Genomic DNA, 113,541 nt, shown 5'->3' with positions numbered 1-113,541 from the left:
GCGCCTCTAAGGTTTGCGTCGAGCAGGTTTGCGCCGAACAGGTTTGCGCGAGTGAGATCGGCGTGCCGAAGGTCCGCCCCGGACAAGTCGGCATCGAGCGCGAGTGTGTCGGACAGATCCGCTGTCATCAGTTTTGCACGAGAGAGATCGGCGTCGACAAGCTCCGACCTGCACAAGTTGGTGCTGCGAAGTCGCGTGTCGGAGAGAGTGGCGCCGAAGAGGTTTGCGTCGGACAGATTGGCGTCGACAAGGTCCGCCTTGGACAGGTTCGCGCGGGCGAGGGTCGCGCTGGACAAATTGGTGCCGAGAAGGTTCGCGTCGGACAGATCGGCTCCAGCGAAGTTTGCGCCGGACAAATTGGTGTTTGCGAAGTTGAGGCGCCACTGAGCCGCTTTCTCAAAGCGGCGCACGTCCGGGATTGCCTTCCGCAGGGCTGTTGCGGCGTCCAAGGCCTCTTCGACATCCGGGGGTAGGTCCTCGTATGTCGCGCGCTTTTTGGCGACGCTTGCAGTTTCGTTGTCGGTTTCAGCGGCCTTCGGTGCGCGGGTCTTGGAGTGCTCTCGGATGAAGGCGACGAGAAGCGATTGGACGATGATAAAGCTTTCGCTTGGGTCACTGGCTGCCAGATCGCGCAAGCCATTGATGCCGGCAACGCGGATGTAGGTTTTTTCGCTCTCCAACATCTGAGCGCCCTTCTGGTAACGATCCACGTTCATGCCCCGCTCGGCGACGCGTTGCTGTCGGCTTGCAGTGTTCGTTCTTCGCCAGGCAAGCCAAATAGCAAACATCGCGAGCGCGAATGTTGCCAGCTTACTAGCGATCTCAGACCGATCACCTCCCCAATAGTCGCGCGTCCAGATCTCCGCGCCGGAGGCGGCGAGCGTCACCAGCCCGACAGCGGCTATGCCCAGAAAGGCCCCCCAGACCATCGCCTCGGGAGTTTTCAGCGAGGCGTCGCGCACAGGCGGATCAGGGGTGTGCGGGGGAGGGGTGTCTTCGGCCATGAAGCGCTGTTCCAAAACGGTTTAATCAACGCCGACATCCGACCAGAGATTGCGTCCATGCGCAACGGGATGGCCGCGTGATGGGGGCGATCCTGGACCAGGTGCAGCTTGGCGCGGCAACGCTCTATCTGGGCGATGCGCGGCGCGTGGTGCCCAAGCTGCCGAAGGCGGCGCTGGTGGTCAGCGATCCGCCCTACCGGCTGACCAGCGGCGGGGCGGCACGGCCCTCCGCCGGCAGCAAGGCCATGACGGGCGGCTGGATGGCCGGCTACGACAATCGCGGTGCGGTGGTTGCCTGCGACATCGGCTGGCAGGAGATCGCGGCGGTTTGCCGGGACGGTCTTGCCGCCGCCGGCGACTGCTATCTGATGGCCAACGACAAGAACCTGTTCGAGGCCCATCGGGCCGCGCTCGCGTCCGGCTTCCGCTTCCACAACCTGCTCGTCTGGCACAAGGTCTGCGCCACCGCGAACCGCTGGTTCATGAAGGACTGCGAGTTCACGCTCTACCTCTATCGCGGACCGGCGCGCACCATCCTGACGCCGGGGGCGAAGCAGATGTCGCGCGTGCCCCAGCACGACGAGACCAGCCACCCGACGGAAAAACCCGTGCTCGAGATGGAGCGCAACATCTGCGCCTCCGCGAAGCCGGGGGAGCTGGTGCTCGACCCGTTCATGGGCTCCGGCACCACCGGTGTGGCCGCGGTGCGCGCCGGACGCCGGTTCATCGGCGTCGAGATCGACCGGCGGTGGTTCGACATCGCCTGCGCGCGCCTCGAGCGCGCCCTCACGACCCCACGCACGCGCAAGCTCTTCGACGATCCCTACACGGCACAGGGCGACCTGCTGCCGGCCGATGGCTGAGGCACAGGAAGGCACAGGAGGATTTTACATGCATATCGAGACGACGGCGGGCCAGCTGCGCAAGGCGCTGAAGACGGTGAAGCCCGTGGTGACGGGATGGCGGCGGGTGCCCGTGCTCTCCTGTGTGCGGATCAGCGCCTGCGAGGTGGGGGCGGCGCTCGACGCGACCAACCTCGATAGTCACTACAGGCTGCACTTTGCCGCCTCGTCCTTGGGCGATGCGGTGTTCGTGCTCGATCACGCGGTGTTGTCGCGGCTGGTGTGCAATCTGCTCGGCTCCGAGGCGGTGCGGCTGGAGCGTGGTGCCGACGGCAATGTGGTGATGGTCTTCCGCAGCTCCCGCTACCGGCTGGCTGCCATGCTGGCGACGGAGTGGCCCGAACCGGGGGAGATCACCTTCGACGGTTGGTCCGGCTCTGCTGGGGCGCCGTTCGTAGAAGGCCTGCGCTTCTGCGCGCCCTGCATCTCGAGGGAAGAGACGCGCTATTACCTCAACGGGGTCTGCCTGGACGGCCGGGAGATGGCGGCAACCGACGGTCACCGGCTGGCAAGCTGTGCCAGCGGGCTGAGCCTGCCATCGCAGCTTATGCCGATCGTGCCGCATGAGGTGGTCAAGCTGATGATCGCGGCGCGGGAGGTGACGACACTCCAGATCGGCGCGTGCTGGCTGCGGGCGGATGTGCCCGGCGGTCATATCACGGCGCGGCTGATCGACGGCAGGTTCCCCGACTGGCGGCGGGTGGTGCCCGGGGCTGTGGCGGTCAAGCAGCTTGACGCGCTGATGCGGGTGGATCTCGACCGGGCGGAGGCCATGGAGGCGGTGACCCGGCTGCGGGCGCTCGATGGTCCTGGCATGCCTTCGCTCGGAATGGTGCTGGCAGAGGGCCGGGTGGCACTCACCAGCCTCAGCCGGGACATCGGCACGGGTGAGGAGTATCTGCGCAAGAGCTCGTGGTGCTGGGTGTCCTCGCCATGGCAGGTGTCGGCCCGGCCGCTCGTGGCCGCCGTTGCGCCGCAGTACCTGTTGCAGATGCTGGGCACGCTGCGGGGCGAACAGCGGGTGTCGCTGTGGCTGCGCCATATCGAAGACGCGGAGCAGATGGCCGCACCACTGACCATGACGGCCTTTGGCGAGGAGGAACCGCCGGTCACGCCGGCCGAGGGCGAGGCGCCCGGGCGGCGGCTGGTGCTGATGCCCCAGCGCTCCTTCAAGCATGACGACGGCCTGGTGGCCGAGGTTGCCGCGCGGCTGGTCGGCAGCGGGGCGGTGCGGGAGGCGGCGGAGTGAGCGGGCTCGATCTCACCACCGAGATCCGTGTCGGACACCTGTGCTGTGGGTCCGGGTTCGGGGCGCGCGGGTTCCGCAAGGCGAATGCGCGGGTGGGGAACCTGAAGGCCAACTTCCGGAACATCGGCGGGATCGATGTGGACCCGGCCGGGATCGCCGACTTCGAGCGGTTTGCCGGATGCCGGGGCACTGTCCTCGACCTGATGGACTGTGACCAGTACCGGGCCTTCCACGGTGCCGAGCCGCCAGAGGACTGGCACGAAGCGATGCCGGCGGACATCCACCGCGCCATGGGAGGGGAGCGGCCGCATATCTGGTTCGTCTCGGCGCCCTGCAAGGGGTTCTCGGGACTGCTCTCCGAAAAGGCCAGTCAGGCGCTCCGGTATCAGGCGCTCAACCGGCTCACGCTGCGGGCGGTCTGGTTGGCGCTGGAGGCGTACAAGGACGATCCGGTTGAGTTCATCCTGTTTGAGAACGTGCCTCGCATCGCGAACCGGGGGCGGCCGCTGCTGGACAAGATCCAGGCGCTGCTCGAGGCCTATGGCTATGCCCATGCAGAGACGACGCATGATTGCGGCGAGCTGGGTGGGCTGGCGCAAAGCCGCAAGCGGTTCCTCCTGGTCGCCCGGCATCGCGAGAAGGTTCCGCCGTTCCTCTATGAGCCGCCCAAGCGCCGCCTTCGCGGTGTTGGCGAGGTGCTGGAGCGGTTGCCCGTGCCGGGCGGCAATCCGATGCACCCCATGCACCGGCTGCCACGGCTGCAGTGGCGGACGTGGGTGCGGCTGGCGTTTGTCGAGGCCGGGTCGGACTGGCGCTCGCTCAACAGGCTGACGGTCGGGAACGGACATCTGGCCGACTATCTGATCGTGCCGGAGATGCGGGGCGGTGTCCTCGGCGTGAACCGATGGGACGAGACGGCCGGCACGGTGGCTGGACGCTCATCACCGACGAACGGGGCCTATTCGGTTGCCGACCCGCGCGCGCCGGCCGGGGCTGGTGAATATGGGCAATATGGCGTGCGGCCGTGGGGGGAGAGCTCCGGCGCGGTGATCAACGTCAAGTCGCCGGGGCAGGGGGCGTTCTCTGTCGCTGATCCGCGCCACCACGGAACGCCGAAGCACAACACCGAATACCGGATTGTGCCCTGGGATGGTGTCGGACGCGCCGTCACCGGCGCGCATGGCAAGGGCCAGTGCGTCGCCGATCCTCGCGCCTGCGGCACCTTCGAAGGGGCGGGCAAGTATCGCGTGACGGCATTCGATGAATCGGCCGGCACGGTGATCGCCGGCAGCACGACCGGGCAGGGCGCTTTTGCCGTGGCGGATCCGCGTCCGCGTGCTTTTGCAGCGGGGCGCGGCAGCTACCAGACACAGGGTCACTACGGCGTGACGATGTGGGACGAGCCGAGCGGTGCGGTGCCGGGCTTTGCCAAGCACGACCGGGGACGCTGGTCGGTGGCCGATCCGCGGCCGGGTCCGCTCGAGGGGGATGCGGTCACCTGTCTGCCTGCAGCCGACGAGCGGCTGACCTGCCGCATCGAGGCGCTGGACGGGACATGGCATCGACCGTTCACGACGCTGGAGCTGGCAGCGCTGCAGTCGCTGTTCGATCCGGAGGAGTGGTCCGAGTTCGCGATGGATGGCGTCAGTGACAGTGCGTGGCGCGAGAGGATCGGCAATGCGGTGCCCTCCGATGCCGCACAGGCGATTGCCGGGGTGATGGGGCGCACGCTGCTGCTCGCCTGGTCCGGCGAGACGTTCCTCCTCTGCAATGATCCGATCTGGGTGCAGCCGCTCACCGTGGCGCTGTCCGTCGAGACGCCGGTGGGGGAGGCGGCCGGATGAGCGCGCATGACCATCCTGCGTCGAGTGACGTTGATGCGGACGCCTGCCGCGCCGCTGCGCGCCGGTTTCGCCTGAGTGCGGCCATGGTGACCGATCCGGAGCAGCGTGTGGTTGTTCGCCTGACCGCTCAAGAGGCGGAGGCGGTCGCTCGCGTGATGGACACCCACAGCTCGGCGATCCGGGTCAGGGCGCGCTACGAGCGCCGGCTCGCCGGTCTGCGCGCAACACGGCCCTATCGTCGGGCCTGTGAGCGCGAGCGTGGCAACCGGGACATGGCGTGGCTGGTGGCCGGTGTTTTCGCCGTGGAGTTCAACGAGTGGGTGATGCCGCTCATTCATGCGGTGCTGTCATGAGCGCGTTCGCCCTTGGCGGGCTGGCGGACACCATCGTGGCGTGGGCGGGGGCCGCGCGGAGCTGGCCGGGCATGTGCGCGGCGGCGGCAGACCAATGGGGCGATGCCGCGCTCATGGCGGTGGCAGCATGAGCCACGAGGCGACGACCTGGGCGATCCGCCAACGGGGGCTGCCGCCGGCTGCCAAGCTGGTGCTGTGGCACCTGTGCGACCGGTATCACCCGGACCATGGCTGCTTTCCGTCCCAGGGCACGCTTGCCGACGATTGCGAGCTGTCGCGCTCGACGCTCAACACCCATCTGGCGCTTCTGGAAGGGCGCGGGCTGATCCACCGTGAGGCGCGGCTTGACCCGCGCACGAAGCGTCAGGCCTCGACGCGCTATCGTTTCCCCTTCGAGGAGGATTTTCCGGCTGCTGCCGAGGCTGAAAAGCCGTGTCCGAAATCCGGACACGGGTCCGACGAGGCGCCGCAAAGCCGTGTCCGGAATTCGGGCCGAGCCGTGTCCGGCTGGTCGGACACAGAACCAGTAATAATAACCCGTAATAAATCCCCCCTAAAGCCCCCCCTTGCCGGGCCGGACAGCGAGCGGCCAGTCGCCGACAGCGCCTCGACGGCGAGCGGAGCGGAGGTTGGCGGGAGCCGGGAGCAGGGCGACGCGGTCTCCCCGCCTGTTGCGGCGGCTGACGACATTCGCCGGGAGGGGGAGCGTGGGGCGGTCGAGGCGGCGCAAGCCCCCGGCACGGCGGATGCCGCTGCCCGCAGCGTTGCGGCCCGCAAGGCTCACGAAACCAAGCTTCTCAACGAACTTGTGCGGCAATGGCCCTCCGGGCTGACCGAACGGCGCAAGCGCATCGATGCGGCGTGGGAGGGGCTTTCCGCCCAGGAAAAGCGGGATGCGGCGCGGCGGGGACCGGTCTACCTGCGCCGGGTCGCCCAGGCGGGGCGGAAGCCGGGCACTCTGGCACGCTATCTGGCCGATGCGCCGTGGCGGGTGTTGCCGGATCCGACCGAGCAGCCGGCGCGGATGGCGGGGCGGACCGATCGGCAGAACCTGCGAGAGGATGTGGCCTGGAAGTTCCTCGAGCATGCCGATGCGCGCGACCTGCTGGCGGAGGCGGTCGCGGATGAGCTCGTTCCGTATCTGGTCGATGAGGTGCGCAAGCGGCACGAGCTGCTGACGCTCGACGACTATTCGCAGATGCGCGGCGTGTGGGTGGAAACCCGGGCGGCATTCCAGCGCAGTGTCGACACCTCGGGCCAGACCGCCATGGCTCCGGCCCTGCGGCGGGTGGAGGAAAAGCGGGCGGTCCGGCACGAGGCGGCGGCGATGCGGGCGCGGGCCATCCTGGGGCTTGCCCGTGAGGGCCCGCCCGCCCGGGAGGTTCGGAATCAGGCGGGCGGACAGAGGGCCTTGCGCGGGGCGTAGGGCGGCGAGCGATCCCAACAGGGACCCAAGCTACAACAGGGATCAGGGAGGAGGAGATGGGGAGACCGGCCGGCTGGAGGGGCAAACATTCGGTCCGGTCTCCCCGAACTGGAAACCGCGCCCAAGAGGCTAGCCCCAAGAGGCGGTGTGAGGTGATGGCAATGGCGGCAGAACGGAAGATGGCGGCACACGAGGCCGAAAGGAGAGCGAAGCTTGACCGGGTGCGGGAGGCACGGGAACGTGCGGAGGCGCTGGGGGATCCGCTCGGCATCCGGCGCCGGCCCGGCGTTCGGGAAACCCGCAAGGCAACCGGTCAGGCGGCGGCGGCGGTGCGCAAGGCGCGTGATCCCCTCCTGAAATCGAACGCGACGATCCAGCGGCTGTACACGCAAGGGGCGCTCGGCAAGGCGGAGGTGGCGGCCGCGCTGCGGCTGGGCGACCTCTGGATGAAGGTGCAGGGCGGCGCGCATGTGCGCTCACTGGACTGGACGGTGGAGCGGGTCGACGGCGGGCGAGGGGCGATCGAGCCTGACCTCCTGGTCGGCGCGCTGGAGGCGGAGCGCAAGCTGCGGGAGGTGCGTGTTGAGATCGGCAGCCGGGCCTTTGCGGCGCTTCGGCGGATCATCATCGAGGGCGACAGTCTGGCGACGATCGCCTGTGACCTGGAGGAGGAGGCAAGCGCGCTCAGCAATGGCGCCTGCAGCCGCAAGACGCGGGACTTCGTGTCCCGCCAGGTGCGGCAGGCGCTCGGCGATGCCGCCGTCGTGCTGAAGGTGTGAGCCAGCTCCCCCGGCCGAGCGGAGGGGCCGGGGGGCAGGGGGGAACAATCCCAAGTGGAGGAAATGACCCGCGGCAGGTCACCATGCCCGAACGCATTTGTGACAAGTGTGCCAGGGATCTGGAGCGCAGCGGGCGGTTGCGAGTTACCTCGGCTTGTCCTCGGCGCGCAGGATAGAGACCGGCGAGTTCAGCCACCGCCCCTCAAGTGCGTTCCAAAGGCTCCGGACTATCGCCGACCATTCCGCCACTACGTACTCAGCAAAGGCATCGCTTCCACTGACCTCGATATTTCCCGGTCGGCGATAGTAGGCGCCCGTCACATCCGGAAGGGAGAGATTGCCGCACGGTCCAGTCAGCGTGAGGTTCGAAGGGTCGCCATCGACCATCGCGATTTCGTGCTGCGGTAGGTCCTCGGTATTCAGGCGAATGAAGCGCAGGCCTCGTCGACGTATCTCCATGACAACGTAGTCGGTCGTCACGTCGCGTTTATTCGTTACGAGGAGGATCTGCCCGGAACGCGCGTTCACCAATATGGCACCACTTCTTCATCGTCCCGCTCCTGTGAGACCTTGGTCTTCGTCTGCAATTCGGGCAGGCACAGGGACGCGTCCTCGTCGTTCGCCTACTGTCGGACCCGTGTCCCAGTACTTGTCTCTAGCGCCCCGAAGCGCGATTCATCGTCGCCGGCCACTTCAACCTACGTCATGTTCTTGGCTCTCACGGCACGGGAGATGGCAAATTGGTTGGCTCCTATTTTGATAGGATATGTAAGAAAGCTTTCTATTCAAGGAATTGCCTCCAGAGTAACTACCTTAAATATTTTAAAGAGAGCGAATTTTAACCGAATGTTAAGGGATCCCCTCAAACTCTCGGAATTATCTGCAAGGGGCGGGTAGCGGGTGCAGGGGGCTGCTCTCATATCATGTCATGGGCCAGAGTGCTCGTGATCTGGCCGGAAGATTGCATCGTTCAGGAGGGGAGCGCCCGGGTCGGTGATTTCGCAAGTCCCATTCCACCTTCTACCTTCCTCCTTCTTGCACCTTTCTTTCTTAGGGCCGTGTGCCCGCATCGCAGGACTCCGGCCCATGACTCGCGCCTCTTCCATCTCGCTCGTGTCCCCTTCGCGTCTCGCATCGCGCGTTGCCGTTTCGCTTGCGGCGGTTCTCCTGTCGGGAACGGCGATCGTTCCCGCGGCGGCGGGTGACACCGTCGACGTGTCGCGGACGTATGACTTGTCGGATGGGAAAGGCTTCTATGGCCAACCCGGATGGCCTGTCATCTTTGAAAAATACCACACGGACAATGGCGCGGACGCTGGCGGAAGCGGACAGGCCTGCCGGCATTTCCCCAAGCCCTGGCCCAGTGGAGCTTCGAAGCACTCGACATGCGGTTACGAGGGTCACGCGGCCGATCGTCCGGAATCGGTCGCCTTCGAGTTCCTCGCGCTGAAAACCGCCAGAACTGTGGTGAAGGGAAGTGGCGATGCCAGCCACCCCCAGCGGGATCCTCTGGTTGCTTTCAGGAGCCGCGGCGGCAACGGTGGTCAGGGCAGTGTCGGCAACGATCCCGATTTTTATGACGGCTATGGTGGAAACGGGGGCGCCGGTGCGAGGGGCGGAAAAATCTCGTTCTACATGCGGGAAAACAACAACGTCGATCTGTCGAGCTACGGACAGTCCGCCATGTCGTTCCTGTCTATCAGCGGTGATGGCGGTGATGGCGGTGAAGGAAAGTCGCTGAATGCAGGCGGGCATGGCGGCAACGGCGCCAACGGAGCGGATGGAGGCACCGTGTTCGTTGTTCTTCATGATGGCAAGGTCCACACGACCGGGACGGGCGCGAAGGTGGCCGCCATTCGCCTGGGCAGCAAGGCCGGCGATGGCGGCGACGGCGGTTTTGGGTTGGCTAAAGTCTTTGCGGGAGCGTCAGGCGGCAACGGCGGTGCAGGTGGCGTCGGCGGAAGGGTCGATTTCTCGATCCTGAAGACGAACGGGCGCTCTTCGCTTTTCGACATTTCCACCACGGGAGACCAGGCGTCGGGCGTGGTGCTCCAGTCCCACGGTGGCATTGGTGGAAGTGGCGGTGATGCCTGGGGGGGGCAGGGGGAAGCACGCACGGCCAAGACGGCATTGGTGGTGGCCATGGCGGAGAGGTCTACGCAACGATCTATGGCGCCAGTGTCACCACAAACGGAAATGATTCTGATGGCATCCTCGCGCAGAGCGTTGGCGGGTTCGGCGGTGCCGGCGGCGAGGACGACAGCATTTTTGTCGCCCATGGCGGCAAGGGCGGCAAGGGCGGCAACGGCGGCGGCGTTTTCAGCGATTTGCGGTTCGGAACCACGGTTACCACCCATGGCGACCATTCCATCGGGTTCCTCGCCCAGTCGATCGGCGGTGCGGGGGGGCGCGCGGCCTCGGGCGACGCCATCGTCGGCCTCGGCGGTTCCGGTGGTCAGGCCGGTACCGGCGGCAAGGTCTTCCTGCGAGCGGGTGACCTGACCGTCAAGACCAGCGGCGCGCATTCCGATGCGGTGTCGCTGCAGTCCGTCGGCGGTGGTGGCGGCACTGGCGGCTCTTCAACGTCCATCGCGGCGGAGTTCGTTCATGTCGTCGGCGGCAATGGTGGCGACGGCGGCAGCGGCGGACAAATCGATCTCAAGAGCGAGAACCTGTCGATTGCGACTGAGGGGTTCCTGTCGCGCGGTCTTCTGCTGCAGTCGGTCGGCGGCGGTGGTGGCTCGAGCGGCAACACGGTGAACGTGGCCATCGGCGTCGACTTCAATTCCTCGCTCGGCAGCGTATCGGGTTCTGGTGGTGGAGACGGCGGCATGGTCGGTGCCACCATCGGCGGCCATATCGTGACGAAAGGCGATTCCGCGACAGGCGTCCTGGCCCAGTCGGTGGGTGGCGGCGGTGGCTCCGCGGGCAATACGGTCGAGGCCTCCGTCGGGTTCAATTTCAACCACAACATGGGCTCCAATGGCGGCAACGGAGGATACGGCGGACAGGTCACGGTCGACAGTACCGCCGACATTCAGACCGGCGGCAATGACGCCGATGGTATCCTGGCCCAGTCATTGGCCGGCGGCGGCGGCCAATCGAGCAATGTCGTCAACGCCAGCGTCGGCATCGACGTGGGACAGTATGTCTCGACCCAGGGTGCCCAAGGCGGTTACGGCTATGCGGGTCGGACGGTGAATGTCACCTCGCACGGCAAGATCATTACGGCGGGTGACAACTCGCTCGGCATCCTTGCTCAGTCGATCGGCGGCGGCGGCGGCAAGTCCGGCTACACGGTCGACGGCGGTATCAGCCTCAACATAGCCTCGACGCTTGGCCAGACGGGCGGCTATGGCGGCGAGGGTGGAGAGGTCAACGTCTATAACTATGGCAAGATCGTAACGATGGGCGATTTGGCCTCGGCCATCGTCGCCCAGTCGATCGGCGGCGGCGGTGGCCATGGCGGCACGACCGTCAATGGCAATATTGGCCTTGAGCTCAATTACACGCATGGATCGGACGGGGGCGTCGCGGGGAGGGGCGGTGACGTCCTGGTCGAGAACAGCGGCTACCTCGCGACGCTTGGTGACGGTGCCATCGGTATTCTTGCGCAGTCGCTCGGCGGTGGCGGTGGCAGCGGCGGCGTGACCGCCAATGGCGCCCTCAGCATCGTGAACGCGGCGATCGGCGTCGGCGGCAACGGGGGCGGCGGCGGCTCGTCAGGTAGGGTGCGCGTTTACAACTCTGGCGAGATCAAAACAGAGGGCAATTATGCTGTCGGCATTTCCGTAAACTCGGCCGGAGGTTCGGGTGGCAATGCCGGGCTCCTGGCCCAGGGGACAGGCTCGGGCGGACCGATTGCCGGCAGTATTTCCGTTGCGGTCGGCGGCGATGGCGGTGCCGGAGGTACCGGCGGCTCTGCCACCGCCGCGAACAGCGGCTTCATTACCACCTCAGGCTTTTACGCAACGGGCATTTCTGCGCAGTCGGTGGGCGGCAATGGCGGCAGCGGTGGCGCGGTCTTTGCGGGCACCATTGATGTGTCTACGGAAGGGGCGGGCAATGCCAACGTAACCGTTGGCGGTGCCGGCGGCGACGGCGGAAAAGGTGGCCTCGTCACTGTCAACAACAACGACCGGGCCAGGATCACCACATCCGGTCACTACGCGGATGCGATCTTCGCGCAGTCGGTGGGCGGCAACGGCGGATCCGGCGGCCTGAGCTATGGCGGAACGCTGTCGGTTGGCACCGGCGCCAGCATCAGTTCCAATGTCGAGGTTGGCGGCAAGGGCGGCGGCGGATCCGTCGGCGGCGATGTCTCGGTCGCAAATACTGGCAACCTGGCGACGTCGGGCGGCAACGCCCACGGCATCTTCGCCCAGTCGATCGGCGGCAATGGCGGCGACGGCGGTGCGGGCTACGCGTTCCTTGGCGATTTTGCTCGCGAGAAGGAAAGCTACCTCAAGATCACGGGCAACTCCCAGGTCGGCGGTTATGGTGGGTCTGGCCAGCATGCCGGCAAGGTGTCCGTCACGAATTCCGGCCAGATCACGACCGTTGAGGACACCTCCTACGGCATTTATGCGCAGTCGGTTGGCGGCGGCGGCGGTGACGGCGGCAACGCGGGTGCCTATTCCATTGGCTACACGCTGGCGCCCGCGAACGCGGAAGGCGAGGCGGCGGAATCCAAGGGCGTCAGCCTGTCCTACACCATGGGCGGCTTTGGCGAGGGCGGTGGCAATGGCAACGACGTCACGGTGAACAACGGCCCGGACGGCTACATTACAACCAACGGCGTTGCCTCCTACGGCATCTTCGCCCAGTCGGTGGGCGGAGGCGGCGGAACCGGCGGCAATGGTTCGCCGGGCCTCAAGGGATGGGTCGCCACGACCTACGACGTTTACGAGCACCTCAACTCCGCGCGAGAGGTCTACAACCAGATCAAGGGGTTTCCCAAGAGCCTGCTTGAAGGTTTCTCCGTCAATGTCGGCGGGAGCGGCGGTGACGGCGGACATGGCGGCACTGTCTGGGTGACCAATGAGTCAGGCATCGAGACCCAGGGAGACTCCGCGACCGCGATCTTTGCTCAGTCCGTGGGCGGCGGCGGCGGGTCCGGAGGCGATGGCAGCGGTGGTCTGCTCACCTCCGTGACGGTGATGGGCAATCCCAAGGGCGGCGGTCATGGCGGCACCGTCAACGTCTCGAACTCAGGCTATGTTCTGACACAAGGTGACGGTGCATTCGGCATCTTCGCCCAGTCCGTTGGCGGCGGCGGCGGCGCGGCGGGCGATTTCGAAACCACGATCATCGGCGAACTCGACGATGCGTGGGAAACGTTGGGGGCACTCATTGTCCCGATCGACGATGGCGCCGAAGGCGGCAATGGTGGGGACGTGAACATTTCGGCAGACGGAACTGTTGTCACCACGGGCAAGGCGTCCCATGGCATCTTCGCCCAGTCGGTGGGCGGTGGCGGTGGCGCCAAGGGGTCTCTCGTTGTCGACGAACTCGACGACAACTCAGGTTCCATCGGCAGCACGGGCCGCAAGGGCAATGCTGGAAGCATCAATGTAACTGTCAACTCGGGAGTGCACGTGCACGGCGACGGCGCGATCGGCATCTTCGCCCAGAGTGCGGCCGGCAGCGGCGACAGCTACTCGAAGGGGATCGCGATTTCGCTTTCGGGCGGCAGCTCGGTGCGGGCCATGGGCACAGGCGGCCGCGCGATCATGGCCCAGGCCTCCAGCTACAGCAAGGATCACGACACGGAGGGGCAGAACAAGTCTGAGGGCGTTTCCGTGATCCATATCAAAAAAGGTGCGCTTGTCGAGACAACGAGCGTCGACGCGCACGAGACCATCTCCATCCTGGGTGGCCGCACCGTCATGGTCTCCAGCGGGACAGATATCCTCGTCTCCAACCGGATCGACAACCAGGGCACGTTGAGGAGCGCCTCGCCGGACGCGGTCACCGTTCGCAACGATGACAAGGCGTCGCTGGTGATCAGCACCTGGGGCGGCGGCACGTTCTCCGGTTCCGTCGACCTCTCCGACAGCCACGCCCAGATGTTTTGGGTCGGCGAGGGCGGCACGGCCCTGCTGGGCACGCAGATGAACCTTGGCACCCATTCGCACACCAGGTTCGAGAACTCCGGCACGGTGAACCCGGGAGCCAGACACAAGGCATACATCTCGACGCTTACGACGCCCTACGCCTCCTTCGGCGCGGGGTCCGTCTACGAGGTCGATGCCTTCAAGAACGACAGCGGTGTCGTCTATTCCGACAGCATCCACCTCAAGTCCAAGTCCGGCTCTTCGGGCAGCTACAGCCTGGGCGGCACGGTCAACGTCAACTGGTACGGCAAGAATGATCTCGTCAGCGGCGACAGTGGGTCACTGCTGGTGATGAAGACGGTGAACGGTGAGAACATTGCCAACACCGCGAAGATGGCCGACAACGGGCTGATCAGCTACACGTTGCGCGGCGGCACCGGCTCGGCCACGAACAACGAAATTCATGTCGACTACGATGTGGACTATTCGGGCGCGAAGGGCTCGCTCGGACGCAACGAGGCGAATTTTCTGAACTTCTTCGATGCCGCGATGACGCGGATCAGGGAGGACAATCTCACCGGGGCAAGCGCCGGGACCATGCAGGAGCTCGCCTCGCACCTGCTCAACTCAGGGTCGACCGGAGATCTCGAGAAGCGTGTCCGCTCTGTCACCAGCGAGGAAAGCCTTGCCGCGGCCAGCGCCGCCGTGAATGCCTCGCAGGCGCTGCACCGGCTGCTGCAGAGCTGTCCGACGCTCGACCCGGAGACGGGCAGGGAGTTCTTCCGCCAGCGCGATTGCGTCTGGATGCAGGCCATCGGCAACCGGCACCATCAGAGCGCAACGGGATCGACCAATGCGTTCCGCGAGGTGACGACCGGTGTCGCCGGCGCCATCCAGAAGGAAGTGTTCGACGACACCTTCATCGAGGTGGGTGGCCAGGTCGAGTTCCTCGACGTGACCTCGGCGGGCTTCGGCCAGTCGGGCACGCGGATTTCCGGCGGTGTTGCGCTCAAGCACGAGATCGGTCCCTTCACGCTCTCCACCACGCTCGGCGGCGGCACCTACGACCTCGACCAGACGCGTCGGTATGTGGTGGGGGCGACCGGTCATGCGGCGAGTGCAGATGTGAAGGGTCGTTACCTCACGGCTGAAGCGCGCGTCTCGGCTGTGTTCGAGCGGCAGGGCTTCTACGCCAAGCCCTCGGTCGCGCTGTCGCTCACCCAGCTCTGGCAGGATGCCTTCCGCGAGAGCGGCACCGGTCCGATCAACTGGAATGTCGGCAGCCTGTCGAAGACCTCGGTCATCGTCACGCCCGGTCTTGAGGTCGGTCATGCCTTCGACCTTGCGGAGCGGCCGACGGTTGCCTTCCTGCGCGCAGCCCTTGCAACGGAGCTGACCGATCCGAGCGTCACGATGACACAGGCACTTGCCGGGTCGAGCGCGGCGTTCGGCGGTCTGACCAGCACGTCCAGTTCCGATCGCATGCAGGCGACCTTCTCCGCTGGCTTCGACATGGATGTGAGCGAGCGCTTCTCTGTCTCGCTACTCGGCCAGGCCGGCATCAGCGAGAACACCACCGACATCGGCGGCTATGCCCGGGCCAAGCTGCGCTTCTGAGGGCGCAACACGAAAGGATTTGGGGAAGGACGTCACAACAGGAGCATCCAGGAGGGGGCGGCGAAGCTGCCGTCGCCCCGGACTGCACGGTGAGCGATATCGCAGCGTTGGAAAGCGTGTTCGCGGCAAATGCTCTGACGACCGCCATTCCTTCAGGTCGCGAGCCTCACGGCGCAAATCCTTGATCTAGTCGGTGGTCGCAGCACGGACGGTGTCGCCAGCTAGGCGACGCTTGTCGGCTTCCATAAAGTCTTTGGACCAGGTGCAGTACAGGCTCTGCGCAATGCCTTCCCCTCGGCTCAGATCGGCAATACTGTCATCACCGCGCAGGCCGTCGAGCACGATGCGGATTTTGTCTTCGGCGGAAAAATGCCGTTGGGTCTTGCGGCGAATGTCCATCCCCCCTACTCGACGGGCGATTTTGTATTGGGGGATTTGGGCTTCATCTTCGTTCCTTCGTCGCTACGACGAAGCCCAAGTCCTCCTTAAATCACAACCTCAAATCTGTGCCATGAGCGCTGACGGGGAACAGTCAAACACCGGAGACCATTCGGCCTTGCTGCCTGCCTCTGCTATTTGAGGTCCCGATGCGGAAATAAGAAATATGAATAACTTCAGAATCTTACTTCGCATTCTTTGAACTCTGATCCGAAGTTGCAGGAAGCCGACAATGTCCACCATTTGCAAATCTAGCCAAAAAGAGCGGGATGCAAAGCCGAAGGTAGCTATGCGTATTCTTGCACGCTCTGACTGCAAGTCGGCGAGCGTGGTGGGCAGGAGAAGGGGCTACGCCCGGCACGCGGCATGCCGATGAAACGGTGGGGCCTTACAGCTTAGGCGGCGTTCGACGGGGCGTGCATCCGCGTTGGAGTTGACACCTGGTACAGGTTGCCCGCAATAGTTTGACAGTCTCGAGATTTGCGCCCGGCGGGGGAAACCCCGGCCGGGCTTTTTCGTGACCGGCGGCCTGTGACTGGTGACCGGTCGGCAGGCGCGTTTAGGGACCGTACCAGGGCCAAACACAATACGGGCGGACTTAGTGTTTGGGTTCGCCAGTCTGACGGCAAAAACAAAGCCGCAACAAACGCAACAATGAGGGCGCAACACCAGGCGTTGCTCTCAACATCACCGCAACATCGCAGATCCCGTGTGAGGGCAACGGCCATCCAGCCGGCAGCCTGCAACCGGATTTTGTCAAAGCCGCCCGGTGATCCGAGGCGGCTTTTTCGTGGGAAAAAGGAACTGATGACATGTCGAGCGAACGCGAAATCCTGATCAAACTGAATGACATCCTCTCGCAAAATTGCGAGCACGCTGTATGCGGTCGGGGCCTCGAAAATGCTGACGCTCGATCGCGCGACGCTGGCGGATGCAGCGCAGGTGTATTTCCGCGAGAACGGCGAGGAGCGGTTCCGCGTGGGAATGTCCTGTGGGGAAAATGACTTCTCGATCCAGTACAGCCCGGACGGCACGCCGTTCTCCTATGATGACCGGCTGCGCATCGACAGCGAGACGGGGGAGGTGACGGTCAAGGGGCTCAACCTTGACGGGGCCAGATTCGCCAACCCCCGCCTGACCGGCCAGGCACGCTTTGCCGACGGCAGCGCCTCCGCGCCGGCAATCGCCCGGGAGGGAGACACCAACACGGGCTTCTTCTTCCCCGGCGGGGATGTCGTGGCCGGCGGGGCCGGGGGCGAGGAAGTGTTCCGGTTCAGTCCGCTGGGGTTTGCCATCGGAGGCAATGTCTCAAGTGCCTACAAGCTGGTCGTTGGTGGGCATGTTCTTGCCGGCGACGGTGAGGATCATACGCCCGATGGCTCGTGGACCGGTCAGGTCACCATCAACGGCAACGGGTTCAAGGCGGGCCTTGCTGCGGATGGGGCCGGACTGTGGGTTGGAACGAACAGTGCCTCGCGCGATGTGATCATGGCCGTGAATGAGACGGAGGTGGCCCGGTTCACGCCGACCGGTCTGGCGGTTGGCGGCTCATCCGCGAACTATCCGGTTGATGTCCACGGGGACATCCGTGCGCGTGAGGCGTTCAAGGTGGGCACCGGCGCAGGGACGGCCTACGGCAATGACAATCTGATCCGGCCTGCTTCGCCGTCTGCGTTCCTCAATATCAAGGGCGGCGCGGGGCGCGCGAAGGTTCTTCTGGGAAATGACGACGTCAATATCTCGGGTGGCACGGGATCTGTTGTCTTTCGGTATGGTGCCGGGGCCAGCGATGGTGGTGTCGAGGCTATGCGTGTCGATAGTTCCGGGCGGGTTGGGATCGGAACCTCATCCCCAGACCACGACTTCGACGTGAAGGGTACGTTCGGTGTTTCCGGCGCTGCGACCCTGAGCGGGAACATCGCATTCCTGTCTGATGATGCCCGGCTTTATCCGACCAGTTCGGATGGGACAGACAGTGCGCGTGTGGCGCTGCTGGGGGGGGCGGCGGGTTCACCTCGTCGCGCGGTGCCTACATGTATGTCTGCGGCAATGAGCACGCCTCGACGCCGGGACGCGCTGTCGTGGTCGCGGGTGAGGGGGCGGGTGCAGACGTCAGCGGGACGCGGATCTCGCTGATCGCGAGCGACAACACGGTGTTTTACAACGGCGGTACGGAGGCTGCCCGGATCGCCTCCGGTGGTCAGTTCCTCATTGGTGCCACCTCCGGCGCCTCGAAGCTGGTCGTCAACGACGACAGTGTGCAGGTGACCAGCCCGAAAACCCCGGCAAGTGCCACCGACACAGGCGAGACCGGCCAGATCGCCTGGGATGACGAGCACATCTATGTCTGCACCGCGCCCGACACCTGGAAGCGCTCCACGCTTACGACCTGGTGAGGAGGACGCGCCGGCCATCATCAAAAGACGTGAAAGGATCAAGCGGAAGACACTCGAATATCGGCGCCTGCAACACCGTGAAGTCGCCGCCTAAACATCAGCCCCCGACGAGACCCACGCTCCGCTGATTCACACCACTAGGTGTGTCAAATGTTCTGATGACGGACACCGGGGACACGAGACACGCTGAGCAGACACCGGATGTGACAAGCCTCGAGGTGAAGACGCTGGAGGTGAGACGAAGACGCAGAGCTCCAGCCACGGCGCCGCAGGCGGCGGGCCGGAGTGACGGTAGCATTGCACCCATCTCGATTGCGCAGACAGAGGTAGTCATTGCCCAAAAGCGGGCACTGGATGAAGAGCAGATCAGGTTGAATAGACCGTTCTATCGGGCTTGATGAGGCCGTAAACCGTCGAATGCGATATTAATCAGCGTCGCCATGGCTGCTATCGCCAGGCCCGGCCAGATCATCAGCATCGGATCATCGAAAATGAACATGCGATACTCGAACAGCATGGAACCCCAATCGGGCTTGGAGGGGTCGGCTCCCAGTCCGATGAAGGCGAGCGAAGCGTAGTTGACAACTGATTGGCCCGCATTGCTGCCAATGTGAGTGAACATGATCGGCAAGGTGTTGGGCAGAATGTGTTTCGCCATCAGACGTGGGGTGCCAGCACCGAGCGCACGCGCCGCGTGCACATAGGGCAGGCCCAGAGTTCGGCGTGTCAGGGAATTGGCGAGCAGGGCGTAAGGTCCGATCCCTGCGAGACCGAGCGCCAACCCCGCGGTCAGCGGCGACAGTCCGAAGATCGCGGCAGCCGTGAGCGCCCAGATCAAAGTCGGCACCACAATGAACAACTCGCAGAAGCGCAAAAGCGCCTGTTCGGTTTTGCCCCCGAGGATGGCGGCCATTGTGCCGAGGATCGAGCCGCCGAGAAAACCAACTGTGCCAACGGCGAGCACGACGAGCGCCGTGCGCCAGCCGGCGACCAGCATACGTGCAGCAACATCACGGCCAAGGTTGTCGGTGCCGAGCAGGTGTTCGGCCGATGGGCTTTGGTGACGAGACAGGATGTTGACCGCATCGGGGTCCTGCGGCTGCCAGACCCCTCCCGCCAGCAACAGGAGGGTGAGCACGAAAAGGAGCGTGAGAACGATGGTGCGTCTCATGCCGAACGCGAGTCCAGTCGCCGCATGGCCAGTTCCACCGCAGCGTTCATGGCCAACATCCAGACGGCGACGGTCATGATGTAGGCAAGCAGCACTGAATAATCGCGTGCGCCGATGGACTGTACAAGAAACTGGCTGATACCCGGCAACCCGAACAGCACTTCCAGCGTTGCCGCTGTGCCAATCGCCCAGCCTGCCTCGGAGCGAACCGCCGATAGCATTGCATAGAGCGCACTGCGATGGCAGTGATGCCACAATGCCTGCCGATGAGTCAGTCCCTTGGCGAGTGCGGTGCGGAAGTAGGGCTGCCCGGTCTGTTCAAGCATGTCGCGCCGGTAGATGCGCGCGAACAGGCCGATCGAATGCATCGCGATGAGGACGATGGCAAGCGCATAGATCGATGGTCCGCCAGAGAACGGTCGTATGAGCTGAAGCTTGACGCCGAGCACCCAGATCAGGAGCAGTCCGAGCCAGAAGGCCGGCACCGCCTGCACACCGATCGCGAGGCCACGGCTGAAACGGTCAGCGATGCCCCGTGGCCGCATCGCTGCGGCGAGGCCCAGCGGCACCGCAAGCACGCTCGCGAGCGCAAGGCCGGAAATGCCGAGTGTGAGCGACAGGGGTAGGCGTTGCATGAACTCGCCAAAGATGGCCTCCCCCGTGCGGAACGAGCGTCCCCAGTCGCCGGCGACGAATCCCGACAACCAGCTGAAATAGCGCTGCGCCAGCGGCTGATCGAGACCCCATTCGGCACGCATCGCTGCGACCGTCGCAGGATCGGCGGGCAGGTTCCACGCACGGATGGCGATCTCGACAGGGTCGGCCGGCATCAGCGCGACAACGAGGAAGGCCAGCGCGGAGACCGCCAGCAAGCTGGCGGCCGCACGCAGGCCCAATCTCAGCGTATGCTCCAACACGCTAGTTCTTTCAGCGCACCTCGCCCATCTTCGGTCGGATCACGTGATAGTCTGAACCCCACGGCTCGTAATTCGCGAGGCGTTGCGAGAGGCCGACATGCCAGCTCGGCGACACGAGGAATGTTACCGGAGCATCCTTGAAGAGCTGCTCCTGCGCCTCCAGGGCAATCTCCATGCGCTCTTCCGACGTTCCGACCTTGGAAAATTTGGCAATGATCGCGTCGAACGCGTCGCTCTTGTAGCGCGCATGATTGAGCGGGCCATCGCTCTTCAGCATGGAGTTAAAGAAATAGGCAGGGTCCCCGGCGGGCGCAGTATGCTGTGCCCAGAGCGCAATGTCGAAAGCGCCGTCGGCAGCATATTCGCCGATATTCTCAACCACCCTGGTGTCGGAAGCAATGCCGACGCGGGCGAGGGCCGCCTTCACCACCGGCATCATGGTGACCAGGTCTGGCCGCTGCGGATAGGTGACGATCAGTATGGAGAGTTTCTGGCCATCCTTTTCGCGGACGCCGTCACTACCGGGCTCCCAACCGGCTTCGTCCAAAAGCGCCTTCGCCTTGTCGAGGTCCGTGTTGCGGGGCTCCTTCGCTGCAAAAGGGAAATATGGTGCAAAAGCGCCTGTGGCTGGAGTGCCGGCGTTGATCGCCGCGACGAGTTCCTGGCGGTCGATGGCGAGATCGATCGCCTGCCTGACTTTCACGTCCGATACGGCTGGTCGCTCATTGTTGATGAAGCCGAAATACTGGTAGCCCACCGGGAAGGATTTGATTGCGACACCCGGATTGGCTTTCAACCGTGAGAGGCCTTCAGCCGGCAAGCCAAAGGCAATATCGAGTTCGCCAGCCTCGAAGGCCAGTGCCATCGTCTGCGCATCGCCAAACCGGCGCAGATTGATCGGCGAACGGTCTTCCGCGCCGGGGAAACTGGTATTGGGCTTCAGTGCCAGGTTTTGGTCGACGTTGAACTCCTCGACCGCATAGGGGCCGGTGAACAGGAACGAGCCGTCCTCCTTTGTGGTGTAGGCCATAAGCGGCCATTCGGCGAAGAGTGCTGCAATCAACGGCACCGGCCTCTCCGTGGTCAGCGCAAGCGTGAGATCGTCCTGCGCCTCGAAACTGATCATGCCACCGGTGGATTTGGCCGCCGGCAGTTTTGAGAAGGTGTGATCGAACCCCTTTTTCAGGGCGGCCGCCGTGACAGGTGAGCCATCGGAGAAGAAGCGGCCGGGCGCAAGGCTAACGGTCCAGGTCAAGTCTCCGGTCCGCTCTGCCGTTGCAGCCAGTTCAGGCACCAGATTGCCGTCCTTGTCGACCATAAACAGCTTTTCGCCAATACCGTGGCTGACCAGCGCCCAGCTTGATGACCCTTTGGTCGGATCAAGAGCAGCTGTGATGAACGTTGCGCCGGCCTGGATTGCTTCTTGTGCTATTGCCGGCACAGTGAAAACGCACGTGGAAACGGCCAACGCGGCAAGCGTGGCTCGGGTGATGTGTCTCATGTCAGTCCTCTGTTGAATCTGGCTGAATCTTGCTGCGCAGGCGCTGCTTGCGTCCGGTCGGTTGATAGGCGAAGTCGTCGACGATGCGTCCTCCGAGCAGATGTTCCTCGACGATACGGTCGATCGCAGTCTCGGTAACACCGCCGTAATAGGTACACTCGGGAAACACTTGGACCACTGGTGCAAGTGCGCAGGGGCCCAAGCACGTCGATTTTGCGGTCATCGTGCCGCAGCCGGTCACACGCAGTTTGCGGCGCTGTTGCACGTTGCGCAGATGTGCCCAGATTGCATCCGCGCCGGCGGCGTTGCAGGCTCCGCCCTCGCAGACGAGGACGCGGTGCTTCTGCGCTGGCACCAACGATGCCTCAGGCTTTGCGCCGTCGGGAACAATGACGGGGGCGATTGCAGCATCTGCGATCATGGCGGAAAGCAACGCTTCGAAGTGCATACTCTGGGCGATATCGCGGGTGACCCGTATCGGTGGCCAGCCGTCAGGAGTTTCTGCCTGCCAACGCTTCAGCGAGCGTGTCATCCAGTTCATGAAGCTCGGTTCCATCGGAAGCACCAGCGGAACGACCAGAATGGACGCAAATCCGCGCCCGCGCAGGTTCAGAAGCGCATCGCGCAGCGATGGTTGTCCTTGCTCGGAAAAACATGAGATGGCCTGTGCCACATTGGGAAGACGTGCGGCTATGGACGCAAGTCGCTGCATCTCGGCATGAGGCGCGGCAGCGAATGCAGACTTTGCGACCAGCAGGACAGCCTCGCCGAGAACGGCAGGCCCGTTTCCTTCGTTGTGCCGGTTTGCATCCGTTGACGTTGAAGTCTGCTCCAATCAAAAATCCCCGCTGCCATGCAGACGGGGACCTGGAGACGTGGCGCGAGTTCAGTTCATGCAGACCGAACACAGCGTACGCGCTCCCATGGCAATCCCCGACCACGGAACTCTATGTTGTCAGGCAGGTCTCCTGGCTCGCGGGTCGTTGCTGCTTTGCGTGTCTTCCCGGCTCAAATGCCAGTGACATTGACGGCAAAGCGGCTCGCCGCTCACAGTTGCGGGTCAGCTCCGGCATTCCTCGAAAGGTCACCGGATTCCCTCTTAGCTCCCTGTCGGAAATTCCGACAGGGAGAACCTTGACGGCGCGACAGTCTCGAATTGTGTTTCACTTGTCAATCTCGCTTGAAATGTTCTTTCGGATCGGCTTAGGAAGCAACGGCATTGCGTTCCCAAGCCGGGAGCGGATCGGCTAGATCACGCCTGCGGCCGGGCATGAAGTCTGTTTCCGGAACGAGGCCAGCGTCCAGCTCGGCGCGGACTTTCCGCTCATCCATCGGATCACAACCGATGAAGACGATCTCCTGGCGCCGATCGCCCCACACGGGATCGAGATAGGGCCTCATGGCTGCCTTCCATTCCGGATAATCCGGCCATTGATGCTTGCGGACAGATGCCCACCACAGGCCATGCTTTTCTGTGCGGATGAGCGCTCCGGTCTGACTGATTTCACCGACATAATCCGGGCGGGTCGCCAGCCAGAAGAACCTCTTGGCGCGCCCGGCTGGAAGCCGGGCGCGAGGTTGTTGGAAGAAGCGTCCCCAATCAGTGCGCGATCATCTCGTGAACGATCTCGTCGGCCTTGAGCGAGGACGGATAGTAGGTCGGCCAGTTTGTCAGCTCCTCCAGCAGGGCCGCACGGTCGTCGCCCCAGTAGAGGTGATAGTGGTCGGTGACCTCGGGCGCGATCCTGTGATCGCTGAACTGGATGAACGCAGGTGCGGCCTCGTCGCCTTTCGTCTTCTTGAAGATGAAGCGGACGCCGCGGTTGCCCTTCTTGTAGGTGAGGATCTCGTAGCCGTCATAGGCGTAGTGGCCCTCGACCGGCTGGCCGTCACGATAGAAGGTGACGATGTCGCCCTTGATCGTGATCCGCTCGACGTCGGTCTTGTAACCGACATCGTAATAGGCCTTCCATTCGTCGGCGGTCTTGTCTCCGCTTTCGGCCTTGTGCGTCCAGACAGGATCGAGCGTCCCGTCCTTCAGGTGCGGATAGACCGACTGCCAATCGCCCGCGTAGTCCGAGAGGGGGCGATCCTTGATCTGGCTGTCCTCGAAATAGCCTTTGTAGACCTTCTCGTCACCGTGATCGTGTGCGTGCTCCTTGCCATGATTGTGTCCGTCACCATGACTGTGGTCGTGGCTTTTCTCGCCCTCATGGTTCTTGCCGCTCCCGCCTGCAACAGTGATGTTGTATGGCATGCCCTCGACCTCGATGGTTCCGGATTCCTGCAGGGTGTCCTTCGCAATCCGTCGAACCAGTCCGGCCTTCGGATCGCTCATGACGATCTCGTCGCCAGCCATGGCCAGCCGCGGGCGCGGGTCGTTCCAGTGGCCGTCCATCGAGTAGGACTCGGTCACCTTTTCGCTCTTGGCCACCGCGCCGTCGAGGATGTCCAGTTGATGCAGCGTGCCGTCTTCGGTGAGCACATAGCCAAAGCGGGCATTGGCCGGATCGAGCGCGAAGTCGATACGTCGGAACGGAAGCTTTATGTAGCGGAAGTGTGGTTCGTCGGCGGGGTCAACCACCACAAGGCCATTGGCACCGTAGTTCCCTAGGAAGACCTGCATGCTCTTGGCACCGAGCAGTGTTCCGGTCTTCTGGCCGGCCGGCAGGTCGTTTGAATATTTCAGCATCTTGAAGGTCGGTGCATCGCTTCCGGCAGTGACCGTCAGCACGCCTTCATCACATCCAGCCGCGAGGAAGGCACCGGAAAACGCCTCGCCATGAATTCCGGAGCAGGTGGCAACCTCGCCGACCGGCGTTCCGTCTTCCTTGACCGTCTGCATGCCAACCCGCTTAGGCAAGGCGTCGCCTTCAACCGGCACGTCGGAAGCGACCGTCGTGACCCAGTGCTTGCCGATCGGTGCAGCAAAGCCGTGATGTGCACGGGCTTGCGGCAAGCGAGTGGACTCGACCTCGCCGTGCGAGAGTTCGTGAGCGTCGACAATCTCGTTGTACCCGCCGCGGTCGAAATTGATCACCACCTTGCCGTCGTGGTCGATGATGTGGAACGGGCGCGGACCTGTCAGGGTTGCTTCGGCCGCCTTGGGGTCCTCAATGTCGATGTCTGAATGATCGCCGTGCGCGTGCAGCGAGATGCCGCTGTCGATGAAGTTCACGACGTCGTGGTCGGACTGGACCGCTACAATGGCTGCGCCTTCGTCAACGCTGTAGAGCTTGACCTGGCCGGTGGTCTCGAACGACCAGCGCTTGTCTGGTTCGCCGAGATCGAATGCCGTAATCTTGCCCTCGACATGGTCGCCGACGAAAACACGGTAGAGCGTGATGTCTTCATCCGCCAAAGCTACGGGACCGGCGAGGCCCACGGAAAGGGCAAGGGCAGATGCCCCCAGGATAAACCGTCTCATTCATCTCTCCTTTTGTATGATATGATATTACATTACATGAGAGGGCGGATTTGACCCCACCTCATGGAAGTTCAGCCGCCCTTGATGGCGGTGGCGAGTGTCCGAACGTTGTGACGCATCATGTCAAGATAACTGGCTGCCGGGCCATCCGGCGGCGACAGCGCGTCGGAATAGAGCGTTCCTCCGAGCGTCAGTCCGGCTTCGGACGCGATCTGCTCCACCAGTCGCGCATCGGCGATGTTCTCGGCAAAGACGGCAGACGCGCGCTTCTCCCTGATCTCGCGGATGAGCGAGGCAACATCCGCGGCCGATGCCTCTGACTCGGTCGAGACACCTTGCGGAGCGAGGAAGAGAACATCGTAGTCGCGCTCGAAGTAGCGGAAGGCATTGTGCGCGACCACCGCGACGCGGCGGTCCTCCGGAATGTCCGCGATCGTCTTCCGGATGTCCCGGTCAAGGTCGGCCAGCTGCGCCTCGTAGGACCGGGCGTTCGCACGATAGGTGTCGCAGCCTTCCGCATCCGCCTTGCAGAATTCGGCCACGATGTTGCGCACATACATCCGGGCGTTGGCCACGGACTGCCATGCGTGCGGGTCGTTCGGGGTGGCATGGAACACGGCCTCACCGTTGATATAGTGATAGTGTCCCCCGTTCGGGTCGTTCAGGATGTCGGCTCCGTCGGTCAGAACCGCCACCGTGGCGGTCGTGCCGCTCGCTTCGACCAACCTCTCCATGAAGCCCTCGAGAAGAAGTCCGTTGGTCAGGATCACGTCGGCGCGCGCCAGCGCCATCGCGTCGGCGGGCTTGGGTGCGTAGACGTGGGCATCGCTGTTCGCGCCGACCAGCGTCCGCAATTCGATCCTGTCGCCGCCGACGGTCCTGGCGAAGTCTCCGATGATCGAAAAGGTGGCGACGACGCCAAGTTTCCCGTCTTCGGCTGAGGCCGATGGCGCGAGTGAAACCGAGGCGAGGCCAATTGCCCAGATGAGGGTTTTGAAACAGTTCAAATGAAGGCTCCCGGTTGTCAGGCGGTTCGATGGGCGGTGCGGGGAAGGCGCGACAGCAGCACGCCGCGTGGGGCCAGCAGCACCGACGCGAAATAGACGGCTCCGGCGGACAGGATGATCGCGGGCCCCGAGGGCAAGGAGGCGTGATAGGACAGCAGGAGGCCGGATGCGGAGGCCAGAAGTCCGATGCCGATCGCCACCAGACACATCGCCGCGACACGGTTGACCCAGAACCGCGCGGCCGCGGCTGGCAGGATCATGAGGCCAACCGAGAGCAGCGTGCCCAGGGCCTGGAACCCGGCCACGAGGTTCACAACGACCAGTCCGAGAAACACGAAATGCACCGGGGGCCCGAGCTTCGAGACAGACCGCAGGAACATCGGATCGAGGCATTCCGCGACCAGGGCGCGCCAGAACACCAACAGCGCGACCAGTGTCAGGCTCGAAGACAGCGCGATCAGAAGCAGCGCGTCATTGTTCAGGGCAAGCACCGTGCCGAACAGCACATGCATGAGATCGACGCTCGAGCCGCGCAGTGAAACCATCAGGACACCGAACGACAGGGAAATCAGGTAGAAGGCTGCCATCGACGCATCCTCCTTCTGGATCGTCAGTCGCGCGACCGCGCCGGCCGACAGAGCCACGACCATGCCTGCGATCAGTCCGCCGACTGTCATCGGCACGATCTGCAGGCCGTAGAGGAGGAAACCGGCTGCCGCGCCAGGCAGGATGGCGTGCGCCATCGCATCGCCCGTCAGGCTCATGCGCCTCAGCATCAGGAACACACCCACCGGGCATGCGCTGAGCGAAAGCATGACAGCGCCAAGCAGCGCGCGTCGCATGAACACGAACTCGGTGAAAGGGGCGAAGAGCCAGTCGACAGGCATGGCGCTCATGCCGCACCCCGCCGCCCGTCACGGAGATCGTGGTTGCGGCCCGGTGCACACCACGGCGCATCCTCGTCCCAAGCTTCATGGAACTGGCGAGCGCGAAGAAGGTTTTCGGTGGACAGGGCGTCGCACGCGCCTCCCCAGGCCACGGGGCGGCGGGCGAGCAGAATGGCCTCGGGAAAGTGCTGCCTCACAAGGTCAAGGTCGTGGACAACGACCATCACGGTGCGTTTCTCACCGTGCCAGCGCTTGATGAGTTTGATCAGGTCGGTGACCGTCCTGGCATCAATGGCGTTGAACGGCTCGTCGAGCAGGATGAGGTTCGCATCCTGCACCAGGACCCGTGCGAACAACGCGCGCTGCAATTGCCCGCCGGACAGGGTGTCGATCGGCCGATTGCCAAAACCTCCCAGTCCCACGGCGGAGAGCGCCTCAATCAGGCTTTTGCGATCCTCGGCACGATGCCGGGCGAACATGCCGCGCCGTGGCCACAGACCGAGCGAGACAAGATCGATCACGCGTGCGGGGAAGGACCGGTCCAATTCCGACTGTTGCGGCAGGTAGGCGATGCTGACCCCGGATGCGAGGGAGCAGGATCCCGCCATCGGCTGGAGGACGCCGGCGATACCCTTCATGAGGGTCGACTTGCCAGACCCGTTGGCCCCTACGACGGCCGTCAGCGAGCCCTTTCGCACCGATCCGTCGAGATGGTGGATGGCCGGGTGGCTGTTGTAGCCGAGCGTCAGATCGCGGAATGTCAGGCATGTTTCCGGCATGGCTTAAGCGTGATTCCACCGTCGAATGACACACATACTTGAGTGTTTGGTTATGTAATGTTATCACGTTTAGCATCCACTCACCCGCGAGGCAACGGCCCTTGGAGAATGCTCCGATGGTTCAGATCTACGACCTCACGGAAAACCAGGCGCTGGCCCTCAATGCCCTGACGAGTGCAGATGGACCGGCAAGCGCCTATTCGCTTCTGGACAGGTTGCGCGAACACGGGATTATCGCCTTCGCCATTTGCGACTGTTGCGGTCAAGTGGATGAGTTCTCGGACATGGTGATCGCAAAGCGCCTGACGGGCTGGGCGCGCGAGCATTCCTTCAAGCTCGCGAACACCACGATCGAACTCCGCGGCACATGCGCGAACTGCATGCCGTAACAGTGGCGATCATCGACAAGTCGAGCATAGCCGATCAACTCTGAGTATTTGCTGGACGCCACGGTCCACGATGTGGCCAAAGGGGCGGCTTTCGAAGGCCGCACCCTCAACACACAGAGCGCAATCCGTGGGGGAATGCCCCTGCGCCTGCGCTCCAGAAAAGCCCATCAACTGTTGATCATCTCAAACGCGGCTGCATGGCGACCTTCGGCCTCGGCCTTTCGCTGGAACGCGACGCGGCTCACGAGGATCTCGTCCGGAATATCTTCAAGGGACAAGATATCCATGACTTCGGCCGTGAAGTCTTCCAAGGGCATGGCCGCGGCCTGTTGCGACTGGTCCGGAGTCAGATCGGTTGCGACAAGCGGCGGGGCGATCTCATGCACCGTCACGGAGGTGTCGCGCAGCTGATGCCTGAGCGACTGGGTCCAGGAATGGATGGCGGCTTTCGTGGCAGAGTAGACCGGGTTGGCCGCCTTGGGCACGAAGGCCAGTCCCGACGATACCGTGACCAGCGCCGCTGTGGGTCGGGTCTGCATGTGAGGCAGAAAGGCCGCGGCTAGGTGGAGCGGCGCCGTCAGGTTGGTGGCGATCGTACGCTCGGCCACGTCAAGATCGACGGGATCGACCGTGTAGTCCTCGCTCTCCATGATACCGGCGTTGAGAATGAGCGTGTCGAGCTCGGGATGGTCGGCCATGACCGTTGACGGGAAGGCGGCGAGCGCGTCGCGATCCATCACGTCCAGGACATAGCCGGCCATGCCTGGGTTCTCGTCCAGCGTGGCCTGCAGGCTGCCATGTTTGCGGCCAGTGATGATGATGCGATTGCCCTTGGCCTGAAGGTTCCGTGCAAGGGCCCGACCAATACCGGAATTGCCACCGGCGATCAGGATCGTGCGATTTGTCAGAGCCACTTATTCTTGCCCTTCTGAAAGCAACTGGCCCTTACATGTCTGTCGCGCTACAAAGTGGAAAGTAGGCACCCAAAAGATTTATACTTACAAAAAAGAGAGTATGAGGTCGATGATAGACCATTCTCTGCGCAAAGAACTTCAGGATATTGGCCCGGCCGACCCCACCATGGATCGTCTTGTCGAAGAGGTCATCGGCAGGGTCGCCGACAAATGGACGATGCTGTTGATTGAAATCCTCACGGAGCGGGAGTGCTGCCGTTTCGGAGAGCTTTCACGAGCCTGCACGGGGACCAGCCAGAAGATGCTGACGCAGACGCTGCGCGCAATGGAGCGCGACGGCTTCGTGACCCGAACAGTCTATCCGGTCGTGCCCCGAAGGTAGAATATCGGCTGACAGACCTGGGCATTGGTCTGAGCAAGGCATTCTGCGGCGTCTGGCTTTGGGCAGAAGCGAACTTTGATAAAGTCGAATGCGCGCGGCGTGACTACGCGGCGAGGAACGCTGACGACGGGTGACCCAATTGGGGCTCGAACCAGGCGCGCGGCAATGCAGTGACCAGCCACCACGCCAAGCAACCTTGACCCTTTCGGCCCAAAGCTGCCGTCAGGCGATTCCTGGATGAATGGCCGCTATGCGCTTCCATTTCGGTCGTTTACCCTCTCTTGATCTTATCCTGAAAGCAGCCGTTCGTTGTACCGCGAGCAAACGCCCATATCCCGTTGAGCCCCTAAAGTTGTCGCGATGCGCCACCGGAAGCAATCACATACTGCCACGGCTTCATCAGTCCAGCTCGGCCTATATCGAGCCGGCAGTCGCCAAAGTCATAGGTCGCTATATTCAGGAGTGCTTGCAAGAATAGATCAAAAAACGCAATGTTGACCTTATTCCGAGCAATGCTTTGAAAGTGGACTTGCAATGAGTGAGGCGGGGTCGAGATTCTTGAAGTGTCTGGCCGTTTTGTTCGCTGGCGCGGTGATCTTTTTTACGCCGATAGCTAACGCAGAAGAACTTTCCACTCGGGAACTTCAGAGTTTCCTGGCCGAAAATGGGTACAGGCCGGGGACACTGGACGGGATCGACGGTCCTATGACACGCGCGGCATTGAAAGCGTTCCAGGCAGATCACGGTCTGACAGAGACCGGCATGCAAGATTCGGCCACACAGGTGGCGATCGGGAAAGAGGCCGAGCCAGATCCGTCCGCAATAGCGACGGCCCCGGCTGTCAGCGAGGAGCCGGCCCCCTTGAACCAAGAAGAGACGGCGCCGATCTATACCCTTGGAAGCTCCCAGCTTGAAAGCAAAGAGGCATTCTCTGCCGAGGACACAAGCGCTATGTCGCCTCCCCTTGAGACCTCGGCTCCTTCATCTGCCTCGCAGGTTGCGGGGGAAGGGCGGAAGGGTGATAGCGCCGATACGCCTCCGCCGTCAGCCGCGACGGAGGCTGCTGGAGAGAGTGGTACGTCTTCGTCAGATGACCCGCTTGAGACCGCTACTGTAATCGCAATTCCCGCTTTGTTGATTTTCCTCTGGTTCCGGCGCAGACGTATCAAGAGAAAGATCGCGCAAGCTGATGCGAAAAACTACGCCGTCGAGGGCAATTTTGTGTCCGCAAATCGTTCGGCGTCCGCGTATTCGGCTGCGCCGCTCGGAAAACAGACAGTGTCGCCGCCGAGCGAAGTAGTCCCCGCCGGAATAAACTGTGTCGGTGGCGTAGCCACATCGGGATCAAGCTCTGCGAAGCGCAAAGCGGATGACAGCCATTTCAGACTGGCGAATGCCAATCCTGCAGCAGGTCTCTTTGCTTCAAAAAGCAGTCCTGTTTCGGCCTCTTTTACGGTCTCTGACCGGCGAAGCGCTGGTGGGCTGCATGTCGAAACCGGCTCCAATCGCCTCACCAGCAAGCGCGAGACCTATGATCGTGGGTGGTTCGCAAAGCAAGGCGCCTGGCTTCCGCCCGGAGAGACCGTCAAGATAGCCGGCCGCACGATCGCGGGGATGGTCTATGTCGGCACTCCACCACGGGCCGGTCGCTATCAGGAGAAATGCCGGGCGTATATCGATCCCGGTTTGAAAGCTTCACCGGGCAGCGGCGACATCGCTGGGACGAGCATGCCGTATTGGCCGAGTTATTCGGAGATGTCGCCGATCGCCCGCGGGACATATCTCGACTGGCTCGCGTCGGGCCGCAACGATGCCCGATATGACGCCGGTTACCTGTTTCTCTATTTTTACGGCCTCGAACGCCGGTTCTTCGCCGACAAGCCCGGTATGCCTGAAAAGCTGGAGATAGTGCGCGAGGTCGAACGTCTTCAGGCGCTCTATTACGAGAATCATTCGGCGCGGCGCTATCTTGGCCTTTTTCTGGAAGCCGCAGCTCTATTTGTGGAGGACGCGCGCCCGCTTGAGCTGCCATTCGGGTCGGAAAGCGGCGAGCTGCCGCTTCCGGTCAAAATCCTGCTGGGCACGACAATCGCTGAAGAAGGGCGACTATCGTCCGAACAGCTGCTGAGCTTCTGGTATTGCCATCCGGAATGTTACGGACGTACCCCGGCACAGCGTTGTGCGGAGGAATTCCGTGCACTGTTCGGCCTGAAATTCAACGAGAAACATCCGGACGGGCTTAAGCTCCGAAAGCCCAAACGCGATCTCAAGGTTACCTACCGGGCAGCGTCTTCGGAGTTTGAGGTTGAGCTCCTTCCGAAAGCAAACGGTCAGCCGATCCCTGATATATCCAGCCTTGGAACGCCTGTTACCGCAGCAAAGTCAATCGCGGACGAGGCCATCGACGAACTCGACAAGCTGAGCCGCTATCTCGGTCGAAATCCTGAAGGGCGCGGGAGCGTCGAAGCGCATGCCTTGCTTCCGCCAGCCCTCTGGCCGCTGTTCCCCTCTGCCGATCTCGAGGAGATCAGGCGTTGGGCACACGGTATCATCGGCGGTAGCGGGCTGGTACCACTGGTCGATCTCATCGCCAAACTGGAAGGCTCGGTTCCTGACAAGATCGGAAAGAAACAGCTTGTGAGCGCGGCCGATGCCCTTGCTCGGCTCGGCATCGGCTTTTCTCCCGATCCGCGCTTTGCCCTGCGCGGTCCGAAGATCGGCGATCCGGTCATGCTTTTTGAGCAAGCTGATGGCGATCTTGAGAGTGTCAGCGACGGATATAAACAAGCGCTAACCGAACTGACGGTCGGCGCTTTCATCGCGCATGCCGACAACGAGATTGCGCCAGCCGAACGCATGGCGCTGCAGCGCCTGATCGACGACAAACCATTGAACGAGGCGGAGCGAAATCGCCTGACAGCCAATCTTGCCTGGCAGCTTTCCGTGCCGCCTGACGCAAGAGGGCTACGCAAAAGTCTGCAGAACGTCTCTCCGGCCGAGAGCGGCGCGATCAGAAGGGCCATTGTGGCAATGGTTCACGCCGACAATGTGGTGGCAGCCGATGAGGTCTCCGCGATCGAGAAGATCTACAAGTTTCTCGGCATTTCCGAAGCGGAGGTCTACTCCGACATTCACGCGCTTTCAGCCTCAGATGAACCGGTCACGCTGTTGCGCGCGCAGCCGGCGGAGCCGGGCGAAGTGATTCCTGCCGAAGCCCGCCCCAATTTTCTCGACAGCGGCAGAATTGCATCGATCCGCCAGGATACAGAACGCGTCTCCTCTGTTCTGGGCGCCATCTTCGCTTCCGATATCGACGATGATCTCGATGATCTCGATGATGAGCTACATGATGACGTGCAGCAGCACGTTCTGCCTGGCCTAGATCCGGTCCACGCGGGTTTCGTGATTGAGCTTGTCACCCGCGATCAGTGGTCGGAGGTGGAATTCAACACGCTGGCCAGTCAGCATGGCCTGATGGTGGCCGGTGGACTGGAAACGATCAATGAATGGTCATTCTCGCGCTACGACGATGCGCTTATTGAGGAATATGAAGGTTTCGAGTTGAACACCGAAATCGTCCGGCAATTGCAGTTGCCGGCTTAAGGGGGAACAGATGGCTGCCATAAAGCGACGGGAACGCGACACGATCATCCAGGCATTGCGGGCGGGCGTTGTCCCGCGACTGGGGCTGCAACACATTCAGGTCGGTCGCGCCCGCGAAATCGAGGAACTTGTAAGGGATATGGAGCGGATCGCGGAAGGCGGTTCGGGGATCCGATTTGTGATCGGCGAATACGGCTCCGGCAAGACCTTCTTTCTGAACCTCATCCGCCTCGTTGCCCTTGAAAAGGGGCTGATAGTCATGTCAGCCGATCTTGCGCCTGATCGGCGGCTGCACGCGACCGGTGGTCAGGCACGCAGCCTTTACAGCGAGATGGCGCGGAACCTATCCTCGCGCACCAAGCCGGATGGTGGTGCGATGGCAAGCGTCGTCGAGCGCTTCGTCAGCCAGTTGCAGCGGGATGCGGAAAAGCAGGACAAGGCGACGGGCGAACTGATCCGGGAGCGGCTGACGCATTTTGAGGAAATGACCAACGGCTTCGAATTCGCCGAAGTGATCCGCAAATACTGGGAGGGACACGAGACCGGTGACGAGGAACTCAAGTCGGCAGCGCTTCGCTGGCTGCGTGGCGAGTTTGCGACACGAACAGACGCCCGAAATGCGCTTGGCGTGCGCACCATAGTCGATGATGCCAATGTCTATGATCACCTGAAGCTGATGTCCGCATTCGTCTGCGAGGCGGGGTATAGCGGCCTGCTGGTTTCTCTCGACGAAATGGTGAACCTGTTCAAGCTGACATCCTCTCAGGCGCGCAATGCCAACTACGAGCAGATTCTGCGGATATTGAATGATGTTCTGCAGGGCAGTGCCAGCCATCTCGGCTTCATCATGGGCGGCACGCCGGAATTCTTGATGAACTCACGGCGCGGGCTTTACAGTTACGAGGCGCTGCAATCCCGGCTCGCCGAAAACAGCTTTGCCCGCGATGGCCTGGTCGATCTCTCCGGGCCTGTGGTCCGGCTTTCCAGCCTGACCCCCGAAGATCTGTTCGTGTTGCTGAGCAAGGTCAACCTGATTGCCCATGACGAGGGGCAGCAGTTGCCGGATGCCGCGCTCGAAGCCTTCATGCGCCATTGCTCCGAAAGGATCGGCGAGGCCTATTTCCGGACACCGCGCAACACGGTGACGGCCTTCGTCAATCTTGTCGCAGTGCTGCAGCAGAATCCGGGCACGGAGTGGAGCGACCTGATCGAGGAGATCGAGATCGCCAATGACACCGGCGATGACATGAGCGACATTGAAGATGGTGCAGGGGTGGCGCCCCAATCGGATGACGAACTGAGCAGCTTCAAACTCGGATGAACGCTTTCGACCGGCTTGCACCCCCGCTTCAGAAATGGATACGGCAGCAGGGTTGGCCTTCGCTGCGACCGGTTCAGACGGCAGGCATTGATGCCATCATCGGCACGAATAATGACGTCATCATCACCGCGGCAACGGCCGGCGGAAAGACTGAGGCCGCTTTTCTGCCGTTGATTTCAGATGTCTTGCTTGAAGAACCGGCTCAGGACCATGGCTTCGACCTGGTCTATATCGGCCCGCTGAAAGCCCTGATCAACGACCAAACCCGACGCCTTGAGGATATGTGCAGGGAGGCCGAGCTTGCGGTTGTTCCCTGGCATGGCGATATCGGCTCCGGTGTAAAATCGCGCGCGCTTAAAACACCCCGTGGGGTTCTGCTGATCACACCGGAATCACTTGAAGCGCTGTTCGTTCGCCGCGGTAGCTCGATCGCGACCTTGTTTGGCGCAACGCGGGCAATCGTGCTTGACGAACTGCATACGCTCCTCGATTCGGAACGCGGCATTCAACTCCGGTCTCTGATGACCCGTATGGAAATCGCCACGGGGCGGACGATCCGACGGGTCGGCCTCTCTGCCACGCTCGGCGACACCGGTCTTGCTCGTCACTTTCTGCGAAGAGAAGCCCCTGATGATGTGGTTCTGTGTGAGGCAGCTGGCGGCGGCGCGGAATTTCAGGTGCAGCTGAGAGGCTACCTCACGGGTGGAAAAGTGCCTGAAGATGAAGTTGCGGCGAAAGATGATCGTTCCGCCGAAGCGGCGATCGCCATGCATCTGTTCGAGAAGTTGCGCGGCTCTAACAATCTGGTGTTCGCGGGTTCCAGAGGAAAAGTGGAACTCTATTCTGACCGGTTGCGCCTGCTCGGCGAGGCTCAAGGGCCTAAGCAGGAATTTTATGCCCATCATGCAAGTCTTTCCAAGGACCACCGTGAATTCGTCGAACAGCGCTTGAAGGATGCCAACCTGCCGACGACGGCGGTTTGCACATCCACGCTCGAACTCGGAATCGATATCGGTTCGGTGACTTGCGTCGCGCAGATCGGCGCCCCGTTCACGGTTGCATCGCTGGCGCAGCGGTTGGGGCGGTCCGGCCGTCGTGCCGGCCAGCCCTCGATCCTGCGCCAGTATCAGATTGAGGCGCGACTTGAAAAGAGCAGTCACCTTGCGGACCGGTTTCGGCTCGGTCTGGTGCGGGCCATCGCCATGATCGAGCTCTATCTTCAGAAATGGTATGAGCCGCCGCGCTCGTCAGCGCTTCATCTTTCGACATTGGTTCATCAAATCCTTGCGGTGATCGCCGAACGCGGTGGCGCGAGCGCGGAACGTCTTTACGCCACGCTATGCCGCAAGGGGCCGTTTCATGCAGTCGACACCACCCTGTTCCTCGCCGTGTTGCGACAGATCGGAAGTCCCGATATTGCGCTGATCGAGCAGTCCGACAACGGCCTGCTTCTCCTTGGCCGACAGGGCGAGAAACTGGTTGAGCATTACAGCTTTTACGCCGTGTTCAAGACGCCTGAGGAGTTTCGCCTTGTCGAACAAGGCAAGGATCTTGGCACCTTGCCTGTCGACAACATCCTGGCGCCTGGCATGACCATCATCTTTTCGGGACGGCGATGGGAAATTGTCGAGATCCACGAGAGGGAAAAGGTCATCCTTGTAACAAGATCGAAGGCAGGTGCGCCGCCATTGTTCGGAGGCGATCCCGGAGACATCCATAATCAGGTGGTGGCGAAGATGTTCGAGGTTCTGGAAGGCCAAGCCGTGCCGATCTATCTCGACAAGCAGGCGGCGACACTTCTTGCCGAAGCGCGGGGAAATTTCGCGCTGGTAGAAGCAGGTTCTCACCGCATTATTGCCACGGCGGAGGATAGCCATCTGATTGCGACCCGCAAGGGCAGCGTCGTAACCAACACGCTGGCGCTCGCGCTGGGAGGCTTCGGCTTTGAAACATCGATCTATGACGGGTTTATAGAGGTTCGCAAGAAAGAGGCTAAACTCGGGCTTGAGGACGCGCTTGCGTTGATTGCAGAAAGCGAGAGGCTTTCCTTGTTCTACCGGCAGGCAGAACCCCAGTCTGAAAAATTTCATCCGTTTCTGAGCGCAGACCTTTTGCAACAGGACGCGCTTTCCTGCCGGCTGGATGAGACTGGCGCGATCCGCCTTGCATCTGAAATTCTGGCGTCGACGCACCCGCAGCGTTGAACGTGGACGCGATCTGACTGAACCGTGAATGCTTCATTTCGTCTGTGTGACGGGCTCTACCATAATGTGGAAGAAGTTCAGGGGACCAGGTCAAACGTCAGCTTAACTCATCTCGTTCCGAGAACCCGCCAGTCTCCTTCCGGCCTCTGTCCGGTCATTCGTTCCGACCGCAACGAACGTCCGCTTCCCGCCCATCCGTCCTTGGTGCAGGCGCTTGGCGTGATGCTGCGGCGAGCACGGAGGGTAACTCTGGCCTACCTGCGGACATGTGTCACGTTACCAAGACGGATCGTTGGACGTCGGCTTGTACGTGGGTCAGAGATGTTTGGCATTTGGGTCGGGAATGCTTGGCAGAGCATGGGTCGGCGACCAAGATTTTAAGGCTATCCCCGTCGCCGAGTGTCGCTTTAGCAAGACATTCGACAACTGACTTGTCATCCGATTTTCTCCGCGCGGTATTCCTCAAGCCGTGCACCAAAGTCGCGCATGGCAGCGGGTGTGAGTTCTTCCCCGCGTCGTTCCGAGGGAATGTCGAGTACAAGGTGGAAATAATGGGCACCGCGTGCATTGGCCGCCGCGATGAGCTGGACCGGCAAGGTGCCAAGCACCCGGTCGCCGGGTGCAAGGTGCTCGGGATCAAGGTGAGAGACCAATACCACGTCGCCCAGGCCTTGCTGCTCGGCTCAGATCCTGGCGCCAGGGTGGCGGGAGACGAAATAGGTTGTCATGAACGACCCTTGGCAATGCCAGGCTGTAGAAACATCACATCATTGCACAGGGACCGGGTTTGCCTGCAACCGGTATGTCACGGCGGCAGGCAAACGCCCGGCCTCGTCGCAGCCCTCTGCAGCTTGCCCTGACTGCCGGGCTGGTCTGCTTTCGATATCGATCCGTGCACGGATGCTGCTCGTCATGACCCGCGGTGGGAACCATCCGAGCGCACAAAGGCGTGGATGGTAAGGAGCAAAACGAGATTTCTCCGACCCGAATTCGGGGACTATTCCGGGGCTCCATTGCCCTGGCATGCCGAATTGGCCCCCAAATTCCCTGTTCGTTCCTACTTGGCTGACGTGGCCGATGCCGGATAAACCGCAGAAATCCAGCCGTCGGGGTATAGCGCAGCCTGGTGGCGCATCTGCTTTGGGGGCCCCGAATCTACCTTTTCCTAGTCATTTATTACTGCGCGGACTTTGTCTTTCGCCCGCCCGCCGATGCCTACTTCGGCGGTCCCCGCCATCATCAACGGACGTGAAAGGATCAAGTAAAAGATACTCGAATATCGCCGCTTGCAACACCGCAGGATCGCCGCCTAAAAATCAACCTCCGATGAGTTCCACACTCCGCTTACCTACGCCGCGAGTTGTGTCAAATGTTCTGATGAAGGACAGCGGCTGACGTGATGGCCACTGTCACAATCTGGTATGAAAGCGGGTCGTCCTTCGAGCTTTCGCGGCGCGATGCCGAAGTTGAGCTCAGCCAAGCTGAAGCGGCGTTTAGCATTGGCTTCAAAAAAAGACCGCAAGATGTTTCTGCGTTTGAGGGCGCTTTGAAATTGCATCGTCCCAGTTCAAGCCAGCCACGGGCGGAGTAAACGGCCGATCTATTTGTACGTTCTTCGTGGCAAGGCGATGATCTCTGCCAACGGTCGCTGCCCCTCCAGAATCAGCTGCGCCCATTCAAGGGCCATCTCGCGTCGACGGTCGAGATAGCGGGCCCTGTTGTAAGCCGCCTCGACCCTGTCCTTCGGGACATGTCCGAGCGCGAAGTCAATGATGTGCCGCTCTGTCGGATGCCGTTCATTCATCACGGTCGAAAAGGCCGCTCGCCATCCATGAGGCACATGTCGGTGGTGATAGCCGGCTCGGTTGAGCAGGTAGCTGATCGCATTTTCCGACATTGTACGATGGGCGAAGCGTGAATTTGGAAATACAACAGGGCTGCGGCCGGAGAACATCCGCACAGCCTCAATGACCTCGATCGACTGCGGGGCGAGCAGCACGAAGTGGTCGCGTCGCTCATCACCCTTGAATTGTTGCCGCAGCTTCATCCGACTGGAGGGAACAACCCATACAGGTGCTTCCGGATCCAGGTCGGCAAACTCCTCCCAGGGGGTTTCAATAACGACTCCGGGACGAAGTGCGGTCAGAGCGAGTAGACGGTGTGCGAGTTTGGTTACCGGGTGGGCAGGTGTGGTCTCGACTGCCTTTAACACCTCGCGCAGGTCATCGAGCAACGTGAGCGCTGGTTGCTGGCGGCGCTTTATCGGAGAGAGTAAACGCCGGATCTGATCTGCCGGATCATTTTCGCAAATACCGAGCGCGATGGCGTAGCCGAAAACGGCCGATATCCGTTGCCGCGTTCGATGCGCCGTCTCGACAGCGCCGCGGGTTTCAATGTTTCGCACAACTTCCAGGATTCGGCGCGCATTGAGGTCTGCGATCGGAGCCCGGCCGATTTCAGGAAAGACGTCACGCTCCAGGTTGCGCAAAACATCTGAAGTGTGTGTTGCGGTCCATGTCGGAGCCTGAAGCCGATGCCATTCGCGCGCGACGCACTCAAAGGTATTCGCTCTGGCTTCGAGACCCGCAGCCTGCACCTGGCGCTTGTCAACGATCGGATCCCGCCCGCTCTTTAGGATAGCCTTTGCCTCATCCCTTGCCAGGCGCGCTTTTGCAAGGGGCATGTCCGGGTAGTGGCCCAAAACGATCTGTTTCTCGACTCCGCCAAAGCGGTAGCGGTAGCGCCAAATGCGACTTCCGGAGGGTGTCACGAAGAGAAAAAGTCCGCCGCTGTCGGCAAGCTTTTGGGGCTTTTCGCCGCTCCTGATGCGCCGGACCTTTGCATCGGTCAACATTCACGTGCCCCTCGTGCCCGCATTTCCCGGATTAGGTGCCCGCACCTGTGCCCGCTTTGGGCAAGGAATGCGCGAGAATAGCCGGGAAAGGTCGGGAGCCAAGGTCACCCAATATTGAAGCAAAATCAACAGATTTGGGATGCTTCAGGCGCGCGCGAAAAGGGCCGCTGGCGGGCCGAAGCCGATGAAACGGAGAACTACACCTACGCTATAGCCCTCCAAAATTGAGGTTCAAGCGAGGGTTGGCAACGTCGAGCGCACAAGCGGCGTGCGTTGCGGCCATCAAACTTCAATCTGCCGCACGGATACAGCTTCGGCGTTCCAACTAAGGGATTCCCTTCGGCACCAATGTGGTGCATGGTGGTGCATCATGGGGAATCTGCGGTATGTCGTCAAAAGTGAGATTTTCGGTCAGCTTGGATTCAAAGACCAACAGGGCCATTGAGGAATTGGCCCAACGGCACAAGCCGGAGCTATCGAAAAGCTATATCGTCGAATACGCTTTGCTTCGCCTTCTGAAGGCAATGGATGCAAAGCAGCTCTTGCTCCCGCTTGAGCTTGAGGGCGGCCATGACGCGGAACGCTGAGCACCCCGCGCACCTTGATAAATGGTGTTCCATTTAATGAAGCGGCCAACCTCATATATCTTGATCGGGTTGTGCCGTGGATAGCCAAGGCCGCGAGCTTCTAGATCAACTATATAGTGCGTTCTCCGAGAGGTCGAATGATCTGCTTGATGCTGTCGCGCAGCCCGGTGCGCTCAGTGAGAAGGATAGCTTTGCTTCCCGCTGGACCGATCTGGGGGATTGGCTGAGTCTCGCGAAGCGGCTCGGAGCGGAAAAAGTGCTCTTCGTCCGTGGCGGTCCCGTCGCGGTGTTCAGCGACGCTCAAGGCGCATCTGATGAGGTGGCGCTCGGAGAACTCTATCGTCGTGCTTGGTGCATGACGGAGCCTCGTTGTCTTTTCGTTGCGCTCCCGCAGGAACTCCGAATTTACGATCTCAATACTCCGCCCAAACGAGGAGGACCGCCAAGTGATCCTTGGCGGGTGCTTTCTTCTGCCGCCGATGTGCTCCAATTGACGCAAGAGATCGATGAATATGGCCCCGATTTGCAGGGGCTAATGGAAGTGGGCAATTCTGCACCCGCTCGTGCTGACCGTCGCCTCATTGATGATCTACGGCATGTCCGTTCGCAGCTTGAGGCAACGGGCCTCTCAATGGCCGAAGCGCATGCTCTCATCGGCCGTTCGATCCTCGTGAGATATCTGGAAGATCGTGGCGTACTGACGCAAGCCTATTTTGATGAAGTGGCCGGCAACAATCGGACTTGGCAGACAGCGCTATATAGCGAGGGAGCTATTCCCGTACTTGGACCGCCGGGAAAGCAGCGCCTCTACGACAGGGTGCTTTGCGACGCTGACTTTACCCACGCGTTATTCAAAAAGCTGTCCACAGACTTTAATGGCGATCTGTTCGCACTCGGAGAAGCGCGGGAGAAGCGGTTCGACGAGGTGGCACTGAAGCTCCTGCGTGCATTCCTGCTTGGAGAGATTCAGGCTGGTCAAGAGCCTCTGTTTTTCTGGGCATACGATTTTGAGGTAGTCCCTCTCGCCCTGATCAGCAGCATTTACGAGCAATTCTATCATGACGCTCTTAATAAGGAGGCTTCCAGCAAAACAAAGAAAAATTCCTCCGCTCCCTTGCGCCAAGCAGACAACGCATTCGCGCCTACCCTCGTCATTGACGAGGGTTCCGAAGACAATGCTTTCGAGGAAGGTGAACTCAAACACGGCGCGGGTACGCATTATACGCCAGCTAATCTTGTTCACGATGCACTTCGAAGGACGTTGACCCCAACCTGCTTAGCACGCCATCCAAAGATACTTGATCCTGCTTGTGGGTCAGGAATCTTCCTCGTGGAAGCGTTTCGCAGGATCGTCCGCTACGAAGCCCAAGGCCGGAAACGTAAGCTATCGCCAGATGAGTTGCGAGACATTCTCCAACATCGCATTTTCGGCATTGAGATCAACGCGGAAGCCGCCCGCGTTGCAGCGTTCAGCCTTTACCTAGCGCTTCTTGATCAACAGGAGCCACCTGATATCGCCTCGGGAGGGCCACTGCCTTATCTGCTGCATAGTTGCCCGCGCGACGAGAAACACTTTGGGATACTTATTGTATCGGACGCTTTTGCGCTGACCAACGATGAACGTGAGTTGCTGTCGAAGCGCGTAGCCGCCAAGAAAGCCTATAAAGGTCGTGCGGGCGACGTCAGACTGCTGGCTAATACCGGAGTTCTGGACCTGCCGCTCGGCGGCTTCGATGTCGTGATCGGCAATCCCCCTTGGCAGGAAGCACCGCCCCTCCCTCGTAGCTGGGCGGCCGCGTTCAAACTTCCCGAGGGCGAAGGAGCCTACTCCCAGCTTTTCATTCATCGTGCTCTGACGTTACTTCGAGAAGGCGGGAGGCTGGGGCTTCTCGTCGGCATGAAGGTATTCTGGAACGACCGCGATACGAGTAGAGCATTTCGCGGCTACTTCTTGGCACATGCGGCACTCATGCAAGTCGTGAACATGGCGCATGTGCGTCGTGTGTTCTTTGCAAAAGCCGTTGCGCCGTTTGCGTTCCTGCTCGCTGAAAAGCGCCAGCCAATGCCCAACGAGCGGGTTGTAATCTGGAATGCAAGGCGGATTCGAGCTGTCGATCGATTGCGGTCCATGGCCGCCGTCCCGCTTGATCGACGCGTTGTGACTCAAGGCGATCTGGCCGATGCCGACTATCTTTGGAAAGCCTATTGGTGGGGTGGACATCATGACGCCGCGCTGCTGTCCAGACTTGCATTGGAGCGGACGCTGGGTGAAACGGTCGCGAATGCCGACCCACAACCACGTTACGGTTGGCAACGCGGTAGCGCCGTCCCGTCCGGGAAGCTGGCGACCCTGCCGGAACTCAGCAATCGAAAGGTGCAGCCATTTGGACGATTGCAAGAGGGCTGGCTTGTACCACCGCCGACCGGGATCAAACGAGATCCCGATCAACGGATTTATAGCGGACGGCGCTTGGTAATCACGCACGGCGTGAGGGAACCCATCGGACCTATCGCTCGACTCGAGACTCGGGAGTTCTCGTTCCGGCATAGCTTTTACTGCATTCCGTTGCCGCATCTCACTGAGAACGAAGCTCAGTTGGTGCTCGGAGTGATGTGGTCTTCGCTCGGCCGCTACCTGCTGTTTATGACCGCAGGCAGTTGGGGTGGGTGGCATGACAAAGTCACTGCCCGCGACTTGCTCCGCATGCCGGTACGTCTTAAGCCTTCATGGGGCATGCCGAAGGCGAAGCATGACGAAGCCGCAATGCGCGTTGTGCAAGCCGTGACCCAGTTGCGCGATCTCCCATCCAACACTTCCCCGGCGCTGGAGCTTTTCCATACTTCTTCCTATGAAAAGCCCGAAGAAAATTGGTTGCGGGTACTCGATGAAGCCATTTTCGATTTGTTTGAGCTTGCCAAGGCTGAGCGTGATTTAATTGGAGATTTCTGGGCTGAGAACCACGAACTCTACTGGAAAGGAGCGGAGGCGGAGTCGACCAAACGCTTGACGTTAGCCGGAGTTTTGAATGGTACACGAGCAGACCTTCCGGAAACTCCGGATCGTGCTGGATTGCAGCCTTACCTGCGGGCCTTTCTGGAGGCTTGGAACGCGCAGTTGCCTGAAGGTTCAGAATTCCACTGGCAGGTAGTTATTTCGCCGGCTCGCGATGCCGTCGCTGTGGTTTTCGCTTTGGGTGGCGAAGAGATATCGGCACAGCAAGGCTCTGACGGGAAGTGGGAATCGATTGTCGCGCGGTGCGCTGACGCACTCGATCAACCGATTTCACCTGCGTTTTATGCCAAGCGTGTTGTCAGGGCAGCGACAGCCGACAACTTCATTATTCTGCGAGAGAATACACGCCGGCTTTGGACGGCCAGCACCGCTAGAGAAGACGCCGAAGCCTTGTTCTTACAACTTGCTGTGCGTGGCGAGGGTTGACCGGGATGGCTGGGCTGAACGAGGTTTCGATCAATCTATGGCCGTCATTTGTTGAAAAAGTCCAAGATATTGTGAAGGCTGGGCTCCAGCGTCTCGCTGAGGATGCCGAGGAAAATGGGTTTGTCGCGTCGTGCGAAAATGATCTCAACCGAGAATTGTTCTTTCGGATGAGGCGGATTGCCGCCGACCGCCACAGAACTCTTCTCTCGTTATCTCCAAGCCCTGCTTTGAGCCGAGAGCACACTTGGAACCTAGTAGCTGCTTACGAAGCAAATAATCAACCTAGCCCAGACGATCCAGAGAGGACGCCACGCGAAAATAAGCGCCCTGACTTTCAGTGGAGTTTCTTAGACGATCAGGCAACAGATATTGACCGTTCTACAAGAACCTATGTCGTCGAGTGCAAGCGTTTAGGTCAACCAATCGGTGCGTGGATTTTCAACACAAACTATGTGGCGCAAGGCGTAGGTCGATACATTGCTAAGTCGCACCTCTATGGCAAGGACGACGCCGGCGGCGGCATGATCGGCTATATTCAATCGATGGACATAGATACGATCTGGTCCGACATCGATCATAATCTCGGTAGTGCGGGAATTTCATCACTTCCCAAGCTATCGCCCATTTCAGGATCACCTGCAGTACACGTCGCATCTCATGAGCTAATTCGTTCGGATGCGTCTTCTCCATTTCATCTACACCATACCTGGGTCGATCTTCGTGCATCAGGCACGCCACCGGCCCCTGATCCAGGTGGTGCAGAGAGCACGGAATAGCGACGCATGGCGGAAACTTTCAACTACATCTCTTTTGGAAACTGGGAGTACATCGAGGGCAACGTCGATGACATCAGCATGGGTCGGGGACGTATGTTCGAGTATACGCCGCCGGACACCGAAAAGCGGCTTGAAAGCCTCGATGGTACAGCACTCGCCTTTTTAGAGAAGCTCCCGACCTTCTTATGTAGTGAGATCAAGTCGGACGCAGACGCCGTCTCCATGCTGATCAAATATGGTCGGGTTTCCAACATCAATCTCGGACGTAAGGAGGTCTCCGCTGCCTTCGAGACCTTGATCGACTTCGGCGAAGTGGAATTCGAGAGTATTGAGGCGGCTCGCACGGTGTTTGGCGCGGATAGGTTTCAACTCTATCGAACCCATTGGGCGGTCCGTGAAGGTGATGCTAGTGAAATTCTAAAGCGGCTGGCTGAAGTAAAGCCTGATCTCGTCCAAGTTATCGCGGCCGTGCGTGGACCTGCCGATGACGGTGTGGATGTCCAACCACCGCCACGGGACAAAAAGATTCTTGGCGACGCCGACAGCGTGGAGCGGTTTCTTGAGCTGCTCTACAGTTCGCCGGCGAAGTTGGGCACTGAAACATTCTTTAGGGGACATAGCGACGCGCGCTATGAGTTGACCCCGTCTCTGCTGCGCAAATGGGACAATGGTGATTGGCAGTTCATGCCCAGCGAAGACCGTCTCTGCAAAGAGTTGCTGATCGCCCATCACGACGAGTTTCACGGCGATGACTATTGCTTCGACCGTCTCGTCCGCATGCAACATTACGGCCTGCCTACGCGGCTGCTCGATGTTTCCGGTAATCCGCTGGTAGCACTATTCTTTGCCTGCTCGTGCAAGCCAGATCAACTCGGCATCGACGGCGAGGTCATCGTCTTCCAAGTCGCGTCGAACGGCGTGAAATATTATGATTCCGACACCGTCAGTTGCCTGTCCAACCTATCAAATCTGACCTATGCGCAGAAGAACGACATAGACCTCAGCCTCGACCAAGACGCTTTCAACGCAACGGATGTCGCCGGCAAGCTGCTCCACCACATCAAGTCCGAGAAGGGTTTTTTCGAGGGACGGATCGTTCCCGACGATTTGGGCTCTATCATCTGCGTAAAGGCGAAGCGCACTAATACCCGGATCAAATCGCAGTCCGGAGCCTTCCTGCTGTTCGGCCACGAAGCCGCGTTGCCCGATGCAGGACAGGACGGCATCGAGATCAGCCGGGTGACGATCAAGAATAAGGCGCACATTCTCAACCAGCTCGACCGCATCAACATCAACGCCACGACCGTCTATCCAAGCATTGATCAGACCTCAGTTCATTTGCGAGATCTGCACCAGTCACCAGAGCCGGTCAGAATGGCTACCAGCACTACGTCCGACGATCATCCAGAAGTTTGACGGAGCGGCTTCGCCCTTAAAACCAGATCCAAAAATTATTGAGCAATACTAGTATGTTATGATTTACGCCGTCCTTGCGAGAGATGGAGTGATCAATGGCATGGACTGGCATTGCTCGAGAGGAGCATAGCCGCAAAGGGCTGCGGTATCCAAGCGACATGACGGACAGGGAGTGGGCGCTGGTGGCGCCGTTCATTCCTCCGGCAAAGCACGGCGGTCGGCGTCGCAGCACGAATATGCGCGAAGTGGCCAACGCGTTGCTCTACCTGGCCTCGGCCAGATGTGCCTGGCGCCTGCTGCCCAAGTGCTTTCCACCGGTCTCGACGGTTCGGCGCTATTTTTATGCCTAGCGCAACGCGGGATTGTTCGAGGTGATGAACACGCTGCTGGTCATGAACCTGCGAGAGATCGAGGGGCGCGAAGCCTCTCCAAGTGCGGGCATCATCGATAGCCAGAGCATGAAAACGACCGAGAGCGGCGGTCCGAGTGGATATGACGCGGGCAAGAAGGTCAAAGGCCGCAAGCGTCATATCCTGACCGACACCTCCGGCTTTCTGATCTCCATCCTCGTGCACACTGCCGATATTCAGGACCGGGATGGCGCCGTCGACGTGCTCAAAAGGATTTGCCGGCGCTTCCTCTGGCTGCGCCATATCTTCGCCGATGGTGGCTACGCCGGTGACAAGCTCAGAACGGCACTCGCCAAAGCCGGGAACTGGGTAATCGAGATCATCAAGCGTTCCGACAAGGCCAAGGGCTTCGAAGTCCTCCCGCGGCGCTGGGTCGTCGAGCGCACCTTCGCCTGGCTGGGACGGTGCCGCCGCCTTGCAAAGGACTGGGAAGCGACCATCGCCTCTTCAACCGCCTGGGCTATGATTGCTTCTATCCGCATGCTCATCCGCAGAACTGCAAGGTATTGCTACGCCTGAGGAACTTTTGAATCGGGCTCTTAATCCGATATGATGTGGCCCCGAATTATCGGGCGGCAGCTAGAATCGGCAGCTTGCTATCTCACCCGGTGAAGTGCGGTAATTGGCGGCAATATCGCGCCATAGAGACCAATCGGCGGTTCTGGCGGGTCGAAGCCGAAGAAACAGACAACTACACCTACGCTATACCCCTCTAAGATCACATCTCGTCGGACTCGGTTTTAGATTCACGTCAACATATGATCGAGGTTCAACGAGGGACAGCGACAGCCCAAAGGCGCCCCAGTAGCCTAAAGCAATTTATCTTGCCTATCCTCAGGCGCCGGAGACCTACGATTGGCGGTAACCGTTTCTATTGGCTGACCGAGCAGCAAGAAGTCTGGGATAGTCAATGGGAGCACGGTCTTAAGTGCCCCATCTGCATCATTTTTGAGTAATTCTCGTAGCTCCATCAGCAAGCGGCCTAAAATATTCTGACCAACCAGCATTCCCTCATCAAACTCAACCGCTTTTGCTCCCCAATAATCGTCCTTGCGTGACTGCTCAACTATCGGACGATCCTTCGTAGCCAAAAGCAGACGACCAAACTCCAAATAATTTTGCGCCAGTTTTACACGAAGACACCACCGCATAATTCTCGTTCGAACATGATCCCAATCTTGACGAGAATCCTTCCGGTATGGTTTGCTTTTCATCTTTGCTGTCATCGGACTGTGCTGGTCCATGATTATGCGTTGAACCTCGGGAAGGTGCGGAAAGCGGCATGCCTGATAGAGCGCCTCTGATGTCAGTATTCGCACACCATTTACTCGTAGCGGGAAACCAGAGGCCATGTTCGACAGGCCACCGAAGCTTTCTTTTGTTTTGTAGACGACGACAACCTCCTCCCGTTGATACGTGCGGAGGTCGCGTGTCTGTTCAGAGCGTGAGGTCATCGAAGTCATTAAATATTCTCTGGAGATGCGTAAGTTTTGCGCGCCAATAAGGGATACCAATGAAGCGCTCCACAGGTCGCCTCCGGATCACCCCACCAGAGGGCTAACGGACAGTTATTTGGACAGTTCCTATATGTTGCAATCATCGAACCAAAACCTATGCCAAACGGGCTAAAACCGAGTGGCCGCATAGATGATTTAGGACTTTCGCTCAGTGCTCTAATCTTTGCGCCTGCAATCAGGAACTCACTTTCCAGTATTTGGCGCCCTTGCTCCGAAGAGAATGGCGCTACTACAGCCCCGCCAGCATTGCGCGGCTCAAAGGGAAATTTCGACGGCAGCGCCATATAGGCTTGCACTTCGGCTGCGTCAGGAATTGCGGTCGGCCAAAGAACACCAGAGCTATTTTTATACCACTTACGATTTTCGACCTCTAGCGCGCGCCAGTATTTTATATCAATATTCTTTCCGGAATTCTTTATTACTTCTTTTAACTTTCGCCCCGCAAGATATGAACCTCCTGAGTGAAGAGCCGCAACAATCACATGCACTTTGGCATTTTGTGGCGCCTCGTTGTTGATCCACTCTTCGAGGTCGTTTCCGACTCGATTGCCGCTGAACATCACGTCATCAAGATAGATGTAGTCGCCGTCCGGATCTCCACATTCATCAGTATCAAGCCCGTATTCATCATCCAAACACTTGGAAAAAAGCTTGAGCATTTCCTTCTGGCTTTGCCCATTCTGCTGGATTTTCAGGAAATGCGCTGATCCCCAGTAGGATTCTGGATCATCCCCAACAAGCTTTTCGTTGCTGACTAGATTTCGCAAAAAATCCTTTACATTTTTCTTGGTGATGAAGCTTTGCTTCGCCACATGGTCGAACTCTCGAAGGAACGCGAGCTGATTGGCGGGGGTGAACTGACTTGCCCAACGGTCAACATGTGCGGGGGTGGGTTCGGCAAGCTCACCCCGTCTGTAGGTCTTGATCTCGTTAGCGATGGACTCCAGCAAATCGTCTCTTTCGCTCATGAACTCCCCCCTGAGTCAGTTGTTTGGCCCGCATAACCATTCTAGGGAAGAAGGAGATGAGGGACTAGCTGGAAATGCTGCTCCAAGATGGCATCGCTCGCATCTGAGATGGCTATCCTATCACTCTCGGGACATGCGGTCCTGCCGATAGCGGCTGCGGCCGCGTCCTACTCTATAGGTTTGCTAGGGGCGTTGCCCCCGCGCCAGCAAGGTAAGTGAAACCGTCCGGGGCGGTATCCCCAGCCTTCCGCGCCCAAAGGGCTTGTGCAGGCCGGGTGATCCCCCTCCACCCCGGCCGCCCTTGCTCGTTGCTACCCCAGTCTCGGCGACGGCCAGAAGGTCAGGCGCGGCGTTCCGCTTCGCTGACCTTCAGACCCGAGGACCAGAGACATGACCAAAGCATCCGACAGCAAGCCCCGCATCTATGTCGCCTGCCTTGCGGCCTACAATAACGGTTATCTGCATGGGGCTTGGATCAACGCGGATCAGGAAGCGGGCAAACTCTGGGACGAGATTGCCGCGATACTTGCCCGTTCCCCTGTAGCGGGCGCGGAGGAATACGCCATTCACGACTATGAGGGCTTCGAAGGCGTCAGCATCTCCGAATATGCCGGCATCGACAGCGTGGCGCGGATGGCCGCCTTCATCGCAGAACACGGCGCACTTGGCGCGGGCCTGCTGGAGCAGTTCAGCGGCGACATGGACCAAGCCGAAACCGCTTTGGAGGACTGCTATCTTGGTCAATTCGCCAGCCTCGCCGACTACATGGAGGAATTGACGACCGAGAGCGTCACGATCCCCGAGGCGCTACGCTACTATGTGGATTGGGGCGCGATGGCGCGAGACGCCGAGATCGGCGGCGACCTATTCACCATCGAGACGGCGCAGGGCGAGGTGCATGTGTTTTCAAGCAGATGAGATCATGCCTGCCTGTGCTCATACAGGCAGGCATCTCTAAATCTCCGGTTGTCGCCAAGCTAAAAACACCAAAGAATGATCGGGTTAGCCGCTCAAGGTATCTGCTTTGAACGGGTTTTTTATTTCCAGTGATCCTTGAACCTCTTTTTGCCGGGCGCTGCCCAGCATCCCGGCTTGGGGAGGTGACGCCATGCTCAGCATCGATTGGCGATCTCCGGCGGAATACGGGCACACAAAGCACATCCCTGCCGCTGGTTTCGCTTGGGAATATTTGCGCCGCAACGACGAATATCGTCGGGACTGCCAGACCATCGCATCGACCGGAGGGGTGGCTGCGCGCGACCTTGAAGCGTTCGCGCATCGCTGGGGGTTGCGATTTCCCGTGCGATCCCGACGCGCCGCATGACCGACCGCCACCATTCTGGAGTCCGAGCCTTCAACCGCAAGCGGTGATGCTGTCGCCCGTCGAGCACATGGACTGCGACACCGAACCTATATTGACGCTGGCGCATCTGGACGGCCTCGACCTGCGCCGCGCCGCCGATGGTTGGCACGGCATCTGGCAGGTGGATGGCGTCGCGCATCAATTCTGGCTGCCCGATGCCGTGCCCGATGCCGCCGCATTCTACGCCGTCACGTTGCCGATGGATTCGTTTCTGGAACTGCGTGCTCACGCGGCCCGCCGATTTTGGCGGTCCCTCAACGGTCGCGCGCCCGGTCCTGATTTCCGAGCCGTGCCTGCCCAACTACGGCAATGGCATATCTTGACCCTGCGCGCGCTTGACGCGCGGTTGCGCGGCGAAAGCTATCGCACCATCGCTGAAGTCCTGCTCGGCTTTCGCGGCACGAAGGAGGATTTCGAGAGCGATCCGCGCAAGAACAAAGCCCGCCGCCTGGTCGCGCACGGCATCAAGATGATACGCGGGGGCTATCGCCTTCTGCTCCACTATCCGATCAAGCCCGACAAGCGTTGATGGGCACGGCCATCGACCTCACGCCCTATTGGTTGCCGCCTGCTCCAGAATCTTTCGATAGCCTTCACGCGATAGCCATTGCGCGCGTTCGAGATGGCTTTGCCAGCAACGGCGGGTCAGCAGTTCCTCAGCGGCCGGATCACGGTGCAGCACGATCCGCGCGACTTCCTTCCAGTCCGCGCCCTCGGCCTTCGCATCCAGCAAACGCAGATAGGTGACGTAATGCCGTTCGTCATAGACGGTTATGGTGTCGCCGGTCGGCGCTTCATCGTCCACATCTGGATCGAGTTCGACGGGAACCCGCATAGTCACTCCCCGTATCCGAGAGAGCTTTGTCTGCGGTGCGCCCCCGCAAACGATTCTCTCTGACTCTTGGTGATCGGGGAGTTAGTAACCGTCACGAAACGGCCCCATGGCCTTTAGCTCGGAAAGCCTGTTGTATACGCCACAGGCTCCCCGACCATAGGTCAAGGAGTTGGTGCCGTTCTGGCTGGCACCGGCCATTCGTGAGGGGTTACTACGCCCCAAAGCAGCGCGTCTGCTCCGCAGCGATTCTTAACCGAACCGCGTGGGAATGTCTCTGGCTTTTCGGCGCAACAGGCAGTGAGCCGCTGAAATCCCTCATCATTGGCCGCGCACCGCCCCGAAGGGGGTGCCGCCAGCGTATAGGCGCAAATGCGGCACGCTACGCGCCGCCGATCCCTCGCCATGGTTCGCCACAGTCCGCTGCCGCCCCCGGCAGCCCAATCCCGACTGGAGGTGATCCATGCCCAACCCACTTGCGGGCCTGCCGCCGCGCCTGTTGCGCACCAAGGAAGCCGCGCGCTTCCTCGGCATATCCATCCGCACCCTTGAGAAGCATCGCACCTATGGCACCGGGCCGACCTATCGCAAAGTCGGCGGTCGCGTCCTCTACACCGTCCGCGATCTGGAGGACTGGAGCGCGGCGGGCGAGCGCAGATCCACCCGCGACAAGACCGCCGGCACCGTCTTTCCCGCGCGTCCGCTTACGCCCGAAGAACGGGGCGACTGCTAGATGCTGCGCGAGGACGACCACGACCACGCACAGCCGACCGAGGACAGCGAGCGCAGCCGCCTAGACCCCTTCGTGGTCGCAACCGGCGACGCGCCGCCGCGCGACCAGCGCGACTTGATGGAACGGCCGTTTTTCTCGTTGGCGAAGACCCCGCGCACCAAGCCGATTCTTTACAAGGCCGCCGACATAGAGGTGCAGGTGTTCGGTATGCCCGAGCACGGCATGGCGACCATATGGGACGCCGATGTGCTGATATGGGCGGCCTCGCAGATCGTGGCGGCCGAGAATGACGGCCTCACCACTTCGCGCTTTGTCCGGTTTACGCCTTACCATCTGTTGCGCGCCATCGGGCGACCGACCGGCAATCATCAATACCGGCTTCTGAAAGCCGCGCTGGCGCGGCTGCAATCGACCGTCATCGCCACCACCATCCGCAACGGCCCGCATTGGCGTCGCCGGCAATTCTCATGGATCAACGAGTGGGAGGAAATGACGACGCGCGCCGGCCGCGTCGAGGGCATGGAGTTCGTCCTGCCCGAATGGTTCTACAACAGCGTCATCGACCGTTCGCTGGTCCTGACCATCGACCCGGCCTATTTCCGCCTGACTGGCGGCATCGAGCGATGGCTTTACCGCGTCGCCCGAAAGCACGCCGGGCACCAGCGCCACGGCTGGGTTTTCGAGGTCGCGCACCTCCACCAGAAATCCGGCAGCCTCGCCCGGCCGTCCGATTTCGCGCTCGACCTGCGCCGGATCGCGGCCCGCCAGCAACTTCCCGGCTACCTGCTCCAGATCGAGCGGGAAGACGGCCGCGAACTGCTGCGCATCCGCCCAGAAAGCTCATCAACAGGCACTGTTGATAAACCTGTTAATGCCATCGGCAGATCAGGCGCACGGGGTATCGGCAGATCAGGCGCAGCACTATCGGCAGATCAGGCGCACGAACCGCAGCTAACGCTTTGGCCTGAAACGCGGAATCCGACCGCTAACTTATCTAACAGAGAATCTAACTCTTTTTCTTTGACGCGCGCGCACGCGAAGCGTGGTGCCGGTTCTGCCGGAAGGGGCGAGCCATGACGGCCGCACCCGACGCGCTGCTCCCGCGCAGCCCCCAGCATATCACCGGAGACGAACAATGACCCGTCGCGCCCACCGCAGCGCGCACGGCCGTCCGCTGCCGGACGGGCCTGCGCCCTTCACCACATTGGTCGAGCTGATCTTCGAGAAACGCAAGGTCGAGCACTGGATACGCTTCGGCCGCAAGAGCTACGAGCAGATCATCGACCGCAGCCGCAGCGTCGTCGGCTTCGCGCCGGGCAGCGTCTTTGCCTTCGTGCGATGGGCGTGCGGCGAGCACGGCACTGTCGTTTCGCGCATCGACATTGTGCGCGCCATCGGCCGGGGCGAGCCGTTCCAGACATTGCCCTTCGTGCGCCCCGGCGGCGAAATGCTGTTGCGCCTCGATAGCTGGCCCAAGGTGCAGCGCGCACTTGCCGCTATCGACGCCGTGGATGCGCTCGGCCTCGATCCGGCCGACGCCTCGCCGGAGCATTGGCGGCACGTCCATAACCGTTTGACCGCCAATCTGGAGCCACACGCCTACACCCCCGAGCGGCATGCCGCTTGGCTTCATCGCCGAAGGATCGATCCATGATGCGCCGCCGCACCCTCACGGTGACGGCGCTCGCCGTCCTCGGCATCGCTGCCGCAAGCGCGGTCGAAACGCCGACGAAACTCATCTGGAACGCCACGGCCAGCGCGCCGGTCGGGTTCTACACCGTCGAGCCGACCGACCGGATCGGCGTGCCCGAGCTGGTCGCCATCATGCCGCCCGAACCGCTCGCCGCCTTCATGGTCGAGCGCGGCTATATCGCGCGCGGCGTGCCGCTTTTGAAGCGCGTGCTCGGCCTGCCGGGGCAACAGGTTTGCCGCACCGGCCGCACGATCACGGTGAACGGGATCGAGATGGGCGAGGCGCTGGAGCGCGATAGCCTCGGCCGCGATCTGCCCGTCTGGCAGGGCTGCCGCGTCATCGGCGACGGCCAGCTTTTCCTCATGAATTGGGAAGTCCGCGACAGCCTCGACGGCCGCTATTTCGGACCCATCCCCGCAGCTTCCGTCATCGGCCGAGCGGTCCCGCTCTGGACCGATGAGGAAGGTGTCGGTCGCTACGAGTGGCGCGCGCCGACGCACTGAAACCACCCCCCGAGAACCAACCGCAGGAGATTTCCCATGGCAGAGATAGGCACCTTCACCCGCACCGAAACCGGCTATGCGGGAGAGCTTCATTCGTTCGGCCTCCACGAAAAGCTGTTCATCGTCCCGGCCAAGCCGAGCGACGTGAAGAACGCGCCCGACTATCGCGTGCGCCTCGATAGCGAGAACGGCCCGGACGCCGGCCCGGCATGGAAGGACGCCAGCGAAAATGCTGGCGACTTCGTGTCGATGCGGCTGGAGGGACCGATCTTCCCGTTCCCGATCCGCGCCAAGCTGTTCCAGTCCAACGACGATCCATCGGTCTGGACCCTGCGTTGGAAACACGCTCGGAAAGTCGAGGACGAGGAATGACGGCCGCGCGCGTCCGGCCCGCCATCCGGTCCAAGATCGTCATCCCTTTGTTCGCGGAAAAGCCGTCTCATCCCTCCGTCCCGCTCGGCGACCGGACGGCCGGCGCGCGCAGCGAAGGTCAGGGGCGGCCATCGCCATCGGCCGGCGCTTGCGCCTTGCCCTTGACCGCAGCGAGCACGCTGGCAGGCTGGCGGCGAAGCGGAGACAGGTCGGGATGGCATTGCGCCGTCCTGCTGCTGGCGGGGGCGCTTTCCGTCTGCAACGGATCGGGCGTCGCTGTTGCGCAATCCGTGCCGGTCGAGCGCCCGGCCGCCGCCCATCCCTATGCAGTGCACATCGCCGAGGCGTCGCAGCGTTTCGGGATCCCCGAGCACTGGATTCGCGCCGTGCTGCGCGCCGAAAGCGCGGGCGATGTGCGCGCGGTTTCGTCGGCCGGCGCGATGGGATTGATGCAGGTGATGCCCGACACATGGGCGGGCCTGCGCGTCCGCCATGGCCTCGGCCGCGATCCCTACGACCCGCGCGACAACATCCTCGCAGGCACGGCCTATCTGCGCGAGATGTTCGACCGCTACGGCAATGTCGGCGCGATGCTTGCGGCCTATAACGCCGGCCCCGGCCGCTACGATGAGCACCGTGCGACGGGCCACCCGCTTCCCGCCGAAACACGAGCCTATGTCGCCGCACTCGCCCCGATCCTTGGCGGCTCGGCTCCATCGGATGCGCCGTCGCAACCACCGGCACCGCCGCCCGATTGGCGTGAGGCACCACTATTCGTCATGCGCCCGGACGACACGCGAGCTGCCGCCGCGCCGCCGTCCGAGGTGCAAACAGGCGACGGCCGCGCTGCCGTTCCGGCGCGCGACCCCGCCCGTGCGGAGCCGCAGGACGGCGGCATTTTCGTGGCGAGCGCCAGCGACGGGGGAGCGCCATGAGGGCGGCGTTCCCGCGCTCGGCGACGCTGGTTTCGGCATCCGGTCGGGCAGGTTTGCGCCCGGCAGGATTCCCGGCAGGAGGGGCAGAAAGGACAGAAAGGGCGGAGGGCAAGATTAAAGAAGACGGCACCATATGGGGCCGCTTCTGGAAATTGTTGTTGCCTGCACACTGCTTAGGTGGCCGGTTCCGGCACCATGGTTTTGAGGGGCCGCGTGCCGCGATTTCGCGCAAAGCCTTGGCTTTGCAGGGTTTCGAGCGGCACCATAGGCGCAGATCGGCCGTTTTCCGGGGGTTTTGGCTGGAGTCGCGTCCTTGAGCGCCGACGACGAAAACCGCTTCCGACCGAACCCCGGCCGCATCCGATCCGACACGCCGAAGGCCGGCAAGACCAAGAGCTTTTTCACGCAGGTCAAGAAGATCACCCGGCAGCATCAGGCGGCAGCCTCCCGCGACCCTTCCATGCCGTCATCCGCCCGCCCGTCATCGCCGGGCCGTTCCCGTGCCGTGGTCGCCAGCGGCAAGGGCGTGAAGCGCGGCCGGGGCGCGAGCTTCGTGCGCGCCCGCAATATCTCCGGCCATTGGCATCATCGCCAGCCGGGCAGCCGCCGCGTCATCGTCAAGCAGCGCAGCGTCAGGGCCGCATGGAAGGGCGGCCGTGCCCGCGCGCATCTGCGCTATGTCCAGCGTGACGGAACCTCACGCGACGGCGAGCGGGGCCGGCTCTTTTCGGCGACCAAGGACCGCGCCGATGGCGACGCCTTCCTTGATCGCGGCAAGGACGACCGCCACCAATTCAGATTCATCGTCTCGCCCGAGGATGGCGCGGAGCTGTCGGACCTCACGGCCTACACCCGTGATTTCATGAAGCAGGTGGAGGCCGACCTCGGCACCAAACTCGATTGGGTTGCCGTCAATCACTACAACACCGGCCATCCCCATGTGCATATCATCGTCAACGGCCGCGACGATACCGGCGGGGATCTAGTCATCAACGGCGACTATCTTTCCGCCGGCCTGCGTGAGCGGGCGAGCGAGCTTGCCAGTCTTGAACTCGGCCCCGTCACCGAGATCGAGCAGACCCGCAAGCTGTCGGCCGAAATCGACCAAGACCGTTTTACCCGGATCGACGGGGCGATGGCCAAGGAAGCCGATGCCCGTTTCCTCGACCTGCGCCATGAGCCGGCCGCGCCGCGCCGCCAGTTCGAGCGAACGCTGCGCCTGCGCAGGCTCGGCAAGCTGGAGAAGATGGGGCTGGCGGCCGAGCACGCGCCCGGCGTTTGGGAGTTGAGCAAGGACATGGAACCGGCCCTGCGCGAGCTAGGCGACCGTGGCGACATTATCCGCAGCATGCAGAAGGCGCTCGGCCCGCAGGGAGGCGAACGCGATCCCATGAGCTTCCAAATCCATGACGGAGCGCCCGAGACGCCTATCGTCGGTCGCGTCGTGGACAAGCACCTGTCCGACGAACTGGGGGAGAACCTGACCGTTGTGGTGGACGGGATCGACGGCCGCACGCACCACATCGCCGGCATCGCGCCCGAGCGGCTGGAGGATGCCCGCATCGGCAGCGTCGTCCAGCTCGGCCCGGCAGAGGTGACGGCCCGGCCGTCCGACCGCAGCATCACCACCATTGCCGAGGACGGCATCTATCGGCCGAGCCGTCATCTGGAGCAGGCCAAGTTCGAGGGCCGCGTTCCCGCCGGCGACTATGAGAGCTATGTCGATGCCCATGTCCGCCGACTGGAGGCGCTGCGCCGGGCCGGGATCGTCGAGCGCATCAACGCCGATCAATGGCGCACCCCCGACGATCTGGTCAGCCGCGCCGCCGCCTATGACGCAGGCCGCGACCGGCAGGCCAGCGTTCGCGTCCTTTCCCCGGTCGATCTAGGCAAGCAGGTCGGATCGGATGGCGCGACCTGGCTGGACCGACGATTGATCCATGGCGAGACGGCCGACCTTGCGCCGACCGGCTTCGGCCAGCAGGTGCGCGAGGCCATGGACCAGCGGCGCGAGCATCATATCGAACAGGGCGACGCCACCCGAGCGGGGAATGGCCGCATCTTCTACCGGCGCAGCCTTCTCGCCACCTTGCACGAGCGCGAGGTTGCCCGCGTCTGCACAGAGATGGCCGAGAGCAAGGGGCTGCCGTTCCGCGCCGCCACGGAGGGCGAGAACGTCAGCGGCAAGTTCACCGGCACCGTGCAGCTATCGAGCGGCAAGTTCGCGGTGGTCGAAAAGAGTCACGAGTTCACACTTGTCCCGTGGCGGCCGGTCATCGACCGTCAGCTCGGCCGGGAGGTCATGGGGATCGTGCAAGGCGGATCGATATCGTGGCAGTTGAGAAGGCAGAGGGGAATAAGTCTCTAACCGTATGCCACCCAGGTGTAGGGCTCTGTTTTCTAAACTTTTGGACTCCTCAGCCGGTCAAGGTGAAGGATCAGAAGTTTCAGAGCGGTCTCTCCACTTTGCAGCCCGATCATAACAGCAGTGCTAAGGCCGTGGACCAACCCTAACAGAATGGCGGCCTCACTATCGGCATTAAGTTCGGCGTCGAACTCTCCAGCTACCTGCCCTTGCTTCAAAAGCGAGATAATGCGCAGCAACAGTCCGTTCGGGCCTTCAACGAACACGCGGTTGGGAATTTCGGTGTCGGTCATCCCGAGCACCGCGTAGGACATCCAAAGCAGATGAAAATCACGCTGCCGCGAGTCGGTCGGCAGAGCTTCTTCAAAGAGGGCTTTTAGGGTTTCTGTAGCGGTCGATGGCTCCGGGAAATTGACGGCACGATTTGCCCATCGTTCGTTGCTCATTCTGTCCAGCATCGTGAGACCGGCCTGCATCAGGCCGCTCTTAGTCTTGAAATAATACTGTACAAGACGAAGCGATATCCCGGCCTCGGACGCCACAGAGCGCATGGAAACTGCGTGCAAGCCCTCTCGCACGGCCAGCGTGACAAACGCTTCTAAAATCATTGATCGGCGTTCGTCGTGGTCAACCGTTCTTGGCATGAAGGGTCCCTTGGTTCCGCAGAGTTTTCATGATACAACTGTATCATGAAAATCCAACTGAGTCTTCTGGTGTCGTAACTCCATGTTGTCAGCCCCGCCCAGCATCTCGCTTCGTCTTTGGATGGTTGCCGCAGTCACAGGGTCCGGCGCGTTCATGGCCATGCTAGATTCCACTGTCGCCAATCTCGCCATCGACACGATCGCTCGAGATTTCGACGCGCCGTTGGCAGACGTCCAATGGATCGCCACGAGTTATCTAATCGCTCTCGCACTCTCACTCCCGTTGACCGCGTGGCTAGCACGACGTTTCGGCTCAGGCCGTGTCTGGGCGGCCGCCATTCTTGTGTTCGTCGCTTCGTCTGTATTGTGCGGAATATCGCGAGACCTGACGACATTGATCGTCGCTCGATGTTTGCAAGGGCTAGCCGCCGGTTTGATGGTGCCGGTGGGACAAACGGTGCTCAGCGTAGCGGCTGATCGCCAACAACTCGGCCGATTGATGGGAACGGTAGGATTTGCAGTCGCACTTGGCCCCGCATTGGGGCCGGGATTAGGCGGTGTGCTGATTGATAACCTGTCTTGGCGCTGGTTGTTCTGGATTAACGTACCGGTGGGAATCGCCGCAGTGGCCGCAGCCAAATATGTTCTGCCACCGGACGAAGTGTCCCGTACAGATCGGCTCGACACCCCCGGGCTACTACTAATCGGCCTGGGCCTTCCGCTCCTGTTGTATGGTAGCGCTGGGATCGGAGCGATGGGCATTACCCCGTCATCAATCCTTCCACTTACATTTGGAATAGCTCTTACTATCGCCTTCATCATACATGCTCGCCGTGCAATATCACCGCTGATAGACATTCGACTATTCCGCCGGGCGGGCTTTGCGGCTGCCGTAGTCACCGCCAGCCTTACGGGGGCTGCCATGTATGGCGGATTGCTCCTTATACCGCTATTTTTGCAAGACAGTTTGCATCAGTCTCCGACTGATGCTGGTTTGATGTTGTTCCTGATGGGCTTGGGTTCGGCAATCGTCTTGCCAATCGCGGGCAACCTGACTGACCGCTACGGCGCTCTCATGGTCTGTTTATTCGGAAGCATAATACTACTGCTAAGCACAGCAGCCTTTCTTTGGTCCTCGATTCTGCCGCTCGCCTTAATTTCCATATTATTTGTCCGTGGAGGTGGGTTGGCATTGGCACAAATGCCAGCCATGACCGCCGCCTATGCTGCTGTTTTAAAGAATGAGACGAGCGACGCGGCGACAATTATCAACATAGCCCAGCGTCTTGGAGGCGCGCTGGGCGCGATCACCACTGTTATTGTGCTAGAGCAAGCCGCCGCGACTGACAACCAGCACGCATACAGATGGGGGTTTGCTCTCTTAGTCGCCTTCGCTGTCGCATCAATGGTCACATCGACGCTGTTGAAACGACCATTGATACAATCCGATTAGTGATGAGCGATGCGCCGTCGTTCGCCACATACGATTGATCGCCAATGGGGGGGGGCGACCGCACTCGGCTCGCGCATCCCCTTGGCGTCCCTGATCCAGACGCTCGCCGTCGCCGAATATCTCAACTTCCGGCACGCCGCCAACGCGCTCGGCGTAGCGCAATCCAGCGTCAGCGCTCGGGTGAAGGCGCTGGAGGAAGACCTTGGCATCCTCCTTTTCGAGCGCCATGCTCGGGGCGTCCGGTTGACTGAGGCCGGACGCCATTTCGTCGAACGGATAGCGGTGGGCGTCGATCAGCTTGACCACGCGGTAAAAACCGCCGGCATGGCGGCAGTGGGAGAAACCGGTCGGCTTCGTATCGGAATCCATGCGCTGATCCCTCGCAGCTTCCTAGCAAAGCTGATCGGACAATATCGCGAAGACCACCCCGGCGTCGAAGTCGTGATGACCGAAGGCACGGCCCGCGATACGGTAACGCAACTTCGCGCTGATCGGCTGGACGTGGCGTTCGTCGCCGGGAAGCCCGAACTGCCCGACTGCCACACCCACTTGATCTGGACCGAACCGCTGGTGGCGGTGCTGCCCGATGGGCATTGCCTCGCCGGGCAGTCGGCTATCACTTGGGCCGATCTGACTGGCGAGACTTTCCTTGTTCGCCATGGCGGCACCGGCCCACAAGTCCACGATCATATCGTGCTGCGCCATGCCGGCCGCTGGCCCGCACCGTCGATCCTACGTTTCGATGTGGAGCGTAGCACGCTGCTGTCTATGGTCGGACAGGGCTTCGGCATTACCATAGTCGGGGCCGCCACGGCGCTGTTGCCGACAACCGGCATTATCTTCCTGCCCTTCGCCGATGAGCCGGAGCCGGTCGCCTTCTCGGCAGTCTGGTCGCCGTCCAACCGCAGCGCCGCGCTTCGCAATCTGCTTATCCTCGCCCGCGACATGGGCCGGGTGGTCCGCACTGACTGACTTCCATCCGCGATTCGATTCCGCCAGCCGGCATAGGCATCAGCATCTGCGACGGTCCCGAGGCCACCCGTCCTATTTGCCGCCGATAGTATCCGGCAGCCCTCCGGCATCCTCTTTCCTGTTGCCCATCCCGATTTTGACTACTCTCTGATCGGCTCCGTCTCTTTTGCCGACTGGAGCCTGCATTGCGCGGAGGACGAATCCTTTGGGGTCAAATCGCTGTCGTCTTCACCATCGTTCTGGTGATGGTGTGGGCAGCGACGCAATGGACGGCCTTTCGCCTCGGCTTCCAGCCGCAGCTTGGAGCGCCATGGTTCGAGCTGGCGGGCCTGCCGGTCTATTACCCGCCCGCCTTCTTCTGGTGGTGGTTTTCGTTCGACGCCTATGCGCCCGCGATCTTCGTCGAGGGCGGCATCATCGCGGTATCGGGCGGCTTCCTCGCTGTCGCTGCCGCCATCCTCATGTCGATCATCCGGGCGCGGGAGGCGCGCAACGTCGCCACATATGGATCGGCGCGATGGGCCGAGGACCGGGAAATCCACAGCGCCGGCTTGCTCGGCCCCGATGGCGTCCTGCTCGGCCGATACGACAGGGACTATCTGCGCCATGACGGGCCGGAGCATGTCTTGTGCTTCGCCCCGACCCGGAGCGGTAAGGGCGTCGGGCTAGTGGTACCGACGCTGCTGACATGGCCGGCATCCGCCATTGTCCACGACATAAAAGGGGAAAACTGGACGCTGACAGCGGGCTTTCGCGCGAAATATGGCCGCGTGCTCCTGTTTGATCCGACCAATGCCGGATCGTCCGCCTACAACCCTCTGCTGGAGGTGCGGCAGGGCGAATGGGAAGTCCGCGACGTGCAGAATATCGCGGATATTCTGGTCGATCCCGAAGGTAGCCTCGACAAGCGCAACCATTGGGAAAAGACCAGCCATAGCCTGCTGGTCGGCGCGATCCTGCATGTTCTCTATGCGGAGAAGGACAAGACCTTGGCGGGCGTCGCCAATTTCCTGTCCGATCCGCGCCGCCCGGTCGAGGCGACCTTGCGCGCCATGATGGACACGCCGCATCTCGGCGAGGCTGGCGTTCATCCCGTTATCGCGTCGTCGGCCCGCGAGCTGCTGAACAAGAGCGAGAACGAACGCAGCGGCGTGCTGTCCACCGCCATGTCGTTTTTGGGATTGTATCGTGATCCCGTGGTAGCGCGCGTCACGGCACGATGCGACTGGCGCATTGCCGATCTTGTCGGCAGCCGCCAGCCCGTCACGCTCTATCTGGTCGTGCCGCCGTCCGACATAAACCGCACCAAGCCTCTTATTCGGCTGATCCTCAACCAGATCGGCAGACGGTTGACCGAGGAATTGACCACCTCCGGCAAGCGCCATCGCCTGCTGTTGATGCTGGACGAGTTTCCTGCGCTCGGCCGGCTCGACTTCTTTGAATCGGCGCTCGCCTTCATGGCGGGCTACGGCATCAAAGGCTTTCTGATCGCGCAGAGCCTCAACCAGATCGAGCGCGCCTATGGGCCGAACAACGCGATCCTCGACAACTGCCATGTCCGCGTCAGCTTTGCCACGAACGACGAACGCACCGCCAAGCGGGTGAGCGACGCGCTCGGCACCGCGACTGAGTTGCGCGATTCCACCAACTATGCCGGGCACAGGTTGGCCCCGTGGCTCGGGCATCTCATGGTGTCGCGGCAGGAGACGGCCCGGCCGCTGCTCACGCCGGGCGAGATCATGCAGCTACCGCCAACGGACGAAATCGTGATGGTCGCGGGCACGCCGCCGATCCGCGCGACCAAGGCACGCTATTTCGAGGATGCGCGGTTTCAGGAACGCATTCTGACCCCGCCCGATCTGGTCGCCGCTCCGCTGGCGCCCAGCCCATCCGCCGATGATTGGTCCGGCCGCATGGTCGCGGCGGAAAGCCGTTCCGCGACGATCGCCGCAGACGGGACCGAGGGCGATCCGGCCAATGCCGGCATCCGCCGCGAGCCGGAATTGCCCGAGCATGAGGAAATCGTCGCCCCGCCTCCATCGCCCGAACAGGAGTTCGAGTTTCTGGACGACGAGCCGGACGTTGACGCGGCCAAGGCCCGCGCCATGCGCCAGCGCATGAGGACGGTCGCGCGGCAGGTGGCGATGAACCCCGATGATGGAATCGAGCTTTGAGGACACGCCCATGACCACACGCACCCGCCTGAATATCTATTTCGACCCCACGCTCATCCCGCAGATCGAGGCGATGGCGCTGCGCCGCTCGGTGGCGCTCCGCCGCAATGTCTCAAAATCCGCCATCGTGGAGGCGGCGGTCATGTCCTACCTGTCCGGCGATTCCGCCGACCAGCTTGAAGCCGCTATGTCGCGCCGTCTGGACAAGCTCGGCCGCCAGATCGACACGCTCGACCTGGATCTCGCCGTCCTCGGCGAGACGGTCGCGCAGTTCATCCATTTCTGGATGACCATCACGCCGCCGCTTACGGGAGCCGCACAATCCGCTGCCCGCGCCAAAGGCGCGGAGCGGTTTGAGGGCTTCATGCAGAATCTCGGCCGGCGTCTGGCGACCGGCGACAGGTTCCTCAAAGAGCTGTCGCGCGACCTCGACTCACTTCCCGACGATCCGTTGCCGGACGAGTCCGAGAGCAGCGGCGATCAAGAGTAAGTATTCGGACCCATCCTATTTACCGCCGTTCGCCGCCGATCACCGCACGCAGCTAGATACTTGTTGAACCGGCCCAATTCCGGGCTTTCTTAATCGACCCCGTCCGGGGACCGCCTGTTGCACCCCGCCAGAAGCCGGGGCCGACATGACGACCAACCACCACAGACAGGAAGCGATCCAGCGCGGCGCGCGCATGTTGCGCACCGCGCTCGGCCCCGCCATTGCTCGGCTGCTCGAAGACCCGGCCGTGGTCGAGGTGATGCTGAACCCGGACGGGCGGTTGTGGATCGACCGCCTGTCCGAAGGGCTGTCCGATACGGGCGAAACTATTTCGCCTGCCGATGGCGAACGCATCGTGCGGCTGGTCGCGCATCATGTCGGCGCGGAGGTTCATGCCCGCAGTCCCCGCGTCTCGGCCGAGCTGCCCGAGAGCGGCGAGAGGTTCGAGGGCCTTTTGCCGCCCGTGGTCGCTGCCCCCACCTTTGCCATCCGCAAGCCCGCCGTCGCGGTGTTCACGCTCGACGACTATGTGGCCGCCGGCATCATGTCCGCCGAGCAGGCGGAAACGCTGCGCGAAGCCGTCGCAGCCCGCGCCAATATCTTGGTGGCAGGCGGCACCAGCACCGGCAAGACCACGCTGACCAACGCGCTGCTCGCCGAGGTGGCGAAGACGCAGGATCGCGTCGTCATCATCGAGGACACGCGCGAGCTGCAATGCGCCGCGCCGAACCTTGTCGCCATGCGGACGAAAGACGGCGTGGCGACGCTTTCCGATCTGGTCCGTTCCTCGCTGCGCCTGCGCCCCGACCGTATTCCCATTGGCGAGGTGCGCGGTGCCGAAGCGCTCGACCTTCTGAAAGCGTGGGGCACCGGCCATCCGGGCGGGATCGGCACCATTCACGCCGGCACCGGCATCGGCGCGCTTCGTCGCCTTGAACAGCTCATCCAAGAGGCTGTCGTCACGGTCCCGCGCGCCCTGATCGCCGAGACTATCGACCTTGTTGCCGTCCTTTCCGGGCGCGGTTCCGCGCGCCGGCTGGCCGAGCTTGCCCACGTCGAAGGGCTGGGGCCGGACGGCGACTACTGCATCACCCCCGCAATCCCCACCAGCACAGGAGAATCTTCATGATCCGCACGCTCACGCGCGGCTATCGCTTCGCCGCGACAGCCGCATCCACCCTTGTCATCAGCCTCATACTCGCCCCGGCCGCCCATGCGTCCGGTTCGTCGATGCCGTGGGAAGCCCCGCTCCAGAGCATCCTTCAGTCCATCGAGGGGCCGGTCGCCAAGATCATCGCCGTCATCATCATCATCGTGACCGGCCTGACCCTCGCGTTCGGCGATACGGGCGGCGGCTTTCGCAAGCTGATCCAGATCGTATTCGGCCTGTCCATCGCCTTCGCGGCGTCGAGTTTCTTCCTGTCGTTCTTTTCGTTCGGCGGCGGGGCGCTCATCTGATGGCGGGCGGCCTTGAACAACTCGACACGGTGCCGGGATTTTCAATCCCGGTTCACCGGGCGCTGACCGAGCATATCCTGCTCGGCGGCGCACCGCGCGCCATCGCCATTATGAACGGAACGCTGGCCGGAGCTGTGGGCCTCGGCCTGCGCCTCTGGCTGGTCGGCATCGCCATATGGGTCATCGGACATTTCGCAGCCGTATGGGCGGCAAAACGCGATCCCCTCTTTGTCGAGGTCGGTCGGCGGCATCTCCGCATCCCGGCTTTTCTGTCGGTGTGAGGGCGCGGCCATGATGAACCTTACCGAATATCGCAGCACCGCGACCCGGCTCGCGGATTTCCTGCCATGGGCCGCATTGGTCGGCTCCGGCGTCGTCTTGAACAAGGATGGCAGTTTCCAGAGAACCGCGAAGTTTCGCGGTCCCGATCTGGACAGCGCCGTGGCGGCCGAGCTGGTCGCCGTCGCCGGTCGCATCAACAATGCCGTCCGCCGTCTAGGATCGGGCTGGAGCTTTTTCGTCGAGGCGCAGCGTAGCGAAGCCGCGACCTATCCCGACAGCACCTTTCCCGATGCCGCATCGGCGCTGGTCGATGCCGAGCGCAAGGCCGGTTTCGAGGAAGCGGACGCGCATTTCGTGTCCGGCTACTTCCTGACTTTCCTCTGGCTGCCGCCGGCCGAGGAAGCCGCTCGTGCGGAAACATGGCTCTACGAGGGCCGCGAGAAAACCGACGTGGACCCGTGGGAGCTACTGCGCGGCTTCATCGACCGCACCGACCGCGTGCTGGCCTTGCTTGACGGCTTCATGCCCGAGTGCCGTTGGATGGATGACGGTGCGACGCTGACCTACCTGCATTCCACCATCTCGACCAACCGGCATCGCGTGCGCGTTCCCGAGGTGCCGATGCACCTCGACGCGCTGCTCGCCGACCAGCCGTTGACCGGCGGGCTGGAGCCGCGCCTTGGCGGCGCGCATCTGCGCGTGCTGACCATCGTAGGCTTCCCGACAGCGACGACGCCGGGCCTGCTCGACGAGATGAACCGCCTGCCGTTCCCCTACAGGTGGAGCACACGCGCGATCCTGCTCGACAAGACCGATGCGACCCGGCTTCTAACCCGCATCCGCCGCCAATGGTTCGCCAAGCGCAAGTCCATCGCCGCAATTCTGAAAGAGATAATGACCAACGAAGCGTCCGCGCTGGTGGACACCGACGCGGCGAACAAGGCGCTCGACGCCGACATGGCCTTGCAGGAACTTGGGGCAGACGTGGCGGGCATGGCCTATGTCACCGCTACCGTCACCGTTTGGGATGCCGACCCGCGCATAGCCGACGAGAAGCTACGCCTGGTCGAGAAAATCGTTCAGGGGCGCGACTTCACCGCCATGCCCGAGAGCGTCAACGCTGTTGACGCATGGCTCGGCAGCCTACCCGGACACGCCTACGCGAATGTTCGCCAGCCGCCCATCAGCACTTTGAATCTCGCCCACATGATCCCGCTTTCGGCGGTGTGGGCGGGGCCGGAACGGGATGAGCATTTCGGTGCGCCCCCTTTGCTCTTTGGAAAGACCGAAGGCTCAACCCCGTTCCGGTTGTCTTTGCATGTCGGCGACGTAGGGCACACCATTGTCGTTGGCCCCACGGGCGCGGGCAAGAGCGTGCTGCTCGCCCTCATTGCGCTCCAGTTCCGCCGCTACGAGGCCAGCCAAGTCTTTGCCTTCGACTTCGGCGGTTCGATCCGCGCCGTGTCGCTCGCCATGGGCGGCGACTGGCACGACCTTGGCGGCGGGCTGACGGAAGGGGCCGAGGCGTCCGTCTCGCTCCAGCCGCTCGCCCGCATCCACGACACCTATGAACGCGCATGGGCGGCGGACTGGATTGCCGCCATCCTCATGCGTGAAGGCATCGCCATCACGCCCGAGGTCAAGGAATATCTTTGGACGGCGCTGACCTCGCTCGCCTCCGCGCCGGTCGAGGAACGTACCATCACCGGCCTTGCGGTGCTGCTGCAATCCAACGATCTGAAACAGGCGCTCCGACCGTTCTGCGTCGGCGGAGCCTATGGCCGGCTGCTCGACGCCGAAGCCGAACATCTCGGCTCGGCCGATGTGCAGGCGTTCGAGATCGAGGGCCTTGTCGGGACCGGCGCGGCTCCGGCCGTGCTCGCCTACCTGTTCCATCGTATCGGCGACCGGCTCGACGGGCGGCCGACGCTGCTCATCATAGATGAAGGCTGGCTTGCGCTGGACGACGAGGGTTTCGCCGGCCAGCTCCGCGAATGGCTGAAAACGCTGCGCAAGAAAAACGCCAGCGTCATCTTCGCCACGCAAAGCCTGTCCGACATCGACGGCAGCACCATCGCGCCCGCGATCATCGAGAGCTGCCCGACGCGGCTCCTGCTGCCGAACGAGCGCGCCATCGAGCCGCAGATCACCGAGATATACCGGCGATTCGGCCTGAATGACCGCCAGATCGAAATCCTCGCAAGGGCCATACCCAAGCGGGATTACTACTGCCAGTCGCGGCGCGGCAATCGCCTGTTCGAGTTGGGCCTGTCTGAAATCGGCCTCGCGCTCTGCGCTGCATCCGCCAAATCCGACCAGACTCTCATTGCGCAGATCGTCGCCGAACACGGCCGCGACGGTTTCCTCGCCGCATGGCTACGCGCGCGCGGCGTCGAGTGGGCGGCCGACCTGATCCCGAACCTCACCAATCTTGCCGACCGGCCGGAATCCGCCGCGCCGGCTCGGCTCGATACCCACCCCACACAGGAGATTCTTCCATGACCTATTCCAAGATCGTCGGGGCCTCGGCCCTCGCATTGGCGCTTGCCGTGCCCGTCGCACTTTCGCCCATGCTGGCAAGCCCGGCCCATGCCCAGCTCTTTGGCTTCGGCCGCATCGTCTATGACCCATCCAACTATGCGCAGAACGTGCTCACGGCCGCGCGCACGCTGGAGCAGATCAACAACCAGATTCAAAGCCTCCAGAACGAGGCGCAGATGCTCATCAATCAGGCCCGGAATCTGGCGAGCCTGCCGCATTCCTCACTCCAGCAACTCCAGCAGAACGTCCAGCGCACGCAGCAGCTTTTAGGCCAAGCGCAGAATATCGCGTTCGAGGTCGGGCAGATCGACCAAGCGTTCCAGCAGCAATACGGCAATGTCTCGCTTTCGGCGACCGACGCCCAACTGGTCGCCGATGCGCGCAGCCGATGGGAGAACACGGTTGGCGGTTTGCAGGACGCCATGCGCGTGCAGGCGGGCGTCATCGGCAACATCGACAGCAACCGCGCCGAGATGGCCGCGCTTGTCGGCCAAAGCCAAGGCGCGACCGGCGCGCTGCAAGCCACTCAGGCCGGCAACCAGCTCCTTGGGCTTCTGTCGCAACAGCTCTCGGACCTGATTGCAGTCAACTCCGCTAATGGCCGCGCTGACGCGCTGACCGAGGCCGAGCGCGCGACCGCCGCCGAACAGGGCCGCATCCAGCGTGAGCGGTTCCTGACGCCCGGCACCGGCTACCAGCCGGGCAATGCGCAGATGTTCAACAACGGCAACAACTGACGGGAGGTGCCGCCATGGACGGCAAGATGCTGGCCCGCCTCGGGGCCGTGGTGTTCGTTGCGATTGCCTTGACAGTGACCGCAATCGACATGGCGCGGAAGGACGAGCCTTCCGCGCCACGGCCCGCATCGGCCCTCCAGCCGCCGCCTGATCCCCTGCGCGAAACCTTGCGCCGTTGCCAGCAACTCGGCGAGGCGGCGGCAAGCGACGCCGATTGCCTCGCCGCTTGGGCTGAATCCCGCGACCGCTTCCTCGGCCGCACGCCAGCGCCCACCGCGCCGCAAGCCAGCGAAGGGCGCTGACCATGGGCAACACGGGCGTCATCGACAATTTCCTCGGCGTATTCACGTCCTACATCGACAGCGGTTTCGGTCTGCTCGGCGGCGAGGTCGCCTTCATCGCCACGACGCTGATCGTCATTGACGTGACGCTCGCCGCGCTCTTTTGGGCATGGGGCGCGGATGACGACATTATCGCGCGGCTGGTGAAGAAGACGCTGTTCGTCGGCGTCTTCGCCTACATCATCGGCAATTGGAACAACCTCGCCCGCATCGTCTTTGAGAGCTTCGCCGGCCTCGGCCTCATGGCGTCGGGCACCGGCTTTTCCGTCACCGATCTGATGCGTCCGGGCCGCGTCGCGCAGACCGGCCTAGACGCCGGCCGCCCGCTGCTCGACTCCATTTCCGACCTGATGGGCTGGATCGCCTTCTTCGAGAACTTCATCCAGATCGCTTGCCTGCTGTTCGCATGGGCGCTGGTGGTGCTGGCCTTCTTCATCCTCGCCATCCAGCTATTCGTCACCCTGATCGAGTTCAAATTGGTGACGCTCGCCGGCTTCGTGCTGATTCCCTTCGGCTTGTTCGGCAAGACCGCGTTCATGGCCGAAAAGGTTCTCGGCAACGTGGTGTCGTCCGGCATCAAAGTGTTGGTTCTGGCCGTCATCATCGGCATCGGCAGCACCTTGTTTTCGCAATTCAGGGCCGGCTTCGGCGGGGCAACCCCGACCATCGACGACGCTATGGCGATTGTGCTCGCCGCGCTGTCGCTGCTCGGCCTCGGCATCTTCGGCCCCGGCATCGCCAACGGCATCGTCTCGGGCGGCCCGCAGCTTGGCGCGGGCGCAGCCGTGGGCACCGGCCTCGCTGCCGGCGGCATGGTGCTTGCGGGCGGTGCGGCGGCTGGCGGTGGGGCCATGCTTGCCGCGAAGGGCGGCGCTGCTGCCCTGTCCGGTGGAGCCGCGGCCGTTCGGGGAGGCGCGACCGCCGCGGGCGCGGCGACCGCTGCCTATAGCGTCGGCTCGCTCGGCCAGTCTGGGGCAGCAGGCGTTGCCTCTGGCCTCGGCGGTGTCGCCCGAGCGGCAGGTTCGGCCGCCATCTCGCCGCTCAAACGCGCAGCTTCCAGCGCAACATCCCGAGCAACCGAAAGCGTCAAATCCAGCTTCTCCGCTGGCGCTAAGGCAGGGTTCGGCGCGTCGGGGGGCAGTTCCACCATGGGCACGGTCGGCGGCGCGAGCGCCGATCCCGCCGCCGCGCCATCCAGCCCGGCCGGCAGCCCGCCCGCATGGGCGCAGCAGATGCGGCGTTCGCAGGCCATGAACCACGGCACCACCATGACCGCCCATGCCGTCCGCTCCGGCGACAGCCACGGCTCCGGTTCCTCCGTCAACCTTTCCGAAAGTGACCGCTCATGAGCATCTTCAAACGACCAACAACCCACTACGGCAAATCGCCGGAACCCGAGACGCCCTATCAAAAGGCCGCGCAGGCTTGGGACGAGCGCATCGGCTCGGCCCGCGTTCAGGCGAAGAACTGGCGCATCATGGCGTTCGGCTCGCTGATCCTTTCGGCCGGCTGCGCCTCGGCGCTGGTCTGGCAGTCCGCACGCGGGACCGTGGTGCCTTGGGTGGTGCAAGTGGACAATCTCGGTCAGGCGCAGACCGTCGCGCCTGCCAACGCCGACTATCGGCCGACCGATCCGCAGATTGCTTTCCATCTCGGCCGGTTCATCGAGCAAGTGCGCGCGATCCCGGCCGACGCGATCATTGTCCGTCAGAACTGGCTTCGCGCCTATGAGTGGACCACAGATCGCGGCGCGGCGGCGCTCAACGACTACGCCCGCGCCAATGATCCTTTTGCCAAGGTCGGCCGCCAGCAAGTCGCCGTCGAGGTGTCGAGCGTCATCCGGGCGTCCCCCAACAGCTTCCGCGTCGCGTGGACCGAACGCCATTTCGAGAACGGCCAGCTTTCCAGCACGGAACGATGGACGGCCATCCTCACCATCGTCATCCAGCCGCCGCGCGACGCCGAGCGCCTGCGCGCCAACCCGTTGGGAATCTACGTCAATGCGATTTCATGGTCGCGGGAGATGAGCCAATGAGGACGATCCCCCGCACCCCGACAATTGCGGCCGTGCTGCTTTCGGCGACCATGCTCGCAAGCTGCGCCACCAACCGGACGCCGCAATTCAGCTACGATGCCAGCGTGCCGCCGCTGCCTACCGTGCAGGCGGCGGCAACCGACAACACGCCCCGGCCGTTGCATGTGCCCCCGGCATGGACCGTGGCGCGGGGCGGCACGGCTGCCGGCACGCCGACCGGCCGCGTCGAGAACGCCAACGCAGCCGCTCGCGTCGAGCCGCGCCGGGAAGGCTACTACAACGCCATCCAGATTTATCCGTGGTCGGAAGGCGCGCTCTATCAGGTCTATGCCGCAGTCGGGCAGATCACGACGATCGCGCTGGAGCCGGGCGAGAGCCTGACAGGCGCGGGGCCGATTGCGGCGGGCGACACCGCCCGCTGGATCATCGGCGACACAGAGAGCGGCAGCGGTGCAAATCGCCGTGTCCATATCCTTGTGAAGCCGACGCGGCCGGACATGTCCACCAACCTTGTCGTCACCACCGACCGGCGCACCTACATGATCGAGCTGCGCGCGCGGGAATCGCTCTACATGCCGGCCGTAGCATGGGCCTATCCGGCGCAACCGGCGGGCCAGCGCCAGACCGTCCCGACTGCGCCGATTATCCCGGCCGAGGCCGCGCGGAACTACCGCTACGGCCTGACAGGCGATAGCCCGCCGTGGCGGCCAGCTTCCGTCTTCGATGATGGACGCCGCGTCTATGTCGTCTTCCCGGCCGGGATCGTGCAGGGCGAGATGCCGCCGATTTTCGTGCTCGGCACGAACGGTGAACCGCAGATCGTCAACAGCCGAGTCCACCAGAACGTCTTGATCGTGGACCGCCTGTTCGGCGCGGCCGAGCTGCGCCTTGGCAGCGGCAATCGCCAGCAGGTCGTCAGGATCGTCCGCACCAACCCCACGCAGGCCGCAGCAGAACCAGCCAGCACGACCACGGGAGGATTGTCCTCATGAGCGATACCGATACCGCAGCCCCCATGCGCTTGCGCGCCGAAACGCCCAGCGTCACCCGTCTTTCCCGCAGGATGCTGGCTGGCGTCGGCGCGGTTGCGCTTCTCGGCATCGGCGGCGCGCTGATCTATGCGCTCCAGACCCGCGACGGGGGACCGGGAGGCGACGAACTCTATTCGACCGAGAACCGGCCCACGGCGGACGGCTTGTCCGGCCTGCCGCGCGACTATACCGGCCCTGTCTTGGGGCCGGCGCTGCCGGGCGACCTCGGCCGTCCGATCCTCGACGCGCAGAACAGGGGACAGCCGGTCGCGCCGCCCGTCATGACGACGCCCGCCGTCGATCCCGAAGAAGAACGCCGCCGCGCCGAGGAAGAAGCCGCACGCTTGAGCAACGTGTTTTTCCAGTCCGGCCCACGCACGGGAGCGCCGGCAGGAACGTCCATGCCCGGCCTTGCAGGACTCGGCCTCGGTGGACAGCCCGCGACGCAGGATCGGCACACGGCTTTCCTCAATGGACCCGTGGACCGGCAGACGGTTTCGACGAATCGCGTCACACCGCCGGCATCACCCTACATCCTTCAGGCCGGGGCCGTGATCCCGGCCGCGCTCATCACCGGCATCCGCTCGGACCTACCGGGCCAGATCACGGCGCAAGTGACTGAGAACGTCTATGACAGCCCAACCGGCAGCCTGCTCCTGATCCCGCAGGGCACGCGCATCATCGGCCAATACGATGACGGCGTGACCTTCGGCCAGCGCCGCGTCCTGCTTGTCTGGAATCGCCTGATCCTGCCGGGCGGCCGTTCCATCGTCCTTGAGCGCCTGCCGGGCGCGGACGCCAGCGGTTACGCCGGCCTTGAGGATGGCGTCGATTATCATTGGTGGGATCTGATGAAGGCGGCCGGATTGTCCACGCTGCTCGCGGTCGGGACGGAGCTGGCGACCAGCGACGAGGACCGGCTTATCCGGGCCATCCGCGACGGTGCGCAGGATACCGTCAATCAGGCGGGCCAGCAGATCGTGCAGCGCCAGTTGCAGGTCGCGCCGACGCTCACCATTCGGCCCGGCTTCCCGGTCAGGATCATCGTCACCCGCGACCTTGTATTCGAGCCGGCAAGAGGTTGACCATGACCAAGCTGAAACTCGGCCCGCTGCCCGACGACAAGCCGGTAAAAGTGACGGTGGAGCTGCCCGCGCCGCTTCACCGCGATCTGGTCGCCTATGCCGAGGTGCTGGCCCGCGAGAGCGGCCAGCCCGTCGCCGATCCCGTCAGGCTGATCGTGCCGATGCTGGAGCGGTTCATCGCCACGGATCGCGGTTTCGCCAAGGCACGGCGTCAGACAAACTTAAAACCTGTTTAAGACGAGCGCTTATCAGTTCCACCGAATGTAATCGGCTGACAGTCGCTTGAAATCCGTGCTGGTCGCGCAGGTAGGATTCGTCTCAATATTATCGACGAGATAGGTCATGCACTCCATCAGCCGTTGGTTTATTACATTGGCGCGAGCAGCTTCCAGGGCTTGCTTGGCTTGCGTGCGGCATATCGAGCGACCCAACTGCCCGGAAACCTCGTAGTGCGTGAACGCAGCCATAACATGCGGTGCGAACTTGTCACCGACGAGGTTTAGGATGGCATCATAGTAACGCTTTCCACCCGGTGAAACGCCATTGTTGTAAGACACACCCCTGCCGATCCGGCAAAGTAGCACCGTCTTGAAAAGGCGTTCGGCAAGATTGTCGAATATCGAGTTTTGATCCGGGACGTAGGACCAAAGGTTGGCGGCAACCGGAGCCTCATGATGAAAATTATCCCAACCGTTATGCTTATCCAGTAGCTCCGTAATCAGCGTATCGACTATAACGAGGCGTTCAGACGGGGAGCGATATGCATTTCCAGAAACTAGAGCAAAGAATTGCTCCCCGAGCGAATATTTATCCTTGTAAAGATTGGTATTGTATCCTTCCAGCACGATCCCAAGCCGGTAGCGTGGTTCATCCGCACAGGTATTCCATAGCGCAGGCGCAAGGACCGCGATATTTTTTCGCACTCCCGGGTCAGTATCCGGGGCGACGTAGATTCCGAAAACAGTCCTCAGCAGACTTCCGCATAGGTGGCTTGGCAGTTCTGTGAAGCGGCGTTCAATGGTCTGTTTCGTCGCTGGGTCGAGCGGAGCAGTATGGCCTTTGAGGTTTGCAATAAATGCCTGAACTTGAAGCGCCGCTTCGGTTGGCCGGTCGTTTAGAACGTCCTGCACACAGGTCTGTAACCAACCTAGTAGCTCGAAGGCGTTGATATTGTAGTTGGTTGGATGGGATATTCCGATATCGTTCCGCATATCTAGGATATGCTTGAGTTTCTTGTATGTTGTGTCGGATATAAGCTCAAGTTTTCGGCATGTATCAAGTAGAATGGCATCCTTGAGGGCCGGAAGATCATCTTCAGTCTTGTAGAATTCGCGCGTTTTATTTCCACCAACAGCGGCATCGAAGAAAATATCGAGTCCATAAAGGGACGCCTTCTTCCGAAGATCGATCACAACCTCGTTCCAGATCGCATTGAGGGCATAGTCGAACAGGCCAGAACCAGCCCCGATCACAAACTTTGATAGATATCGCGCGTCGCGCTTGACCTCCGCCGGTAACGACTGAAGGTATCCGGGAAGGTTGCTTGCGATGATCGAGCGCTCGGCCGGGTCCGCCATGATGTTCTCATGGGGAAGCCCCACATCGCGCAGGAAGTCCACTAGACGCTGGGCCTGTGGATCGACAAGGCTATTTGCAGTGGTGGTCGTAATGTTGCTATTCATTAACAGGGCCTAAATCACATGACTGCGTTGCTATGAATCGCTGCCACAATATCCGCTAGAACAACACAAGGCGAGACACCAATCGTCAGGGGTGCCGCCAGCGCATAGGCGCAAATGCGGCACGCTACAGCCCGCCGACTGCCCTCCATGGTTCGCTTAATTCCGGGGCCTTGAGCGCCCCGGAATCCACCAGAACCAAGGAGGATTCAATGTGCGCAGAGCGCCACCGCGCCCGCAAAGGGCGACCGCGACAGCCGGTCCCGGAAACGCTGCCCGAAGACCTTTACGACTATGCGGACGAACCCACGCCGGACGGTCGGGAGCGCCGCAGGTCGCCGCTTCGCATTGTCGATGTTGAGTCGTTGCCTGTCATAGACGACTGGCCCGAGAAAGTGCCGATCACTGAGGAAGAACTGCAAATCTTCGAGCGGTATTTCGGCGACGTGCTCGACCGCCTGTTCGGCCCCATCGACGATCCCGACAATCAGGACTTGTCGCAGTTAACACCAGATGGTAACAGTAGGTCGTGAGCGAGGATCGTGACCCGGGCCTCGACACGCTTCTGGACCTCGACGGACAGGTGCTCGTTGTCGATCCCGAGGGCGGCCATTGGGTGAAGTTCGTTGTCACCCGCGTTCCGGCATCGCCGGAGAAACCGCACGGCCTCGATTACTCGCTCACGCTTCACGGGCCTTCGGGCGAACGACTGGTCGGCTTCGACAACGCCCATCCAGTCGACCGAGGCAGGCGCGGCGAGCCGATGGACCATCGGCATCGCCTCCAGACCGTGAAGCCCTACGCCTACGAGGATGCGGCCACGCTGCTGGCCGACTTCTGGCAGGTGGTCGATGCGGTGTTGAAGGAGCGAGGCGTAACATGACCACATTGAAAGTCGGGATTGCCGACTACGAGGAAATGAAGGCTCGCACCATGCGGATCGCCAAGGGCGAGGAAAAGCCGGCGGCGGACGATCCGAAGGTGTGGTTCACTTCTATGGAATCCTTCGCGCAAATCCTGTCCAGCGGGAATCGCGAGTTGCTGCGTGTCATCGACGAGCAGTCGCCCGGCTCTCTGGAGGAACTGTCGCGGATCACCGGGCGGTCGAAGCCCAGCCTGTCCCGAACCCTCAAGACGATGGTGAACTACGGCCTTGTCCGCATGGACCCCGGCGAGGGCCAGAAGGTCGTTCCCAAGGTGCTGCATGATCGCGTGGCGCTGGAGCTGCCGCTGATTGAGCGCCGGGCCGCGAAAGGAAGCGCGCTATGAATATGCAAAGTCCCCATGTCGCGCTACGCGCCGCGCTCTACCTGCGCGTTTCGACTGCACGGCAGGCCGAGCATGACGTGTCGATCCCCGACCAGCGCAAGCAGGGCGAGGCTTATTGCGCCTCGCGCGGCTACCAGCTTGTCGAAACCTTCGTGGAAGCCGGCGCTTCGGCCACCAATGACCGCCGCCCCGAGTTTCAACGGATGATCGAGGCCGGCACGTCCAAGCCCGCGCCCTTCGATGTGGTTGTGGTCCATTCGTTTAGCCGCTTCTTCCGCGATCACTTCGAGCTGGAGTTCAACGTCAGGAAACTCGCCAAGAACGGCGTTAAGCTGCTCTCTATCACGCAGGAGATGGGCGACGATCCGATGCACGTCATGATGCGGCAGATCATGGCGCTGTTCGACGAATATCAGTCCAAGGAGAACGGCAAGCACGTCATTCGGGCGTTGAAGGAGAACGCCCGGCAAGGCTTCTGGAACGGCTCGCTGCCGCCCATCGGCTACCGTGTCGTGGATGCCGAGCAACGCGGCGCGAAGATGAAGAAGAAGCTGGAGATCGACCCGCTCCATGCCGACACCGTGCGGCTGATCTTCCGTCTTGCATCGGAAGGCGACGGCACGTCCGGCCCCATGGGCATCAAGAACATCGTCAACCACCTGAACAAGCACCGCATGTTTACCCGCAACGGCGGGCGTTGGGGCATCGGCCAGCTTCACCGTGTCCTGACCCGACGCACCTATATCGGCGAGCATCGTTTCAACCGCCGCTCCAATAAGGGAGTAGTGAAGCCCGAGGATGAAATCGTCACCGTCGCAGTGCCGCCGCTGATCGACCTTGAGATATTCGAGGCCGTTCAGAACCGCTTGAAGGTCAACAACCCGAAGGTGACGCCGCCGCGTGTCGTCAGCGGCCCGAACCTGCTGACCGGCATCTGCCATTGCGGCAATTGCGGAGGCGCAATGACGCTGCGCACCGGCAAGAACGGCCGGTATCGCTACTATGCCTGCTCGATACGGGCACGGCAGGGCGAAACTGGCTGCAAGGGCCGTGCGATCCCGATGGATAAGCTCGACCGCATGGTGGTGACGCATATCGAGGAAAGGCTACTCGACCCCGAGCGGATCGAAGACGTTCTCGCCTCGCTTCTGGATCGCCGGCAGGAAGGCGTCGAGCGGCGCAGCCAGCATATCGCCGAGTTAAACCATCGTGCGGCCGAGGCCGACAACCGCCTCAAGCGCCTCTACGACGCCATTGAAGCCGGTTCGCTCGACCCGGCCGAGTCCTCCCTTGGCGAGCGCATTGCGGGCCTCACGGCGCTTCGGGATCAGGCGCGGGCCGATGCCACGCGGATCGAAGCCATGCTCGCAAGCTCGACCCACCAGCGCCTCACCGGGGCAGCCGTGCGGGAGCTGGCGAGCGAAGCACGCACCCGACTGCGGCTTGGAAAGGGCGGCTATCGGCGGGAACACGTCCGGGCCTTCGCCCAACACGTTGAGGTCGCAGACGACGCGATCTACATCAAAGGAAACAAAAACGTCCTGTTGAGGACGCTGGTAGCTACCAAGGGAGGGAAAACGGCGGGAATCGGCGTTCCCGGTTTTATACCGAAGTGGCGGAGGGGGTGGGATTCGAACCCACGGTACGGTTGCCCGCACGGCGGTTTTCAAGACCGCTGCCTTAAACCACTCGGCCACCCCTCCGTTGGGCTTCGTTTCGCGCCGCTGCGGATGAATGTCAAGACCGGAGCCTTCGCATCGGGCACGTCGTTGCGGGCGGTGCGGGGAGGGGAAAAGAAAAACCGCCGATCCGGAAGGTCGAGGCAGGGACCGGATCGGCGGTTGCGCCGTCTGGCGGCGTTGGGCGCGGGGGCACGCGCCACGGGTTTGAAACTAGGCCGTGCACTGGCCCGGCGATGTGACACGCGTCACACAACCGCCGATGACGGAAAAATCTCAATTCGCTCAACGATCCGCCCCGCGCCCTGACGACCGCGCCGAAGGTTGGCTGATCCGCGCGCACCGCCGGCCCGTAGGAAGGACTTGAGGGGGCGAGCGCCGTTGCTTCGCGTCGTTCGGCGTGAAGGTCCCGGCCGCAGTCCGTAGGAGGTGAAGATGACGCCATATGCTGGAAAGACAGTCCGTGACGGCCGTGCGCGCACGGCTGCAGCGATTGCGGTGCTGGCCGCTGCGCTGCTGGTCGGGGCAGGGGGCGGCATCGCGCCGGCCCAGGCGCGCGCGCAGCTTTCGGAACGCGAGATCCTGAAAACGGTCGCCGGCAAGCGCATCTATCTGAAGACCCCGCTCGGCGGCGAGTTCCCGCTCTATTACCGGGCCGACGGACGCGTCGACGGCTCCGGCGATGCGGTCGGGCTCGGCCGCTTCATGCAGCCCAAGGACGAGGGGCGCTGGTGGGTGAAGGGCAACCGTCTCTGCCAGAAGTGGCAGACCTGGTACGACGGCAAGCGATTCTGCTTCACGCTGTCGAAAGGCGAGGGGGCTTCGCTCTACTGGATGCGCGACGATGGTCTCGAGGGGCGCGCGCGCATCGGTCGATGAGGGCGTCGCGGCCCGCAGACCCTGCGGGCTGCGTGAAAAGTGCGACCTCCTTGCGACACCTGCGAAAAATCGGGCATGGAGTGGGGACAAGTTGCCATATTTAAACCGTTTGCCGTCGACCCTTCGTTCACCTTGAGGTAAGAGACGCCGTGTTACTTGTGTTGCGATGCGCCATTGGGGGGCGGCATCGCAGGAAACATGAGTCCGACCGGTACGCTGCGGCGCGAGGCGGAAGAATCAATGGGCGAGGGTCTCGCCAGGTTTTCCGTGGTCGCGCTTTCCCGTCCGAATGGATGTGGCAGGCGATCCGAAGAAGCAGGTGCACTCGCGCCGGTTTTCGGGGTCCCCAGGCAGTTTGCCGGTTCAAGTATCGAGTAGGGCGGCATCATGACGATCTGCAAGGCCCCGGCGACCCAGCGCCGGAACTTGACGAACGACCCCACGACCGATCGGGCCCCGGAGTTTTCCGGCCTCGGATCGCTCTCTCATTCTTCATCCCCGGAGACGCGTGGAAGTTCCGCCCGGCGCCTGATGACGGCTGCCGCGCTTTCCACGTTGTGCATCGCGCTCGCGGCGTGCGGCAGCGCGCCGGGCAAGAAGGTGAAGTTCTCGGAAGAGAAATACGGCGTCGCGGCGAGCCCGCGCATGGTCAAGGACGGCAAGCCCGTGCCCAAGGGCGGCGGCCGCTACATGGTCGGCAAGCCCTACAAGGTCGCCGGCAAGTGGTACAAGCCGAAGGAAGACCCCAATTACACGTCGGTCGGTTATGCGTCCTGGTACGGGCCGACCTTCCACGGCCGAAAGACAGCCAATGGCGAGATCTTCGACCGCAATGCGCTGACGGCGGCGCACACGACGATGCCGCTTCCTTCCTATGCGCGGGTCACCAACGTGAAGAACGGCCGCTCGATGATCGTGCGTGTCAACGATCGCGGCCCCTTCCACGGCAATCGCACCATCGACCTGTCCGAGCGCGTGGCAACCATGCTCGATTTCAAGGGCAAGGGCGTCGCCAAGGTCAAGGTCGAGTATGTCGGCCGGGCGCGTCTCGACGGCAAGGATCAGGATTTCCTGATGGCCTCCTACAGCGGACCGGGTGCCGTGTCGCCGGGCGCGACCATGCCGGGCACCCAGCTGGCGCAGGCAACGCCTCCCGCACCGGTCTCCGCCGGCCCCGCGCCGGTTCCGCGCACGCGCCCCTATCAGGCGCTGCTTGCCTCCAGCCAGGATTTCGGCCGTACGGTCACCGCCGCCTTCGATCCGGCCGATGCCTTCGACGCCGGTCCGGCCGCGGTTCAGGTCGCCTCGCTCAACGGCGGCTTCTCGGCACCGGTCGAGCAGACGGCGGACGAGGTTCCCGCGCTTGGCTACAAGTCCGAGCCGGCGGTTCGTTATCAGCCGACGGGACGTTTGGCTCCGGTCGGCAATCCCGCGGGTGCTTTCCGGCCCGGTTCGGCGGTCTCCTCCTACATGGCCGCCTCGCGCATCGCCGGGGCCTATGCCGCCTTCGAGAACATCGGTGGCGGCCGTCCGCTCGGCGACATGGCCAAAACGCGGTAGGCGCGACCAGACGAAGCCGTTATGTTCGACGTCCCGGCCCGATGGTCCGGGACGTCTTTTTTTGCGATGGGACTTTTCATGCGATCGCGATGGTTTGACGCGAAATGCGCGCGCCCCCGAGCGAGGCGGATGCTGTTCGCGGCAGCCGCATGCCTCGCGCTTCTCGGCGCTCCGGCGTTCGCCCAGGGCACGCAAGGCAAGGGAGCGGACGATGATGCGACGGCATCGCTGCTCCTCGACCTGAGCACGGGCACGCTCCTTTCCAGCACCAATGCGACGGTGAGCTATGCGCCGGGCTCCACGGCGAAGCTCGTCACCGCCGCCGTCGCCTTCGATGCGCTGAAGGACGGCGACATCGATCTTGCGACCAAATTCAAGGTGAGCGAGCACGCCTGGCGTACGGGTGGCGCGCCGGCCCGTGTCACGACGATGTTCGCCGCACTCAACAGTGAGGTGTCGGTCGAGGATCTGCTCAAGGGGCTGATCGTGCAAAGCGCCAATGACGCCGCCATCGTGCTGGCGGAAGGGCTGGCCGGCAGCGAGGAGGCCTTCGCCGCGCGCATGAACGCCTTTGCCGAGCGCATCGGCATGACCCAAAGCCACTTCAGCGGGCCGACCGGCCACATCGACGCTTCGGCGCACACGACGGCCCGCGACATGGCGCGTCTTGCGTCCTATCTTCTCGAGCGCCACCCGGACCGCCTGCCGCTCTTTTCGCTGCCCGACTTCACGTGGAACGGAATTTTCCAGCGCAACAAGAACCCGCTGATCGGCGCCATCGCCGATCTCGACGGCTTCATCGCCGGCCAGAGCGCGCGCGCCGGATACAATGCCGTCGGCACCATGGAGCGCAAGGGCCGACGGCTGGTCGGCATCGTCGCGGGCCAGCGCGAGCCGGATGCACTGGAAAAGGCGCTGGCCGATCTCTTCGACAGTCTCGAGCGGGACTATGAGGAAGTGGTTCTCTACGGCGCAGACGAGGTCATCGCCGAGGCCCGCGTCTTTGGCGGCACGCTGTCCTCGACCGCGCTTGAAAGCCGCGAGCCGGTCCAGCTCCTGCTGCCGCGCGGCGACAAGCGCGACTACCGGCTGCGCGTGGTCTATTCCGGCCCGTTGCAGGCCCCCGTGGCCAAGGGCCAGGAGGTCGGTGAACTGCGGGTCCTGCGCGATGGCACGATCGTCTACCGCGCCGGCCTGCACGCGCGCGATGCGGTGCCGGCCGGTACGGTGACCAGCCGCGCGACCGACGTGCTTCGCGAAACCCTGTTCGGATGGTGGCTCGATGGCGGATAGAAACGCAAGGCAGCAGGGTTACCCGCTCGGGCCGACGAGCGCCCACGAGACGCAAGGCTTGCCCGCGCGCGGCCGCTTTGTCACCTTCGAAGGCGGCGAGGGGGCTGGCAAGACGACGCAGATCACCCGCCTGAAGGCGCGCCTCCAGGCGCTCGGCATCGAGGCGGTCGTCACCCGCGAGCCCGGCGGCTCGCCATCGGCGGAGCTCATTCGCCGCCTGCTGCTGTCAGGCAAGGTCAAGCCGCTGGGAGCACAGATGGAGGCGGTGATGTTTGCCGCCGCCCGGGCCGACCATGTCGACACGACCATTCACCCGGCGCTGCAACGCGGCGACTGGGTGCTGTGCGACAGGTTTTCCGACTCCACCCGCGTCTACCAGGGCGAGGCCGGCGTCGATCCCGCCTTTCTCGACCGGCTGGAGCGCATCGCCGTCGCCGGCCACCGGCCCGATCTGACCGTGCTCGTCGACGTGCCGGCCGAGATCGGCCTCGCGCGGGTGTCGTCGCGCAGCCAGGGCGCGGGCGCGCAGACGCCGGACCGTTTCGAAACCGAGGCGGTGACGACCCACGAGCGCCGCCGGGCGCTGTTCCTGGAACTCGCCGAGGCCAACCCCGACCGCTTTGTCGTCGTCGACGGCGCGTTGCCGCCCGATGCGGTGGAAGCCGCCGTCTGGCAGGCGGTCTGCGCCCGCTTGCTTGGGGACGACCCACGCGTCGCCGCCGCGGCGGTGGTCGCGGCAAGCGGCGGTGACGCGCGATGAGCGATGCCTACGATCCGCTCGTCACCGAGGCAGACGCCATCGAGGGCGTGCCGCTGCCACGCGCGCAGGGGCGGCTGATCGGCCATGCCCGCGCCGAGCGCGAACTGCTTGAGGCCTACCGCTCCGGGCGGATGCACCACGCCTGGATCCTTGCCGGGCCCAAGGGCATCGGCAAGGCGACGCTCGCCTTCCGCTTCGCGCGGTTCGCGCTCGTTCATCCCGACGCTTCGGCGCCGGCCGTGAGGGAGGCCACGAGCCTTGAGGTGCCTGAGACAAGCCCTGAGTTTCGCAAGATCGCATCCGGCGCGCACCCCGGCCTCTTGCACCTCAAGCGCCCCTATGATCCCAAGCGCAAGTCGAAGGACAAGATCAAGCAGGACCTGACCGTCGACGAGATCCGCCGCACGGTGCCCTTCTTCGGATCGACCGGCAGCGAAGGCTCGTGGCGCATCTGTATCGTCGACGCCGCCGACGACATGAACGCCAATGCCGCCAACGCTCTTTTGAAGATCCTCGAGGAGCCGCCGCGCAACTCGCTTTTCTTCGTCATCGCCCATTCCCCGGGCCGCCTGCTGCCGACGATCCGTTCGCGCTGCCGCACGCTGCCGGTTCACGAGATGAGCGAGGCCGAGGTTGTCGAGGGGCTTGGCGCGCTTGGCGTCGCCGAGCCGGGATCGCGGCTTTCGCTGCGTGCGGCGGAGCTGGCACAGGGCAGCCTGCGCAAGGCGATCAGGCTTGCCGAGGGCGAGGCGATCGACATCGCCGACGGATTTTCCGCGTTGGTCGCGCGCCTGCCGCGTCTCGAGGTGGACGCCGCTCACACGTTCGCCGAAACGGTCGCGCGACCGGGCGCGGAGGACGGCTGGCAGCTTTTCCAGGACCTCGTCGCCGATCATCTCCATACGGGGCTGCGCGGCGGGGAGGGCGTGCCCCTTCAGCGCCTTGTCAGGCTGAGCGAGGTATGGGAAAAGACGAGCCGCGCCGCGCGCGAGGCAGAAGCCTTCAATCTCGACCGGAAGCAGGTTGTGCTGAACGCCCTTCGTGATCTTGCGGAGGCGGCACGGGACTGAAGCCCGACGCGTCCGAACCCGTCTCCGATCCCACCCCTTATGAGCGGAACCGCTTGCAGGCCATGACCGAACGCCCTTCCTTCTTCGTCTCGACCGCGATTTCCTACCCCAATGGCGTGCCCCACATCGGCCACGCCTATGAGGCAATCGCGACCGATGCCATCGCCCGCTTCCAGAGGCTGGACGGTCGCGACGTGTTCTTCCTGACGGGCACGGACGAGCACGGCCAGAAGATGCTGCAGACCGCGCGCAAGGAAGGCATTCCCGTCGCCGATCTGGCCGAGCGCAATGCCGCCCGGTTCCGCGCCATGGTCGAGATGCTGGGCTGCTCCAATGACGATTTCATCCGCACCAGCGAGCCGCGCCACCATGCCGCGTGTCAGGAGATCTGGCGTCGGATGGAAGCCAACGGCGACATCTACAAGGACAGCTATTCCGGCTGGTACTCGGTGCGCGACGAGGCCTACTACCAGGAAGGCGAGACGGAGCTGCGCGCCGATGGCGTGCGCTACGGACCTCAGGGGTCTCCGGTCGAGTGGGTCGAGGAGGAGAGCTATTTCTTCCGCCTGTCGCAGTATCAGGACAAGCTGCTTGCCCATTACGAGGCGAACCCGGACTTCATCGGCCCGGACGAGCGCCGCAACGAGGTGGCCAGCTTCGTCAGGGGCGGGCTCAAGGACCTGTCGGTTTCGCGCACCACGTTCGATTGGGGCGTGCGCGTTCCCGGCGACGACCGGCACGTCATGTATGTGTGGGTCGACGCGCTCACAAACTATCTGACGGCAACCGGCTTTCCGGACGCGAGCGCCGAGCGGGCGCATTACTGGCCGGCCAACCTGCATGTGATCGGCAAGGACATCGTGCGCTTCCACGCGGTCTACTGGCCCGCTTTCCTGATGTCGGCCGGACTGCCGGTGCCGGGGCGCGTCTATGCCCACGGCTTCCTGTTCAACCGCGGCGAGAAGATGTCGAAGTCGGTTGGCAACGTCATCGACCCCTTCGCCCTCGTTGATCATTACGGCCTTGATTCCGTGCGGTATTTCTTCCTGCGCGAGGTTCCCTTCGGCCAGGATGGAAACTACAGCCACGACGCCATCGTCAACCGTATCAATGCCGATCTCGCCAATGATCTTGGAAACCTGGCGCAGCGCTCGCTGTCGATGATCGGCAAGAACTGCGAGGGCAGGCTGCCCGAGCCCGGCGCCTTCTCGGCCGAGGACGAGGCGATGCTCGCCCAGGCGGATGCGATGCTGGAGGCTGCCCGCCAGGCCATGTCGCGCCAGGCCATCCATCAGATGCTGGCAACCGTGTGGGCCTGCGTTGCCGAGGCCAACCGCTACTTCGCCGCCCAGGAGCCATGGGCACTGAAGAAGACGGACCCGCAGCGCATGTGCACGGTGCTCTATGTGACGGCCGAGGTGATCCGCCAGGTGGCGATCCTCGCCCAGCCGGTGATCCCCACCAGCGCGGCGCGCCTGCTCGATCTTCTGGCGCTTGACGCCGCCGCGCGTGGCTTCGACAGCCTCGGCGCGGATGCGCGGCTCTCGCCCGGCACCATCCTGCCGAAGCCGGAGGGCGTCTTCCCGCGCTATGTCGAGGCGGAGAAGGCCGAGACGGGAGAGGCGTGATGCTCGTCGACAGCCATTGTCATCTTGATTTTCCGGATTTCGACGCGGAGCGCGACGAGATCGTGGCGCGCGCCGGGGCCGCCGGCGTCGGGCTGATGGTGACCATTTCGACGCGGGTCCGCCGCTTCGACCAGATCCGCGCCATCGCCGAACGCTACGACAACGTGTTCTGTTCCGTCGGCACCCATCCGCACAACGCGGGCGAGGAAACGGACGTGACCACGCAGGAGCTCGTCCGGCTGGCACAACATGAAAAGGTCGTTGCCATCGGCGAGGCCGGGCTCGACTATTTCTATGACAAGGCCCCGCGCGAAGCGCAGGCCGAGGGGCTTCGCCGGCACATCGCGGCTGCGCGCGAGACCGGTCTCCCCCTGGTGATCCATTCGCGCGACGCTGACGAGGACATGACCCGGATCCTGACCGAGGAGACAGGGAAGGGGGCGTTTCCGGCCCTGCTGCACTGCTTTTCCTCCGGTCGCGAGCTGGCGCTGACGGGCATCGAACTCGGGCTTTACGTGTCCTTCTCGGGCATCGTGACCTTCAAGCGTTCGGACGAGCTCAGGGCCATCGCCGCCGAGCTTCCCGCCGACCGGCTGCTGGTGGAGACCGACGCGCCCTATCTCGCGCCGCAGCCGTGGCGCGGCAAGCGCAACGAGCCGGCCTATGTCGCTCACACCAACAAGGTGTTGGCGGAGGCGCGCGGCGTCAGCGAAGACGAGATGGCGCGCCAGACGACGGAGAATTTCTTCCGCCTGTTCTCCAAGGTGCCGCGGCAGGCCACTGCATGACGGAGACGGGCGAGCTTGAGTTCACCATCCTGGGCTGCGGATCGTCGGCGGGCGTGCCTCGCGTCGGCGGCCTCTGGGGCGATTGCGATCCGGCCGAGCCGAGGAACCGCCGGCGGCGCTGCGCCATGCTGGTGCGTCGTCACGGGCCCGGCGGCACCACGACCGTTCTGGTCGACGCCGGACCTGACCTGCGCGAGCAGCTCCTGTCCGCCGGCGTGACCGATATCGACGCGCTGCTGCTGACCCATCCCCATGCCGACCACCTGCATGGGATCGACGACGTCAGGCCGCTTGCGATCACCCATCGCCGGCTGATCCCCGTGTTCATGGATGTGCCGACGTCGAAGCGCGCGCACGAGCTGTTCGACTACGGGTTCCGCACGCCGCCGGGCTCCAGCTATCCGCCGATCCTCAAGGAACTGCGTATCCGTGACGGAAAGGCCGGGACGGTCGACGGGGCGGGGGGGCCTATCCCCTTCCTGCCGATCGAGGTCAATCACGGCGATATCGACGCGCTCGGCTTCCGCTTTGGCGACGTCGCCTATCTTCCGGACGTAAAAGACATTCCCGAAACGGCGCTGGAACATTTCGCCGGGCTCGACATGTGGGTCCTCGATGCCCTACGCCGCACGCCGCACCCCAGCCACTTCTCGCTGTCTGAATCGCTCGAGTGGATCGCCCGGATGAAGCCGAAGCGGGCGATTGTCACCAACATGCACATCGACCTCGACTACCGGACGCTCGAGAAGGAGTTGCCGGAGCCGGTGGTGCCGGCCTTCGACGGCATGGTCTTCACCAGCCGGCTGCCGGCGGGCTGACCATGCGCAAGGCGAAACCGCCGAGCGAGGAGCGGTTGACCCGACAGGCGTTGCACTATCTCGACCGCTACGGCTCGAGCGTCGAGAACCTCCGCCGGGTCCTGACGCGCAAGCTGCGCCGCGCCACCGACGAGCTGGACCTCGATCCGGCTGACTATTCCGAGATGATCGACAAGGTCGTCGAGCGCTGCCGCACCGCCGGCCTGGTCAACGACACCGCCTTTGCCGAGGCGAAGATCGCCTCCGAAAGGCGCCGTGGCCGTTCGGCCCGGCGGATCGGCATGACGCTTCAGGCGAAGGGGATAGACCCGGATCTCGCGCAGGCCATGCTCAACGATGAGGACGCCGCCACCGAACTGCGCGCGGCGATGACGGCGGCGCGCAAGCGCCGGTTCGGCCCCTGGCGAAAGGGCGATGTCGATCCCGACATCCTGCGCCGCGAGATCGCCGTGCTCGCCCGCCAGGGGTTCCAGATCCGCCTCATCCGGCGCATCGTCGAGGCCGATGGCGTCGAGAGCCTCGAAGCCTGGCTTGAAGAGACAATTTCCGAACAATAATTCGAAATTTCGTGCGCGAAATTGTCCAGATTGTCCTAATCGGCGGGCGTTCCGGCCTCCGAAAGGAAGTCGGCGGCGATGCGCATGTCGCGCAGCGGGCGCACCACGTCGATGGACTGGCGATAGAGCGGATGCGCCTTGTAGGCGGCAAGCTGTTCCTCGTCGCGGAACTCGCCATAGACGATGAAATCGGGACCTCGCGGACTGATCGGATCCGTGTCGAAGTTGCGACCGATCTCGAAGAACGCGCAGTGCGGAATGCCGTTCAGGAGACTGAGTCCCTGAAAGACGGCCTCCCGGTCCTCGGGACGCCGCGCGGTGAAGAAGACGATGTGGCGGATCACGGAGCGAAACCTGGTTGGGGGACAGGAGAGGGCGGATGAAAGGGGAGCCACCCTTTGACGATTGAGCCGAACAATAAGAGAATTGCGATATATTTCAAGTTGTTATATCAAAGAGAACGCCAAATCGGGCCCCGCGCCTGGCGCGTTGCGCCTTGTCTGCTCTCCCGGCTGCGGCTAGGTTTGGCGGCTTGTTCGGTTGTTGGGGGGCAACATGAATTTCTTCACCCGCATTGTTGCGCACGGCGCGATTTGCGCCGGGGTTCTGGCGGTTTTCGCGCCGCCGGTCATCGCCGCCACGGCGGATCCCGTTGTCGACAGCGAGCGCAAGGAGCTTTCCGGGTTTTGCGACGAGATGAAATTCCTCGACGGCTTTGCCCGCGAGGTTGACGCCAATGGCGACGGGCTTGCGGATATCGCGGTCGACTACAGCCAGCTCTCGTGCAACGGCACGCAGATGATGTTCTGCGGATCGGGCGGCTGCACGCAGAGGATATATGTTCAGCGCGCTGGCGGGGATTTCATCCGCGTAGCCGAGTTTCTTGCCTACAAATTCGAGTTCGACCGCCCGCAAGACGCCAGCTTCCTGGCCGTTATGCACGGCGGGGCCTGTAATCGTGCCGGAGCCCAAACCTGCGTGAAACGCTATGCGATTGCCGGGAACAGGGTCGCCGAGCTTGTGCCACTGCCGGTCGGCCGCTGGGTCTACCGAGCGGCGCCGGAGCCGGCAGTCTTGCTCGACAACGGCAAAGGCAGCACGCTCCGGATCGCCTGCGACGGTGCTTCCTTGCGCTTGCATTACGTGCCGCACTGGTTGCGCGAGGCCGACGGAACGGTGAGCCGCGAGGTCGCGGACCGGCAGAAGGACAAGGGCGCAATCGCTGCCCAGATCGATGCGGGCGGCCGCGAAACGGAGATCCGTTTCCGCATCGATGAGACCGCAAGGGAACTTGTTTCCGAGCTTGTGCCCGTTGACGGCGATCTCGTGGCCGACATGAAGCGTGGCCGTGCCATCGTCTTTCACCATGGCGACTCGCTCGAGCACGAGATGTCCTACACGCTCAAGGGCTCGTCGAAGGCGCTCGGCCAGCTCCAAAAGTCCTGTCGGTAGTGCCTTGAGACGGCTGGGGAAACGCGACATTCCGCTCGCAGGCGCTCTGGTGCTGACCCTGGCTCTTGCCGGGCTTTGCGGATTTGCGTTCCACGAGCGCTACTGGAAATGGCGCTTGTGCTTTCAACGCCGAAGGCCGCTGCTACGACCCTGTCGAGGGCGTCATGCTCGAACAGGCCGGACCGATCTGGGGTGGACTGGCGGTCGCTTTTCTCGTGCTCGCAGTTGGGCTCGCTGTCGCGCTTTCAAGGCGCAAGCAGCCCTGAGCGCCGCCGACAAACCACGCCGGAAACACACCGCATCCGGCCATATCGTTGTTTCCGCATATCTATTTTTATTCCATAATATATCTTATGCGAATTAGATATGTGGCAGCCATACCCCCGTGAGATCCCCGTGCACGGGTGGTTGAGAACAAGCGATTGGATGACATTCTGTCGGTTGTGACCGAGAGTACCTTCGCCACCTGCACGGCCCCTCCTCTCGTGCCGGATTCCGGATGGCAGCGCGAGCAACGGCTGTCAGAAGCTGGTCGTAAGCCAGGTCGGAGATCTGACTTCGCGAACGATCAAGGAGGAGGAAGGCGCGGGCCAGAGTTGAGGCGTCCGAAAGTCTACAACAACACGGAATGCAGGTGAGTGCCTGCTCAGAAAAATGGATTATGTTTGACAAAATGCATAACCTAACTCATGGTGATGGTGATCGCTCATCAAAGGAGTCGTTATGCACATCACCGCTGCCCAATGCCGTGCCGCCCGTAGCCTGCTGAATTGGACCCAGGATCAGCTTGCAACAAATGCTGTGGTGTCCCGCGCCACCATTGCAGATTTTGAATCAAGTACACGACAGCCAATGAAGAACAACCTCCGCTCTATTGAAGATTGCATTTTTGCATCTGGTGTCGAATTCATCCCAGAAGAGAATGAAAAGGGCGTTGGTGTCCGATTTCGCGAACGGAAGCTTGAATATGTCAGCAACGTTCGGATTGATCGGCTCAACGGAATTGCGACGATACGGATGCGTTACTCGGGCGAAGATTTTCAATGCGCTATCGAACTTGACGCCGTAGATGATCAATATCGAGCGAACTTTGAGACCGACGACGATTTTTCGAAGGCCATCAGTGATATTTTTCACATCATCCTGACGGCGGCTGAGCGCTATGCGCCGACGCATATTTCGAACGGTACGTTGCGCATTACCTACGACATGCTGGACGGCAACTGATGCCAAGCAGAACAAGCGGCTATTTGCTAGGCAAATGGGAATAGCTGCGCTTCATTCGTTGTCCGATTGTTCGCGGTTCTGGTCTCAACTCCTTGAAGCAGAAAACCTTGTGATATGAATGTGTTGTGACATCATCCCGCTTTTCCCTCTTTGCAGAAACGCGCCTGTCCTCTAGGGATGACGCCATGGCAAGCGGCATGAGAATTGTCATTCTGCCCGGCCTCGACGGCACGGGCCTTTTGCTGAGGCCCTTCGTAGGCGCGCTGAAGGCGCTGAACTACGACGTCGACATCATCGCCTATCCGCCCGATGAGATGCTCGGATACGAGGCCCTGCTCGGCCATGTGCGGCAGCGCTTGCCATCGCAGGACTTTCTGCTCGTCGGGGAATCCTTCTCCGGGCCGCTGGCAATCCGTCTGGCGCGCGAAGGCCATCCCTTTCTCCGGGCCGTCGTTCTCGGCGCCTCCTTCGCGCGACTGGATCTGCCGTTCAAGACTGTCGTCGCGACGCTGGTCGACCTCGTTCCCGCCCGCGCGGTGCCGCTTGCCCTTTTGAACGCGCTGTTGCTGAACGGACGGGCAAGCGACGCCGAGCGGGTTCTGCTGGGAGAGGTCCTGCGTTCGGTCGATCCGAAGGTGCTGGCGCTGCGGGCGAAGGAGGCCTTGCGGGTCGACGCTGCGACCGGCGACCGCCGGCTGGCACAGCCCCTGCTCTATCTGCGTGCGTCGCGCGACAGGCTGATGCGGGCTTCCGCCGCGAAAGCCGTTGCCGCCATTTCCAGCGACTTCACGCTGCGCGACATCCCCGCCCCGCACTTCCTGTTCCAGACCCGTCCGCTTGACTGCGCCGCGGCGCTCGCCGATTTCGACGCCTCGCGGCATCGCGCCGCCGGCTGAGTGGTTTCAGTCGGCGGCGCGATGCATGCGGAGGTTTTCCAGCGGCAGGCCGTTGTCGTCCCGCGGCCGGCGTCCGGTCTCGCGGAAGCCGAGGCGCCTGTAGAAGGCGCAGGCGCCGGTGTTGAGCGCATAGACCTCGAGCGTCAGTTCCTTGCGCAACTGGAGCCCGTGTGCCATGAGCGCCCGGCCGATGCCCTGCCCCTGGCGGTGCGGATCGACGAACAGGCCGCCGACAAAGGTGCCAAGCAGCCCGAGGAAACCTACGGGTGCGCCGTCGATGCAGGCGACAAAGGTCTCGGCCTCGGGCAGATAGACCTCCTCGATCAGCTTGCGCTGTTCGCCGAGCAGGTCCTCGCCGAGAAACGGATGCGCGGCGAGTGAGGCCCGGTACCAGATGTCGGACAGAACGGCATTATCCGCGGCGGTGTAGGCGCGGATCTCAAGTGGTGTCGATGTCATGTGAAAATCCGGAATTCAAATCGAATGCGTGAAGGCAGCGTTCTCAGAAACGCTCCCTGGCTTGCCCCCCAGGGTTCTCGACTTGGCTTCAGCGCATGGATCTCCTTCGGGCCGTTCGTCCCGGCAACAGATAGTCGGGAGCCCGGCGCGCTGTCAATCACACAGGCGACACCCCTGCCCCAACCCCTTGATATGGCAACGAAAAGGCCGCGCCGGCGAGTGCGCCGACGCGGCCTGTCAGTCGTTCAGGCGCAAGGATGCGCGAGGGACCGGATCACTCCGGCAGCTTGTCGTCGATGCCCTTGACGTACCAGTTCATGCCGAGCAGCGCGCCGTCATCAAGCAAGATGCCCTCACCCACGGCTTCCTCGCCGTTCTGCTTGTAGATCGGGCCGGTGAACGGGTGCAGCTTGCCGGTGCGGATCTGCTCTTCCGTATCGCTCGCCATATTGACGAGATCATCCGACATGTTGGTGAAGGGAGCGATGCCGACCATCTTGGCATCAAGGCCGCCCCAGATGTCCTCGCTCTTCCAGGTGCCGTCGAGAACGGCCTGGACGCGACGGGTGTAATAGGCGCTCCAGTCGTCGACAATGGCGGTGAGCTGCGCCTTCGGCGCGAACTTGATCATGTCGGAAGCCTGGCCGAAGCCGATGGCGCCACGCTCCTCGGCGACCTGCAGCGGAGCCGGGCTGTCGGTGTGCTGGGCCAGCACGTCCGCGCCCTGATCAAGCAGGGCCTTGGCGGCCTCGGCTTCCTTGCCCGGATCGTACCAGGAGTTCACCCACACGATCTTGACCTTGAAGTCCGGGTTCACGGACTGGGCGCCGAGCATGAAGGAATTGATGCCGCGCACCACCTCGGGGATCGGCACGGAGGCGATGTAGCCGGCGGTGCCGGTCTTGGACATCTTCGCCGCGATCTGGCCGATGATATAGCGGCCCTCGTAGAAGCGGGCCGAATAGGTCGAGACATTGTCGGCGCGCTTGTAGCCGGTCGCGTGCTCGAACTTCACGTTCGGGAACTTCTTCGCCACCTTGAGCGTCGGGTTCATGAAACCGAACGAGGTGGTGAAGATGAGGCCGGCACCCTCGCGGGCGAGACGCTCGATGGCGCGCTCCGCGTCCGGGCCCTCGGAGACGTTTTCGATGTAGACCGTTTCGATCTTGTCGCCGAATTCCTTCTCGATGGCGAGGCGGCCCTGGTTGTGCTGGTAGGACCAGCCGTGATCGCCGATCGGCCCCACGTAGATGAAGCCGACCTTGAGCTTGTCGGCCGCCTGGGCACTGACGATGCCAAGGCCGAGCAAGGCCGCGGCTGCGACGCTGAGCAGTTTTTTCATATCTGTCTCCTGGTTCCCCTGTTAAGTCCGACTGCCGAAATAAGCGGGCGAGAAGTGCTGCGGACGGGCCTGCCGTCGGTGACGCCCTCGCCGCGCCGTCGTCGCGCGCTACCGGTCCGGAACGAACGGCCGGCCGAGACAGGCCGGGGTGTTCACCTTGGTCAGTACCCGGTTTCGCGAGATGATGACAAGCACCGCAATAGTCGCAAGATAGGGCAAGGCGGTGAGCAATTGAGACGGCACTGACACCCCGATCGCCTGGGCATGGAACTGCAGGATGCTGACCGCGGCGAAGAGATAGGCCCCGGCCAGAACCCTGAGCGGCCGCCATGTGGCGAAGACGACGAGCGCCAGCGCGATCCAGCCGCGCCCGGCGGTCATGCCCTCCACCCATTGCGGCGTATAGGCAAGCGACAGGTAGCCGCCGGCAAGCCCGGCGCAGGCGCCGCCGAAGAGCACCGCGCAGTAGCGCACCTTGCGCACGGAGACGCCGAGCGCATGGGCCGAGGCGTGGTTGTCGCCGACGGCGCGGATGACGAGGCCGGCGCGTGTGCGAAACAGCACCCACGCCACGACGGCGACAAGGGCGAGCGCCAGATAGACGACGACATCCTGGCCGAAGACGACACGCCCGATCACCGGAAGGTCGGTGAGGCCGGGAATGTGGATCGCCTCGAGGCGGACGCCCGGCTGGCCGACGAAGGCCTCGCCGATCATGCCCGAAAGCCCGAGGCCGAGGAGCGTCAGGGCAAGACCGGTGGCGACCTGGTTGGCGACCAGGTGAATGGTCAGGAAGCCGAAGAGCAACGACATGCCCATGCCGGCGAGAAGCGCGCAGAGGACGCCGACATAGGGTGATCCGGTGGCATGCGCGCCGGCGAAACCGACCACGGCGCCGACGATCATCATGCCCTCGACACCGAGGTTGAGGACGCCGGAACGCTCGACGACAAGCTCGCCGATGGCTGCTAGGAGCAGCGGCGTCGCCGCCGTCATGACCGTAAGCAGAATGGCTTCGAAAGCGCCCATGTCAGGCCCCCTTGCCCGGCGCCGACGGGCGGACGATGCGAATGCGGTAGAGGATCAGCGTGTCGCAGGCGAGCACGTAGAAGAGCAGCATTCCCTGGAAGACGCGGGCGGTCTTGTCGGAGATGCCAAGCCCGACCTGCGCCGCCTCGCCTCCCAGATAGGAGAGCGCCAGCAGGAACCCCGAGATCAGGATGCCGATCGGGTTGAGCCGCCCCAGGAAGGCGACAATGATCGCGGTGAAGCCGTATCCCGGCGAGATGATCGGCGTGAGCTGATTGATCGATCCGGACACCTCGCTGATGCCGGCAAGGCCGGCGAGGCCGCCCGAGAGCAGGAAGGCGAACCAGATCATGCGGCCCTGCGAGAAGCCGGCGAAGCGCCCTGCCCGCGGCGCCTGGCCAAGGACGCGGATCTCGAAGCCCTTCAGCGATTTGGCAAGCACCAGAGCCAGCGCGGCGACGGCGATCAACGCGAAGATCGCGCCCATGTGCATGCGCCCGTCGGACAGTGGCGGCAGTGTCGCCGCGTCGGTGAAAATGCGGCTTTCGGGAAAGTTGAAACCGTCCGGGTCGCGCCAGGGCCCGCGTACCAGCCAGTCGAGACCGAGCTGGGCGATATAGACCAGCATCAGGCTGACAAGGATCTCGTTGGTGCCGAAGCGGACCTTGAGGAAGGCCGGGATCGCCGCCCAGGCCATGCCGCCGGCGATGCCCATCAGCAGCATCAGCGGCAGTGTCAGCGCCGTCTCGAAACCGGGAAAGAGGATCGGGATGAAGGAGCCGGCGACCGCGCCGGCGGTGAACTGCCCTTCCGCGCCGATGTTCCAGGTGTTGGACAGGAAGCAGACCGCCAGCCCGACGCCAATGAGGATGAGCGGCGTCGCCTTGACCACCAGTTCCTGCAGCGACCAGTAGGCGGTCAGCGGTTCGATGAAGAACATGTGCAGCGCGACGGCCGGGTTCTGCCCCAGCGCCGCGAACAGCACCGCGCCCGAGACGAGTGTCAGTGCGATGGCGAGCACCGGCGACATCAGCGCCATCAGGCGCGAATGCTCGGCCCGTTTTTCCAGTTCAAGCTGCATGCTGACCGTCCCCCGAAGCTTCCCCGGCGCCACCCATCAGCAGTCCGATCCGTTCACGTGTCATCGCCTTCACGGGCTCGGCCGGTGAGAGCTGCCCCCGCGAGATCACGGCCACCCGGTCGGCGATCTCGAAGATCTCGTCCAGATCCTGGCTGATGACGAGCACCGCCGCCCCCTGGCGAGACAGGTCAATCAGCTCCTGGCGGATGAGCGCCGCGGCCCCCGCATCGACGCCCCACGTCGGCTGGTTGACGACCAGCAGGCCGGGTTTGCGGTCCAGCTCGCGGCCGATGACGAATTTCTGGAGATTGCCGCCCGACAGCGCGCGCGCCTCCGGGTCGTCGCGCGACATGCGCACGTCGTAATTGCCCTTGATGCGCTGTTCCATCTCGGCCGCCGCATCAAGGCTGACGAAGCCGCCGCGGGTCAGGCCGTCGCCGGTCGAATGCCGGGTCAGGACGAGGTTTTCCGACAGCTTCATGCCGGGAACGGCGCCATGACCGAGGCGCTCCTCCGGGACGAAGGCCGCGCCCGCCCGGCGGCGGCGGGTGATCCCCAGGCGACCGACGGGCGTGTCGTCGATGCGCACCATCTCCGCCTTCGCCGACACACGTTCGCCCGAAACGAGGTCGAACAGCTCGCCCTGCCCGTTTCCGGCGATGCCGGCGATCGCCACCACCTCGCCGGCGCATACGTCGAGGGAGACATCCCGAAGCGCGACGCCGAACGGCCCTTCAGCCGGCGCATTCAAGCCCTCCAGCGCGAGCCGCGCCTGGCCGTCCGCGCTGGCCTCGCTGCGGGTCAGGTCGTGCAGGGCGGTTCCAACCATCAGCCGGGCGAGCGAGGAGGCGGTCTCGCGCGAGGGATCGCATTCCGCCACCACCTTGCCGTGGCGCATGATCGTCGCGTGATGGCAGATGCGCTGCACCTCTTCCAGCCGGTGCGAGATGTAGAGGATGGCGCAGCCCTCGCGCGTCAGGCGCTCGAGCGTCAGGAACAGCTGGTCTGCCTCCTGCGGGGTGAGCACGGAGGTCGGTTCGTCCATGATGATGAGGCGCGGCTGCTGCAGCAGGCAGCGCACGATCTCGATGCGCTGTCGCAAGCCCACCGGCAGGTCGGCGACCACCGCATCGGGTTCGAGCGCCAGGCCATAGTCGCGCGAGACGCGCGCGATGCGCTGCGAAAGCGCGCGCATCGACACCGAACCGGGCAGCGCCAGCGCGATGTTCTCGGCCACCGTCAGCGCCTCGAAGAGCGAGAAATGCTGGAACACCATGCCGATGCCGAGATCGCGCGCGGCTGCCGGCGAGGCGATGGAAACGGGTGCGCCCAGCCAGTCGAGTCGGCCGTCGTTGGGCTCGAGAGCGCCGTAGAGGATCTTGACAAGGGTTGATTTGCCGGCGCCGTTTTCCCCAAGAAGTGCGTGGATCTCGCCGGCCCGCAGGCTCAGCGACACGTCGTCATTGGCCAGGATGTCGCCGAATCGCTTCGTGACGCCATGCGCCTCCAGCAGTATCTCGCCGGTGCGACTGCGTGCGCCGCCGCTCCTGCCGCCATCGTCCGTGCCCGTCATCGTCCCCCGCCCTCGTCCTGTCAAACCGCGCGCATCCGCGCGTTTCCCCGTCCCGCATCGGGCGTCGTGCCGTCGGCCCACCGCGCCATCGCCACGTCCCTGCGCACGAGGAGATCGGCCGCCACCCCGGCGGCTATCACCGCCGGCGCCTTGCTCGATATCCCGGCAAGCCCGATGGGGCAACGGAAGCGCGCGAGCGCCTCCTCCCCGTGCCCGGCCGCCCTCAGGCGCGTGCGCATCCGCGCCGCCTTGGTCTCGCTGCCGATCATGCCGACGCCCGAGACCTTTTCCAGCCGCAGCGCCGCGTCGGCGATGGCGAGATCGAGACCGTGATCGTGGGTCATGATCAGCACCTCGCTTTGGTGCGCAACGCCCCGAAGGGCCTGAGGCGGATCGGCGACGGCAAGCGGCCGCGCGTTGGCGGGAAGATAAGCCGGAAAAATATCCGGCCTGCCGTCGACAAGAAAGACCTGAAAGGGAAGCGGCGCCAATGCCAGCACGAGCGCCTTGCCGACATGCCCGGCGCCGAACAGCAAGAGCGGCGTCCGCCCGTCGGCGAAGGTCTCGCGAAGCGTGCCGCCGCACAGCTCCGCCCCCGGCCGGCCGTCGCCGCCCTCGTGCGGCAGCACGCGGCGCGCACCGACCGCGCCGTCCGCCGAAATCGAGGCCTCGCTCGCCACCGGCCCCGCCTCGCAAAGCCGCGCCAGCCGCCCGACCTCGGCGGCGCGTTCCGCCGCGAAGGTCTCCGTGGCGACCGTGACGCGGCCACCGCAGCATTGTCCAAGATCAGGGCCGAGGGTGAAGGTGCGAAGGTGAAGACGCCCCGCCCCCGCTTCGGCGAGCGCGCGGACCGCGGCGCGGATCGCCTCGAACTCCAGCGTACCGCCGCCGATGGTGCCTGAATAGGACCCGTCGGGAGCGACCAGCATCCGGGTTCCCGCCTCGCGCGGGGCCGAGCCCTCCACCGACAGCACGGAAATCATCGCGCAGGCGCCGAAACGCTCGATCAGCGCGGCAATCCGCGACCACGGGTTGGCGGCAAGGCTCGCTCCCGCTGTCATCGGCGCGCCCTTGCCCGTTTCATGCCGGCCACGGCGCGCAGGATCGCCTCCGGTGTGGCCGGCGCGTCGAGGTCCGGCAGGATCCCCGGCGCGAGGCTTGCCACCGCATCGTGAATGGCGCAATAGACCGAGATCGCCAGCATAAGCGGTGGTTCGCCGACTGCCTTGGAGCGATGGATCGTCGGCGACGGATTGCCCGACGAGGCATATAGCGCGACGCGGAAATCCTCCGGCACGTCGGAAGCCGTCGGGATCTTGTATGTCGAGGGAGCATGGGTACGCAGCCGCCCGCTCTCGTCCCAGACGAGTTCCTCCGTCGTCAGCCAGCCCATGCCCTGCACGAAGCCGCCCTCGATCTGGCCGATATCGATCGCCGGATTGAGCGACTTGCCCACGTCATGCAGAAGATCGACCCGATCGACCCGCATTTCTCCGGTCATCGTGTCGATGGTCACTTCCGAGCAGGCGGCGCCATAGGCAAAATAGTGGAACGGACGTCCCGAGGCGCTCGGCCGGTCCCAGGTGATGTCTGGTGTGGCATAGAAGCCGGTCGCCGAAAGCTGGATGCGCGCGAGATGCGCCTCGCGGGCCAAAGCCGCAAGCGGCATTTCCTCGCCGCCGACGCGCACCCGGTTCTCCAGGAAGTCGACTTCGCCGGGGTCGACATCGAAGCGCCGGGAGGCGAAGGCGACAAGCCGTGCCTTGATCCGCTCCGCCGCGATCTTCGCCGCCATGCCGTTGAGATCCGTTCCCGAGGAGGCCGCCGTCGGCCCGGTGTTCGGCACCTTGCCGGTGTTGGTCGCCGTGATCTTCACCCGGTCGAGGGTAACGCCGAGCTCGTCCGCGACGATCTGGGCGACCTTCTGGAACAGCCCCTGCCCCATCTCGGTGCCGCCGTGATTGAGCTGCACCGAGCCGTCCTTGTAGAGATGCACCAGCGCGCCGGCCTGGTTCAGATGCTTCAGCGTGAAGGAGATGCCGAATTTCACCGGCGTCAGCGCCAGCCCCTTCTTCAGGATGTGGTTTTCGCCGTTGAAGGCGGCCACCTCCTGGCGCCTTGCGCGGTAGGCGGAGCTTTCCTCCAGCGTGTCGACGAGGTCGTGCAGCGTGCCGTGCTCCTCGACGCGCATGCCGTAAGGGGTGACGTCGCGCCCCTCGCGGTAGAAATTGCGCTTGCGCACATCGAGCGGATCGAGGCCGAGGCGGATCGCCAGTTCGTCCATCATCCGCTCGGCGGCGAGCATGCCCTGCGGCCCGCCGAAGCCGCGAAACGCGGTGTTGGAGCAGGTGTTGGTCCGCAGCCGCCGCGAGTGGATCATCGCGTCGGGGTAGAAATAGCTGGAATCGGCATGGAACATCGTCCGGTCGACGACCCCCAGCGACAGGTCCGCCGAATAGCCGCAGCGCGCGAAGAAGCGCATGTCGACGGCGCGCAGGAGCCCGTCGGCGTCGTGACCGAGCGTCCATTCGGCGCGGAAGTCATGCCGCTTGCCGGTCATGATCATGTCGTCGTCGCGGTCGAGGCGCAGCTTGCACGGCCGGTCGGTGACGCGCGCCGCAACCGCCGCGATCGCCGCCCAGTGGTTGGCCTGGCTCTCCTTGCCGCCGAAGCCGCCACCCATGCGCCGAACCTCGACGGTGACCGATGCCTCTGGAACGCCAAGCACGCGCGCGATGATGTGTTGCGTCTCGCTCGGGTGCTGCGACGAGGTGTGGACGAAGACCTCCCCCGCCTCGCCCGGAACGGCGAGCGAGACCTGGCCCTCGAGATAGAAATGCTCCTGCCCGCCGATCTCCATGCGACCGGTCATGCGCATCGTTGCGGTGGCAAGGCCGGTTTCCGGCGATCCCTTGCGGAACTGATAGTCGGGCAGCACGGTGTCGTCGACGCCGAGCGCGTCCTCGATGGTGAGGACGGGCGGCAGCGGATCGACATCGATCCGCGCCAGCGTGGCGGCGCGCCGCGCCTGGTCGCGGGTTTCGGCCACGACGGCAAACAGCGGTTGCCCCCAGAAGACGATTTCCCGGTCGGCGAACATCGGCTCGTCGCCATGTGCCGGAGACACATCGTTGCTGCCGGGCACATCGGCCGCCGTCAGCACGGCGACGACGCCCGGCGCGGAACGCACCGCCGCAAGGTCGAGCCCCAAAAGGCTGCCTCTTGTCGTGTCACGTGCCCAACCTGGCGCCACATGCAGCGTTCCCGCCGGCTCGCGAATGTCGTCGACATAGGTGGCGCTGCCTGTGACATGGGCCGGTGCGCTGTCGTGCGGGCTCGAGCGACGAACGGCGACGGTCCGCGTTTCGTCCGCCGCCAACGGGGCGTTTTCACGCTGCATGGCTTGCTCCCGCCTCGTCGGCGCCCGCCGCGCTCCGTTCCTGATGTCTTGCCCCGCTCACCCGCGTCCTCTCGTCAGGCGTTCCGCCGATCTCGACCAGAGCCTTTGCAAGCAACGCCCGTGCCACCTCGCGGCGATAGTCCGCGCTCGCCCGCATGTCCGTCAGCGGATCGAAATCGTCGAGCAGCGCCTTGAGCGCGGCGGCCCATGTGGAGGGGGCGTCCGGACGCGCGCCGACCAGCGCCAGCTCGGTCTTGGCGGCGCGTTTCGGCGTCGCCGCCATGCCGCCGAAGGCGACGCGGGCGTCGGTCACGGTCCCGTCGGCAAGGGTCAGCCGCACGGCGCAAAGCACCGCGCTGATGTCCTGGTCGAAGCGCTTGGAGATCTTGTAGGCGCGGAAGGCATGATTGGGGTCGAGCCTTGGCACGTAGAGCCCGGTGACGAACTCGCCCGCGGCCCGGTCCTGCTTGCCGTAATCGAGGAAGTAGTTTTCGAGCGGCAGGGTGCGCGCCTGCGAGTCGAGGCGCAGCTCGAGCGTCGCTCCGAGCGCGATCAGCGCCGGCGGGCTGTCGCCGATGGGCGATCCGTTGGCGATGTTGCCGCACACGGTCCCGGAAGCACGGACCTGGCGCGATCCGATCCGCCGCCAGATCTCGCCGAGGTCCGGATCGATGCGGCGCATCGCGTCATGGGTGTCGGCGAAGGTCGCCCGCGCGCCCATCAGCACGCCGGCCGCCGCCTCTTCCACCCCCTCGAAATCGGCGACGCGGCCGGTCCAGATGATCTTCGGCAGATCACGCAACTGCTTGGTGACCCAAAGCCCCACATCGGTTCCGCCGCCGACGAGCGTTGCCTCGGGATGGGCCGCATAGAGACGCGCCAGTGCGTCGAGCGTCGCGGGTGCCGCGAAAAACCGATCGTCCGCACCGCTCATGACGTCAAGCCCGTCGTCGAGCCCCTGAAGCCGCGCGACCGTCTCGCTCGCGCGCGCCGAAAAGGCGTCCTGAGCCGCGTCGAAACACGCATCCATCGCCGCATCGACGATGGGACGGTAACCGGTGCAGCGGCACAGGTTCCCGGCGAGCCAGTCGGTCACCGTCCGGCGCGAGGCCGCAACGCCCTCCGCGTGATAGAGCGTGAACAGGCTCATGACGAAGCCCGGCGTGCAGAAGCCGCATTGCGAGCCGTGGTGCGCGACCATCGCCTCCTGTACCGGGTGCAGACGCTCGTCCTGCACGAGATCCTCCACGGTGACGAGTTCGGTCCCGTCGATCTGGCCGAGGAAGAGGATGCAGGAATTGACCGCCGAATAGACAAGCCGGCCGTTCACGAGGCGGCCGAGCGCGACCGTGCAGGCCCCGCAGTCGCCCTCGCCGCAGCCTTCCTTGGTGCCGGTCAGCCCGCGCCGCAGGCGCAGGTAGTCGAGAACGGTCTCGGTCGGTCCCGCGTCGCCGATCTCGACGACGCGCCCCTGGTGCAGGAAGCGGATCGTATCGCGCATGGCCTAGCTCCCCCGGTAGGTTGAATAGCCGAAGGCCGAGAGCAGAAGCGGGACGTGATAGTGCGCGTCCGCGTCGGCAATGCCGAAGCGCAGCGGAACCACGTCGAGGAACGCCGGCTCGCTCAGCGCCGCGCCTGTTCCGCGCAGGTAGTCGCCAGCCTCGAAGCGCAGTTCGTAGACGCCCGGCACAAAGTTGTCGCCTTCAAGAAGCGGTGCATCGACGCGCCCGTCGGCATTGGTTGTCGCGCTCAGGATCCGGGACGCTTCCGGCATCGCGCCAGGCGTCACCCGCCAGAGGGAAAGCGCAAGTCCCGCGGCCGGCTTGCCCAGCGTCGTGTCGAGCACATGTGTGGTCAGTCGTCCCATGATCCGTCCCATCGATCCGCCGTGCTTCCTCGGTCCCGGATTCGGTTTCCGCACGCCGCCGAACCGGATCTGGCGGAGGTGACCGGTTCGCTGAGCGTTTGGCGAGCACGCCTTGAAAGTGTGCAACACTCGCAGGCCCGCGACCAGAACAGAATCTCGCCTCCTATGATGCCGGATCGGCATCACTTTGGGAAAGGCGCTCTCCGATCGCGCTCACAGCATGGTCGAAAAACGCCTTCGCCGCATGGCCAAGCCCTCGGTGGGATGAGGTCAGGATACCGAAGCGGTTGCGCCGCAAGTCGACGTCCGCGAGCGGGCGAAAGACCAGCGTGCCGGCGGCAAGCTCACCCTCGAGCCCAAGCACGGTCTGGAAGGCGATGGTGCCATCGTCGAGCGCCAGCGACTTCATCAGCCGCAGCGAATTGGTCTCGACGAAGGCCTCTCCGGCAAGATCGCGCTCGCCAAGCGCGGCGTCGATACGCTTGCGCAGCGACAGCCCGCGCGAGGGCAGGCAGAACCTGTGGCGCAGGCAGTCGGCGAGGATCAGGCCAGCGCGTCCGGCCAGCGGATGATCTGGACGCATGATCGCGCCGATGGCGAGATCGCGGTGAAACGCCGTGCTGATGCGGGGGTCATTCGGCGGCTCGAAGCTGAAGCCGACATCCGTCTCGCCAGCGAAAAGCGCACGCGCCACGCCCTCGGCCCCGGTGAGCCGGACGTGCAGGTGAATGCCCGGAAACCGCTGGCGGAACGCCGAGATCACCGAGGGCACCAGCGTTTCGGCCAGGCTTTCGACCGTGGTGACGTGCACCGAGCCGCGCTGCATTCCCGTCAGTGCGTCGAGGTCGCCGACGGTGGCCTCGAAGTCGGACAGCGTGCGCTGGACATGGGCGCGCAGCACCTCGCCGGCCGGCGTCAGCCGCACGCCGCGCGCCAGCCGGTCGAAAAGCTCGTGCCCGAGCATCTGCTCCAGCCAGAGGATCTGCCGGTTGACGGCACTGGAGGCGACGTTGAGTTCGCGCGCGGCCGAGCGGATCGATCCCGACCGCGCGACGGCCGCGAAATACCGCAATGCCGGGCCGTGGAGATGGCGCGCGCGATCCATGGGTCCCTCCCCCGGCTCGGGCCGCGGCACGGCGATGTCTCGCCGCGCCGCGGGCGTCTGTCAGGGGATGAGAACCGTGCCGCCGGTGGTCTTGCGGCCTTCCAGGTCCTGATGCGCCCGCACCGCGTCGGCGAGCGCGTATTCCTGATTGACGGCGATCTTCACCGCGCCGCTGGAAACCATGTCGAAGAGGTCGTTGGCCGTCTCCTCGAGGTCGGCGCGCGAGGCGATATAGGTGAAGAGCGTTGGTCGGGTGGCGAAGAGCGAGCCCTTGGCCGACAGGATCGGCAGGCTGAAGTCCGTGATCGGACCCGATGACTGGCCGAAGGACACCCAGGTGCCGAGCGGCTTCAGACAGTCGAGAGAGCCTGGATAGGTGTCCTTTCCGACCGAATCATAGACCACGTCGCAGAGCTTGCCGTCGGTGATCTCGCGCACCCGCTCGACGAAGTTTTCCGTGCGGTAGTTGATCACATGGGTATAGCCGTTGCGGCGCGCCAGCTCGGCCTTCTCCTCGGAGCCGACGGTGCCGATCACCGTCGCGCCGAGTTTCGCCGCCCACTGGCCGGCGATGAGGCCGACGCCGCCGGCGGCCGCGTGAAACAGCAGCGTCGTCGACGCGCTCACCCGGTAGGTGCGGCGCAGCAGGTAGCGGGCGGTCATGCCCTTCAGCATCATCGCCGCCGCGGTCTTGTCGTCGACGCCCTCGGGGATGCTCACCAGCCGGTCGGCCGCCATCACCCGCTCCTCGGCATAGGCACCAAGCGGCCCGGCATAGGCGACCCGGTCGCCCGGCGCCAGATGGGTGACGCCCTCGCCCACGGCGACGACGACGCCGGCGCCCTCGTTGCCGGGAATGAACGGCAGGCCGGCCGGCGCCGGGTAGAGGCCGGAGCGGAAATAGGTGTCGATGAAGTTGAGGCCGACGGCGGTGTGGCGGATGCGCGCCTCGCCGGGGCCCGGCGCCGGCACGTCGACCGTCTCGAAGCGCATCACCTCGGGCCCGCCCGTCTCATGCACCCTGATCGCTTGAACCATGTCTCTCTCCCTGAGGATGATCTTTCCGTGTGGGGCGGATCATGGGGCGGGCGGAGCGCCCCGGCAAGCCCTCAGAGGGATGCGGCAAGCGCTATCCGTTCAGCCGCTTGCGCCGGGCGGCGGCAAGAATGTTGATCGTCTCGACGCCGGCGGAGAAGGCCATGGCGAAATAGATGTAGCCGCGCGGGATATGGAACCCGAGACCGTCGGCGACCAGCGCCACGCCGATGAGCAGCAGGAAGGCCAGCGCCAGCATCTTGGTCGTGGGGTGCTTCTGCACGAAACCGGCTATGGGGCCGGAGGCGACATACATGGCAATCATCGCCAGCACCACGGCGGCGACCATCACCTCGATGTGCTGTGCCATGCCGATGGCGGTGACGATGGAATCGACCGAAAAGACCAGATCGATGAGCACGACCTGGACGATCACGGCGGCAAGGCCGGCGGTCACCGCGCCGCCGTGCGCATCGCTGTCGCCTTCGATGCCCTGATGGATCTCGTGGGTGCCCTTGACCAGCAGGAACAGCCCGCCGGCGAGAAGGATCAGGTCGCGCCATGAGAAGGGCTCGCCGAGAATCGTGAAGACGGGAGCCGTCAGCCCGATCAGGACGGTGAGAATCGACAGCAGCGCGATGCGGAAGACGAGTGCCAGGGCAAGGCCGATCTGGCGCGCGCGTCTGGCGTGTTTCTCGTCCAGACGGCTGACAAGCACCGAGATGAAGATCACGTTGTCGATGCCGAGCACGATCTCCATCACCGTCAGCGTGAGCAGGCTTGCCCACGCCTTCGGATCGTTCAGCAATTCAAGCATGAGGTTGCACCCTCTGTCGCCGGCCGGTCGATCCGGCCGGGATCAGCGCAGTGCCTCGAGCCCCTGCTGAACGGCGGATACCAGGAGAAGATATAGGCTCGTTGCCGAAAGAAGCCACAGCACGGGTCCCTCGGCCGTCATGCCGTCGGCGATGGCGATCCCGGCAGCCACGAACCACAAGGCCGTCACCAGCAGGGTGAAGGGCCGCCAGCGGACAACGCGCACCGGATGGACGAAGCGGATCGGCGCGAAGGTCAGCGCGCACAGCGCGATGACGAAGATCACCGAGAATGTCTCCGACGGCGACAGCACCATCAACCCGAAGACGACCATGTTCCACCCGGCCGGGAAGCCCTTGAAGGACCCGTCCGGCTGCTTCATGCCGTTGTCGGCGAAATACAGCGCGCCGGTGAAGACGACGAGCCCGCCGCAGATCCAGTTCCAGGGCGTGGACAGCATGTCGCTGCCGGCAAGTGCGAAGGCGGGCAGGAAGACGTAGGTGGCGTAGTCGATGACGAAATCGAGCGACGCGCCCGACCATTGCGGCATGCGCCGGGCAATGTCGTAGCGGCGGGCAAGCGGGCCGTCGATGCCGTCGACCACCAGCGCGATGCCGAGCCAGACGAACAGCATCGCCCAGTCGCCCCGCGCCCCGGCCAGAAGCGCCAGCAGTGCAATGGGCGCGCCGAGCGCCGTCAGCACATGAATCAGGAAAAGGGGATGGGCGCTCTTCAGCGGGCCCGCGACTGCGGATTCCAGATCCGCCGATTTGCCCTTTGCCACAGGCTCAACCCCATCTTTCCCGTCGCAAGCAACGAGCGGTCGTGTCTACAGGAATAACGCCCTTCCTATGCCTTCAAGCCGGGCGGACTGCAACACGGCAGTTTGCGCAAGATGAAATTATCGCGCGCGCAGGCTTATCCGGCAAGAAGCACCCGTCCGGGTTCGGAGACGGCAAGAAGCGACAGGCCCCAGACAATCAGCACCACACCGATGGCGCGCGGCACCCAGACGTTGAACACGGTCTTCTCGATCGCCATCATCAGCCCGAGAATGGCGATCCAGAGCACGTTCATCACCCCGACGGCGAACATCACCGTCATCAGCGCCCAGCAGCACCCGAGGCACAGCAGCCCCTGCACGAGGCCGAGCCGGAACACCTCGCCAAGGCTTTCGTAGCGCCGGTCCATGGGAAACAGGATCGGCCGCTGGCAGCGGGCGAGACAGGCAAGCTTCGCCGGCGTGAACTGGTAGATGCCCGCGGCAACCAGCGTCGTACCGGCGAGCACCAGCGTCGCCGGCGCCATCATCGGCGTCATCAGGCGAAAGGCGGTGAGCCCGCCCTGCGCCACCGTCGCCACGACCGAATAGGCGATCCACATGGACAGATAACCGAGCGCCAGCGTCACCGTCGGCAGCACCCGCGCCCTGCTTGCGCGCATCGGCTGCGGCATCTCGGCGAAACGGGCAATCATCGGCGCCGCGCTCGGCAGCATCATCGCCAGCGACATCATCACCCACATCAGGAAGACGAGGCCGGCGTCGGCAAGGGAATAGGCGCTTGCCGCCGGCATTCCGAAGGTGGTCGCGCCCTCCGGCAGGCACAGCACGGCAAGGGCGGCGCGCATGTCGGCGGGAAGGCCGTGGAACAGGTTGAAGCGGTTAAACGCCTCCATGCCTGGCCCGAGTTCGCCCATGTCCATCACCGGAACCATGGCGGCGATCATTCCGGCGAGATAGGCCCAGCCGGCAAGTGCCGCGACACCGATGGCGGCGAAGACCACAAGGCGCGGCCGGCGCGTTTCGCGCCGCATCAGCGTATCGCCCCGAGGACCGCCATCCTGCGTCATGTCGCTTCCGATCACTTGGCCGATCCCCCGTCCATCTCGCGGTTTGCGGTACGGTCATCCCCGCCCGCAGGGCTGGAGATAGCGCAAACCCCGGAAATACGGATCGGTTTTCATACAGATGCGACCATATGCGCCCGGCCGCCACTTGCAAATCGGAGCCGTCTGGCCATCTTGGTCTCACATATGCCCATGAGGCCTCCCGCGAGGCCGAGACGCCGGAGCCGAAGATGACTGAACGCAACGCGAGCGGAAATGAGACCGTCTTCGACGCGGTTGTCGTGGGCGCCGGGCCGTCGGGGCTGGCGATGGCGCTGCTTCTGGCGCGACACGGCTTCTCTACCGCGCTCGTTGCCCCGGACATGCCGGCGGACGACGACCGCACCACCGCGCTGCTGGAGTCGTCGGTCGAGATGCTGCGCGCGCTTGAGCTCTGGGACCGGATCGCCCCCTTCGCCGCAGGCCTGCGCCACATGCGCATCATCGACGGCACCAACCGGCTGATCCGCGCGCCGGAGGTCGTGTTCGACGCCTCCGAGCTGAAGCTCGAGGCTTTTGGCTTCAACATACGCAACCGCGATCTCAACCGGGAGCTCGCCGCCGCCGCGGCGCAGCATGAGGGGCTGCAGCGCAGGAACGCGCGCTTTGTCGGGATGACGCTGGAAGGCGCCGCCGCGCAGGTCCGCCTCGACACGGGAGAGACGCTGACGGCCTCCCTGGTCATCGGCGCCGACGGGCGCGGCTCGCCGGTGCGCGCGGCGGCCGGGATCAAGGCGCGCGACTGGCGCTACCCGCAGGCCGCCCTCATCCTCAATCTCGACCACGACCTGCCGCACAATTCGCACTCCAACGAATTCCACACGCCGACCGGCCCCTTCACACTGGTGCCCCTTCCCGGCCGGTCCTCCTCTCTCGTGTGCGTGGAAAGTCCGGAGGGCGTTGAACGGCTGAAGGCGCTGGACGACGCCGCGCTGTCGGCCGAGCTTGAGCGGCGTGCCCGCTCCATCCTCGGCAAGATGCGCGTGTCCGGCGCGCGGCAGGTTTATCCGCTGGGCGGGCTGAGCGCGGAGCGGATGGGCCAGGCGCGCTGCGCGCTCATCGGCGAGGCCGCCCATGTCTTCCCGCCCATCGGCGCACAGGGGCTCAATCTCGGCCTGCGCGACGTGGCGGCGCTGGGCGAGATCCTCGTCGCTGCCCGCCTGCGCGGCGAAGACCTCGGGGCCGATGCCGTGCTTGCGCGCTATGAGAAGGCGCGTCGGCCCGACATCGCCTCGCGCACCGCCGCCGTCGATCTGCTCAACCGCTCGCTGCTGAGCGAAATGGTGCCGGTGCAGGCGCTGCGCAGCTTCGGCCTTTATGTCGCAAGCCGGGTGCCCCCGCTGCGACGGATGATGATGCGCGAAGGCATCGCGCCGATGCTCGCCCGGCCGAAACTGATGCGCGGCCTGTCGCTCGGCTGATCCGCCTCAGCCGTCCGGCGACGCCACCGACCGTTCACCCCGGAATGCCGGCGAGATCGGCAGGCTGAGCGCCGGCATTTCGACCTCTCCCGCAAGGGCGACACGGTCGAAAAGCCCGCGCTCGACGAAATGCGGGTCGGTGAAGGCCTGCTCCAGCGTTGCCACCGGGCAGGCGCAGCAGTCGGCCGCCGCAAGCAGCGGCGCCCAGTCGTCGGCGCAACGGGTGCGAAACCGCGCGCCGACGCCGGCGATCGTCGCCGCCGGATCGGCCCGGTCGTCGCGCAGCGCTTCAGGCAGGTCGATTGCCTCGCACAGCGCCCGCCAGAACTTGTCCTCAAGCGCGCCGACCGCGATCATGCCGCCGTCCCCGGCGGCATAGAGCCGGTAGCGGGGCGATCCGCCGGTGAGCAGGTCCGCGCCGTTCCCCGGTGCCTTCCCCCTGGCGACGAGCTGGGCTTGCGCAAAGAGCGCGAAGGTGAACATCGCATCGCACATGGCGATATCGAGAGAGGTCCCCTGCCCGGTCCTTTGCCGTTGCAGAAGCGCCAGCAGGATGTTGATCACCGCCGGGAAGCTGCCGCCGGCGATGTCGGCGACCTGCACCGGCGGCAGAACCGACGCGTCCGCGCTGCCGCAGGACAACGCCAGAAGCCCCGTCAGGGCCATGTAGGTGAGATCGTGCCCGGCCTCCCCGGCACGCGGCCCACTCTGGCCGAAACCGGTGATCGAGCAATGCACGAGACGGGGATTGGCAGACCGAAGCGCTGCCGCGTCGAGACCGAGCCGCGCCATCACCCCGGGGCGGAACTGCTCGACGACGACATCGGCGGACCGCGCCAGCTCCAGCACCCGATTCCGGGCCGCCGGTGTCTTGAGATCCAGCTCGATCCGCTCCTTGCCGCGGTTGAGCATGGCATAGAGCACGCCCTTGCCGGACAGGCGCGGCGCGAAGAAGCGCATGTCCTCGCCGCCTGGACGTTCGATCTTGATCACCCGCGCGCCGGCCTCGGCCAGCATGAGCGTCGCCAGCGGCCCCGGCAGCAACGTGCTGAAATCGAGAACGGTGATTCCCTCAAGCGGTCTGTCGGTCATTGCCCCCCCCAGGATGCCGCGCCCCTTCGCGGGGCCTTGCGGATCATCCTATCGGAAGCATGCCCTCGGTGATCAGGTAAATGAATGCGGAGACGGTAAGCGTCGACACGATGGTGCCGATCAGGATGGCGCTGGAGGCGCGCTCGACGTAGACGCCGTACTGTTGCGCGATGACGAAGACATTCGCCGCCGGCGGCAGACAGGCCATCAGTACCGCGGTCGCCACCCAGGCCGGATCGAAGCCGCCGACCCAGTTGAGCAGCAGCAGCACGATCACCGGGTGGATCACCAGCTTGACCAGCAGCACGACGGGCAGCTCCACCGGCACGCGCCCGAGCGGACGCTGCACGACGGTGACGCCCATCGCGAAAAGCGCGCAGGGCGCGGCGGCGTTGCTGAGGAAGGTCAACAGCGTGTCGAGCGCCTGCGGCGGCTCGAAGCGCACCGCAGCCGCCAGCACGCCGGCGATGGTCGCCAGGATGAACGGATGGGTGAAGATCCGCCGCAGCACGGTCAGCGCGGTCTTGAGCGGCGGTTCGTTGTCCGTGCCGGCCAGCGCCATCATCAAGGGCGCCAGCGTGAACAGCAGCATGTTGTCGAAACAGAAGATCAGCGCGGTTGGCACCGCCGCCGCCGGCCCGAGCACGGCAAGCGTCAGCCCCGGTCCCATGTAGCCGATGTTAGAATAGGAGCCGACGAGCGCCTGGATGGTCGCCTCGGGGATGTTGCCCTGCGAGGCGATCACGCCGAAGCAGAAGGCGATGGCAAAGGCGGAATAGGTCGAGAAGGTCGTCGCCGCGACATAACCGAGGTTGGTGAGCTCCTCGACCGGCGTCTTTGCCAACAGGCGAAAAAAAAGCGCCGGAAGCGCGATGTAGACAATGAAGAACTGCATCCAGGCCATGCCTTCGGCCGGCAGCTTCTTCAACTTGCCCGCGGCGATGCCCAGAAAGATCAGGCCGAAGAAGGGCAACGCCAGCGAAACGACATTTTCCATCTGGTTCTCCGGAGATCAAAAAGCCCGTATGAGGCCCGAACGGCCACCAGCCGCGAAATGGAAGCGGCTCGCCCCGCATGTTGCCAAGGTGCCGGTGCTTGGGTAAGCACCGCAGGCCTATCCGGTTCGTCGGAACCGGTCAACGGCGTCGGGAAAAACTGCGGCACCCCATGAGATGGGTCGAGGACATCGACTGAAATGACGAACGGCGACGGCAACACGGTCGCGGCAGAGCGGCTTCCGCTCCATCTGCGCCTGCGTCATGGCGCGGAGTGGCTGGCTCTCGCCGGTGCGCTCGCGCTGGTGCGTGTGGTTCCGCTCTCCGTCATGACAGGTTTTATGGGGCGGGCGTGGCGCCTGTTCGGACCGCTCAACAAGCGTCATCGCCGGGCCTTGCAGAACCTCGCCCGCGCCTTCCCGGAAAAGACCGACGCCGAGCGGGAGGCGATTGCCCGCGACATGTGGGACAATCTCGGGCGCATCGCCGCCGAGACACTGAGTCTTGACCGGCTCGTGGCCGACCCTGCCCGCTTCGACATCGACGTGGAAGCGGTGCGCGCCCATGTCGGCGACCGTGGCGCGGTCGTCGTCTCCATGCATTCGGGCAATTGGGAGATCGCGACGCTCGGCGGGCTTGCGGCCGGATGGGAGACCATCGGTCTCTACAAGCAGCTCAACAATCCGCGCTCCGAGGCGCTGCTGCGCGGCCTGCGCGAGCCGATCTATCCGGGCGGACTGCTGCCCAAGGGACACGAGGCCGCGCGCCGGCTGCTCTCGATGGTGCGCCGCGGCGGGCGCGCCGCCATGCTTGCCGACCTGCGCGACCGGCGCGGCGCGGTCTTCCCCTTCTTCGGCCATGACGCCTTCGCCACCACCTACCCCGCCTCCATCGCCTGCGCCGCCGGGGTGCCGCTCGTTGCCTGTCGGGTGCTGCGGCTTCCCGGCAACCGCTTCCGCATCACGGCGGAAGTGGTGGACGTGCCGCTGACCGGCGCGCGCAAGGCCGACGCGCTGGCGCTGACCCGCCGTTACCACGAGATCTTCGAGGGCTGGATCCGTGAGACCCCCGCCCAGTGGATGTGGATCATGCGCAAGTGGGTCTGAGCCTGCGGCAGGCCCACAGGCGGCCTCCCTTGGCCAAAGGATGACTTGAACGCAGGCACCTGTCCGGGCTTATATGCAGTGCAACATGATCGCATCGGCGGTTCCTCCGGGAGCGGAGCCGCCCCGGCTCGCGATCCGCACGGGAGGACAGATTGAAGACACCACGCGCGTTCTATCAGCCGCTCGCCATCGGCGCGCCCGCCCCGCTTCGCGACCTTCCGGTCCGCCTGGAGCGCATGATCCATTTCGTCCCCCCGCATATGGAGAAGATGCGCGCCAAGGTCGCGGGCCTGATCCCGACGGTGGACGTGGTGCTGGGCAATCTCGAGGATGCCATTCCGGCCGACCAGAAGACGGCCGCGCGGCGCGGCTTCATCGAGATGGCACAGCAAAACGATTTCGGCTCCACCGGCCTGTGGACCAGGATCAACTGCCTGAACAGCCCCTGGGTGCTTGACGATCTGGTCGAGATCGTCGGCGAGGTCGGCGACAAGCTGGACGTGGTGATGCTGCCGAAGGTCGAGGGCCCCTGGGACATCCACTACATCGACCAGTTGCTGGCCCAGCTCGAGGCACGCTCCGGCGTGACGAAACCGATCCTCGTGCATGCGATCCTCGAGACGGCGGAGGGGGTGAAGAACGTCGAGGCGATCGCCACCGCGAGCCCGCGCATGCACGGCATGAGCCTCGGCCCGGCCGATCTCGCCGCCTCTCGCGGCATGAAGACGACCCGCGTCGGCGGCGGGCATCCCGACTATGCGGTGCTGGCCGACGCAGGCTCCGCGGACACCGCGCGGCCGATGTTCCAGCAGGACCTGTGGCACTACACGGTGGCGCGCATGGTCGATGCCTGCATGTCGGCGGGCATCAAGGCCTTCTACGGCCCGTTCGGGGATTTCTCCGATTCGGATGCGTGCGAGGCCCAGTTCCGCAATGCGTTCCTGATGGGCTGCGTCGGCGCCTGGTCGCTGCATCCCAGCCAGATCGCCATCGCCAAGCGCGTCTTCAGCCCGGAGCCGGCGGAAGTCGCCTTCGCGCTGCGCATCCTGGAGGCGATGCCCGACGGCAGCGGCGCGGTGATGATCGATGGCAAGATGCAGGACGACGCGACCTGGAAGCAGGCGAAAGTGATCGTCGATCTGGCCAGGACCGTGGCCGAACGCGATCCGGACATGGCCGCCGCCTACGGGTTGTGAGACGGCGCGCCTGGCGCTGCGGGCTTGTAAACCATCTGTTGAAAGCGTATGCGCTAGGCTCGTTTTTCACTGACAAAGGGGCGTCGGCGGGACGAACTCGCCGCCACCCGAACGGGTTTTACACGCAATGCGTACCGCGAAATTCATGATCGGCCAGATTGTCCGGCACCGGGTCTTTCCGTTCCGCGGGATCATCTTCGACGTCGATCCCACCTTCTCGAACACCGAGGAATGGTGGGACGCGATCCCGTCTGACGTGCGTCCCGACCGCGACCAGCCCTTCTATCACCTGCTCGCCGAGAACGCGGAGACGGAATACGTCGCCTATGTCTCCGAACAGAACCTCGTCGAGGACGATACCGGCGAACCAGTGCGCCATCCGCAGGTCGACGAGATCTTCGAGCAGCAGGCCGATGGCTCCTACCTTCCCCGCGACGTGGAGCTTCACTGAAGCGCCTGCCATGCGGCGCGGCCATCGGGCCCAGGCGTCACGCTTCGCCAAACGCCAAAACAAAGAAGCCGCCGGATCGCTCCGGCGGCTTCTTTCGTTCGCGGACGACGTTGGGCGCTTATTTGCCCGCGTCGGTCGCTTCCTTCTGCTTGTCGATAAGCTTCTGGCGCGCTTCCTCGGCCCGCTTCTGAAGCTCCGACTGGAGCTGCTGCTGCTTCTGCTGCAGCGCGGCCGCGTCGATCGGCGCGCCGTCATAGACCTTGGTGAAGCCGGTCAGCGTGAGCTGGAAGGGAACCTGCTTGGCCTGCTGGTTCAGCGTGGTCAGGATCAGGTTGCCGCCCTTCTTGAGCGAGGCGATGAACTCATCCTCGATCACAAGCTCGGAATAGCAGGCGTTCGGGAAGCAGATGCCGTACTTGGCTTCGCTCTGCTTGCCGGTGTCGATCTGCACGCGCAGGCCCGGCTGGATCAGCATTCCCGGCGGCACCGCGATCAGCAGCGTCTTGCGGGCCTCGCCGGCGATCTCGCGCACGGCGACGGAAGCGAGGAACTGCCCGGTGTCGGTGCGCAGCTCCTGCGTCACGACGCAGATTTCCTTCTTGGACTGCGGATCCGTATTGCAGATCTTCACCCACGGCGTATCCGCCGGCGGCTCGACCGTGGTCTGCGCGCTGGCACCGGTCACGGCAGCCAGCACGGCGGCCGCGGCAAGCGACACCCCGACGAGGCCATTCTTGAAAATGTCAGCCATACAATGCGTCCCTACGTCCATGATCTCGGTTCGGCGCCGGCCGTAGCCGGCACGCCGGAATTCTGTCGCGGCTCTCCCGCTCGACCCACAGGCCACTGTCGCTCTCCCCTGTGAGGGCGGAATGCGGCGACACCTAGGCTCGTGCGGTCCCGGGCGGCATCTTTACAGCGTTGCTGCGCAAATATCCAGAAAGAGCCACACTATCCTTGCAGTCGTCGATCCGACCGGATGCGACAGCCTCACCCTGTTGCGCAAATGTATCACCTTCGTGCATCCGGGATGTTGAGGGTGTGTTAACCATAGCAAAGCAATTGCGCGCTAAGAATGGTCCCATGACTGCGAAGATGCCGAAACCGATTCTCACTCCCCTCGCCCGTGGCCTGCGCAAGGCGGCTGTCGCGGCACTGTGCCTTGCCGCCATCGCCGACGCATCGGCCGTGCGCGCCGAGGAAGACGTACCCGCGCGCCACGGCATCGCCATGCACGGCGAACCGGCCCTGCCCGCCGATTTCTCCCATCTGCCCTACGCCGATCCCGACGCGCCCAAGGGCGGTTCGGTGACCTATGGCGTCCAGGGCACCTTTGACAGCCTCAACCAGTTCATCGTCCAGGGTGGCACGTCGTCGGGGCGCGGAATTCGCGACGACGACTATGGCGCGCTCGTCATCGAAAGCCTGCTCGATCGCAACAAGGACGAGGCTTTCTCGCTCTACGGGCTGCTCGCCGAAAGCGTGCGCATGCCGGATTCGCGCGACTGGATCGAATTCACGCTGAACGAGAAGGCCCGCTTCTCCGACGGCACGCCGGT

Annotated in this window: 99 protein-coding genes, 1 tRNA gene, 5 pseudogenes and 1 riboswitch (2 of these 106 running past the window's edge); of the genes and pseudogenes, 65 read left to right on the top strand and 40 right to left on the bottom strand. The window is 63.5% G+C overall.

Annotated features, from left to right (window positions below; all coding sequences use genetic code 11):
- A protein-coding gene (locus tag ACSLUQ_RS07145) for a pentapeptide repeat-containing protein (RefSeq protein WP_461808103.1) crosses the window boundary here: on the bottom strand, positions 1-1,004 show its 5' portion. The gene continues 280 nt to the left of window position 1, outside the view; the window shows 1,004 of its 1,284 coding nt (coding positions 1-1,004); it begins with the start codon at positions 1,002-1,004; the stop codon falls past the left edge of the window.
- Between the two features lie 80 nt (positions 1,005-1,084).
- On the opposite strand from ACSLUQ_RS07145, the gene ACSLUQ_RS07140 reads away from it, so the two are divergent.
- The 6 genes from ACSLUQ_RS07140 to ACSLUQ_RS07115 all read left to right on the top strand — a co-directional run bounded on the left by ACSLUQ_RS07140 (position 1,085) and on the right by ACSLUQ_RS07115 (position 7,557).
- Positions 1,085-1,867, top strand: coding sequence for a DNA-methyltransferase (locus ACSLUQ_RS07140; RefSeq protein ID WP_461808102.1), 783 nt, complete (start codon positions 1,085-1,087; stop codon positions 1,865-1,867).
- A gap of 28 nt (positions 1,868-1,895) precedes the next feature.
- The gene (locus ACSLUQ_RS07135) at positions 1,896-3,155 is read left to right on the top strand and encodes a DNA polymerase III subunit beta family protein (protein ID WP_461808101.1); all 1,260 of its coding nucleotides are present in this window, start codon (positions 1,896-1,898) and stop codon (positions 3,153-3,155) included.
- Entirely contained in the window at positions 3,152-4,999 is a 1,848-nt protein-coding gene (locus ACSLUQ_RS07130; protein ID WP_461808100.1) for a DNA cytosine methyltransferase, read from the top strand. Before ACSLUQ_RS07135 ends, ACSLUQ_RS07130 begins: the two co-directional genes overlap by 4 nt.
- Positions 4,996-5,352 carry a hypothetical protein gene (locus tag ACSLUQ_RS07125; RefSeq protein WP_461808099.1) on the top strand — a complete coding sequence of 119 codons (357 nt, stop codon included), beginning with the start codon at positions 4,996-4,998 and terminating at the stop codon, positions 5,350-5,352. The genes ACSLUQ_RS07130 and ACSLUQ_RS07125 overlap by 4 nt, the downstream gene beginning before the upstream one ends.
- A gap of 127 nt (positions 5,353-5,479) precedes the next feature.
- Positions 5,480-6,778 carry a helix-turn-helix domain-containing protein gene (locus tag ACSLUQ_RS07120; RefSeq protein WP_461808098.1) on the top strand — a complete coding sequence of 433 codons (1,299 nt, stop codon included), beginning with the start codon at positions 5,480-5,482 and terminating at the stop codon, positions 6,776-6,778.
- Positions 6,779-6,939: 161 nt separating this feature from the next.
- Entirely contained in the window at positions 6,940-7,557 is a 618-nt protein-coding gene (locus tag ACSLUQ_RS07115) for a hypothetical protein (protein WP_461808097.1), read from the top strand.
- A 144-nt stretch (positions 7,558-7,701) separates the two neighbouring features.
- Here ACSLUQ_RS07115 and ACSLUQ_RS07110 read toward each other — a convergent pair whose 3' ends face one another.
- The gene (locus ACSLUQ_RS07110) at positions 7,702-8,085 is read right to left on the bottom strand and encodes an MvdC/MvdD family ATP grasp protein (protein ID WP_461808096.1); all 384 of its coding nucleotides are present in this window, start codon (positions 8,083-8,085) and stop codon (positions 7,702-7,704) included.
- A 1,799-nt stretch (positions 8,086-9,884) separates the two neighbouring features.
- Here ACSLUQ_RS07110 and ACSLUQ_RS07105 point away from each other — a divergent pair.
- Entirely contained in the window at positions 9,885-15,230 is a 5,346-nt protein-coding gene (locus ACSLUQ_RS07105) for a hypothetical protein (protein WP_461808095.1), read from the top strand.
- A gap of 189 nt (positions 15,231-15,419) precedes the next feature.
- Here ACSLUQ_RS07105 and ACSLUQ_RS07100 read toward each other — a convergent pair.
- Positions 15,420-15,676 (bottom strand): annotated as a pseudogene (locus tag ACSLUQ_RS07100) (transposase); the annotation flags it as partial.
- Positions 15,677-16,568: 892 nt separating this feature from the next.
- Here ACSLUQ_RS07100 and ACSLUQ_RS07095 point away from each other — a divergent pair.
- Both ACSLUQ_RS07095 and ACSLUQ_RS07090 read left to right on the top strand, forming a co-directional pair.
- Positions 16,569-17,804, top strand: coding sequence for a hypothetical protein (locus tag ACSLUQ_RS07095; protein ID WP_461808094.1), 1,236 nt, complete (start codon positions 16,569-16,571; stop codon positions 17,802-17,804).
- The gene (locus tag ACSLUQ_RS07090) at positions 17,750-18,064 is read left to right on the top strand and encodes a hypothetical protein (protein WP_461808093.1); all 315 of its coding nucleotides are present in this window, start codon (positions 17,750-17,752) and stop codon (positions 18,062-18,064) included. Before ACSLUQ_RS07095 ends, ACSLUQ_RS07090 begins: the two co-directional genes overlap by 55 nt.
- Before the next feature lie 385 nt (positions 18,065-18,449).
- Here ACSLUQ_RS07090 and ACSLUQ_RS07085 read toward each other — a convergent pair whose 3' ends face one another.
- The 9 genes and pseudogenes from ACSLUQ_RS07085 to aztA form a co-directional block, all read right to left on the bottom strand.
- Positions 18,450-19,235, bottom strand: a complete 786-nt coding sequence (locus tag ACSLUQ_RS07085; protein WP_417280777.1) for an ABC transporter permease — start codon at positions 19,233-19,235, stop codon at positions 18,450-18,452.
- Positions 19,232-20,149: an ABC transporter permease gene (locus ACSLUQ_RS07080; protein ID WP_461808092.1), complete on the bottom strand. Its 918-nt coding sequence runs from the start codon at positions 20,147-20,149 to the stop codon at positions 19,232-19,234. Before ACSLUQ_RS07080 ends, ACSLUQ_RS07085 begins: the two co-directional genes overlap by 4 nt.
- A gap of 13 nt (positions 20,150-20,162) precedes the next feature.
- The gene (locus ACSLUQ_RS07075) at positions 20,163-21,653 is read right to left on the bottom strand and encodes an ABC transporter substrate-binding protein (RefSeq protein WP_461808091.1); all 1,491 of its coding nucleotides are present in this window, start codon (positions 21,651-21,653) and stop codon (positions 20,163-20,165) included.
- Between the two features lies 1 nt (position 21,654).
- A complete protein-coding gene (locus ACSLUQ_RS07070) occupies positions 21,655-22,488 on the bottom strand; it encodes a (2Fe-2S) ferredoxin domain-containing protein (protein WP_417280774.1) in 834 nt (277 codons plus the stop codon).
- A gap of 106 nt (positions 22,489-22,594) precedes the next feature.
- Positions 22,595-22,806: riboswitch (cobalamin riboswitch) on the bottom strand.
- Between the two features lie 50 nt (positions 22,807-22,856).
- Positions 22,857-23,207, bottom strand: a pseudogene (locus ACSLUQ_RS07065) (GTP-binding protein); the annotation flags it as partial.
- A gap of 46 nt (positions 23,208-23,253) precedes the next feature.
- The gene (locus tag ACSLUQ_RS07060) at positions 23,254-23,910 is read right to left on the bottom strand and encodes a ZinT family metal-binding protein (protein ID WP_461808476.1); all 657 of its coding nucleotides are present in this window, start codon (positions 23,908-23,910) and stop codon (positions 23,254-23,256) included.
- A gap of 1,241 nt (positions 23,911-25,151) precedes the next feature.
- Positions 25,152-26,087, bottom strand: coding sequence for a zinc ABC transporter substrate-binding protein AztC (gene aztC / locus ACSLUQ_RS07055; RefSeq protein ID WP_461808090.1), 936 nt, complete (start codon positions 26,085-26,087; stop codon positions 25,152-25,154).
- A 17-nt stretch (positions 26,088-26,104) separates the two neighbouring features.
- On the bottom strand, positions 26,105-26,974 hold the full coding sequence (gene aztB / locus ACSLUQ_RS07050) for a zinc ABC transporter permease AztB (protein WP_461808475.1): 870 nt from the start codon (positions 26,972-26,974) through the stop codon (positions 26,105-26,107).
- Between the two features lie 5 nt (positions 26,975-26,979).
- Positions 26,980-27,753 (bottom strand): zinc ABC transporter ATP-binding protein AztA, encoded by a 774-nt coding sequence (gene aztA, locus ACSLUQ_RS07045; protein WP_461808089.1) that lies wholly within the window; start codon positions 27,751-27,753, stop codon positions 26,980-26,982.
- A gap of 116 nt (positions 27,754-27,869) precedes the next feature.
- Here aztA and ACSLUQ_RS07040 point away from each other — a divergent pair, with 116 nt between their 5' ends.
- Positions 27,870-28,142 carry a hypothetical protein gene (locus tag ACSLUQ_RS07040; RefSeq protein ID WP_461808088.1) on the top strand — a complete coding sequence of 91 codons (273 nt, stop codon included), beginning with the start codon at positions 27,870-27,872 and terminating at the stop codon, positions 28,140-28,142.
- A 167-nt stretch (positions 28,143-28,309) separates the two neighbouring features.
- Here the strand turns inward: ACSLUQ_RS07040 and ACSLUQ_RS07035 are convergent, their stop codons facing one another.
- Positions 28,310-29,056 carry an SDR family oxidoreductase gene (locus tag ACSLUQ_RS07035; protein WP_461808087.1) on the bottom strand — a complete coding sequence of 249 codons (747 nt, stop codon included), beginning with the start codon at positions 29,054-29,056 and terminating at the stop codon, positions 28,310-28,312.
- Between the two features lie 109 nt (positions 29,057-29,165).
- Between ACSLUQ_RS07035 and ACSLUQ_RS07030 the strand changes: the two genes are divergently transcribed.
- The 4 genes from ACSLUQ_RS07030 to ACSLUQ_RS07015 all read left to right on the top strand — a co-directional run bounded on the left by ACSLUQ_RS07030 (position 29,166) and on the right by ACSLUQ_RS07015 (position 36,566).
- Positions 29,166-29,438 (top strand): winged helix-turn-helix transcriptional regulator, encoded by a 273-nt coding sequence (locus tag ACSLUQ_RS07030; RefSeq protein ID WP_461808086.1) that lies wholly within the window; start codon positions 29,166-29,168, stop codon positions 29,436-29,438.
- A 534-nt stretch (positions 29,439-29,972) separates the two neighbouring features.
- A complete protein-coding gene (locus ACSLUQ_RS07025; protein ID WP_461808085.1) occupies positions 29,973-33,041 on the top strand; it encodes a TerB N-terminal domain-containing protein in 3,069 nt (1,022 codons plus the stop codon).
- A 10-nt stretch (positions 33,042-33,051) separates the two neighbouring features.
- Entirely contained in the window at positions 33,052-34,362 is a 1,311-nt protein-coding gene (locus tag ACSLUQ_RS07020) for an ATP-binding protein (protein WP_461808084.1), read from the top strand.
- Positions 34,359-36,566 carry a DEAD/DEAH box helicase gene (locus ACSLUQ_RS07015; protein WP_461808083.1) on the top strand — a complete coding sequence of 736 codons (2,208 nt, stop codon included), beginning with the start codon at positions 34,359-34,361 and terminating at the stop codon, positions 36,564-36,566. The genes ACSLUQ_RS07020 and ACSLUQ_RS07015 overlap by 4 nt, the downstream gene beginning before the upstream one ends.
- A gap of 434 nt (positions 36,567-37,000) precedes the next feature.
- Here the strand turns inward: ACSLUQ_RS07015 and csx16 are convergent, their stop codons facing one another.
- Positions 37,001-37,234 (bottom strand): CRISPR-associated protein Csx16, encoded by a 234-nt coding sequence (gene csx16 / locus ACSLUQ_RS07010; protein WP_461808474.1) that lies wholly within the window; start codon positions 37,232-37,234, stop codon positions 37,001-37,003.
- Between the two features lie 932 nt (positions 37,235-38,166).
- Positions 38,167-39,420 (bottom strand): tyrosine-type recombinase/integrase, encoded by a 1,254-nt coding sequence (locus ACSLUQ_RS07005; RefSeq protein ID WP_461808082.1) that lies wholly within the window; start codon positions 39,418-39,420, stop codon positions 38,167-38,169.
- A 663-nt stretch (positions 39,421-40,083) separates the two neighbouring features.
- On the opposite strand from ACSLUQ_RS07005, the gene ACSLUQ_RS07000 reads away from it, so the two are divergent.
- The 4 genes and pseudogenes from ACSLUQ_RS07000 to ACSLUQ_RS06985 all read left to right on the top strand — a co-directional run bounded on the left by ACSLUQ_RS07000 (position 40,084) and on the right by ACSLUQ_RS06985 (position 46,567).
- On the top strand, positions 40,084-43,446 hold the full coding sequence (locus tag ACSLUQ_RS07000; protein WP_461808081.1) for an HsdM family class I SAM-dependent methyltransferase: 3,363 nt from the start codon (positions 40,084-40,086) through the stop codon (positions 43,444-43,446).
- A 5-nt stretch (positions 43,447-43,451) separates the two neighbouring features.
- The gene (locus ACSLUQ_RS06995; protein WP_461808080.1) at positions 43,452-44,222 is read left to right on the top strand and encodes a hypothetical protein; all 771 of its coding nucleotides are present in this window, start codon (positions 43,452-43,454) and stop codon (positions 44,220-44,222) included.
- A 6-nt stretch (positions 44,223-44,228) separates the two neighbouring features.
- Entirely contained in the window at positions 44,229-45,638 is a 1,410-nt protein-coding gene (locus ACSLUQ_RS06990; protein WP_461808079.1) for an FRG domain-containing protein, read from the top strand.
- 95 nt (positions 45,639-45,733) lie between these two features.
- Positions 45,734-46,567 (top strand): annotated as a pseudogene (locus ACSLUQ_RS06985) (IS5 family transposase).
- A gap of 290 nt (positions 46,568-46,857) precedes the next feature.
- Here the strand turns inward: ACSLUQ_RS06985 and ACSLUQ_RS06980 are convergent.
- On the bottom strand, positions 46,858-47,511 hold the full coding sequence (locus tag ACSLUQ_RS06980; protein WP_461808078.1) for an NADAR family protein: 654 nt from the start codon (positions 47,509-47,511) through the stop codon (positions 46,858-46,860).
- Positions 47,511-48,533 carry a phosphoribosyltransferase-like protein gene (locus ACSLUQ_RS06975; protein WP_461808077.1) on the bottom strand — a complete coding sequence of 341 codons (1,023 nt, stop codon included), beginning with the start codon at positions 48,531-48,533 and terminating at the stop codon, positions 47,511-47,513. The genes ACSLUQ_RS06980 and ACSLUQ_RS06975 overlap by 1 nt, the downstream gene beginning before the upstream one ends.
- Positions 48,534-48,923: 390 nt before the next feature.
- Between ACSLUQ_RS06975 and ACSLUQ_RS06970 the strand changes: the two genes are divergently transcribed.
- The 3 genes from ACSLUQ_RS06970 (at position 48,924) to ACSLUQ_RS06960 (ending at position 50,425) form a co-directional block, all read left to right on the top strand.
- Positions 48,924-49,451, top strand: a complete 528-nt coding sequence (locus ACSLUQ_RS06970; RefSeq protein WP_461808076.1) for an antirestriction protein ArdA — start codon at positions 48,924-48,926, stop codon at positions 49,449-49,451.
- 190 nt (positions 49,452-49,641) lie between these two features.
- Entirely contained in the window at positions 49,642-49,857 is a 216-nt protein-coding gene (locus tag ACSLUQ_RS06965) for a transcriptional regulator domain-containing protein (RefSeq protein WP_461808075.1), read from the top strand.
- A 46-nt stretch (positions 49,858-49,903) separates the two neighbouring features.
- Positions 49,904-50,425 carry a DUF2285 domain-containing protein gene (locus ACSLUQ_RS06960; protein ID WP_461808074.1) on the top strand — a complete coding sequence of 174 codons (522 nt, stop codon included), beginning with the start codon at positions 49,904-49,906 and terminating at the stop codon, positions 50,423-50,425.
- Positions 50,426-50,443: 18 nt separating this feature from the next.
- Here ACSLUQ_RS06960 and ACSLUQ_RS06955 read toward each other — a convergent pair whose 3' ends face one another.
- Positions 50,444-50,731 carry a DNA -binding domain-containing protein gene (locus tag ACSLUQ_RS06955; RefSeq protein ID WP_461808073.1) on the bottom strand — a complete coding sequence of 96 codons (288 nt, stop codon included), beginning with the start codon at positions 50,729-50,731 and terminating at the stop codon, positions 50,444-50,446.
- Between the two features lie 460 nt (positions 50,732-51,191).
- Here ACSLUQ_RS06955 and ACSLUQ_RS06950 point away from each other — a divergent pair, with 460 nt between their 5' ends.
- From ACSLUQ_RS06950 to ACSLUQ_RS06915, 8 genes and pseudogenes are all read left to right on the top strand, one after another.
- Positions 51,192-51,461 (top strand): helix-turn-helix transcriptional regulator, encoded by a 270-nt coding sequence (locus tag ACSLUQ_RS06950; protein WP_461808072.1) that lies wholly within the window; start codon positions 51,192-51,194, stop codon positions 51,459-51,461.
- The gene (locus ACSLUQ_RS06945) at positions 51,462-52,538 is read left to right on the top strand and encodes a replication initiator protein A (RefSeq protein WP_461808071.1); all 1,077 of its coding nucleotides are present in this window, start codon (positions 51,462-51,464) and stop codon (positions 52,536-52,538) included.
- A gap of 58 nt (positions 52,539-52,596) precedes the next feature.
- On the top strand, positions 52,597-53,115 hold the full coding sequence (locus ACSLUQ_RS06940) for a DUF2840 domain-containing protein (protein ID WP_461808070.1): 519 nt from the start codon (positions 52,597-52,599) through the stop codon (positions 53,113-53,115).
- Positions 53,112-53,657, top strand: coding sequence for a S26 family signal peptidase (locus ACSLUQ_RS06935; RefSeq protein WP_461808069.1), 546 nt, complete (start codon positions 53,112-53,114; stop codon positions 53,655-53,657). The genes ACSLUQ_RS06940 and ACSLUQ_RS06935 overlap by 4 nt, the downstream gene beginning before the upstream one ends.
- A 36-nt stretch (positions 53,658-53,693) precedes the next feature.
- The gene (locus ACSLUQ_RS06930; RefSeq protein WP_461808068.1) at positions 53,694-54,029 is read left to right on the top strand and encodes a DUF736 domain-containing protein; all 336 of its coding nucleotides are present in this window, start codon (positions 53,694-53,696) and stop codon (positions 54,027-54,029) included.
- On the top strand, positions 54,026-54,964 hold the full coding sequence (locus ACSLUQ_RS06925) for a lytic transglycosylase domain-containing protein (protein WP_461808067.1): 939 nt from the start codon (positions 54,026-54,028) through the stop codon (positions 54,962-54,964). The genes ACSLUQ_RS06930 and ACSLUQ_RS06925 overlap by 4 nt, the downstream gene beginning before the upstream one ends.
- 460 nt (positions 54,965-55,424) lie before the next feature.
- Positions 55,425-55,931, top strand: a pseudogene (locus ACSLUQ_RS06920) (relaxase/mobilization nuclease domain-containing protein); the annotation flags it as partial.
- A 168-nt stretch (positions 55,932-56,099) separates the two neighbouring features.
- Positions 56,100-57,332 carry a DUF3363 domain-containing protein gene (locus ACSLUQ_RS06915; RefSeq protein WP_461808473.1) on the top strand — a complete coding sequence of 411 codons (1,233 nt, stop codon included), beginning with the start codon at positions 56,100-56,102 and terminating at the stop codon, positions 57,330-57,332.
- A gap of 32 nt (positions 57,333-57,364) precedes the next feature.
- Here the strand turns inward: ACSLUQ_RS06915 and ACSLUQ_RS06910 are convergent, their stop codons facing one another.
- Entirely contained in the window at positions 57,365-57,973 is a 609-nt protein-coding gene (locus tag ACSLUQ_RS06910) for a TetR/AcrR family transcriptional regulator (protein WP_461808066.1), read from the bottom strand.
- A gap of 82 nt (positions 57,974-58,055) precedes the next feature.
- On the opposite strand from ACSLUQ_RS06910, the gene ACSLUQ_RS06905 reads away from it, so the two are divergent.
- The 15 genes from ACSLUQ_RS06905 (at position 58,056) to ACSLUQ_RS06835 (ending at position 72,808) form a co-directional block, all read left to right on the top strand.
- On the top strand, positions 58,056-59,426 hold the full coding sequence (locus tag ACSLUQ_RS06905; RefSeq protein ID WP_461808065.1) for a DHA2 family efflux MFS transporter permease subunit: 1,371 nt from the start codon (positions 58,056-58,058) through the stop codon (positions 59,424-59,426).
- Between the two features lie 81 nt (positions 59,427-59,507).
- The gene (locus ACSLUQ_RS06900; RefSeq protein WP_461808064.1) at positions 59,508-60,398 is read left to right on the top strand and encodes a LysR family transcriptional regulator; all 891 of its coding nucleotides are present in this window, start codon (positions 59,508-59,510) and stop codon (positions 60,396-60,398) included.
- A 185-nt stretch (positions 60,399-60,583) separates the two neighbouring features.
- On the top strand, positions 60,584-62,572 hold the full coding sequence (locus ACSLUQ_RS06895; protein WP_461808063.1) for a conjugal transfer protein TraG: 1,989 nt from the start codon (positions 60,584-60,586) through the stop codon (positions 62,570-62,572).
- Between the two features lie 10 nt (positions 62,573-62,582).
- Complete coding sequence (locus ACSLUQ_RS06890; protein WP_461808472.1) at positions 62,583-63,062, top strand: CopG family transcriptional regulator; 480 nt, start codon at positions 62,583-62,585, stop codon at positions 63,060-63,062.
- A 145-nt stretch (positions 63,063-63,207) separates the two neighbouring features.
- Entirely contained in the window at positions 63,208-64,191 is a 984-nt protein-coding gene (gene trbB / locus ACSLUQ_RS06885; protein ID WP_461808062.1) for a P-type conjugative transfer ATPase TrbB, read from the top strand.
- The gene (locus tag ACSLUQ_RS06880; RefSeq protein WP_461808061.1) at positions 64,188-64,520 is read left to right on the top strand and encodes a TrbC/VirB2 family type IV secretion system protein; all 333 of its coding nucleotides are present in this window, start codon (positions 64,188-64,190) and stop codon (positions 64,518-64,520) included. The genes trbB and ACSLUQ_RS06880 overlap by 4 nt, the downstream gene beginning before the upstream one ends.
- Complete coding sequence (locus ACSLUQ_RS06875; protein WP_461808060.1) at positions 64,520-64,801, top strand: VirB3 family type IV secretion system protein; 282 nt, start codon at positions 64,520-64,522, stop codon at positions 64,799-64,801. Before ACSLUQ_RS06880 ends, ACSLUQ_RS06875 begins: the two co-directional genes overlap by 1 nt.
- 10 nt (positions 64,802-64,811) lie before the next feature.
- A complete protein-coding gene (gene trbE / locus ACSLUQ_RS06870) occupies positions 64,812-67,304 on the top strand; it encodes a conjugal transfer protein TrbE (protein WP_461808059.1) in 2,493 nt (830 codons plus the stop codon).
- Positions 67,301-68,080 (top strand): P-type conjugative transfer protein TrbJ, encoded by a 780-nt coding sequence (trbJ, locus tag ACSLUQ_RS06865; protein ID WP_461808058.1) that lies wholly within the window; start codon positions 67,301-67,303, stop codon positions 68,078-68,080. The genes trbE and trbJ overlap by 4 nt, the downstream gene beginning before the upstream one ends.
- Positions 68,081-68,094: 14 nt before the next feature.
- Positions 68,095-68,382 (top strand): putative entry exclusion protein TrbK-alt, encoded by a 288-nt coding sequence (trbK-alt, locus tag ACSLUQ_RS06860; RefSeq protein ID WP_461808057.1) that lies wholly within the window; start codon positions 68,095-68,097, stop codon positions 68,380-68,382.
- Between the two features lie 2 nt (positions 68,383-68,384).
- Entirely contained in the window at positions 68,385-69,770 is a 1,386-nt protein-coding gene (gene trbL / locus ACSLUQ_RS06855) for a P-type conjugative transfer protein TrbL (RefSeq protein WP_461808056.1), read from the top strand.
- The gene (gene trbF, locus ACSLUQ_RS06850) at positions 69,767-70,456 is read left to right on the top strand and encodes a conjugal transfer protein TrbF (protein WP_461808055.1); all 690 of its coding nucleotides are present in this window, start codon (positions 69,767-69,769) and stop codon (positions 70,454-70,456) included. The genes trbL and trbF overlap by 4 nt, the downstream gene beginning before the upstream one ends.
- Positions 70,453-71,448: a P-type conjugative transfer protein TrbG gene (gene trbG / locus ACSLUQ_RS06845; RefSeq protein WP_461808054.1), complete on the top strand. Its 996-nt coding sequence runs from the start codon at positions 70,453-70,455 to the stop codon at positions 71,446-71,448. Before trbF ends, trbG begins: the two co-directional genes overlap by 4 nt.
- Positions 71,445-72,572 (top strand): TraB/TrbI/VirB10 family type IV secretion system protein, encoded by a 1,128-nt coding sequence (locus ACSLUQ_RS06840; protein ID WP_461808053.1) that lies wholly within the window; start codon positions 71,445-71,447, stop codon positions 72,570-72,572. Before trbG ends, ACSLUQ_RS06840 begins: the two co-directional genes overlap by 4 nt.
- A gap of 2 nt (positions 72,573-72,574) precedes the next feature.
- Entirely contained in the window at positions 72,575-72,808 is a 234-nt protein-coding gene (locus ACSLUQ_RS06835) for a DUF2274 domain-containing protein (RefSeq protein ID WP_461808052.1), read from the top strand.
- Between the two features lie 12 nt (positions 72,809-72,820).
- Here the strand turns inward: ACSLUQ_RS06835 and ACSLUQ_RS06830 are convergent, their stop codons facing one another.
- Positions 72,821-74,254, bottom strand: a complete 1,434-nt coding sequence (locus ACSLUQ_RS06830) for a hypothetical protein (RefSeq protein ID WP_461808051.1) — start codon at positions 74,252-74,254, stop codon at positions 72,821-72,823.
- A gap of 209 nt (positions 74,255-74,463) precedes the next feature.
- Between ACSLUQ_RS06830 and ACSLUQ_RS06825 the strand changes: the two genes are divergently transcribed.
- The 4 genes and pseudogenes from ACSLUQ_RS06825 to ACSLUQ_RS06810 all read left to right on the top strand — a co-directional run.
- The gene (locus ACSLUQ_RS06825) at positions 74,464-74,784 is read left to right on the top strand and encodes a hypothetical protein (protein ID WP_461808050.1); all 321 of its coding nucleotides are present in this window, start codon (positions 74,464-74,466) and stop codon (positions 74,782-74,784) included.
- Entirely contained in the window at positions 74,781-75,134 is a 354-nt protein-coding gene (locus tag ACSLUQ_RS06820; protein WP_461808049.1) for a toxin-antitoxin system TumE family protein, read from the top strand. Before ACSLUQ_RS06825 ends, ACSLUQ_RS06820 begins: the two co-directional genes overlap by 4 nt.
- Positions 75,131-75,520, top strand: a complete 390-nt coding sequence (locus ACSLUQ_RS06815; protein ID WP_461808048.1) for an HVO_A0114 family putative DNA-binding protein — start codon at positions 75,131-75,133, stop codon at positions 75,518-75,520. The genes ACSLUQ_RS06820 and ACSLUQ_RS06815 overlap by 4 nt, the downstream gene beginning before the upstream one ends.
- Positions 75,517-76,557, top strand: a pseudogene (locus ACSLUQ_RS06810) (recombinase family protein); the annotation flags it as partial. The gene ACSLUQ_RS06815 and the pseudogene ACSLUQ_RS06810, both read left to right, overlap by 4 nt.
- 162 nt (positions 76,558-76,719) lie before the next feature.
- Here ACSLUQ_RS06810 and ACSLUQ_RS06805 read toward each other — a convergent pair.
- A complete protein-coding gene (locus ACSLUQ_RS06805) occupies positions 76,720-76,992 on the bottom strand; it encodes a hypothetical protein (RefSeq protein WP_461808047.1) in 273 nt (90 codons plus the stop codon).
- Between the two features lie 141 nt (positions 76,993-77,133).
- A tRNA-Ser gene (locus ACSLUQ_RS06800) sits at positions 77,134-77,223 on the bottom strand.
- A 411-nt stretch (positions 77,224-77,634) separates the two neighbouring features.
- Between ACSLUQ_RS06800 and ACSLUQ_RS06795 the strand changes: the two genes are divergently transcribed.
- The 9 genes from ACSLUQ_RS06795 to ACSLUQ_RS06755 all read left to right on the top strand — a co-directional run bounded on the left by ACSLUQ_RS06795 (position 77,635) and on the right by ACSLUQ_RS06755 (position 86,552).
- Entirely contained in the window at positions 77,635-78,078 is a 444-nt protein-coding gene (locus tag ACSLUQ_RS06795) for a hypothetical protein (RefSeq protein ID WP_461808046.1), read from the top strand.
- A 531-nt stretch (positions 78,079-78,609) separates the two neighbouring features.
- Complete coding sequence (locus ACSLUQ_RS06790) at positions 78,610-79,638, top strand: septal ring lytic transglycosylase RlpA family protein (RefSeq protein ID WP_417773332.1); 1,029 nt, start codon at positions 78,610-78,612, stop codon at positions 79,636-79,638.
- 129 nt (positions 79,639-79,767) lie between these two features.
- On the top strand, positions 79,768-80,931 hold the full coding sequence (locus ACSLUQ_RS06785) for a D-alanyl-D-alanine carboxypeptidase family protein (RefSeq protein WP_461808045.1): 1,164 nt from the start codon (positions 79,768-79,770) through the stop codon (positions 80,929-80,931).
- Positions 80,921-81,691 carry a dTMP kinase gene (gene tmk / locus ACSLUQ_RS06780; protein WP_461808044.1) on the top strand — a complete coding sequence of 257 codons (771 nt, stop codon included), beginning with the start codon at positions 80,921-80,923 and terminating at the stop codon, positions 81,689-81,691. The genes ACSLUQ_RS06785 and tmk overlap by 11 nt, the downstream gene beginning before the upstream one ends.
- Positions 81,688-82,761 carry a DNA polymerase III subunit delta' gene (locus ACSLUQ_RS06775; protein WP_461808043.1) on the top strand — a complete coding sequence of 358 codons (1,074 nt, stop codon included), beginning with the start codon at positions 81,688-81,690 and terminating at the stop codon, positions 82,759-82,761. Before tmk ends, ACSLUQ_RS06775 begins: the two co-directional genes overlap by 4 nt.
- A gap of 62 nt (positions 82,762-82,823) precedes the next feature.
- On the top strand, positions 82,824-84,389 hold the full coding sequence (gene metG / locus ACSLUQ_RS06770; protein ID WP_461808042.1) for a methionine--tRNA ligase: 1,566 nt from the start codon (positions 82,824-82,826) through the stop codon (positions 84,387-84,389).
- The gene (locus ACSLUQ_RS06765) at positions 84,389-85,177 is read left to right on the top strand and encodes a TatD family hydrolase (RefSeq protein ID WP_461808041.1); all 789 of its coding nucleotides are present in this window, start codon (positions 84,389-84,391) and stop codon (positions 85,175-85,177) included. Before metG ends, ACSLUQ_RS06765 begins: the two co-directional genes overlap by 1 nt.
- The gene (locus ACSLUQ_RS06760) at positions 85,174-85,995 is read left to right on the top strand and encodes an MBL fold metallo-hydrolase (RefSeq protein ID WP_461808040.1); all 822 of its coding nucleotides are present in this window, start codon (positions 85,174-85,176) and stop codon (positions 85,993-85,995) included. Before ACSLUQ_RS06765 ends, ACSLUQ_RS06760 begins: the two co-directional genes overlap by 4 nt.
- 2 nt (positions 85,996-85,997) lie before the next feature.
- Positions 85,998-86,552 carry a regulatory protein RecX gene (locus ACSLUQ_RS06755; protein WP_417773325.1) on the top strand — a complete coding sequence of 185 codons (555 nt, stop codon included), beginning with the start codon at positions 85,998-86,000 and terminating at the stop codon, positions 86,550-86,552.
- Between the two features lie 35 nt (positions 86,553-86,587).
- Here the strand turns inward: ACSLUQ_RS06755 and ACSLUQ_RS06750 are convergent, their stop codons facing one another.
- A complete protein-coding gene (locus ACSLUQ_RS06750) occupies positions 86,588-86,896 on the bottom strand; it encodes a Dabb family protein (RefSeq protein ID WP_461808039.1) in 309 nt (102 codons plus the stop codon).
- 211 nt (positions 86,897-87,107) lie between these two features.
- Between ACSLUQ_RS06750 and ACSLUQ_RS06745 the strand changes: the two genes are divergently transcribed.
- The 3 genes from ACSLUQ_RS06745 (at position 87,108) to ACSLUQ_RS06735 (ending at position 90,127) form a co-directional block, all read left to right on the top strand.
- Complete coding sequence (locus ACSLUQ_RS06745) at positions 87,108-88,004, top strand: hypothetical protein (protein WP_461808038.1); 897 nt, start codon at positions 87,108-87,110, stop codon at positions 88,002-88,004.
- A gap of 723 nt (positions 88,005-88,727) precedes the next feature.
- Positions 88,728-89,231 (top strand): helix-turn-helix domain-containing protein, encoded by a 504-nt coding sequence (locus tag ACSLUQ_RS06740; protein WP_461808037.1) that lies wholly within the window; start codon positions 88,728-88,730, stop codon positions 89,229-89,231.
- A gap of 197 nt (positions 89,232-89,428) precedes the next feature.
- Positions 89,429-90,127: an alpha/beta fold hydrolase gene (locus tag ACSLUQ_RS06735; protein WP_461808036.1), complete on the top strand. Its 699-nt coding sequence runs from the start codon at positions 89,429-89,431 to the stop codon at positions 90,125-90,127.
- Between the two features lie 6 nt (positions 90,128-90,133).
- Here the strand turns inward: ACSLUQ_RS06735 and ACSLUQ_RS06730 are convergent, their stop codons facing one another.
- From ACSLUQ_RS06730 to ACSLUQ_RS06665, 14 genes are all read right to left on the bottom strand, one after another.
- On the bottom strand, positions 90,134-90,586 hold the full coding sequence (locus ACSLUQ_RS06730) for a GNAT family N-acetyltransferase (RefSeq protein WP_461808035.1): 453 nt from the start codon (positions 90,584-90,586) through the stop codon (positions 90,134-90,136).
- 274 nt (positions 90,587-90,860) lie between these two features.
- Positions 90,861-91,928, bottom strand: coding sequence for a BMP family ABC transporter substrate-binding protein (locus tag ACSLUQ_RS06725; protein ID WP_461808034.1), 1,068 nt, complete (start codon positions 91,926-91,928; stop codon positions 90,861-90,863).
- Positions 91,929-92,036: 108 nt separating this feature from the next.
- Positions 92,037-92,957, bottom strand: coding sequence for an ABC transporter permease (locus ACSLUQ_RS06720; protein ID WP_417773317.1), 921 nt, complete (start codon positions 92,955-92,957; stop codon positions 92,037-92,039).
- Between the two features lies 1 nt (position 92,958).
- Positions 92,959-94,038 (bottom strand): ABC transporter permease, encoded by a 1,080-nt coding sequence (locus ACSLUQ_RS06715; RefSeq protein WP_417773316.1) that lies wholly within the window; start codon positions 94,036-94,038, stop codon positions 92,959-92,961.
- A complete protein-coding gene (locus ACSLUQ_RS06710; protein ID WP_417773315.1) occupies positions 94,028-95,611 on the bottom strand; it encodes an ABC transporter ATP-binding protein in 1,584 nt (527 codons plus the stop codon). The genes ACSLUQ_RS06715 and ACSLUQ_RS06710 overlap by 11 nt, the downstream gene beginning before the upstream one ends.
- Before the next feature lie 20 nt (positions 95,612-95,631).
- Complete coding sequence (xdhC, locus tag ACSLUQ_RS06705; RefSeq protein ID WP_461808033.1) at positions 95,632-96,672, bottom strand: xanthine dehydrogenase accessory protein XdhC; 1,041 nt, start codon at positions 96,670-96,672, stop codon at positions 95,632-95,634.
- Complete coding sequence (xdhB, locus tag ACSLUQ_RS06700) at positions 96,669-99,011, bottom strand: xanthine dehydrogenase molybdopterin binding subunit (RefSeq protein WP_461808032.1); 2,343 nt, start codon at positions 99,009-99,011, stop codon at positions 96,669-96,671. The genes xdhC and xdhB overlap by 4 nt, the downstream gene beginning before the upstream one ends.
- Positions 99,001-100,512, bottom strand: a complete 1,512-nt coding sequence (xdhA, locus tag ACSLUQ_RS06695; RefSeq protein ID WP_461808031.1) for a xanthine dehydrogenase small subunit — start codon at positions 100,510-100,512, stop codon at positions 99,001-99,003. The genes xdhB and xdhA overlap by 11 nt, the downstream gene beginning before the upstream one ends.
- A gap of 3 nt (positions 100,513-100,515) precedes the next feature.
- Positions 100,516-100,878, bottom strand: coding sequence for a hydroxyisourate hydrolase (uraH, locus tag ACSLUQ_RS06690; RefSeq protein WP_417773311.1), 363 nt, complete (start codon positions 100,876-100,878; stop codon positions 100,516-100,518).
- Between the two features lie 163 nt (positions 100,879-101,041).
- Positions 101,042-101,983: a LysR family transcriptional regulator gene (locus ACSLUQ_RS06685; RefSeq protein WP_417773310.1), complete on the bottom strand. Its 942-nt coding sequence runs from the start codon at positions 101,981-101,983 to the stop codon at positions 101,042-101,044.
- A 60-nt stretch (positions 101,984-102,043) separates the two neighbouring features.
- The gene (locus ACSLUQ_RS06680; RefSeq protein ID WP_417773309.1) at positions 102,044-103,021 is read right to left on the bottom strand and encodes a quinone oxidoreductase family protein; all 978 of its coding nucleotides are present in this window, start codon (positions 103,019-103,021) and stop codon (positions 102,044-102,046) included.
- A gap of 91 nt (positions 103,022-103,112) precedes the next feature.
- Positions 103,113-103,835: a TerC family protein gene (locus ACSLUQ_RS06675; protein WP_461808030.1), complete on the bottom strand. Its 723-nt coding sequence runs from the start codon at positions 103,833-103,835 to the stop codon at positions 103,113-103,115.
- A 42-nt stretch (positions 103,836-103,877) separates the two neighbouring features.
- Positions 103,878-104,618 (bottom strand): CDP-alcohol phosphatidyltransferase family protein, encoded by a 741-nt coding sequence (locus tag ACSLUQ_RS06670; RefSeq protein WP_417773307.1) that lies wholly within the window; start codon positions 104,616-104,618, stop codon positions 103,878-103,880.
- A 134-nt stretch (positions 104,619-104,752) separates the two neighbouring features.
- Positions 104,753-105,685, bottom strand: a complete 933-nt coding sequence (locus ACSLUQ_RS06665; RefSeq protein ID WP_417773306.1) for a DUF2182 domain-containing protein — start codon at positions 105,683-105,685, stop codon at positions 104,753-104,755.
- 227 nt (positions 105,686-105,912) lie between these two features.
- On the opposite strand from ACSLUQ_RS06665, the gene ACSLUQ_RS06660 reads away from it, so the two are divergent.
- A complete protein-coding gene (locus ACSLUQ_RS06660; protein ID WP_461808029.1) occupies positions 105,913-107,142 on the top strand; it encodes a UbiH/UbiF family hydroxylase in 1,230 nt (409 codons plus the stop codon).
- Positions 107,143-107,148: 6 nt separating this feature from the next.
- Here the strand turns inward: ACSLUQ_RS06660 and ACSLUQ_RS06655 are convergent, their stop codons facing one another.
- Positions 107,149-108,234 (bottom strand): CaiB/BaiF CoA transferase family protein, encoded by a 1,086-nt coding sequence (locus ACSLUQ_RS06655; protein WP_461808028.1) that lies wholly within the window; start codon positions 108,232-108,234, stop codon positions 107,149-107,151.
- Between the two features lie 43 nt (positions 108,235-108,277).
- Positions 108,278-109,231 carry an AEC family transporter gene (locus ACSLUQ_RS06650; RefSeq protein ID WP_417773303.1) on the bottom strand — a complete coding sequence of 318 codons (954 nt, stop codon included), beginning with the start codon at positions 109,229-109,231 and terminating at the stop codon, positions 108,278-108,280.
- A gap of 198 nt (positions 109,232-109,429) precedes the next feature.
- On the opposite strand from ACSLUQ_RS06650, the gene ACSLUQ_RS06645 reads away from it, so the two are divergent.
- The 3 genes from ACSLUQ_RS06645 (at position 109,430) to hspQ (ending at position 111,982) form a co-directional block, all read left to right on the top strand.
- The gene (locus ACSLUQ_RS06645) at positions 109,430-110,335 is read left to right on the top strand and encodes a lysophospholipid acyltransferase family protein (RefSeq protein ID WP_417773302.1); all 906 of its coding nucleotides are present in this window, start codon (positions 109,430-109,432) and stop codon (positions 110,333-110,335) included.
- Between the two features lie 152 nt (positions 110,336-110,487).
- Entirely contained in the window at positions 110,488-111,531 is a 1,044-nt protein-coding gene (locus ACSLUQ_RS06640; protein WP_461808027.1) for an HpcH/HpaI aldolase/citrate lyase family protein, read from the top strand.
- Positions 111,532-111,658: 127 nt separating this feature from the next.
- A complete protein-coding gene (gene hspQ / locus ACSLUQ_RS06635; protein WP_417773300.1) occupies positions 111,659-111,982 on the top strand; it encodes a heat shock protein HspQ in 324 nt (107 codons plus the stop codon).
- A gap of 118 nt (positions 111,983-112,100) precedes the next feature.
- Here the strand turns inward: hspQ and ACSLUQ_RS06630 are convergent, their stop codons facing one another.
- Entirely contained in the window at positions 112,101-112,733 is a 633-nt protein-coding gene (locus tag ACSLUQ_RS06630; RefSeq protein WP_417773299.1) for an invasion associated locus B family protein, read from the bottom strand.
- A 332-nt stretch (positions 112,734-113,065) separates the two neighbouring features.
- On the opposite strand from ACSLUQ_RS06630, the gene ACSLUQ_RS06625 reads away from it, so the two are divergent.
- Positions 113,066-113,541, top strand: partial view of an extracellular solute-binding protein gene (locus tag ACSLUQ_RS06625; RefSeq protein WP_461808026.1) — the 5' end (the start) only. The gene runs 1,396 nt beyond the window's last position; only the first 476 of its 1,872 coding nucleotides appear in the window; it begins with the start codon at positions 113,066-113,068; the stop codon falls past the right edge of the window.

The organism is Stappia sp. ICDLI1TA098 (assembly GCF_054880955.1).
Note: the sequence above shows the minus strand (reverse complement) of the source record. Positions and strands in the feature narration are given on the sequence as shown.

Excerpts from the sequence above, each read along its gene's own strand:
- hspQ (WP_417773300.1), top strand. The coding sequence starts at position 111,659 with ATGCGTACCGCGAAATTCATGATCGGCCAGATTGTCCGGCACCGGGTC.
- ACSLUQ_RS06835 (WP_461808052.1), top strand. The coding sequence starts at position 72,575 with ATGACCAAGCTGAAACTCGGCCCGCTGCCCGACGACAAGCCGGTAAAA.
- ACSLUQ_RS06950 (WP_461808072.1), top strand. The coding sequence starts at position 51,192 with ATGCCCAACCCACTTGCGGGCCTGCCGCCGCGCCTGTTGCGCACCAAG.
- ACSLUQ_RS06930 (WP_461808068.1), top strand. The coding sequence starts at position 53,694 with ATGGCAGAGATAGGCACCTTCACCCGCACCGAAACCGGCTATGCGGGA.
- ACSLUQ_RS06775 (WP_461808043.1), top strand. The coding sequence starts at position 81,688 with ATGAGCGATGCCTACGATCCGCTCGTCACCGAGGCAGACGCCATCGAG.
- ACSLUQ_RS06765 (WP_461808041.1), top strand. The coding sequence starts at position 84,389 with ATGCTCGTCGACAGCCATTGTCATCTTGATTTTCCGGATTTCGACGCG.
- trbG (WP_461808054.1), top strand. The coding sequence starts at position 70,453 with ATGAGGACGATCCCCCGCACCCCGACAATTGCGGCCGTGCTGCTTTCG.
- ACSLUQ_RS07025 (WP_461808085.1), top strand. The coding sequence starts at position 29,973 with ATGAGTGAGGCGGGGTCGAGATTCTTGAAGTGTCTGGCCGTTTTGTTC.
- ACSLUQ_RS07095 (WP_461808094.1), top strand. The coding sequence starts at position 16,569 with ATGCTGACGCTCGATCGCGCGACGCTGGCGGATGCAGCGCAGGTGTAT.
- trbE (WP_461808059.1), top strand. The coding sequence starts at position 64,812 with ATGATGAACCTTACCGAATATCGCAGCACCGCGACCCGGCTCGCGGAT.
- ACSLUQ_RS06990 (WP_461808079.1), top strand. The coding sequence starts at position 44,229 with ATGGCGGAAACTTTCAACTACATCTCTTTTGGAAACTGGGAGTACATC.
- ACSLUQ_RS06665 (WP_417773306.1), bottom strand. The coding sequence starts at position 105,685 with ATGACGCAGGATGGCGGTCCTCGGGGCGATACGCTGATGCGGCGCGAA.
- ACSLUQ_RS06935 (WP_461808069.1), top strand. The coding sequence starts at position 53,112 with ATGATGCGCCGCCGCACCCTCACGGTGACGGCGCTCGCCGTCCTCGGC.
- xdhA (WP_461808031.1), bottom strand. The coding sequence starts at position 100,512 with ATGCGCGATACGATCCGCTTCCTGCACCAGGGGCGCGTCGTCGAGATC.
- xdhB (WP_461808032.1), bottom strand. The coding sequence starts at position 99,011 with ATGCAGCGTGAAAACGCCCCGTTGGCGGCGGACGAAACGCGGACCGTC.
- metG (WP_461808042.1), top strand. The coding sequence starts at position 82,824 with ATGACCGAACGCCCTTCCTTCTTCGTCTCGACCGCGATTTCCTACCCC.
- ACSLUQ_RS06630 (WP_417773299.1), bottom strand. The coding sequence starts at position 112,733 with ATGGCTGACATTTTCAAGAATGGCCTCGTCGGGGTGTCGCTTGCCGCG.
- ACSLUQ_RS07015 (WP_461808083.1), top strand. The coding sequence starts at position 34,359 with ATGAACGCTTTCGACCGGCTTGCACCCCCGCTTCAGAAATGGATACGG.
- ACSLUQ_RS07125 (WP_461808099.1), top strand. The coding sequence starts at position 4,996 with ATGAGCGCGCATGACCATCCTGCGTCGAGTGACGTTGATGCGGACGCC.
- ACSLUQ_RS06915 (WP_461808473.1), top strand. The coding sequence starts at position 56,100 with ATGGCCAAGGAAGCCGATGCCCGTTTCCTCGACCTGCGCCATGAGCCG.
- ACSLUQ_RS07075 (WP_461808091.1), bottom strand. The coding sequence starts at position 21,653 with ATGAGACACATCACCCGAGCCACGCTTGCCGCGTTGGCCGTTTCCACG.
- ACSLUQ_RS06785 (WP_461808045.1), top strand. The coding sequence starts at position 79,768 with ATGCTGTTCGCGGCAGCCGCATGCCTCGCGCTTCTCGGCGCTCCGGCG.
- ACSLUQ_RS07115 (WP_461808097.1), top strand. The coding sequence starts at position 6,940 with ATGGCGGCAGAACGGAAGATGGCGGCACACGAGGCCGAAAGGAGAGCG.
- ACSLUQ_RS06685 (WP_417773310.1), bottom strand. The coding sequence starts at position 101,983 with ATGGATCGCGCGCGCCATCTCCACGGCCCGGCATTGCGGTATTTCGCG.
- aztB (WP_461808475.1), bottom strand. The coding sequence starts at position 26,974 with ATGCCTGTCGACTGGCTCTTCGCCCCTTTCACCGAGTTCGTGTTCATG.
- ACSLUQ_RS06970 (WP_461808076.1), top strand. The coding sequence starts at position 48,924 with ATGACCAAAGCATCCGACAGCAAGCCCCGCATCTATGTCGCCTGCCTT.
- ACSLUQ_RS06725 (WP_461808034.1), bottom strand. The coding sequence starts at position 91,928 with ATGAAAAAACTGCTCAGCGTCGCAGCCGCGGCCTTGCTCGGCCTTGGC.
- ACSLUQ_RS06680 (WP_417773309.1), bottom strand. The coding sequence starts at position 103,021 with ATGGTTCAAGCGATCAGGGTGCATGAGACGGGCGGGCCCGAGGTGATG.
- ACSLUQ_RS06905 (WP_461808065.1), top strand. The coding sequence starts at position 58,056 with ATGTTGTCAGCCCCGCCCAGCATCTCGCTTCGTCTTTGGATGGTTGCC.
- ACSLUQ_RS06795 (WP_461808046.1), top strand. The coding sequence starts at position 77,635 with ATGACGCCATATGCTGGAAAGACAGTCCGTGACGGCCGTGCGCGCACG.
- ACSLUQ_RS06745 (WP_461808038.1), top strand. The coding sequence starts at position 87,108 with ATGAATTTCTTCACCCGCATTGTTGCGCACGGCGCGATTTGCGCCGGG.
- ACSLUQ_RS06720 (WP_417773317.1), bottom strand. The coding sequence starts at position 92,957 with ATGGGCGCTTTCGAAGCCATTCTGCTTACGGTCATGACGGCGGCGACG.
- ACSLUQ_RS06660 (WP_461808029.1), top strand. The coding sequence starts at position 105,913 with ATGACTGAACGCAACGCGAGCGGAAATGAGACCGTCTTCGACGCGGTT.
- ACSLUQ_RS06940 (WP_461808070.1), top strand. The coding sequence starts at position 52,597 with ATGACCCGTCGCGCCCACCGCAGCGCGCACGGCCGTCCGCTGCCGGAC.
- ACSLUQ_RS07040 (WP_461808088.1), top strand. The coding sequence starts at position 27,870 with ATGGTTCAGATCTACGACCTCACGGAAAACCAGGCGCTGGCCCTCAAT.
- aztA (WP_461808089.1), bottom strand. The coding sequence starts at position 27,753 with ATGCCGGAAACATGCCTGACATTCCGCGATCTGACGCTCGGCTACAAC.
- ACSLUQ_RS06755 (WP_417773325.1), top strand. The coding sequence starts at position 85,998 with ATGCGCAAGGCGAAACCGCCGAGCGAGGAGCGGTTGACCCGACAGGCG.
- trbJ (WP_461808058.1), top strand. The coding sequence starts at position 67,301 with ATGACCTATTCCAAGATCGTCGGGGCCTCGGCCCTCGCATTGGCGCTT.
- ACSLUQ_RS06910 (WP_461808066.1), bottom strand. The coding sequence starts at position 57,973 with ATGCCAAGAACGGTTGACCACGACGAACGCCGATCAATGATTTTAGAA.
- ACSLUQ_RS06955 (WP_461808073.1), bottom strand. The coding sequence starts at position 50,731 with ATGCGGGTTCCCGTCGAACTCGATCCAGATGTGGACGATGAAGCGCCG.
- ACSLUQ_RS06655 (WP_461808028.1), bottom strand. The coding sequence starts at position 108,234 with ATGACCGACAGACCGCTTGAGGGAATCACCGTTCTCGATTTCAGCACG.
- trbK-alt (WP_461808057.1), top strand. The coding sequence starts at position 68,095 with ATGGACGGCAAGATGCTGGCCCGCCTCGGGGCCGTGGTGTTCGTTGCG.
- ACSLUQ_RS06975 (WP_461808077.1), bottom strand. The coding sequence starts at position 48,533 with ATGAGCGAAAGAGACGATTTGCTGGAGTCCATCGCTAACGAGATCAAG.
- ACSLUQ_RS07005 (WP_461808082.1), bottom strand. The coding sequence starts at position 39,420 with ATGTTGACCGATGCAAAGGTCCGGCGCATCAGGAGCGGCGAAAAGCCC.
- ACSLUQ_RS06830 (WP_461808051.1), bottom strand. The coding sequence starts at position 74,254 with ATGAATAGCAACATTACGACCACCACTGCAAATAGCCTTGTCGATCCA.
- ACSLUQ_RS06760 (WP_461808040.1), top strand. The coding sequence starts at position 85,174 with ATGACGGAGACGGGCGAGCTTGAGTTCACCATCCTGGGCTGCGGATCG.
- trbL (WP_461808056.1), top strand. The coding sequence starts at position 68,385 with ATGGGCAACACGGGCGTCATCGACAATTTCCTCGGCGTATTCACGTCC.
- ACSLUQ_RS07135 (WP_461808101.1), top strand. The coding sequence starts at position 1,896 with ATGCATATCGAGACGACGGCGGGCCAGCTGCGCAAGGCGCTGAAGACG.
- ACSLUQ_RS06890 (WP_461808472.1), top strand. The coding sequence starts at position 62,583 with ATGACCACACGCACCCGCCTGAATATCTATTTCGACCCCACGCTCATC.
- ACSLUQ_RS06945 (WP_461808071.1), top strand. The coding sequence starts at position 51,462 with ATGCTGCGCGAGGACGACCACGACCACGCACAGCCGACCGAGGACAGC.
- ACSLUQ_RS06825 (WP_461808050.1), top strand. The coding sequence starts at position 74,464 with ATGTGCGCAGAGCGCCACCGCGCCCGCAAAGGGCGACCGCGACAGCCG.
- ACSLUQ_RS06965 (WP_461808075.1), top strand. The coding sequence starts at position 49,642 with ATGCTCAGCATCGATTGGCGATCTCCGGCGGAATACGGGCACACAAAG.
- ACSLUQ_RS07085 (WP_417280777.1), bottom strand. The coding sequence starts at position 19,235 with ATGAGACGCACCATCGTTCTCACGCTCCTTTTCGTGCTCACCCTCCTG.
- ACSLUQ_RS06710 (WP_417773315.1), bottom strand. The coding sequence starts at position 95,611 with ATGACGGGCACGGACGATGGCGGCAGGAGCGGCGGCGCACGCAGTCGC.
- ACSLUQ_RS07030 (WP_461808086.1), top strand. The coding sequence starts at position 29,166 with ATGATAGACCATTCTCTGCGCAAAGAACTTCAGGATATTGGCCCGGCC.
- ACSLUQ_RS06840 (WP_461808053.1), top strand. The coding sequence starts at position 71,445 with ATGAGCGATACCGATACCGCAGCCCCCATGCGCTTGCGCGCCGAAACG.
- ACSLUQ_RS07140 (WP_461808102.1), top strand. The coding sequence starts at position 1,085 with ATGGGGGCGATCCTGGACCAGGTGCAGCTTGGCGCGGCAACGCTCTAT.
- ACSLUQ_RS06925 (WP_461808067.1), top strand. The coding sequence starts at position 54,026 with ATGACGGCCGCGCGCGTCCGGCCCGCCATCCGGTCCAAGATCGTCATC.
- uraH (WP_417773311.1), bottom strand. The coding sequence starts at position 100,878 with ATGGGACGACTGACCACACATGTGCTCGACACGACGCTGGGCAAGCCG.
- ACSLUQ_RS06875 (WP_461808060.1), top strand. The coding sequence starts at position 64,520 with ATGGCGGGCGGCCTTGAACAACTCGACACGGTGCCGGGATTTTCAATC.
- ACSLUQ_RS06980 (WP_461808078.1), bottom strand. The coding sequence starts at position 47,511 with ATGACTTCGATGACCTCACGCTCTGAACAGACACGCGACCTCCGCACG.
- ACSLUQ_RS06650 (WP_417773303.1), bottom strand. The coding sequence starts at position 109,231 with ATGGAAAATGTCGTTTCGCTGGCGTTGCCCTTCTTCGGCCTGATCTTT.
- ACSLUQ_RS06790 (WP_417773332.1), top strand. The coding sequence starts at position 78,610 with ATGACGGCTGCCGCGCTTTCCACGTTGTGCATCGCGCTCGCGGCGTGC.
- tmk (WP_461808044.1), top strand. The coding sequence starts at position 80,921 with ATGGCGGATAGAAACGCAAGGCAGCAGGGTTACCCGCTCGGGCCGACG.
- ACSLUQ_RS06645 (WP_417773302.1), top strand. The coding sequence starts at position 109,430 with ATGACGAACGGCGACGGCAACACGGTCGCGGCAGAGCGGCTTCCGCTC.
- ACSLUQ_RS06715 (WP_417773316.1), bottom strand. The coding sequence starts at position 94,038 with ATGCAGCTTGAACTGGAAAAACGGGCCGAGCATTCGCGCCTGATGGCG.
- trbF (WP_461808055.1), top strand. The coding sequence starts at position 69,767 with ATGAGCATCTTCAAACGACCAACAACCCACTACGGCAAATCGCCGGAA.
- trbB (WP_461808062.1), top strand. The coding sequence starts at position 63,208 with ATGACGACCAACCACCACAGACAGGAAGCGATCCAGCGCGGCGCGCGC.
- ACSLUQ_RS06960 (WP_461808074.1), top strand. The coding sequence starts at position 49,904 with ATGCTGTCGCCCGTCGAGCACATGGACTGCGACACCGAACCTATATTG.
- ACSLUQ_RS06735 (WP_461808036.1), top strand. The coding sequence starts at position 89,429 with ATGAGAATTGTCATTCTGCCCGGCCTCGACGGCACGGGCCTTTTGCTG.
- ACSLUQ_RS06740 (WP_461808037.1), top strand. The coding sequence starts at position 88,728 with ATGCACATCACCGCTGCCCAATGCCGTGCCGCCCGTAGCCTGCTGAAT.
- ACSLUQ_RS07020 (WP_461808084.1), top strand. The coding sequence starts at position 33,052 with ATGGCTGCCATAAAGCGACGGGAACGCGACACGATCATCCAGGCATTG.
- ACSLUQ_RS06815 (WP_461808048.1), top strand. The coding sequence starts at position 75,131 with ATGACCACATTGAAAGTCGGGATTGCCGACTACGAGGAAATGAAGGCT.
- ACSLUQ_RS06675 (WP_461808030.1), bottom strand. The coding sequence starts at position 103,835 with ATGCTTGAATTGCTGAACGATCCGAAGGCGTGGGCAAGCCTGCTCACG.
- ACSLUQ_RS06995 (WP_461808080.1), top strand. The coding sequence starts at position 43,452 with ATGGCTGGGCTGAACGAGGTTTCGATCAATCTATGGCCGTCATTTGTT.
- xdhC (WP_461808033.1), bottom strand. The coding sequence starts at position 96,672 with ATGACAGCGGGAGCGAGCCTTGCCGCCAACCCGTGGTCGCGGATTGCC.
- ACSLUQ_RS07060 (WP_461808476.1), bottom strand. The coding sequence starts at position 23,910 with ATGCCATACAACATCACTGTTGCAGGCGGGAGCGGCAAGAACCATGAG.
- ACSLUQ_RS06880 (WP_461808061.1), top strand. The coding sequence starts at position 64,188 with ATGATCCGCACGCTCACGCGCGGCTATCGCTTCGCCGCGACAGCCGCA.
- ACSLUQ_RS06730 (WP_461808035.1), bottom strand. The coding sequence starts at position 90,586 with ATGACATCGACACCACTTGAGATCCGCGCCTACACCGCCGCGGATAAT.
- ACSLUQ_RS07120 (WP_461808098.1), top strand. The coding sequence starts at position 5,480 with ATGAGCCACGAGGCGACGACCTGGGCGATCCGCCAACGGGGGCTGCCG.